The organism is Vreelandella alkaliphila, from assembly GCF_016107625.1.
In the GTDB taxonomy this organism is placed as follows: Bacteria; Pseudomonadota; Gammaproteobacteria; order Pseudomonadales; family Halomonadaceae; genus Vreelandella; species Vreelandella alkaliphila.
Genome location: NZ_JABASV010000002.1, coordinates 56,299 through 171,259 on the forward strand (window position 1 = coordinate 56,299; position 114,961 = coordinate 171,259).

Consider the following 114,961-nt stretch of genomic DNA (forward strand, 5'->3'; position numbering starts at 1 on the left):
GCACGTGCTGTGTCATCCAAAGGGTCGGTTATCTCAGGCGTCAGTGCAGCAAGCTCAAACCGATTGGGCGTTACGATATCCACAAGCGGTAGCAAACGATCTATATAAAGTTGCTGCAAAGCGGGTGTGGATAACTTAGCGCCGCCACCTGCTTTTAATACCGGATCTGCGACGACGGGAATTCCTGGAAAACGGCGGATAATTTGTTCCGCTGCGCGCAGCGTCGCCTCATCAGCCAACAGCCCCAACTTAATAGCCGCAATTTGCATATCACCTAACGCTTCAGCCATTTGCCGCATTGCAGCAGGATCTGCAGGCAGGGTGCGTATCACGTTATGGCAATTTTGAACGGTCAGTGCGGTTGGAATGGTGACTGCCCAACCACCACAGGCAGCTATCGCTTCGCTATCAGCCACTAACCCAGCCCCCCCGGTGGGGTCATGGCCAGCTAACACTAAAACAACGGGAGGAAGAGGATGGCGCATCAAAAGGGCTTCACCACCGCCAGGATAATAATCGCGATTAACGCAATCACGGGCGCTTCGTTAAACCAGCGGAAAAACACATGGCTTTTGGTGCAGCGGGCTTGATCAAATTGCTTCAAATAAATTAAGCAAACATGGTGGTAAGCGATTAATAGAGCGACAAGCGTCAGCTTAGCGTGCATCCAACCTTGGCTAAACCAAGCGGGCACGAGATAAAGCATCCAGCCACCAAAGATCAGCACAATGATCATCGATGGCGTCATAATTCCACGGTAAAGCTTACGCTCCATGGTTTTAAAGTAAGTGATCGCTTGCTCATCGCCTGTGTCCCGCGCCATGGCGTGGTACACATACAGTCGCGGTAAATAAAATAGCGCGGCAAACCAGGTAACAACCGCCATCAAATGAATGGCCTTTACCCATAAATACATGGTCTCTCCTTAGGCGTTGGGCTCATTGCTGGGAATCAGCACCGCGGGGGTCAGTGTAGTGATAATAACGTTCGATAGCGCCACGCGTAATGATACCTGAAATTCGCTGCTGCTTTGGCCGATAGCCATGCACGACATAGAGTGCACCTAGCGCATTGTCCTGAAGTTTTAGAAACGCTTCCGATAGCGTTGCTTGTAATCCGATAGGTGCCATTTCAAGCCGTTGCCCAGGGATCTCAAGCAAATCAATGAACTCGTCTTCTGGAGGGGCTTCGTCTTGCAGCGCTTCATCATGCTCCAGTAACCAACGCGCAAGCTCAGCGGCTTTAAGCGCCAGCACTGGTTTCTCTGCACTGGAGCGCTCAATCACTAGCCACACAGGATTCGTTTCCAACAGACGCCGTGCCTGATCAGGCGTAATCATTCGATCTGTGCGCACCAAGTGGCGCTCCATTACCGCTGGCACCGATACCCGCGAAAGCGCCTGCATTAAAGGCTGCTGTAACGGATGCAAGCCGTAGCGCACCGTGCTAATAAAAAAGCCCTCACAACCGGTAAGCTGACGGGATGTTAGGCAGGCAACCACCACAACGAGCATGCCAGGCAACATAATATGTGGCGAATGCGTTAGTTCAAGCAACGCCATCAAAGCGGCAAGCGGTGCTTGCAATACAGCGCCCATCATTGCCGCCATGCCCAACATGGCATAAATGCCGGGGTCTGCCGCTTTATCTGGCCATACCCAACCGCCCAGCATACCCCCTAGAGCACCGGTGGCAGCACCGACCACTAGCACGGGGCCAATAATGCCGATTGGTACACCACCTGCCACGGTAATGGCAGTAATCAATAGCTTAGCGATCATCAACGCCAACAACACAGTAATCGCCAGCTGATTATTCAACATAGCCGCAACGCTGTCGTAACCAATGCCTTGTACTTCAGGAAACCACCACGCAACAGCGCCCGTTATCACCCCGACGGCACCTAACCTAAGCCATAGCGGCCACTGCTGTAAGTACTGGCCACGCGAAAGATGAATAAATACGCCCGCTAATAGGCCAATCACCAAACCGATAATGACCACCCAAGGCACATTCATTAACGAACCTAGGGCAACTTCAGGAATGCGAAACGCCGGTTCGTTGCCATACACCAATTGAGCGACCAATGCCCCCATGGTAGAGGCGAGTATCACCGGCATAAAGCTCATCAGGGTGTATTCCATCATCACCACTTCCATGGCGAAAATCACCCCTGCGATTGGTGTATTAAATGATGCAGATATACCTGCCGCCGTACCGCAAGCAACCAACACTCGTAAACTGTTATTGGGCAAGCGAAGCTTGAGACCTAAGCCGCTGGATGCCGCTGCGCCCAGATGAATGGCAGGGCCTTCACGCCCTGCGGAGAGGCCACCCAGCACAGACACAACGCCTACCCACCACTGGTTAAGCCAGTTGCGCATAGGGAAACGTCCCTGATGATAGGTGAGACGCTCAATAACATGGCCAACACCTAACTTTCGGGCAGCGGCCTTTTGCCGATAGAGCAGCGTGCCAATCAGCGTCACGGCAATTATCGGCAGCAGCGCACGAAGCCATGGCGCGAGCCCTTCAAAGGCCTCAGGATTGCCCTCAGGCATATAAAGGGCAGCACCTACCTCTAGCAATAAGCGAAAAGCCACCATCACCGCGCCTGTGATCACCCCAGACACTAACCCCAGCACACACAGCTGAGGCAGGGCATCAACATTCGCCAGCTGGCGACGAAAACTTTCCAAGGTGAAATCTGACCGGGAAAAACGTGCCACAACGTCCGTCCTTGCGCCTATTATTCGCTTTTACGCATCATGTTCGCGTTAGTGAACATATGCCTGTTTCCCTATAGCGCTCTTACGCGCCTGCTCTCTTGTGTATCATAGCTAGCTACAGTTCAACAGCCTGAGGTATCTCATTAGGCTGTTAATTATTGTTGGGTCTGACTGTGCGTAATGCGCAAGGAGTGGTTTGTGATTAAGGTTGGCATTGTAGGCGGTACCGGCTATACCGGCGTTGAGCTGTTACGGTTACTTGCCCAGCATCCCCAGGTAAGCGTAGAAGCCATTACCTCGCGCTCGGAAGCAGGCGTGAAGGTATGCGATATGTATCCCAACCTGCGCGGCCACTATGATGCGCTCACGTTTAGCGAGCCAGACGCCAAGAAACTGGGTGCAATGGATGCGGTGTTCTTTGCGACACCCCACGGGGTCGCCCATGCACTAGCAGGCGAACTGCTCGACAATGGCACGCGAGTAATCGACTTATCTGCGGATTTCCGGCTGCGCGACGCCGCCGAATGGAGCCAGTGGTACGACCAGCCCCACGGCGCGCCGGAACTGCTAAAAGAGGCTGTGTATGGCCTGCCAGAAATGCATCGTGAGAAAATCAAAAAGGCCCGCTTAATTGCCGTACCAGGATGCTACCCAACGGCTGTTCAACTCGGCTATCTGCCGCTTTTGGAAGCTGGTTTGATTGACGCAAGCCAGTTAATCGCGGACTGCAAATCAGGCGTTACCGGCGCAGGCCGTGGTGCCAAAGTTGCCTCGCTGCTAGCCGAAGCCAGCGAATCGATGAAAGCCTACGGTGCGTCCGGACATCGCCATTTGCCTGAAATTCGTCAAGGCTTGAGCGATATGCAGTCAAACGCCGTGGGGCTTACCTTTGTGCCGCACTTAACGCCTATGATCCGCGGCATTCATGCCACGCTCTATAGTACGCTGACTGAAGAGCCAGGCGATTTACAGGCACTCTTTGAGCAGCGTTACGCCCACGAGCCGTTTGTTGACGTCATGCCTGCAGGCAGTCATCCGGAAACTCGCAGCGTCAAAGGCAACAATACCTGCCGAATCGCTGTTCACCGTCCTGGCAATGGCAATACCGTAGTAGTGCTCTCGGTAATTGATAACCTCGTTAAAGGCGCATCAGGCCAAGCGATTCAAAACCTCAACCTCATGTTTGGCTTTGAAGAAAATATGGGCCTCAACGCCCCAGCGTTGATGCCTTGAATCACACCAAATACCAGCATGCAGAGGGCAGCTCAAAGAGGAGGTCATTTGCCAGGGAAGGCAAATGTAGCGTCCAAGGAAGGATTCAAAGCGCCTCCTCGGCGAGCTGCCCTCTGCTTGATACCCCAACACAATAGTTGACCATTTTGCTGGGAATTACCCATAATCACACTCCGATGCCGATTATTCGTTCTTAAAGCTCGCGGGAGGTACCCATGAGCGGTGCAGAAGCTTTTGTTCCAACGCCTCTACTATTGTCTGATAGTGCTCGGAAACGCATCCAAGCACTTATAGCAGAAGAGGCTAACCCTGCGCTGAAACTCCGCGTTTATGTCACCGGTGGTGGCTGCTCGGGGTTCCAGTATGGGTTTGATTTTGCTGAAAACGTGGCCGAAGACGACACGTTAATTGAATTTGGCGATGCGATCCTCGTCGTCGATCCTCTCTCCTACCAATACTTGGTGGGTTCAACCATTGACTATGAAGAAGGGTTAGCAGGTGCCCGTTTTCGTGTTCAAAACCCCAACGCTACGACCACCTGTGGCTGTGGAGCTTCCTTCATGGTCTAACCAACGTTGGTAACAACCCCCTCCCCGTGACTTGACGCCTTGGTGGTTTCTCGCCAAGGTTAAAAGGTCAATAACGGTTGCAGACGGAATTTATAAGAGTAAATCTTCTTTAAATCGCGTCGCTAACCAAATAAAACACGGGGAAACGAATGAATTACCTACTAAAAAAATCTGTCATTGCTACCGCCCTTGCACTGGGCTTAGGCAGTACCACTGTCGCGTTTGCACAAACGCCTACTGTCAATGTGGCCACTGACCCAAGCTTTGTACCGTTTGAAATGATGGATCCAGAAACTGGCGAAATGATCGGTTTCGATATGGATATCATCAACGCAGTCGCCGAACGTGCAGGCTTTGAGGTTAACCTCACCACTATGGAATTCTCTGGCATCATTCCCGCCGTCCAAACCGGCAGCCAGGAAATCGCCCTTGCAGGCATCACCATTACAGATGAGCGTGCCGAAGTTGTCGACTTTTCCGCTCCCTACTATGACTCAGGTCTGCAAATTATCGTGCGCGCCGACAACGAAGAGGTCTCTTCGCTTGAGGACCTAGCGGGTCTCACCATTGCCACCAAAATCGGCTCTACCAGCTACGACTTCCTTCAACAGGAGCTCGGTGAAGATGCCGACATTACTCCCTATCCAGGCACCGCCGATATGTACATGGCGCTGTTAGGGCGCAACGTTGATGCCGTGCTGTACGACGCCCCTAACGTTGCCTACTTCTCACAAACCCGTGGCGAAGGCCGTACCAAAGTGGTTGGCCCGCTGTATGAAGGCCAGCAGTACGGTATCGTTTTCCATAAAGGCAGCGAGTGGGTAGAACCTACCAACGAAGCACTTGCTTCCATGCGCGAAGACGGCACCTATGATGAAATCTACACAAAGTGGTTTGGTGAAGCCCCCAGCGCTGAATAACATCGCTGTTCGCTATCACTAACGAGCGCTTTTCATCTCAGGGCCGGGCGGCTATACCCCCGGCCCTGTGTCGTTGTTTATTTTTCTGGAGATAACGCGTGGACGTTAACTTTCAGTTTGATTGGTCGGCCGCTTTTGGGTCGATCCCTTATCTGTTACCAGGTATTCCTTGGACGCTGCTTATATCATTCGGCGGCCTAGCGATCGGCTTCTTTATTGGCATATTCTTTGGTTTATTGCGTATTAGCCCAGTGCGCTGGCTGCGCTGGCCAGCAGTTTTATACGTCGAAGTGTTTCGCGGCACGCCCATTTTAGTGCAGGTTCTGTTTATCTTTTATGGCTTACCCCAATTGCTGGGAGGCCCGATCAACGCACTCGTTGCTGGCATTGCCGCGATCGCCATTAATTCAGGGGCTTATATCTCTGAAATTGTACGAGGCGGCGTGCAGTCTATCGAACGTGGCCAGCGAGAAGCATCACTTTCGCTAGGCTTGTCTCGAACTCAATCTTTTCGCTACGTAATTTGGCCCCAAGCTCTACGGCGCATGATTCCTCCACTGGGTAACCAGGGCATCATCAGTATCAAAGATACCTCGCTATTTTCTGTTATCGGGGTCGGTGAATTAGTCCGCCAAGGGCAAATTTATATTGCCACTACCTTTACCGCACTTGAGGTCTATTTCATGGTGGCGCTGATGTACCTTGCCATCACCTGGACTCTCTCTTTGATTCTGCGCCAAATTGAGCGCAGAGGCCTCGCAGGACAATAAGGAACGTGCAATGACCTCTACCCAATCGCCAATTGTGCGTATGCAGCAGCTCAATAAGCATTTTGGCAGCCTGCACGTACTCAATAATGTTGATCTTGAAATTGTGCCTGGTGAAGTCGTCGTTATCATCGGTGCCAGTGGCTCTGGTAAATCAACGCTCATCCGCTGTATCAACGGCTTAGAAGAGTTTCAAGCCGGCTCTCTTGATGTTGATGGCAACCAATTACTGCCCAACGGTAAAAGCAGTAAAGCGCTACAAACTATCCGTACTGAAGTCGGCATGGTGTTTCAGCAGTTCAACCTTTTTCCCCACTTGAGCGTGCGCGACAACGTTACCCTTGCGCCCATGAAAGTGCGGGGCTGGAGCCGCCAAGATGCCGAAGAGACCGCTGAACGACTGTTAGAGCGTGTTGGTATTGCCGACCAAGCAGATAAGTACCCAAGCCAGCTCTCGGGTGGGCAGCAGCAGCGTGTGGCGTTAGCCCGGGCGTTAGCCATGGAACCCCGCCTGATGCTGTTTGACGAGCCTACATCAGCGCTTGACCCTGAAATGATTGGTGAAGTGCTGGATGCCATGCGTGAACTTGCCAAAGAAGGCATGACCATGGTGATAGTGACCCATGAAATGGGCTTTGCCCGTGAAGTGGCAGATCGCGTTATTTTTATCCATAAAGGCGAAATTGCCGAGCAAGGCCCTCCCGAGCAACTGTTCGATACGCCACAACATGAGCGAACACAATCCTTCCTTGCACGTGTTTTGAAGCATTAATGTCGGAATTAATCTGACTTTTTTGCCCATTTTTGCCCCGTAAAATGGCCTGTCATCGCGACAGGCCATTTTTTTTGCCTGTGGATACTATTTTTTACACGCTGCATCATATCGCTCTACGATGCCTAGCATGAGCGCTAACCAGGTCTTTATAAGATACCAATCGCACTTGTTCACAGGTGCGGTAACAAACTCGGTATGGGTCGGTGGATAACCCGTTGTCTGTCATGCCTGTGTGTAAGTCGCACTTTCATCCACAGGAGTAGCACCGCTTCTACGCAGGTACTCCTCCGTTTAATCATGTAAAAACTAACAATTTAAGCAACTGAAATATATTAGCTTATTTGGGTTATCAACAGATTTTGTCCACACCAGTAGTTACAACATCAACAGAACTTCTCTTATATATTTTTATTTTGTTATTAATAATAGATTGATGCTTAGCTTGGGGTGTGGAAAAACCTGACGGTTACCCACAGGAGGTTTATACTGGCGGGCTTACTCAATCAGTGAACCAATACTGACTCACATCATCCGTGCCAAACGGCGCAAGACGAGGTGCCTCTTGAACTATCCCGACCGCTTTGACGTGATTGTCATCGGCGGTGGCCATGCGGGAACCGAAGCCGCATTGGCCTCTGCTCGTATGGGTTGTCAAACCCTATTGCTAACCCACAACATCGAAACGCTCGGCCAAATGTCGTGCAATCCAGCGATTGGTGGGATTGGCAAAAGCCACCTGGTAAAAGAAATTGATGCACTCGGTGGTGCAATGGGGCTAGCCACGGACTTAGGCGGCATCCAGTTTCGGGTATTGAACGCTCGTAAAGGTCCAGCCGTTCGAGCAACACGTGCTCAAGCAGACCGAATTCGCTACAAAGCTGCTATTCGGGGAATGCTGGAAAACCAGCCGAACTTAACGATTTTTCAGCAAGCCGCTGGCGATCTGGTTGTGGATAACAACACTGTTCGAGGCGTTGTGACCGAAACAGGCATCCGCTTCCATGCGGAGTCCGTTGTGCTGTCAACCGGTACGTTTTTGGGTGGCGTTATCCACATTGGGTTAGATCAAAGCCGCGGTGGCCGCGCCGGTGACCCGCCTTCCAACGCGCTAGCTGAACGCTTACGCGCACTACCGTTTCGCGTTGATCGGCTAAAAACCGGGACGCCTCCACGAATTGATGCCAAAACCGTTGACTTCACATCGTTGGAAGAACAGCCAGGTGACACCCCAACACCGGTCATGTCATACCTTGGTTCACGGGAGATGCATCCGCAGCAGGTGAGTTGCCACATAGCGCACACCAATGAGCGCACCCATGAAATCATCATGGCGAATCTTGATCGCTCGCCTATGTATTCCGGTGTGATCGAAGGTGTTGGTCCGCGATACTGCCCATCGATTGAAGACAAAGTTCACCGCTTTGCCGACAAATCAAGCCATCAGGTATTTATCGAGCCTGAAGGGTTGGATACCCATGAGCTCTATCCCAACGGAATCTCGACGTCGTTGCCTTTCGATGTTCAGCTACAAGTGGTTCGCTCAATTAAAGGGTTAGAAAACGCTCATATCACACGGCCTGGCTACGCTATCGAGTACGACTTTTTTGATCCCCGGGATTTAAAACACTCCCTGGAAACTAAATTTATCCACAACCTGTTTTTTGCCGGGCAAATTAATGGTACTACCGGCTACGAAGAGGCTGGAGCTCAAGGGTTGCTGGCAGGTTTGAATGCCGCTCGTCGCGCCAAACAGTTAGAGGCGTGGCATCCCCGCCGTGATGAAGCTTATCTCGGTGTGTTGGTGGATGACCTGATTACTATGGGCACCAAAGAGCCCTACCGCATGTTTACCTCGCGTGCGGAATACCGTCTTCTGCTACGCGAAGACAATGCTGATCTACGTTTAACGGAAAAAGGGCGTGAGCTTGGGTTAGTCGATGACAAACGTTGGGCGTTGTTTAGCCAGAAACGCGAAGCCATAGAGCGTGAAACAACACGGTTAGCTACTGTTTGGGTGCAGCCCAATACACCAGCCGCCGCGAAAATTGCTGAAAAAACCGGTAGGCCGCTTCCCCGAGAATACTGTTTAAGTGACTTGTTAAAGCGCCCAGAGCTTAGCTATTCAGATATTACATCGCTGCCTGGCATTGAAAGCGGTGGTGTTGACGATGAAGCGGTTGCCGAGCAAGTACAAATTCAAGCGAAATACCAGGGTTATATCGACCGTCAACAGGATGAGATTGATAAACTCAAGCGCCATGAAGCAACACCGCTGCCAGCCGAGCTGGATTATCAACGGGTAGAAGGACTATCCAATGAGATCCGCCAAAAGCTTAGTGAAACGCGTCCTGAAACCCTGGCGCAGGCGGCTAGAATTTCAGGCGTGACTCCTGCAGCTGTCTCTATTTTGCTCATACATTTGAAAAAACGTCGCTTAGTCAGTACTACCGAGGTCGTTAACGGATGAGTCAATTAACGCCGTTGATTAACAGCTTGCCTGAAACCGTTGCCCCTCGGTTAGAGGAAGGATTAGCAGCACTAGGAGCCACTGTAACCCCACAACAGCGCGAACAGCTGCTAGGCTTGCTCGCGCTGTTGCACAAGTGGAATCAGGCTTATAACCTCACCGCTGTACGCGATGTTGAAGAGATGGTCTCACGGCACGTGTTGGATAGTGCTGCTGTCGCACCTTATGTTCATGGGCCACAGATACTTGATGTAGGCGCTGGCCCCGGTTTGCCCGGCCTTGTGCTTGCTATCATGAAGCCTGAACTGCAGGTAACGCTACTCGATAGCAATGGCAAAAAAGTTCGCTTTCAACGTCAAGCAGTGATGGAGTTAGCGTTGACCAACGTCACGCCAACTCAAGCGCGTGTCGAGCAATTCAATGGCCAGACGTTTGATCAAGTAATTTCCCGAGCCTTTGCCAGCTTGGTAGACTTTATCTCGCTAACCCGAGCGCTACCGGCAGCTCATGGGCAGTGGCTTGCTATGAAAGGCCCTGGCGCTGATGATGAGCTGCGGGAGTTGCCTGACTATGTTGAGCTCCAGGCGCGTCACCTACTGCGTGTACCCTTCGAGACGGCCGAGCGGCAGCTGTTGATTCTGACCCCAAAAGGAGTTGAGTAGTGAGCCAGATCATTGCCCTGACCAACCAAAAAGGCGGTGTGGGCAAGTCCACTTCAGCCGTTAATCTCGCCGCCAGTTTGGCAGCACTTGATCGTCGTATCTTGCTGGTAGACTTAGACCCACAAGGGCATGCCAGCATGGGCAGTGGCATCGACAAGTACGCACTCGAAAAAAGTGTACTTGATGTGTTGCTGGGAGAAACAAGCGCAAACGATGCCATTGTTCGCGGGCTTCCAGTGAAATACGACGTCCTACCAGGTAATGGCGACTTAACAGCCGCTGAAGTAGAGCTGCTCGATAGTGACCAGCGGCAAAGTCGTTTGTCGTTAGCACTGCAGACGGTGGCAGATGACTATGATGTCGTCCTAATTGACTGCCCGCCGTCGCTGAATATGCTTACCGTGAATGCGTTGACAGCCGCCAATGGTGTGCTTATTCCCTTGCAGTGTGAATTCTACGCATTGGAAGGGCTATCAGCGCTGTTGGATACTGTTGAGCAGATTAAACAGAGTGTTAATCCTGATCTAGCCGTTTCTGGCATTCTGCGTACTATGTACGATAAGCGCACCAGTTTGACGCGTGAAGTTGACAAACAGCTGAGAGATTTTTTTGGCGATGCGCTGTTAAAAACAACCATTCCGCGCAATGTAAAGGTTGCTGAAGCACCAAGCCATGGCTTGCCTGTTACTCAATACGCACGTTTTTCGCGGGGTAGCCAGGCTTATCGTGTGCTTGCAAAAGAGATGATTCGGCGGCTATCGCTGTAACGTAAAAAGTACGAGGGGAAGCGAATGACGCGTAAACGCGCGCTAGGACGTGGCCTGGATGCCCTGATTGGTGCGGGCGCCCGTCGTCGTGACAGTTTAGATCTTACCGGTGGCGTGACGCTGGATAGTGCAGACACGGCACTGCTGCCTGCAGCACCAACGGAAGAAGCGGCGGCTGAACGGCTAGAACGGTTACCTCTTGGCCAACTTACCCGTGGTAAATATCAGCCGCGTCGGGATATTCAGCCAGAAGCATTGGAAGAGCTTGCCGATTCCATTCGTGCACAAGGGGTGATGCAGCCTATTGTGGTTCGCCCAGTGGGTGAAAACCGCTATGAAATTATCGCGGGTGAACGCCGCTGGCGTGCTGCGCAGTTGGCTGAATTAGATGTTATTCCCGCCGTTATTCGCGATGTCAGTGATGAAGTAGCACTTGCACTGGCGCTGATTGAAAATATCCAGCGCGAAAACCTTAATGCCATTGAAGAAGCACTTGCCTTAAAGCGCCTTGGCGATGAGTTTGAACTTACCCAGCAGCAAATTGCTGATGCAGTTGGTAAATCACGCACTCAAGTCGCCAATTTATTGCGCTTGTTAGCGTTAGACCCTGAGGTGCAAACGCTGCTGGAACGTGGCGATTTAGATATGGGGCATGCGCGAGCCCTGCTATCGCTTACCAGTACCCAGCAACGCCAAATTGCCCATGAAGTGGTCAATAATGATTTGACCGTTCGTGACACAGAAGCGTTGGTTAAAAAAGTCCAAGCTAACCAGACGCCTGCCCAGACACCGCCGCGTACTGCTAAAACACCGGATGTTGCACGACTTGAAACACATCTGGGGGAATTACTTGGCGCGCCCGTCTCTATTGATCACGGGCAAAAAGGTAAGGGGAAAGTTACAATTCGTTATACCAGTCTTGAAGAGCTCGATGGGATTCTAGCGCATATTAAATAGCAGGCTTACTAAATAGACGCTTATTTTAACCCTTTGGTCGCAAGTCGACACTGAATCGCGCGAAATCGGCGCAACTTCGGTTGAAGGTATGATAGCGCTTCCCTATAATCGCGCAAGATTTGTGCAGGTGACTGATGTTTTATTGAGCAACAAGTTGTAAGCGTGACTCATTTATTGTGCTGGGGAATCATGTGCTGAAGATCTATCTGAAGAACTATGCAGCGACTTGAGACCCAACGGCGAAAAGCTTACTTCTTCAGGCTGACAGCAATTCAGCTGCTAATGACGCTTGTCGGTATGCTATTGGCTTTCCCTGTTGCTCATATGGCAGGCGTATTGTCGGTAGTTACAGGAGCATTAGTGGCGCTGTTGCCGCACATTTTTTTTATACAGCGAATGGGAATTTTTCGAACAAGGCATCGCGCTCCGCGCGCAATGGACCTATTTCGCGCCGAAGCAGGCAAGTTTGGTTTGACGGTGGCACTTTTTTCATTGGTGTTCGTTGTAGTGCCCCCCTCAAACCCCGCTTTCTTTTTTTGCGCTTACGTTGCGATTGTTCTGACGCATTGGTTAGCACCATGGCTAATGCTAGGGAATCGCACAACTAATTGAGGTGACATGTCTATGGCCGCAGGAAACGAAGTCTCAACGACTTACTATATCCAGCACCACTTGCAGAACCTAACCTTTGGCAAGCATCCAGAAAATGGTTGGTCGCTGGCACATTCGGCAGAAGAAGCGAGTGAGATGGGCTTTTGGGCTATCCATCTGGATACCATGGGCTGGTCCATTGCGATGGGCTTGTTGTTTATCTGGCTTTTCCGTAAAGCTGGTAAAATGGCAACCACTGGCGTGCCAGGCGGACTGCAAAATGCCGTAGAGATGGTGTTTGAATTTGTTGAAGATATGATCAAAGGGGCTTTTAAAGGGCATAACCCGATTATTGCGCCGCTTGCATTAACGTTGTTCGTGTGGATTCTGTTCATGAACACGCTGAAAATTATCCCGGTCGACTATTTCCCAGTGTTGTTCAGTAAACTGGGCGTCGATTACATGAAGATTGTGCCGACTACTGATGTTAATGCCACATTGGGGTTAGCACTGGGTGTTTTCGGTCTGATTCTTTACTACAGCTTCAAGGTGAAAGGCGTTGGTGGCTTTGCCAAAGAGCTTTCATTGACACCTTTCAACCATTGGGCCTTGATTCCTTTCAATTTGCTGCTTGAAATCGTTGCCCTACTTGTTAAACCGTTCAGTTTGGCGATGCGTCTTTTCGGTAACATGTTTGCCGGTGAAGTTATTTTTATCTTGATTGCTATGCTGCCGTTCTGGGCGATCTGGGTACTCGACGTGCCGTGGGCGATTTTCCACATCTTGATTGTTGTTCTTCAGGCATTCATTTTTACCGTATTGTCAGTGGTGTATTTAAGCGCTGCGCACGAGCATCACTAAGACGTGCTGCTTGTTAGAAATTAACCCTTAACATCAACCCTCAACCTTGACCTTTAACTTGAAAAACTAGGAGCATTACCATGGAACTAATCTACATTGCTGCCTCCATCATGATCGGCTTAGGCGCTCTGGGCACCGGTATCGGTTTCGCTATCCTCGGTGGCAAATTGATCGAATCTACGGCTCGTCAGCCGGAGCTTGGTGACCAACTTCAAACCAAAACCTTCCTAATGGCTGGTCTGCTGGATGCTGTACCGATGATCGGTGTTGGTATCGCGATGTACCTGATCTTCGTTGTTGCCGGTTAATGACAGCTTAGCCGGGCGGCAGTCCCGCTCGGTTTTGTTTCACTCCGGTCGCCACGAACTTGTCAGAGGTACATCCCTGTGAATATCAACATGACGCTTATCGGGCAGACGATCGCCTTCGCGATCTTTGTCTGGTTTTGCATAAAGTATGTGTGGCCTCCGATCAGCAACGCGCTTCACGAGCGTCAAAAGAAAATTGCTGATGGCTTAGACGCAGCCAGCCGTGCTACTCGCGATCTTGAGCTTGCTCAAGAACGTGCAGAGCAAACACTGCGTGAAAGCAAGGAGCAGGCTTCTCAAATCCTCGAGCAAGCCAATAAGCGCTCTGCTCAAATGGTTGAAGAAGCACGTGAACAGGCCCGCGCCGAAGGCGAACGCCTCATGGTTAGTGCACGTTCTGAAATTGAGCAAGAAGTTAATCGTGCAAAAGACGAGCTTCGTGCCCAAGTTTCTCATCTTGCCATTATTGGTGCCGAGCGTGTGCTAGAAGCTTCGGTCGACGAGAAAGCACATCGCAAGTTACTTGATGAGCTTGCTGCTGAACTGTAAGGAGGTGACCCATGGCGGAATTACTTACCGTCGCTCGTCCTTACGCTAAGGCGGCGTTTGAATACGCGCGTGATCATAAGGCGCTTGATAGCTGGACCCAAGCGCTTGGTTTTTTAAGCGCTGCGGTAGCTAACAGCGATCTACGTCGTCTGTTGGGTAGTCCAAAACTTGAAAACGACAAAAAGGTAGCGCTGCTTTCGGATATGTTGCCCGAAAAGCAGGAAGACCTGTCGCGGTTTTTGGATACCCTGGCTGACCAAGGTCGTTTGTTAGCACTGCCCTTCATTGCTGAACAGTTCGAGTACTTACGTGCCGAATATGAACAGCGTGTTGATGTGACGGTTACGTCAGCTTATAAGCTGACTGCCGCACAGCAGACCAAGCTAGCGAACGCGCTTAAGAAACGTCTGAATCGCGAAATCTCCATTACTACTCAAGTGGACAAGACGCTTATTGGTGGTGTCATCCTACGTGCTGGCGATACCGTTATTGACGGTTCGGTACGTGGTCGATTGAACCGCCTTTCCGAAGCGCTGACCGCTTGAGTCTGAGGGACATGGCATGCAGCAACTGAATCCTTCCGAGATCAGCGACATCATCAAGCAGCGAATTGAGAAGCTTGACGTCGCATCCGAAGCCCGTAATCAGGGCACCATCGTCAGCGTTTCCGACGGTATCGTGAAAATTCACGGCCTCGAAGACGCGATGTTTGGTGAAATGATTGAATTCCCTAACAGCATTTTTGGCATGGTACTGAACCTGGAGCGTGACTCCGTTGGTGCCGTTGTCTTGGGTGACTACCTGCAACTTCAAGAAGGCATGACCGCTCAGTGTACGGGTCGTATCCTAGAAGTGCCGGTAGGCCCTGAGCTGGTAGGTCGTGTGGTCGATGCGTTGGGTAATGCCATCGACGGCAAAGGTGATATCAACGCCAAAATGACTGATGCGGTAGAAAAAGTAGCGCCTGGCGTTATTACCCGTCAGTCCGTTGACGAGCCGATCCAAACAGGTTTGAAGTCTATTGATGCTATGGTGCCAATCGGTCGTGGTCAGCGTGAGCTGATCATCGGTGACCGTCAGATTGGTAAATCTGCCATTGCTATCGATGCGATCATCAACCAGAAAGGCAAAGGCGTTACTTGTGTTTACGTGGCGATTGGTCAGAAGCAGTCGACCATTGCTAACGTGGTACGCAAGTTAGAAGAACACGGCGCTCTGGAACACACCATCGTTGTGGCTGCTGGCGCTGCTGATCCGGCACCGATGCAGTTCTTGGCCGCTTATTCTGGTTGCACCATGGGTGAGTACTTCCGTGACCGTGGTGAAGACGCACTGATCGTTTATGACGATCTTTCCAAGCAGGCTGTGGCTTACCGTCAGGTATCACTACTGCTGCGTCGTCCGCCTGGTCGTGAAGCCTATCCTGGTGACGTTTTCTATCTCCACTCACGTCTGCTAGAGCGCGCTGCGCGCGTTAATGCTGATTACGTTGAGAAGTTTACTAACGGTGAAGTAAAAGGCAAAACCGGTTCTTTGACCGCACTGCCGATTATCGAAACCCAAGGTGGAGACGTTTCTGCGTTCGTTCCGACCAACGTTATCTCGATCACCGATGGTCAGATTTTCTTGGAAACCAACCTGTTTAACTCCGGTATTCGTCCGGCGATTAACGCAGGTCTATCGGTTTCTCGTGTTGGTGGTGCTGCGCAGACCAAAATTATCAAGAAGCTGGGTGGCGGTGTTCGTCTGGCCTTGGCTCAGTACCGTGAGCTAGCGGCGTTCTCGCAGTTTGCTTCTGATCTTGATGAAGCGACCCGTAAGCAGCTTGAGCATGGTCAACGCGTTACCGAACTGATGAAGCAAAAGCAGTACTCGCCGATGTCAGTGGCGGAAATGGCGCTGTCTCTGTACGCCGCTAACGAAGGTCACCTGGATGATGTGAGCGTCGATAAAGTGCTGGACTTCGAACGTGCTCTGCACGATTACATGAAGTCTGAGCACAACGATCTGCTCGATAAGATCAACCAGACCGGCGACTACAACGGCGAGATTCAGGACGGCTTGAAGTCAGGTCTCGAGAAGTTCAAGGCGACTCAGAGCTGGTAATGTCCGGCCCGCCTGCGGGCGGGCTTGCATGCTTTCTGAGAGCCACGAACGAAGGGTAGATCGCTATGGCAGCTGCAAAAGAGATACGCACCCAGATCGGGAGCATTAAAAATACGCAGAAGATTACCAGCGCCATGGAAATGGTAGCTGCATCTAAAATGCGTAAAGCACAAGATCTGATGAAGGCTGGCCAGCCGTATGCCAAGCAGATTCGTAATGTGGTAGGCCACATTGCTGACGCAAACCCCGAATACAAGCACGACTACATGGTCGAGCGGAGTGAGGTGAAGCGCGTTGGTTATATTGTGGTATCTACTGACCGCGGTCTGTGTGGTGGCTTAAACGTCAACCTGTTTAAGGCAGTGGTGAAAGATGCCGTTGTCTGGAAACAGCAAGACGCTGAGCTAGACTTCTGCGCCCTCGGCTCTAAAGCCGGCGCCTTTTTCCGCAACTATGGAGGCAACCTGGTTGCTGCCAAGAGCGGATTGGGAGAATCGCCGTCTGTCGAAGGACTGATCGGTAGTATAAAGGTCATGTTAGAAGCGTACGACGCAGGACGTATTGACCGCTTGTTTGTGGTGTATAACGAATTTGTTAACACTATGACGCAGCGGCCCGTCGTACGTCAGCTTCTTCCGTTGTCGTCCGATATGGGCGAAGACGCGAAGCATGACGAAGAAAACGCCCGTCCCGGAAGCTGGGACTACCTGTATGAACCGGATGCCAAGGCGTTGCTAGACAGCCTGTTGGTTCGATTCATCGAATCACAGGTGTATCAGGCGGTAGTCGAAAACGGTGCGTGCGAACAGGCCGCCCGAATGATCGCTATGAAGAGTGCCACTGATAACGCGGGCAACCTGATCGACGATCTGGAGATGGTATACAACAAGGCCCGTCAGGCCGCCATCACCCAGGAAATTTCCGAGATCGTCGGCGGCGCTTCTGCCGTATAACGCCTAGGGGGCTAGCTATCGCAAAGGTAGCTCCCGGCAGACAGGTTTCATTTGCAGGTTTTTGAGAGGAACCAAGATGAGCGGACGTATCGTACAAATCATCGGCGCGGTGATTGACGTAGAGTTTCCGCGGGACTCTGTGCCCAAGGTCTACGACGCGCTGAAGGTCTCTAATGCTGAGACCATCCTCGAAGTCCAGCAACAGCTGGGCGACGGCGTGGTGCGCACCATTGCCATGGGCTCTACTGAGGGCTTGAAACGTGGCTTGGACGTGACCAACACAGGTACCGCGATTTCCGTACCCGTTGGTAAGGAAACGCTAGGTCGCATCATGAACGTGCTCGGTGAGCCGATTGATGAAGCTGGCCCGATTGGCGAGCAAGAACGCATGCCAATCCACCGTAAAGCACCAAGCTACGCTGACCAAGCAGCTTCCAATGAGCTGTTGGAAACCGGTATCAAGGTTATCGACCTCGTTTGCCCGTTCGCTAAGGGCGGTAAAGTTGGTCTATTCGGCGGTGCGGGTGTTGGTAAAACCGTTAACATGATGGAGCTTATCCGCAACATCGCCACCGAACACAGCGGCTACTCTGTATTCGCCGGTGTAGGTGAGCGTACGCGTGAGGGTAACGACTTCTATCACGAAATGACTGAATCCAACGTTATCGACAAGGTATCGCTGGTTTATGGTCAGATGAATGAGCCGCCCGGCAACCGTTTGCGTGTTGCGTTGACCGGTCTAACCATCGCTGAGAAATTCCGCGATGAAGGCCGCGACGTTCTGCTGTTCGTCGATAACATCTATCGCTACACCCTGGCTGGTACTGAAGTATCTGCACTGCTGGGTCGTATGCCATCTGCGGTAGGTTATCAGCCGACGCTGGCTGAAGAGATGGGCGTTCTGCAAGAGCGCATCACCTCTACTAAAACGGGCTCTATCACGTCTGTACAGGCCGTTTACGTACCTGCGGATGACTTGACTGACCCATCGCCGGCGACGACCTTCTCGCACTTGGACGCCACCGTTGTATTGGCACGTTCAATTGCAGAGCTTGGTATTTATCCTGCGATTGACCCGCTGGACTCTACGTCGCGTCAGCTAGATCCGCTGGTCGTTGGTGAAGAGCACTACAATGTAGCACGTGGTGTACAGAACGTTCTGCAGCGTTACAAAGAGCTGAAGGATATCATCGCGATTTTGGGTATGGACGAATTATCTGATGAAGATAAGTTGGCTGTATCTCGTGCGCGTAAAATCCAGCGCTTCCTGTCGCAGCCGTTCTTCGTCGCTGAGGTATTCACTGGTTCGCCCGGTAAGTATGTTTCTTTAAAAGATACAATTCGTGGCTTCCAGGGCATCCTCGCGGGCGAGTACGACAACCTGCCGGAACAGGCCTTCTACATGGTCGGCTCCATCGACGAAGCTGTCGAAAAAGCCAACCAGATGAAGAAGTAATCCCGTCCATTAGGGGGATTCGCTATGGCGAATAGCTTCACTTGCAATATCGTCAGCGCTGAAGATTCCATCTTCTCAGGTACTGTCGAGATGGTGGTAGCTGCAGGGATTATGGGTGACCTCGGCATTTTGCCGGGGCACACCCCGCTGCTGACCGAGCTTCAACCGGGCCCGGTTCGCGTGATCCACGATGGTGGCAAGGAAGAGAACTTCTTTGTCTCTGGTGGCTTCATGGAAGTACAGCCGACCATTGTTACGATCCTGGCAGATGCAGCGACGCGTGCTAGTGACCTCGACGAGGCCGCTGCTGAAGAAGCGCGTCAGCAGGCGTTGAAAGCCTTTAATGAAAAGTCATCGGAGCTGGATTATACCCGTGCTGCCGCTGAACTTGCCGAAGCCGTTGCACAGCTGCGAACGATTCAGCAGCTGCGCAAAAAGGCGGGTAAAGGCTAAGACACGCGCTAGCGTGCATAAAGCGCTCCTTGAACCCGAGAGGGTTTAAGGGGCGTTTTTTTTGTCTGGTACTATGAGAAAACGCATTCAGCGTAGGGATGCTCGTCTGTAACACTTCACCTGCACAATATGCGTCTGCACAAAGGGAGATAGCGATGTCATTGAACGATGAAGCCTTGCAGGAATTAAAAACCGAACTGCTCAACGAGTTGGCCAAGGAAGCGCCTAGTAAATCAGTACTATCTTTGCGTTTGGCCGAAACCCGCTCGGCGGATATCGGTGAAGTGCTTGAGGAGATGATTGAAGACGATGAGGAGTTGCCTGCGGCACTTTGTCTGTTGGATATTCTGTCTGCCGAGCGCGCTGCTAATGTCTTGGGTTATTTACCAGGAGAAAGCCAGCTTGAGGTAGTTGGTAAGCTGTCTGATACCCAAGTGCTTAAGCTTCTCGAAGAGATGGGGTCTGATGAGCGAGCGGATCTGTTTAATCTGCTTGGTGAGGACCGTCGCGAAGCGTTGTTGCGTCGTATGGCCCACCAAGAACGTGAAGATCTTAAACGCCTAGCAAGCTACGAAGAAGGCACGGCAGGCGCCATCATGACCTCTGACTATGTCGCCATAGCCAGTGGCATGACGGTGTCTCAAGCCATGATGCGGGTTCGCCAAACGGCCCCAGATGCGGAAACGGTGTATCAGCTTTATGTGCTCGACAGTAATGGCCAGTTAATAGGGACTATGTCACTGCGCCAGTTGATGGTGGCTCGTCCTGGTGCGTTAGTTGACGACATTATGATTAAAGACGTTATCAGTGCACCGGTCGATGAAGAGCAAGAAGAGGTGGCGCGCATTGTGGCTCGCTATGATCTGCTGGCATTGCCTGTGTTGGATGCTGATGGCCGTATGGTAGGCATCGTCACCCACGATGACGCCATGGACGTTGCCGAGTCGGAAGCTACCGAGGATATTCATAAAGGGATGTCTATCGGCCAGCTAGAGGATGGTGTTAGCCGTGTTCCGCTGTGGAGCCTTTACCGCAAGCGTGTTACCTGGCTGGTACTGCTGGTATTTGCCAATCTTTTTTCAGGAGCTGGCATTGCCTACTTTGAGGACACAATCGCAGCCCAAGTTGCGCTGGTGTTTTTCCTGCCGTTGCTGATTGGTAGTGGAGGTAACGCGGGGGCTCAGGCAGCCACGTTGATGGTACGCGGTATGGCGACTGGCGATATTGGTGTGAAAGACTGGAGTAAGATGTTAGGCCGTGAACTGCTGGTAGCTGGCTCGCTGGGCATCACCATGGCAATTGCAGTAGCACCTATAGGGATTTTTCGTGGCGGTGAAGCAGTCGCTATCATCGTGGCATTAAGCATGGTGACCATTGTTCTGTTTGGTAGCATGATCGGTATGTGCCTACCGTTTGTACTAGAGCGCTTTAAGGTCGATCCTGCTACTGCTTCAGCCCCATTGGTGACAACGTTAATTGACGCCTCTGGAGTATTGATTTACTTCACTATTGCCACCGCCATATTAACAAACGTATAGCTTGTTTTTGGGCAGCCAATTTTAACTTAGACAGTTTTAACGCATGGCACTGCTGGCAGCGCGGGTAATAAACATAACTTCCACGTGGCCTAGCCACTCAATATCGCTGGCGAGCGCCTTTAGTTGGCTGGCTAAGCACTGGGGGGGCTGGTGTACGGAATCGCCGATAATCAGCGATACCGACACTTTATCGTCTAAATAGTGGAGTTGCAGCTCGGTTAATGTGCGCCAGACAGGATGCATATACCAGCGCTCGTTCAGTGCGGCTTCCACTTCGGGCCGCAGCGGGAGGCCGGGGAGACGGCTGGGATCGCCTTCTCCAGCATCATCTTCGGGGTCAACGTGAAAAATAACATCGGTGAGCAATGGAAACTCATGCCGTAAACGTCGACTTACTTCGTTGCCGATTTCATGGGCTTCAGACACAGTGATTTTTGGCCCGACCACCACATGTAAGTCGACCATGACCCAGCCTGCAGACTGGCGGGTGCGTAAGTCATGAACACTGTCTACCCCTGGGACGCTTTGAGCAACATTATGCATTTGTCGTTGAACGCTTTCAGGTAGCGCGGTATCCACTAGTTCTCTTGCTGACTCCCAGAGTAAATCCCAACCTACTTTGCCAACTAGTAAGCCAACAATGATAGCGGCGACAGCGTCTAGCCAGCCCAAACCAAACTGTGCGCCAATTAATGCAACCAATACTACTGCGGTGGAGAGTGCATCGCTGCGGGAATGCCAAGCGTTTGCTTCCAATAGCTTAGATTTAACGCGTTTAGCAACGCGCATGGTATAGCGAAAAATCCACTCTTTACTGAACAAGGCAATGATTGTAATGACAATAGCCACCATGCCAGGGGCACTAACCTCAGTACCACTAAACAAACGATCAAGGCTAGACCAGGCGATACCACCTGCCACAAATATCAGTACGCTACCCAGCAGTAGCGTCGTTAGGGTTTCGATACGGCCATGACCGTAATGATGATCATCGTCTGGTTCCTGGCGGCCGTAGTGGATAGCAGCTAGTACAAAACCGTCGGTCACAAGATCTGAAAGTGAATGGATACCATCGGCAATCAGCGCCGCCGAGCCCACCCAAAAGCCTACCACGACTTTAACAATGCTCAACAAGCCATCCAGCCAAGCGCCAATATAAGTAACACGCTTGGCCTCTCGGCTATCTAGCTCATGCTTGGGAACCACTGGCGATTCTACGGTCTGAGTCATGAGGAACCTTGCTGGGGCACATACTTCCAATAGATGTCTATTGTAGCGCACAGTGTCTAAGCTCTATACCTTCTTGTGAATTTGCTCGTATGCTGGATGCGGACAATGAATTAAGGGATGTGTATCCTTAGCGCCATTGCGAGCGCATGAATGTCACAAAGCACATAAATATCATTAATAGTTAAGCACAGGATAACCCATGGATTGGTTACAGGTAGTTGTGTTAGCGGTAGTTCAGGGGCTCACCGAGTTTTTACCTATATCGAGTTCAGCCCACCTTATATTGGTACCTGTTTTGACTGCCTGGGAAGATCAGGGCCTTGCCTTCGATGTGGCGCTGCATCTTGGCAGTTTAAGCGCTGTTGTGATCTATTTTAGGCATGAAATTGGCAGAATGATCGCTAGCAGCTTGGCCGCACTTCGCGGCCAAGCGGTTAATGATGATGCCATGTTGGCGTTTTGGGTCGTTATTGCCACGTTGCCAGTGTGTATCGTCGGTTTTTTGCTTCACGATGTGATCTCAGGTTACATGCGCTCTACGCTAATCATTGGTGCCAGTTTGATTGTTTTTGGTCTGCTACTTGGTTACGCAGACTGGAAAAAACGCGGCACGCGTAGCGAATACCAGATGACGTTAAAAGATGTGCTCATCATTGGTGGCGCTCAAGTATTGGCACTTATTCCTGGTACCTCGCGCTCAGGCATCACCATTACGGCGGCATTAATGGTGGGGATGAGCCGAGAGGGCGCAGCACGGTTTTCATTTCTACTGTCAATTCCTGTCATTGTGCTGGCAGGTGGCCTTGAGGCAATAAACTTACTGAAAGACCCTCAGCTTATCGATATACCGGCCATGCTGGTAGGTACTTTACTCTCGGGCATTAGCGCCTATGTGTGTATCCACTACTTCCTGGTTGTGATTAAAAAGCTGGGCATGCAGCCATTTGTGGTGTATCGGGTGCTGTTTGGGGCTTGGTTGCTATGGTTTTTCCACTTCTAGTTCTTTCAGCGATAGAGGTTTTCCATTGTTAACCCAGTGCGTTTTATTCAAGGAAAAATAAAATGAAGATTAATTCTCGGTGGTTAAAATGTTCGGGACTATTGCTCATTGCTGCTGGGGCATTAATGGGGTGTTCAGAAAATGATCGGCCTTTAGATACTCCTGTTCGCTTTGAAGGCGGTATTTTTGGGACGTTTTATCAAGTCACCATTGCGGACCCGCTAACCCAAGGCGAAGCGAATGCATTGGAAGAAGGTTTCCTAGCGGAACTCAACGACGTTGATCAAGCGATGTCGACTTACCGCGATGACGCCGAGCTTGTGGTCTTTAATGATGCTCCCCTTAATGAATGGCAACCGCTTTCTAACGAGTTAATTGAAGTGCTTGCGATTAGCCATTCGGTATCAGAAGCAAGCAACGGCGCGTTTGATATTACCGTTGGCGATGTGGTCAATTTATGGAGTTTTGGCCCTGAAGCACGCCCTGAAGAGGTGCCTTCAGACGCGGAGCTTAGCGAACGCATGGCCACGATTGGCTATGATGCGGTTGAAATCGATACTCAGCTTATGCAGGCGCGGCGCTCGCGGGATGTATTTGCTGATTTGTCGGGTGTGGCTAAGGGACATGGCACTGACCGCGTTGGGGCATATCTGGATCAACAGGGGATTGAAAACTACCTCGTTAATATTGGTGGCGAATTAATTGCCCGTGGATACCGTGACTTAGAAGAGCAAAGCCCTTGGCGTGTTGGGATTGAGGTACCACATAACGGCGTACCAGAAGCACAGCATGTTATTCCTCTTGAAAGTATGTCGGTTGCAACATCTGGGGATTATCGCAACTATTTTGAAGTAGATGGTGAGCGTTTTTCCCACACTATCGATCCTCGCACCGGTCGGCCGGTTAAGCATCAGTTAGCGTCCGTGTCTGTTTTTCACCCCTCTAATGCATGGGCCGACGCGTGGTCCACGGCTATCTCAGTCGCAGGTAGCGAAGAGGGGATGCAGATGGCAATTGAGAATAACCTCAATGTATTGATGTTAGTGAAAGAGAACGATCATTGGCGAAGCGTGGCCAGTCCCGCCTTCGTGGAATACTTCGATGAAGCGCTTATAGATGAACTGGGTATTGAAGCCTGGGAAGCTCCCGCCGCCAACCGTTAAACCGTTACAGGTGACTAAAATGCAAGACCTTGATGTCGTTATCCTTGCCGCTGGAAAAGGCACACGTATGCGCTCACAAACACCAAAAGTGCTGCATACGCTGGCAGGCAAATCTATGGTGCAACATGTGTTAGATACTGCCAGTGGTCTTACACCTACTCGTACGCATGTCGTGATTGGCCATGGTGCAGACCAACTACGCGAAGCGCTAGCAGAGAGCAATGTAACGTTTGCGGTTCAGGAAGAGCAAAAAGGTACTGGCCATGCAGTTGCTCAAGCGCAGTCTCAATTAGGTAATGGGAACGTGTTGGTTCTGTATGGTGATGTTCCCATGATCCGCCGTGAATCACTGATGGCACTTCTCAGCCAGGTTGATGAGCAGCACATGGGGCTACTGACCGTTACGTTGGAAGATCCGTCTGGTTACGGACGCATTGTTCGTAATGATGACGGTGAGGCAGTGGCTATTATTGAGCAAAAAGATGCCAGTGCCGACCAGCTTGCCATTACCGAATGCAATACCGGCATCATGGCGATGACCAGTGCTCAGCTTAAACGGTGGCTACCACAGCTTTCTGCCGAAAATGCCCAGGGCGAGTACTATTTAACTGATGTGATTGCGATGGCGGCAAATGAAGGCATCAAAGTGTGTACTGCCCAGCCAGCCAGTGCAGTAGAAGTTGAAGGCGTGAATAACCGTTCACAAATGGCTCGTTTAGAGCGCGCTTATCAACTGCAGCAAGCTGAGGCGTTAATGGCCCAAGGCGTTGCATTGGCCGACCCGGCAAGAATTGATATACGCGGTAAGCTCACCTGTGGTCATGATGTGTTTATCGACGTGGGCTGCGTGTTTGAAGGTGACGTAGAGCTGGGTGAAGGGGTGCGGGTTGGGCCTTACTGCGTGATTAAAAACAGCACGATTGGCGCTGAAAGCGTTATCGACAGCCATAGTGTGATCGATACAACAGTCGCTGCTGGATTGAACCAAGTTGGCCCCTTTGCACGGCTGCGCCCCGGCACACGCCTAGCAGTCAAAGCTAAAGTAGGAAACTTTGTTGAAACCAAAAATGCAGATGTCGGTGAAGGAAGTAAAATCAATCACTTAAGCTACGTTGGTGATGCTCGCCTGGGGCGGGATGTGAACGTGGGCGCGGGCACTATTACCTGCAACTACGACGGCGTGAACAAACACCGCACCGAGATTGGTGATAACGCCTTTATTGGTTCTAACACCGCCTTAGTGGCCCCTGTCACGGTGGGCAAAGGAGCCACGATTGGCGCAGGTTCTACCATTGCGAAAGACGTGGCAGAGCACGCGTTGGCGGTAACCCGCAGCCGTCAGTTAGAAAAACCAGACTGGCCTCGCCCGGTTAAAAAAGCTAAATAAATTTATTATCTAGCTGACTTGTTAGGTTCTAACAGTGTTTTACCCTATCTAGAGATTAATGGTTATGCGTGGCGGTTCTAAAAAGCACGGATGTGGATCAGCCACGTCACCTAGCCAAGCGTGTTATGGTCGAGTAAAGCACTACTAGAGTAAATTTTTCGGGCAGTGTAAAACTGCTTTACAAGATGCGGCAAATGGCCGCATCTTTAGCACGCCCGCTGCGTTGCAGCACGTAATTAGTGTGCTTATCATCGTGGCGGTCTTTCTTAACCCTGCCAGGATCACTTCACTATGAAACCACCTAACGTCCTTGCAATGCGGCAGTCTACTTGCCGGTTTGCTTGGTTGTTGATTGCGCTATGTTTGTTTGCTTTTCCCACCCTCTCCTATGCCGCTTCTGGCCCTTTAGACCTTACCGTTTCGTTTGTTGGTATCGCCTCTGTTGTCATCTTCGTTCTTGCCTATGCCTTGGTGATGAGCGAAGAATTGATTCATATGCGCAAATCTAAACCAGTCCTGGTAGCCGCTGGGCTTATCTGGGCCCTGGTGGCGTGGGTCTATGTACAAGCGGGCATGCCTCATGAAGCGGAAGCTGCTTTTAAAGAAACGCTGCTTGAGTACACCGAGTTGTTACTGTTCTTGCTGGTAGCGATGACCTATATCAACGCCATGGAAGAGCGCCGTATCTTTGATGCCCTGCGGGCATGGCTTGTTCGCAAAGGCTTTAGTTACCGTAGCCTGTTTTGGATTACGGGCTGTCTTGCCTTTGGTATTTCTGCCATTGCCAACAACATGACCACGGCGATGTTGATGTGCGCGGTTGTGTTGAAGGTGGCCGAAGGCGATAAAAAGTTTATTAGTCTGTGCTGTGTCAACGTGGTGGTAGCATCAAACGCAGGCGGCGCGTTCAGCCCGTTTGGTGATATCACCACGTTGATGGTGTGGCAGGCGGGCCAGGTACCATTTGGTGGTTTCTTTGCGCTATTGATGCCAGCCATCGTCAACTTTATGGTGCCAGCGGTGATTATGAATTTCTTCATCGTTAATCGTCAGCCTGCATCGCTCAAAGAGAATGTTTGGCTTAAACGTGGGGCGCGGCGCATTATCGCGCTGTTTTTGATTACTGTGGCGATCTCAGTGCTGTGTCACTCGGTGCTTTATTTGCCCCCGGCAATGGGCATGATGTTTGGCCTTGGCCTGCTGCAGTTCTTTGGTTACTACCTACGCCGCAGCTTGCCGCGTTCTCTGGAGCGCAAACGTGAGCGTTACTCACGTCGCGGCGATTGGAAGAAGCTTGAGCAACTGGGCAGCGTGGTGCCTTTTGATATCTTCAGCCGTATTGCCCGCTCAGAGTGGGACACATTGTTATTCTTTTATGGGGTCGTGATGTGTGTTGGCGGCCTGGGTTTCATGGGCTATTTAAGTCTATTGTCAGAAACCCTTTACGGTAGCTGGAACCCGGTGTGGGCTAACGTCGTGCTGGGGATGATTTCAGCGGTCGTTGATAACATCCCAGTGATGTTTGCGGTACTTTCCATGGCACCGGATATGTCGGAAGGCAACTGGTTGCTGATTACCTTAACCGCCGGTGTGGGCGGTAGTCTGCTTTCGATGGGATCTGCAGCGGGAGTAGCGTTAATGGGCCAAGCTCGGGGCATTTATACCTTTATGGGGCACATCCGCTGGGCTCCCGCTATTTTGCTGGGCTATGCCGCCAGCATTGTGGTTCATCTATGGATTAATGCAGCGCTGTTTTAAATAAGCGGTTAATTCAGAGAGGTAAAACAAACGCCCCTTATCAATTGATAAGGGGCGTTTTGGTAAAGGCTATCGGTGGACTTGGCCAGTTAGGCTTCGAGACTATAAATCGTGCCCGGTAATGACTTTGCAAATATCGGCAAAGCTACTAGCAGTTGGCACTGTTGAAGAGGTGACCTGCACCGTGGCTTTATTGCCCATGGCGTGTTGTATATCGGTGGCAGAAATAATGCCGCGCACGCTTAATGGTTGATTTTGTTTATGCTCAGTAATCAACAGGTGCTGTTCTGTAAAACGCTCCATGGAGAGCACAAGGTCTTCAATCGTTAATGAGTTAAGTTGCTCAAAGGGCATTGCACTAAGCTTTTGCCAGGGCGTCATAATCATATCAGCTGTAATTTCTGTACGATCAAGGTTTCTCTGCTGCATCGCCAAGTTAATACGCCGTGTTCCGATGACTTCTTTGGCGGTGAGCACACCAATGCAGTGGTTCGCTTTATCGAGAACAAACAATAGGCGAACACCGCCATGGCGCATTTTTAAATGGGCATCGTCGATGGGCGTATCAGCGGATACTGACTGAGGCGTGACCTGAGTAAAATCTGTTAGCACCGATAACGCAGGGCTTTCAGGTGTTAACTGTTTTGCTGTTGGCGTAATAAGCAGTGGCGTTTCACCAAACTGGATCAGTGGTTTGGGGGAGTGGACGAGCATATTCATTCAGGGAATCTCCGTTATGTGAATAGATAGGTCGTTAATGGCATTGCCTATCTTGTACTTTCACACTTGCACGGAATTCTTATGGGAATCTTAACAGCTCTCTTATGGCCGATTATTTTTTGGCTGACGCTGTGTTAGGGCGTGCCTGCCCAACGTTACTCGCACGCGCAGCCCACCATCTGGCGCGTCATCAAGTTGCAGGCTGCCTTGATGGCGTTTGACCAAGCGCTCGACAATCGATAGCCCCAATCCCGCGCCAGCACTAGCCCCTGCACGTTGGAAACGCTCCATCACCCGGCTGCGTTGCGCTGCAGGAATACCGGGTCCTTGATCATCAACAGTGACGATAACGTCTCTTGTCGATGCCTCAAGCGTGACCGTGATAGCACCTTGCGCAGGCGAGTGTTGAATGGCGTTACCCACTAGATTTTGTACCAGTGTTTCGATAGCGCCGGGTTCTTCTTCTATTGCCCAGTTAGCTGAGTCATCCGCGTCCAGTAACAGCTGTTGATGTCGCTCTGCGGCTAGCGGAGAGAGCTTTGCCAAGGTTTCGCGCGTTTCATGTAATACATCGGAACAGCGATACTCTGGTAATGGTTCTTCTTCGGGGTCTAGGCGTGCCAGGGTTAATAGCTGAGAGACTAGCCGCGTTGAGCGGGCCACGCCGCTGCGTAAGTGGTGCAGGGCTTCCTCTCGGTCATCGGCGTTGTCAGCAGTGAGCGCATTTTGCGCATGCAAATCAAGTACTGCTAAGGGGGTGCGCAGCTCGTGGGCCGCATCGGCAATAAAGCGCTTTTCGCGAATACGCAGTTGGCGGAGCCGTTCCAACAGCCGGTTTATGGCGCCAGAAATGGTCTCCAGTTCTAGGGGAAGTGGATGAAGCGTCAGCGGTTTTAGGTGGTGGGGATCGCGGGTACGGATTTGCTCTGCCATACGCGATAAAGGAGCGAGCCCCCAGCCGATCGACCACCAGAGTAATAGTGTCAGTAACGGTAGACCAATGAGATCAGGTAATAAGGTGCGTAGTGCCACTGAACTGATCAGTTCACCACGCGCGTCCTCTCGCTCGCCCACCACCACGCGTTTGTCTGTGCCAGTAATTTCCAGGACGTAAATGCGCCAGTCATGCTGATTCACCGACAGCGTTGAATAACCCGGTGGTTGCTGGGTAAGCGGTGTATCGGGGGCGCTGGCGGAACGCAGCAGAAGACGGTCGCCTTCCCAAAGCTGAAACGCCAGCTTGGTTTCATAGCGATGGCCTGCAAAACGGTTATCGGATTGCTCTGCACGTAGCAGCGCATCCTCCACGCTATTTAATAAAAGCGTACGGTCGCTATCAGGCAGTGGTGCCTGTAGTAGCCCTTCTAGCAAACGGGCATTTTGTGCCAGGCTAGCATCATGAAGTTCTTCAATCTCATGGGCAGCATAGCGATAGCTAATAAAGCCAATCACTAGCATGCTCGCGCCAAACACAAGCAGCGCAAGCCCCAGGGTGCGCTGACGAATAGAGCTCATAGGCTTGCCTGGTGCCATTTAATCATCACGATTTATCCATGACATAGCCGATCCCTCTTACGGTGCGGATGACCTCAGGAAACAGCTTTCGCCGTAAATGGTGGATATGCACTTCGATAGCGTTGCTTTCGACATCTTCCTCCCAGCCGTAGACTAATCGCGTTAAGGTATCGCGGGTGAACACACGGCCTGGATGGCTCATAAACTCCTGCAGTAGCGTTAGCTCACGGCGCGAAAGTGTGATCACTTGATGTTGATAACTCACCTGTAAGGTCTGCGGGTCCAGGCTAATCTCACGACAGGTGAGCAAGCCGCTGGATTGTCCTTGGCTACGGCGTAACAAAGCACGCAGACGCGCTTTTAATTCTGCTACTTCGAAAGGTTTAGTGAGGTAGTCGTCGGCACCCGCATCCAATCCCTCGATGCGGTTATCCATCGCATCGCGGGCGGTCAGAACCAAAATCGGCAGTTGGCTGCCATGCTGGCGAATAGCGCGCAGCACTTCCATGCCATCAATCGTCGGCAAACCAAGGTCTAGGATGACCGCATCAAAGGGTTCATTTTTAAGCGCATGAAGCGCGTTATTGCCATCGGCTAAATGATCTACCGTATAGTGCTCAGGTTTCAGCGCCATACGAATCCCCAACGCCAAACTAGGGTCGTCCTCAACCAGTAAAATGCGCATATCGATGGATGACTCCTTTCATTCACGGCGGGCTACTCAGGAACGTAACATGACACGTCATTCTTCTTTCGGCCACCGCTCCTTAGCCTGCGCAGTAATGCAGTGCCCACCTGAACAACGGCGTGAAGCATTACTGCATTTAGCTGCGGTGCATGATCCTACGCAGCAGCCTGCATTACAGCATGCCTTATCAACGATAAAAGCTGGCTCTGACGCTGTTTGGCAGGGCCTTTGGATAGCTACCCAAGCGGGCCATATCGAAGCCGCCGCCTGGGTACAGCCATTGGCTAATCAAACGGCTCAGCTTTGGCTGCCCAGGCAACATAATTCGGCATCTGATGCGCTGTTGAAAGCCTTGCAAGGCTGGGTAAACGAGCAGCCGATAGCGCTATGTCATGTGGTGTTACCTGATAATGCAACCAACTGGGAAACGGCACTAGTCGCCCACAACATGCGGGTACTTGCCACCCTGGAGCACCTTATGTGGCAGTGCCAAACCGTTCAATCGCTCGCTAACATGCTAACGCTAAGCCCCTTTGCTGAATTGTCTCCCGCGCAACAGCGGGCGCTGGTAGCGAACGTCAGTGAAGGCTCGTTAGACTGCCCAGGGCTTCGCGAAGCGCTCACCATTGACACCTTGCTTGCTGGATTTTATGACCAAGCGCCGCAGGCACCAGAGCACTGGTATCAAGTGCGGCATCAGGGGGAAACCGTCGGCGTGCTATTACTTGCTCCTAACCATACGACCCAGCGCTGGTCATTGCAGTTGATGGGGCTGTTGCCTGAGTGGCGTGGCGGGGGAATGGGCAAGGCAATTATTCAGCAAGCGCAGGCGTTGGCTAGCCAGGCGGGAGCCAGTGACATCACGCTCACCGTTGATGCGCAGAATATCCCCGCAAAGCGTGTATATGCTCAGGCAGGGTTTACGCGTTATGCTCAGCAGCGTTTACTGGCTTGGTGTTGACTAGGGATCGTTGGCACCTTTTTTAAACTGCTGAATAAAGCACAGAGTACGGCATAGGTTGAATTGCCGCGCTTAGTAGCATTTTCTTACGCTTAGCGTTCTCGGTATACTAATGCGATATGCACGTCTTGGCGTCTCGGTTGCCGCAGGTTGATGATGTCGCTGCCGCGCGCAGGGGTTAAGCACAAAACGTTTTATGACAAAACTCAAGAGGTGGTGAGAGTGAAATCTAAGCTGATCATGAGCGGGCTGGCGGCCCTAGGCGTCATGGCAGGCACATCCGGTGCTTATGCCCAAGACGCAGCACGTGACGCAATCGCTGAGCGCCTAGCGCCGGTAGGTCAACTTTGCTTGCAAGGCCAAGACTGTGGTACTGCAGCAGCGCCGGCTGCCGCTAGTGGCGGCGGCGATGAGATCGATGGCGAAGGTATTTACAACAATATCTGTATGGCGTGCCACGAAACCGGCGCTGCTGGCGCTCCGGTGCGTGCTGATGAAGCCGCATGGGCTGAACGTACTGAGCAAGGCTTTGCCACGTTATTAGAGCATGCCATCAACGGTATTGGTGCAATGCCCGCTCGAGGCGGCAACCCCAACCTTTCTGACGAAGAGATGGAAGCGGCGGTGGCTTACATGGTTGAGCCTGTCATGGAGGTTCCCGAGCTAGGGGGCGGTGAAGAAGAAGCGGCTGCTGAAGCGACTGAAGAGGGCGCCAGCGACGATACGGCTGTGACAGAGGATGCCGGTGAAGAGACAACTGACGCTGCAGCTAGCGAAGAAGAAGCAGTCGCCAGTGAAGACGAAGCTTCTAGTGGTGGCAGCGGTTTAGATGGTGAAGCGCTTTATGCCAGTGCTGGTTGTGTGGCTTGCCATGCTGCCGGTGTCGCTGGTGCGCCCAAGCTAGGCGATGCCGAAGCGTGGGGCCCGCGTATCGAGCAGGGTACCGATGCGCTCTACCAAAGCGTATTTAACGGCAAAGGCGTGATGCCACCACGCGGTGGTAGCAGTGCCTCTGACGAAGAGATCATGGCCGTTGTCGATTACATGGTGTCTCAGGCACAGTAATTATTGCCGTTGCTGAATGATGTATCCACAGGCGGGTTGCTAAAACCCCCTGTGGATATTTTTTTGCTTATGATTTGTTTCTTCAGCCTAACAGTGAGCGAATGCCTGCCAAGGCATCTTTGCCACGCGCCTGCTTTTTCTCGGGATCTTCTTTATCGGCGCGTCCCTCCCACTCCAAATCATCAGCGGGCAGTTCGTCTAAAAAGCGGCTGGGCTGGCAGTCCATCAGCTCACCATACGCTTTACGCTGGCGGGCTAGCGTGAGTGTTAGCGTGCGTCTTGCCCGAGTGATGCCGACATAAGCCAAGCGGCGCTCTTCTTCTACTGTCTCCATTTCAATAGCGTTACGGTGGGGCAGCAAGTCTTCCTCTAAGCCCATCAAATAGACATGGGGAAACTCCAGCCCTTTCGAGGCATGCATAGTGAGTAGTTGCACACGGTCGGAGTCGTCTTCTTCGGCCTGTTGCTCAAGAATATCCCGAAGCACTAAACGCGAAATAGCAGCTTCGACGCCATCGGTTTCCGTCGCAGTGGAATCATCTGCATCTTCGGGGTCGCGGTTTAGCGACTTTTCTAGCTGATCAATCAAAATCCATACGTTGGCCATGCGCCGTTCAGCGACGGTCGGGGCACTGGCGTTTTGGTACAGCCAGGCTTCGTAATCCATATCGCGCAGCATATCGCGAATGGCCGCGATGGCATCGTCTTGATCCATGCGTTTGCGCACGCCATCAATAAAGTGTGTAAAGCGTGACAGGCGTTCCACGGCCCGAGTCGGCAGCGTTTGCTCTAACCCCAGCTCGTGGCAGGCAGCAAACAGCGAGATAGAGCGTTCTGTTGCATAGTTGGCCAGCTTTTCCAGCGTGCCGGGGCCGATTTCACGGCGGGGCACATTCACAATGCGTAAAAAGGCATTGTCATCAGCGGGATTAATTAACAGCCGCAGATAGGCCATGGTGTCCTTGATCTCATTGCGAGAGAAAAACGACGTACCACCGGAAAGCTTGTAGGGAATTTGGTAATGCTGCAGCTTGAGCTCTAATAAACGTGCCTGAAAATTACCCCGATAGAGCACCGCAAAATCTCGCCATTCTGCCTTCTCTTTGATGCGCCGAGTCAGCATTTCGCTGGCTACCCGCTCGGACTCCGCCTCTTCATGGCGGTTGACGATAACCCGGATAGGCGCGCCATCGCCCATATCCGACCACAGAGTTTTATCGTAAACGTGCGGGTTATTGGCAATTAACGTGTTGGCCGCGCGCAAGATAGTGCCGGTCGAGCGGTAGTTCTGCTCCAGCTTAACCACTTTCAGGCGTGGGAAGTCTTCGCCAAGGGTCACCAGGTTTTCAGGCCGTGCGCCGCGCCACGCGTAGATTGACTGGTCGTCGTCGCCGACCACGGTAAAGGTCGCCCGCTCGGCCATCAGCAGTTTCACCAACAGGTACTGGGAAACGTTAGTGTCCTGGTACTCATCCACTAGCATGTAGTGGATTTTGTTCCGCCAGCGGGCCAGTGCCTCTGGGTCGCGTTGCAGGAGCACCACCGGCAGCAGAATCAGGTCGTCGAAATCCACCGCGTTATAGGCTTTCAAGTGGCGTACGTAAGCTTCATAAACCCGTGCGGCAAAGTGCTCGTCATCATCCGCGGCAAACGAAAGCGCATCACTGGGCAGCACTAAATCGTTCTTCCACGTGGATATTTTGGCTTGCACAGCGTTGATCTGCTCAGCGTCTACCTGAGCGTCTTTGTTCATCAAATCGCGCAGCAGTGCTTTGGCATCTTCCGGGTCGAACAACGAAAAGCCCGGCTTGTAGCCCAGGGTTTTCAGCTCGCCACGAATAATATTCAGTCCCAGATTGTGAAATGTCGACACCGTTAGCCCGTGGCCCTCTTTACCCTTCAGCATTTGCCCAACGCGCTCTTTCATCTCCCTGGCGGCTTTATTGGTAAAGGTAACCGCCGCTATTTTGCGCGCGCTCATGCCGCACTCTTGCACTAGATAGGCAATTTTGGTGGTAATAACGCTGGTTTTACCAGACCCGGCGCCCGCCAAGACCAAACAGGGGCCATCGATATAGCGCACCGCTTCTTGCTGGCGCGGGTTTAGCCCTTTAATACGGCTAAGAATGCTCTTTGGCGGTTGGGGCGTCATGGCGAAGGGTGACCTCTACAAGTGTTTCTTGGCAAATTCCATTACAATCAGCGGCGCTGGGCGAACGCACAATGAGTTAATAATAGGCAGGTGGTAATGTTTGAAGTAGCGCTATTTGAACCGCGTATGGCACCCAACACGGGTAACATTATGCGCCTGGTGGCTAACAATGGCTGCCGACTACATTTAATTGAACCGCTGGGCTTTGATCTCGAAGAGAAAAAGCTGCGGCGCGCCGGGCTAGATTACCGCGATCTAAACAATGTTACCCGCCATGCCGATTTTACGGCGTTTCAAGCGGCGATGCAGGGGCGCACACTATGGGCGATTACTACCAAAGGCACCCGTGCTCACAGTGACGCGACCTTCGCCCCGGGCGACGTATTGCTGTTCGGTTCAGAAACCGCAGGGCTTTCACCCCAAGTGCATGCTGCGCTGCCTGAAGAACAGAAACTGCGCATCCCCATGCAGCCTAATAACCGTAGTTTGAACCTTTCCAATGCGGTGGCCATCGTTAGCTATGAGGCGTGGCGCCAGCAAGGCTATGCTGGCGCATTAGGCAGTGAGCGATAGATTCAGCGACTAGCCCGTGATGCCGTAGCGGTCGCGATAAGCGCGCACGGCCTCGGCGTAAGCCAGCATTTCGCCTCCAGCATGCTCTTCAAGGTAAGTAAGCACTTGCTCTAAGGTGACAATACTGACAACCGGCATGCCGTACTGAGCCTGAACTTCCTGGATAGCACTTTGCTCGCCCTGGCCGCGCTCTTGGCGGTCTAGCGCAATAATCACGCCGCCCGCGCGGGCACCGCTTTGCTCAATCAGGCTCATCACTTCACGGATAGCCGTACCGGCCGTAATCACGTCATCAATGATCAAAATATCGCCGGCCAGTGGCGCGCCGACAATATTGCCGCCTTCGCCGTGGGTTTTGGCTTCTTTACGATTAAACGCGTAGGGCATATCGCGGTCGTGATGGTCGGCTAAGGCCGCGGCGGTGACCGCTGCCAGCGGAATGCCTTTATAGGCTGGGCCGAACAGCACATCCGCCTGCAGGCCGCTATCGACAATCGCCTGGGCGTAAAATCGGCCTAACTTGGCCAAGGCACGGCCGGTTTGAAACAGGCCTGCATTGAAAAAGTAAGGGCTTACTCGCCCCGACTTAAGCGTGAACTCGCCAAACTTGAGCACGCCCTGCTCAATAGCGAAGGCAATGAAATCGCGCTGATAGGGTTGTAGAGTGGTGGCCACGGTGGTCTTCTCTTGTCGATAGGAATGTAAGTAATAGGAATCTAAGTAAACGCAACAATAAAACGGGGTTAAATAGCAAGATTTGGTTTGTCTATTTACCCAAACGTCTAAACGTCGGGTATCATACAGCAGCGACGCAAAAGGGACGATTTATGAAAATTGCCAGCATCAATGTCAATGGTATACGTGATGCCGTCGACCGTGGCTTCCTGGACTGGCTGGCTCAGCAGGATGCCGACGTGATCTGCGTGCAGAACATCAAGGCAAAAAGCTTTGAACTGGACGACCATATTCTCTATCCGGAAGGCTACGAAGGCTACTTTCTGGATGCAGAAGAAGATGGTTTCTCCGGTGTGGCACTTTATTGCCGCAAAATTCCCAAGGCGATTATGTACGGCCTTGGGTTCCCTCAGTGCGATCACGAAGGGCGCTTTCTGCAGGCGGATTATGACCGCTTCAGCATCGCCACCTTCTTGATGCCTGATGGAAGTGATCAAAAAGCCAAACAGGCGTTTATGGAGCAGTATCAAGAGTACCTGACGAAGATGTCGCGCAAACGCCGCGAATACATCATCTGCGGTACCTGGCACATTGCCCATAAAACCATTGATTTGGCCAACTGGTCGGACAATCAGCTTACCTCTGGTTTCCGCCCTGAAGAGCGTGCCTGGATGGATCAGGTACTTGGCCCAACCGGCTTTATCGACACCTTCCGCGAAATTAATCGCGACGCTGGTGAATATACCTGGTGGCCAAAGCTCGACCAAGACGTGCCCCGTGAGCGCCAAGAAGGCTGGCGGATCGACTACCAGCTGGTCGGCCCCAACTTCCGTCGCCATGTGGTCGACGCGTGGATTGATTACGATGCGACCTTCTCTGAGTTCGCACCGCTGATCGTTGAGTATGACTTAGCGCTGTAAGCGCTCACTTTCCCGCGTCGCGTTACCCGTCTCAGCAACAGGCCAGCTTAAAAGCTGGCCTGTTTGCGTAAGCGCGTAAGTTATTTGCCAGGTAACGCCTTAGCCGCGAATACCCAGTGCTTCGCGCTGTTTTTCGCGTAGCTCGGAGCCCGCTTTCTCCGCCAGATCAAGCATCGCATTCAGCTCAGTACGGTTAAACGCCCCCGCCTCTGCAGTACCCTGTACCTCGATCAGCTCGCCGCTTTCAGTCATTACCACGTTCAGGTCGGTGTCGGCTTTGCTATCTTCCGGATAATCTAAGTCTAGTACCGGCACGCCTTTATAAATACCCACCGAAATCGCGCTAACCAGCTGTTTAAAGGGGTCACCTTTAATCTTCTTCTCACGCTGTAGGTAGCGAATGGCATCCACCAGCGCCACGCAGCCACCGGTAATCGACGCGGTACGAGTGCCGCCGTCGGCCTGGATCACATCGCAATCCACGGTAATGGTGAATTCGCCCAACTTCTTCAAGTTCACAGACGCGCGCAGGCTACGGCCTATCAAACGCTGAATTTCCAACGTCCGGCCACCCTGTTTACCACGCGTCGCTTCACGGCCACTGCGGGTGTGAGTGGCACGGGGCAACATGCCGTACTCAGCGGTGATCCAACCCTGATTTTTGCCACGCAACCAGCGTGGTACGCCCGCTTCCACGCTTGCATTACACAGCACCTTGGTATCGCCAAACTCCACCAATACCGAACCTTCTGCATGGCGGGTGTAATCGCGGGTTATGCGAATTTCACGAAGCTGGTCGGCTTCACGACCGCTAGGGCGAACAACATCAGGACGCATAGCACCTCACATCAATTTAACAGTGGGAAAGCCCTCTATTGTACACGTCAACGCCGCCACTGATGGGCCTATTCAAGGCAGACGTATCTACCAGCACAAGATCGGTTAGACTGACCTAAATGCGCGATGAACAGGAAACTTTAATGGCCAACCCACGCCACGTACACAGCATGACCGCCTTTGCTCGCACCGAGCAGGCCGCCCCGTTTGGCACCCTGCAGGTAGAAATCCGCTCGGTGAATCAGCGCTATCTGGAACCACACTTTCGCCTGCCCGACGCTCTACGCGAGCTAGAACCAGTGCTGCGCGACGCCTTACGCACGCGCCTAGCGCGAGGCAAAGTAGAGTGCAGTCTGCGTTTTGAAGCCGCCGAAGCCAACCAAGCCCCTGCGGTTAACGCTCAGCGCTTAAAAGAAATAGCCGATGCCCTGGCCGCCATTCAGCAACAGGTACCCAGTGCCGTGCCGCCCACCACGCTGGCGCTGCTTAACCAACCCGGCGTTATGGAAACCCAGCACCTTGATCAAGACGCCATTAAAGCCGCCGCCAAAACCCTGTTTGACCAAGCGCTAGACGAGTTGATCGACGCCCGCGCCCGGGAAGGCGAAAAACTCGCTGAGATGATCACCACTCGCCTAACGGCTGTGAGTGAACAAGTCGCCACTGTGCGCAGCTTGCTGCCGCAAATTTTAGAGCGCCAGCGCGCCCAACTGCTGGAACGCTTAGAAGTCGCCAAAACCGAACTCGACCCGCAACGCCTGGAAGCCGAACTGGTGCTGGTAGCGCAAAAAGCCGATGTGGATGAAGAGCTGGATCGCCTCACCGCACATATAGAAGAAGTGAGCCACCAGCTCGCCCAAAAAGGCCCCAAAGGCCGCCGATTAGACTTCCTAATGCAGGAACTCAACCGCGAAGCTAACACGCTGTCGTCAAAATCCGTGGTGGCTGAGACAACCCGCTGTGCAGTGGAGTTAAAGGTGCTAATCGAGCAGATGCGGGAGCAGATTCAGAATATTGAGTGATGGTGTAGTGTTTATCTCATGTTTGATGGAAGTATCAGCTATGGGGGGAGAGTCTCTATCGGATGGTTAACAGGAAAATATAGGTCTATAATCCGTTTTGCCGGATCGTTGTCCTGCCCAGGAGTCGCTCGTGAATCAAGCAGAACTGAACAAAGAAGAGCTGTGCCGCTTTATTTGCCAGGAGTTACCTAGTCACCGCTTACAACAAATGCTCGAAAGCATAGAGGCGGCTTTTCAGAAGAGCGATAGCCATCTCAAAGAGACGTATAAGCATGTGCCTCTGGCTGGGCCAGGGCCGCAGTCCCATCATTTCACCGTGCAGGAAGCACTGCTGAGCCTGCCAAAAGATGAGAACTTTGAAGTAAGTAACCAAGTCACTAAGCCCGCTGGTGGCCACTATGCCTTGGTTCGTGCCAGTAGTATGCAGATCACCACGAGCGTTATTACCATGGGAAGGACGCCACCCATACGCGATGCGCGTTTTAGACGTCTGCTTGGGCTCATCAATAAAAGGTTGGAGAAACAACATCCTGATCTTTTTAAGGCATCCGCCTCACCTTTAGGGCCCAGCCAAGAAGCTCTTCATGCGTTGTTGCTCCCCCACACAATGAAGTGGACAGACAGCAGCGATCATAGCAGCCCAATCGGTGTGGCCATCGCGGTGCCTTACAGTGACCCTCGGGCGGGGTTTCATCTGTTTATGGATGTAGGCCAGTTGTGGCAGTACTACAATGAAGTAGGTGATGAGATAGTGGATATTGCCTATCCGACCCTGCGTGATAGGATGCGTCGCGCAGAGAACCGGGATCAAAACGAAGGTGGAAACGAGTGATATGAGAACAGGGGTTGATGGCTTTCAAGGCCAGCGGTTGAACCAACTGCGCATGGCCCAAAATCTGACCCTCGCGGAACTGGGAGAGCAGGTAGGTCGTTCTTCCAGTACGATTTCGGCCTGGGAAAAAGGCACCCAGCTACCTGAGGCCGAGTCATTTGCTCGTCTTTGCCATGTGTTTCAAGTCTCTCGCATGTGGTTTTTGAAGCCTGTTCCTCCTGTTATTCAGGAAAGCCAGCGACCTTACTTTTTCCGTTCACAAGCCTCTGTTCACAAGCAGGCACGTGAAAGGTCACAACTCTATTTAGCGTGGCTGCAAGAAATCTCTGACTTCTTCCAGGATGCAATGGAGTGGCCAGAAGTTAACGTGCCGATGTTGGAGGCAGACGACTGCCGATTGATTAGCGACGAAGAAATCGAAGACATCGCCAGAGAGTGCCGTGAGGCTTGGGAGTTGGGCTCTGCTCCTATCCCAAACGTGATCCAAGTAATGGAAAATGCAGGGATTATTTGTACTCGCGCCACCCTGGGGCACGTCAAAATGGACGGTGTTTCCCATGTCTCTATTTTGGATGGTCGCCCCTACGTGTTGATCGCTGAAGACAAAGCGAATGCGATCCGTAACCGCTTTGATGCAGCGCATGAGTTAGGGCACGTCGTACTGCACTCCAAAATACCGACTGCACAATACGCTAAAAAAGAGTTGTATGACCTGTTAGAAGGGCAGGCACATCGCTTTGCCAGCGCTTTCTTAATGCCGCCCGAGAGCTTTGCGCAAGAGGTCGTATGGCCAACGCTTGATAATCTGCTTTCGCTCAAGTCGCGCTGGAAAGTCTCGGTCGCGTCGATGATCGTTCGCTGCCGAGACTTATCGCTGTTGACAGATCAGTTAGAGCTAAGGCTGTGGAAAGGGCGCTCGGCGCGTAAATGGACGAAGGGCGAACCAGGTGATGATGCTCTGGCTTTCGAGCAACCCAAGCTAATGATGCGCGGCGCTCACCTTCTGGTAGATAACGGCATCTTTGAGCGCACTGAGCTGGTTCACCAGATTGGCCTGCCGCCAGAGACGATTGAGATGCTGTGTAACTTACGCCCAGGTTACCTAAGTGTTCAGCCTGACGCTGCAAACAACGTAGTGCCTCTCAAGCTTAAGCGTACTGCCAGGGCTAGCCGGTCAAAGCAGGCAGAGGTTCTGCCGTTTCAGAAGTAGATAGGGCTATTTGTGCCCTAAGGTGGCCGTCATCGCTGCTAATAAAGTTTGTACCTGATGATCACGCTCTCCCGTTAGCCCACGTCATTTTTTGCTAATAATGTTCTTCAATATATGCATACGCTTTCTGAAACAGCTCTTTGTCTTTACCCAACCCAAACTGGGCCAGCGTTACCATGAGAGCCTTTTGAATTTCACGTGGGCCGCTGTTTGAGTGCTGCCAACCATCAAAACGTTTGGCTCTGACGATTTTGTCGATTTGTGCGACCACATCGCCAATGATTTTGGGTGTGGTTTCTGGCCGGGTTTCGAGGAATAACGTGGTTAGGGCCTGCTTGTTATCCTCTTCTGTTACCACATGCTCACCGGTTTCTCGCTCGGCTTGCACGGTGTCTTTGGCGGTATCTAACAGGCCTTTCAGCCAGTCGATGGCTTTGATAACGCCGGCTTCGTAATCTTGGCGTAGCTTTTCCAGGCGCTCACCCAAGGCGACAAATTTCGGGTCGTTACTGCCGCGTAAGCGGCCCATTAAATCAATTTCCAGGCGCTTGGCGCGTTGCTCCTGTTCTTTATCGGTCAGGGTAAAAATGGCGTGTTCATCCATGATGAGTTCATCGATATCATCACGAATACGATTGATGTCGGTGTGCTCATGGATCATTTTGATGGTTTCAGGCCCGAGAGCGGCCCATACTAACGTGCCGGTTTGACCAACAGGGCGTACGGATTCGTAAATTTGGGCAAGCCATTTATAGTCTTGTTGGTAGGGGGTGAGGAACGTATCAGGGTTAATAGCCGACCATAACTTGGCTAACACGCCAAAGCAGGCGGCGAACTCATCACGCTTTTCATTGGTGGGTAGGCACTCTTGCGCTGCGATAATGCCCTCAAATCCTTCCAGCGTGCGGTCCACTTCAGGGAAAAAAGCCAAACACTTCTTTAGCTGAGCTGGCAATATCGCTTTAAAGGCCTCGATACCTTCAACAACACCATCTATCTCATCTGGGTTGTATGCCAGCGCGGTGCGTAAGTTCTCGAATACCCCAAGGTAATCAATGATCAAGCCCATGTCTTTGCGAACATCGCTGGTTTCATACAAGCGGTTAGTACGGCACATGGCTTGCAGCAGGGTATGGTCGCGTAGGGGCTTGTCTAAATACATGCAGTAGCAGATAGGCGCATCAAAGCCGGTTAACAGCTTGGCGGTGACTATTAACAGTTGAAGCGGGTGCTTGGGATCTTTATAGCTTTCAATCAGATCTTTTTGGGTCTGATCTTCAGCATCAATATGCTGCCAGCGCTCAAAATCAGCTTGCTGAATGGGAAGGGCCAGCTCGTTATGCCATTTACGCCAGTCGTGATTGGTTCTCTCTTGTTGGTCCTTTTTGGAGGAGTGAATAGGCGCCTGATCCACATTCATCACTACTTCTAGAGCGTCAAACCCTAGCTTTTCACCCAGCAGGTAATACATCTGTACACAGGCTTCGCGGTCGTACATCACCACCATGCCTTTCATTTTTTTCGGCTTAACATGGCTGGTAAAGTGCTGGGCGATGTCGCTGCTGACGGCGGCCATCCGTTTAGGCGCTTTGAGCATGATGGCCAATTTGCCTGCGCGTTTTGAAAGAGCGGCTTTTTCTTCGTCGTCTAGGTTGTTGTCTTTAGCAAGCTGCTCAAACTCTTCGTTGATCGCGTCTCGGTCTACCCGCAGTTCTGCCAAGCGTGGTTCAAACTTCACGGGGTTGGTAGCCCCGTCGCGGATCGATTGCTTGTAACTGTAGCGGCTCATGTAGCGGCCGGGGTCATCCTCAGCGCCAAACAGTTTGAAGGTGTTGCGGTCGATGCCGGAAATCGGCGTACCGGTTAGGCCGTAGAAGTGCGCATTTGGCAGTGCCCAGCGCATTTTATCACCAAGGCCGCCTTCCTGGGTTCGGTGGGCTTCATCCACCAGCACAATAATGTTGTCGCGGTTATTCAGGCCGTTTAGGTTGTTCTGCTCTATCTCAATTTCTTTAAACTTAAAAATAGTGGTGATCAAAATGCCACGGCTGTCCTGCTCAATATGCTCGCCGAGTTTTTTACAGCTTTGCACTTTGATCAGATTTTTCACATCTGCCCCACCGAAGGTTTCATTAATCTGGCTATCCAGATCGCGTCGGTCGACGACCACCAACACCGTGGGGTTCTTCAACTGGTTGTCGGTACGCAGCATTTTTGCAGCGTAGAGCATCAGTAATGATTTACCTGAGCCCTGGAAATGCCAGATTAAGCCCTTTTTCGGGTAGCCATTTCTGACCCGTTCAACAATCTGTTGGGCAGCTTCAAACTGAGGGTAGCGCGGTAAAATTTTGCTGCGCTTTGGCGGCGTGTTTTTGCCGGTTTTGACAGTGGAAAACAGGGCAAAAGATTCCAGCAGTAGCAATAACGTTTGCGGATTTAGCAAACCTTCACAGCTGATTAACACTGATGCTAAGCCGGGCAGAATATCGTCGCGTTGATCGGTATGGTGCCAAGGGCCCCAGTCTTTTACTCGGGCATTAATGGCGCCATAAGCAAAGGTTTTGCCTTCGCTGGCAAAGCACAGCAAGTTGGGGACAAAAAACCGCTCAACGTTTTTCCAGTAGTGTTTTTTGCCGCCCATAAAATCGGCGGCGCCATCTTGCCAAGTCACACTTGGGCGCGTGGCGGTTTTGACTTCGCCTACCACCAAGGGAATGCCGTTCACATAAAGCACGATATCAAAATACACCTCTGTGGCGGCTATATAGTGCACCTGCTTCGCCACCACAAAGTGGTTGTTTTTAATATCGTCAAAATCAATCAGGTTAATGGTGATATGGTCGCCGTTCTCGCCGAAAGGCAGCGTTTTGTCGGCCATTAACCACTCATGAAAATTCTCGTTGGCCTTCACCAGACCGGTATGCTGAGCTTCCAGCAGCACGCTGCGCAGCTTATATATGACTTCATCGGCATAGTCAGGCTGCTTGGCGATATCAGGGTTTAACGAACAAAGCGCGTCTTTGAGCCACTCATCGACAAAGATATCCTGCGCTTGCTTAGGCAGGCTCTCACCGTGGCAGTAAGTCCACTTTAAGCCGCTTAATCCTTTTAAGCGGTCAATGATGCCATTTTCTGTGACGGTTTGTTCATTAAACATCTTTATTTGTAACTCCCTATATAGCGACAGCATCTCTTAGTAATTCAATCTTTATAGATTTTTTACTAATATTTTCGTTGTATTTCTCGAGTTCTTGGAAGCTCTTGATCACATGATCTTGATAAGAAAGTTCAGGGAAGATATAACTCATTTTCTTCACAATGGAAGTCGTTAGGTTTACAAATGTACCTCCATGCGTAGCCAGATTGAATATTTGTCGCTGGTTTAGCAATAGCAGGTAATAAAGATATTCTTTTCTAACAATAGATTCATCAATGTTGTCTAAAGAAATGATTCCATCATGAATGCAGGCTGAAAAATCTAGGAATGATGGTTTGCCAACTGTTCCTGGAGTTCCACTGCATACTATGACCAGAGTTCCTTTTTCTTTAAGTCGGCTCTTTTTGGCTCCCTCTTCAGTTAAGTAGTCAATGCATGGTTTTACGTATTTACCATCACGTACGATGTCTTCAACCATCAATCTTGGGATGCTTCCACCATAATAACGAGAATCACCTTTGGGTCTAGGTGAACTTCCGCGTACAATTGTACATATTTGATCAATGCTTCTTTGTGCTCCTGTATCATTACCTAGTAATTTTTTTTCAAGTAATGCAGTGAACATTTTTTGGAAGCTGTTATAAGCTTCTCTCGAGTCATTGATAGCCTTGTTAAATTTTTCACTTATATTTAGTTGACGGTTTTGTTCTTCAGCTCCGCCTAAGCTAAAAGGATATTCGGATAAAGATTTAAATTTTGTGCGAGGAGATAAAGATCCTGAAGATGTACTAATAGCGTGTTTCCAAAATGAATTTGACTGAATGATGTAAGGAAGTAATTCAGGCACGTCTAGGTTATGGGTTGGTTCCATTACGATGATGTCACCAGAACAAATTCCATCAAATTCAGCAATCGCTGCTTTTTTCAAGTATGGGCGGCGTTTTCCAAATAGGATATGCCCTTTTTTAAATACACGTGTAAAACTTGGGTTATCTTCGGCAATCGTTCCCCAGCGCTTGATCTTTAGCGAGCCAGAATCTAGGTGCTCAAGACCAATATAGCGTTCATAGCCATCGGCAATTGGGTCTTTGGTGGTGAGCTTTACCTCACGGCAAATATCGCCAAATTTAACGGGCTGTTTTTCACTCATTATTTCACTTCCTTACCGTTAACTTCGGTCGCTCTCGGCGTCCTGCCTTCCGCGACACTCATACTTCCTTGTATGTCGTAGCCTAGCTCGCCTAAGTTTTTGAACAACTTATTAGTTTGCTTTTTCAACTGCACCCTGCTGACTTTCCAAGCCTCAATAGCATGCTCAATATCATGCACTTCACCATCACTTTTTGCCTGCACATACAGCGGGATTGATAGGTTGTAGAGGTTCTCTTTAATAGTGCCGATATCTACCAAGGCGGTAATATCGCTCTGGCTTTCTGGATCGAAGTAAGCCTTACACAATACCGCTAAATCATCATCCGATAAGCGGCTATGGGCGCGTTCGCGGGTGACATGCTCCACACCATTGATAAACAGTATTTTGTTGTTGCGCTCTGCGGGCTTGTTGCAATTAAGCACCACCACACAGGATTCCATCGGCGAGTTGTAGAACAGGTTTGGCCCTAGGCCAATCACCGCTTCGATAATGTCAGCTTCAATCACCTGTTTGCGAATGGCCTGTTCAGAATCACGGAACAGAACGCCATGTGGCCATAGCATCGCGGCGCGGCCGGTGTCTGGATTTAGGCTCTTGATGATATGGGTGTAAAACGCATAGTCAGCACAGCCTTGTGGCGGCACGCCGTAAAGGTTGCGGCCGTACGGGTCGGCGGCGAACTTATCGCGGCTCCACTTTTTGATGGAGTATGGCGGGTTGGCGAAGATGACATCGAACTGCTTGAGCTGGTCGTTTTCGATAAATTTGGGTTCGGCCAGAGTGTCACCGCGCAGCACGTCAAACTCTTCGATATCGTGCAGGAACATATTCATGCGGGCGATGGCCGAGGTGAGCAGGTTTACCTCTTGCCCATAGAGATGAACACTGCGCCACTCTTTGCCTTGTGAGCGTAAATCCATCACCGCATTTAGCAGCATACCGCCGGTGCCACAGGTGGGGTCGTAGGCGGTTTCGCCGGGCTTCAAGCCCATGATGCGCGTCATCAGATGCACCACGGTTCGGTTGGTGTAGAACTCTGCGGCGGTGTGGCCTGAGTCGTCGGCGAATTTTTTGATCAGGTATTCGTAGGCTTCGCCTAAGTCATCCTGGGCTACTGACTTAATACCTAGCGGTATTTTACTGAAGTGCTCAATCAAATCGGCCAGCAGGTGATCCGGCAGGCGCTGTTTATTGGTCCATTGGGCGTCACCAAATACGCCATGCAGCCGTGGGTTGTTGGCCTCAATTTGGCGCAGTGCGTTCTGAATGGCCTCACCGATGTTTTTGCTGGTATTGCGCACCGTTGCCCAGCGCGCTTCATAGGGAATATCAAAGCGGTGGAACATGGGCATAACGGCATATTCTGCATCGCCGCCATGGACTTCCAGTGCTTCGTTGTACTCTTCCAGGTACACATCAGACAGGCGTTTATAAAACAGCAGCGGAAAGATGTACTGCTTGTAGTCTGAGGCATCAATTTGTCCGCGCAGAAATTCGGCGGCTCCCCAGAGTAAATCCTCTAATTTCTTTCTATTTAACACACTCATGAATGTTTCTCATCGCTTAGTTGCTGCTTCACTTGCTGACCAAGCGAGGTTAACCGGTACTTTTGGTTGCGGCTGGTTGGCTTGTCTGGAATGGTCATTTCCACCATCTGTGGTTCGGCCGTTAATGCAGGTTTGAGGTAGTGCTTGCGAAAGTGCTCAGCGTTATTGAGCCCCATCAGGGCCATTAGGTCATCACGGCTATGCTCGGTGGTCATCACTTGGATCATCCGTGCCACATCCGTGGTGACTTCCGTGGTGACTTCCGTGGTGACTTCCGTGGTGACTTCCGTGGCAAATAGCGTCAAGGTAACCCCGGATGAGGGGGCAGATTCCCATTTTGGGGCAGGTAAGCCCGCTTGTTTGCAGGCTTCTTGGATCACCACGCTGCCACGGCCGAGTTTTTCCATATAGCCTTGCAGATATAAACCGTGGGCGATATCGGGATTTCGCAGTACTGAAATATGGCCTTGCTGAATTTTCTCTACATCAATGCCTTTTGGAAAGGCCCCAGAGTTCCAGACGTTGACCTGTTGCGGGCTCACTTCGACTTTGATACCGCCAGCAAAGCTACTGTAATCACGATGCGCAAAGGCGTTAACGATGGCCTCACGGACGGCCTGCTCGGGGTACATAGGAACATCTTGGCGCTGATGACTATTGCCAGTGAAACGCGCACGCGATGGGGTATTGCGTATCACAAAGCTAATTAGTTGTTCGATGACCTCTGCCATTGGGCCATCGAGGTGTTGAAGATCCTGATACTCATCATCGGCTTTTTGGCGGTAACTTACGGCCCGCACACGTGCTTGTGGGTGGCGTTTGCCGGGCATTTTTGCCAGTAGTACATCGGCTGCATTGGTAAGGCGGCCATATTTGGCCAGCGACAGCAGCTGTAATTGATGCAGTAAGCCTTGTTCGGCTTTTTTAACCTCATCAGGAATGCGTTTGGCGGATAACAGCTTTTTACAGGCGGACTCTGCCAGGGCTTGTTCGTCTAGCTCGGAGGAAAACAAGCGCTCCCAGCGTTCAGGCTCAATCTGTTTACGCAGCACCATGTCGCGAATGGTGTCCACATCGGCCTTTTGGGTACGCTCATTTACGCGCACATAAATGTCACTGTTAAAGGCGTAAGGAATGTCTTTACCCGCGGGCACTTCGACAACCAGTATGTTTTTACCTTCAACCTTTTGTACTTCTACAGAAAACAACACGGGTGGCTGGATAGCTGATTTGAGCTCGGCTTCTAAGCGTTCAGCAACCTGTTCAGCATTGTCGATGCCGCTGATTTGTCCTTGGTCGTTAATGCCACACAGTAAGTACCCACCCTGGGCATTTAAAAACGCACATACCTGCGGGCCACACATTTTCAGAGAGGCTTTGGCTTTAAATTCCAGCGTTTGGTTTTCGCCAAGAGACAGTCTTCGCTTGAGTTCTGAAGGGGTTTTACTCATTTCGACCTCCAACTGACTGGCCGACTCTGGCGGTATCTTCAAAATGCTCGGTTAGACGCTGTTCAACATCCTGATAACGGGAGAACTGTGCCACTACAAATAGATTGGCATCGTCGTCGCGGTCAAATTTTTGTACCCAATTCCCCTGGCGCTCATCCAAGGGCAAGTTTTCCATGGTTGCGTCTTCGTAAAGATCGATGACTTTTAAGTTAGAGACAGAGGATGCCCCTTTTCGCAAGGCAAGCTTAGAGCGCTCTTCAGGCGTTTTGTAGCCAAGATCCATCAACATACGACGTGCAAACACCACTTGGTCATGGGCTAGAAACCAGCGTGGCTTGTGTAGCTCGATGGCTTTTTTGATCTCTTTATGGGTAATAGATAAGCCCGTACTATCTACACCACTGCCGTATTGCGGTGTGATGATGCCTAAGAAAAGATCACACTTTTCCACTGCTTTTAGGCAGCTTTCGAAGGCGGTTTCACCGGAGGAAACCGGTACCGTCCCCTTATGAGACATCCAAACTTCATAACCGAAAGCCGTGAGCAGTGAATAGACGCGATCGAGCAGCTCTTCTACGCCGTAGACGGTTGATGACACCATAACGGTGAGCTTTTTACTCATAGCTCGAACCCTTCCTTGATGAGCAACGCTTCCAATTCATCTTCTGCTTGCTCAAGAGCGGCAAGCTTTTGTTGGAAGTCTTTTAATGCCTCTTCCACCGTTATGGTTTCTTCGACCAGCGGCTTTTGTACGTAGCGTGCAATATTGAGATTGAAATCGTTTTCTTCTATTTCACTTAATGGCACCCAGCGTGCCACGCCTTCGATTTCTTGCGCTGTTGGGCCTTGCTGCTCCTGGCGTCGGTAAATGTCATAAACGGAATCGGCCTGATCATTCGATAAGGTATTTTGTGCGCGGCCTTTGGTAAAGATTTCTTCCGCATTGATGATCAGCAGGTGGTCTTTGTGTGCTATCGGTCGATATTTACGCAGTACCAGGATACAGGCCGGGATGCCTGTACCGTAAAAAAGGTTGGGGGCGACGCCTATGATGGCTTCAATGCGGTTTTCTGTGAGTAGCTGTGTGCGGATTCTTCCTTCCGCCCCGCCACGGAATAACACGCCGTGCGGTAACACAACGGCCATACGCCCGGCATTGTTGAGAGAGGCAAACATGTGTTGCACCCAAGCGAAGTCGCCGTTGGTTTTAGGTGCTAGGCCATATTGCTGACGGCCATAAGGGTCGTTTGTCCAAAGATCATAGCCCCACTCTTTTAGGCTGAATGGTGGGTTGGCAATGACACAATCGAAGCTTTCCAGGCGGTCGTTCAGCAGAAATTTAGGGTCGCGTAGCGTATCTCCACGCGCGATGTAAAAATCTTCCTGCCCATGAAGAAACAGGTTCATGCGGGCAATGGCTTCTGTGGTCAGGTTTTTCTCCTGACCTTTGATTTTTAATAAGCGCGGATCGCCGCCGTTTTCTTTTACGTGATGAATGGTCTCTAGCAGCATACCCCCCGTACCGCAGGCCGGGTCGTAAACGCTTTCGCCAGCCTTAGGATCAAGAATATTGACCATTAGCCGCACGATGGTGCGTGGCGTATAGAACTCACCGGCTTTTTTGTTGGCTTTATCGGCAAAGCGTTTGATGAGGTACTCGTAAGCGCGCCCCATATCATCATCGCGCACACTGGTGACACCCAAATTCACCTTGTTGAAGTGATTTAGCAGCGTGTTTAAGAGGTCGTCTGGTAGGCGCTCCTTATTTGTCCAACTCGCATCACCAAAAATACCGTGTAGCTTAGGGTTGGCCAATTCAATGCCGCGAAACGCATCTTTCAGCCCTTGGCCGATGTCCTTTGTTTTGGCGAATACATCTTTCCAATGGCAACTTGCTGGAATTTGGATACGGTGGAACATCTCGCCTTTCGCGAGTTCAGCATCACCGACTTGCTCCATTGCTTCGGCAAACTCTTCATCGTATACGTCGCATATACGTTTGAAAAACAGAATCGGGAAAATGTAAGTTTTGTAATCGGAGGCGTCGATTGGTCCTGTGATGATATGAGCCGCATGCCACAGATGTGCTTCTAAATCTTTTAGATTAATCAACGTCATTGTCTGTCCTAAGGTAATTCTCAACGCCATTTTCCCCGCACGTTAGCGTACGCGTGGCAGGCTTAAAAGCCATCTTTGATCACTTCTGCTATAGAGATAGGCGTTTTGGTGCTTTCTGCGATTGGTTGCGTTAGCGCATGTAGCCGCTTGAGGTCGTCTAGGCTTTGCCATAGCAACAGCAGTTGGCGAAACGATATTTGCCCGGTGCGCTCAAATTTTTTGATGGTGGGTGCGGGCACGTTGCTGCGCTCTGCCAGTGCTGCGCGAGATAACTTGGCTTGTTCGCGTAGGTGGCGTAGATGGGCGGCAAAGGCCTGCTGAATATCGTTATCGTCCAGCAGCAAAGCATGATGCATAGGTAGGACTTCCTGAGCTGGATACAGGGGTATCCATTTTAGCTGTTTTAGGCTTGTTTTGGATACTATTGTGTCTCTTTTACGTTATCGCTCACTCCTTGCCCAGTTCCCACTGCTGAAGCTGTTCAGCTGCCTTTGCGCGCTCGCGCTCTAACTCGCGTTTGAGTTCATTCTCTGAGGGCAAATACGGTAAATATTTCGCCGTAAACAGCTGTTTTTGCTCGGCCAGCACTGAGTACTTCACTACCGCCTCGCTTTTTTCGCTGCATAGCACTAAGCCGATGGTGGGGTTATCGTCGCTGCCTTTGCGTTGCTCATCGTATAGGCGCACGTAGGTATCCATCTGGCCGATATCCTGATGCCTTAGCTTGCCGAGTTTTAGATCCACCAGCAAAAAGCACTTCAGCTTGAAGTTGTAAAACACCAAATCGATATAGAAGTCTTCATCATCAAAGCGGATGCGCTGCTGGCGCTCCACAAAGGCAAAACCTTTACCCAGTTCCAGTAAAAACTGCTGCAGGTTGCTGATAATGGCCTGTTCTAACTGGCTTTCCTGATAGGTTTTATCCTGTAGGTTAAGGAAATCCAGAATGTAGGGATCACGCAGGTAATCTTTGGCGGTTTCCGCCAACGGCTGGGTGTTTTGTTGAGCTTCAGCTTCTACCAGTGATTTGTCTTGGCTGGCCAGGAGGCGCTCGTAGTAGAGGGTATTAATCTGGCGTTCTAGAGCTCTCGCACTCCAGCTTTGGTTGATCGCTTCGTGCAAATACCAGTCGCGGGCTTGGGCATTTTCTATTCGCAGAAGGGTGCGATAGTGGGTCCAGCTCAATTCGGTACGCACTGCGTTCCGTTTTGGAAAGCTTTGATAAAACTGGCGCATATTGCGTAGGTTGCGGACATCAAAACCTTTACCCAGCCGCTCGGTAAGCTGTTGTGAGAGCTGCTGTAGCTGCTGCTTACCATACTCAGCCCGGCTATTGCCTTGCTGTTCGTGCTCGACAATTAAACGGCCTATTTCCCAGTAGCTTTGTACCATGGCCGTATTCACGGCTTGGCGAACCTGTCCGCGTGCTTGCTCTATCTGTTGGGTAATCGCGCTAACAAGGCTGCTAAAAGCGATTGGGCTCTGCTCGGTCATAGGCTTACCCTTGGCGTCATAGAGTAATGTCAGCTGGCTTTGGTCTAACAATATCAAATTTTGCCGATTTAAATGGCGGAGTGAATATCACCGCATTGATTGGCGGCGGCGTTAGCTCGGGTGAGATGATTGTGGTGCGGCCAACAATTTGCTTCTTATCCGCATGAGACTTTATAAAGTAAAAAACGATATAGGTTAGGAATTCTTTATGAAAGCCGTTGTTTTTGAGAAATTTTCCGCCCCACCACAGATCCAGCAACTGCCTGATCCCACCCCCGAGCCGCATGGCGTGGTTGTGAAGGTAATGGCGACAGGCGTTTGCCGCAGTGACTGGCATGGCTGGGTAGGGCATGACACCGATATTCAACTTCCTCATGTGCCGGGGCATGAGCTTTCCGGTGTTGTCGAGGCCGTGGGTAAAGACGTAAACACATGGCGCATTGGCGACCGCGTCACGGTTCCCTTCGTTGGCGGATGCGGCACTTGCCCTGAGTGCTACTCTGGAAACCATCAGGTGTGCGATAGCCAGTTTCAACCGGGTTTCACGCACTGGGGCTCGTTTGCTGAGTATGTGAGTATTCACTACGCCGATGTCAATTTGGTCGCACTGCCAGAGACATTGGATTTTGCAACGGCGGCGAGTTTGGGATGTCGTTTCGTAACCTCTTTTCGGGCAGTGGTTGATCAGGGCCAAACCTCCGCAGGGCAGTGGGTGGCCGTCCACGGTTGCGGTGGGGTTGGTCTATCCGCTGTGATGATTGCCAACGCCGTCGGCGCCAATGTGGTGGCCATCGATATTTCGGAAGAGGCGCTTCACTTGGCCCGTCAATTGGGCGCCGTTGCCACTGTGAATGCTGCCGAGGTTGCCGATGTGGTTGAGGCAGTGGCGGAAATAACCCAGGGGGGCGCTCATGTCTCCCTGGATGCGTTGGGCCACCCGACGACCTGTTTTAACTCCATCAGTAATCTGCGTAAACGCGGTAAGCATATTCAGGTCGGGCTGATGTTGGCTGAGAACAGTACGCCCGCTATTCCCATGAGTAAGGTTATTGCCCACGAACTTGAAATACTGGGCAGTCATGGCATGCAGGCGCACCGTTACGACGCCATGCTGGCGATGATCCAGTCTGGAAAGTTGGCGCCTGAAAAGCTTATCGGCAAGCGAATCAATCTTGAGCAATCGATTGATGCGCTGATGAACATGGATAAGTTCGAAGGAGCGGGCGTGACGGTGGTGACGGAATTTTGATAAAGCGGGCTGCAGCGTTGCTGCCGATTAAAAAATTGAAGGGTTAGGTAACACTGATGCTTCTAGTATCGAAAGCGTTGCATTAGCAGTTACTCACGATGTGGGGTGGGCGATAGGTTCACTATTGCTTCCGGTTTGGTTGGGCACCCCCCATGCGCATCTTGCGAACTCTCGGTTGCACGCCTCTCGCCGGAATTCTCGGCATATCGCCCATCACTGCTTACCCAAACGCATCAATTCCAGCGCAACCTTAACACTCTTTTTTGTATTCTTACTTCCGCTAATCACTCGCGCGCGTGGCGCTCTGTGAATGGTGAATACTGGCCAATTAAAAATAAAGTATTAAAGAAACACTTTTTATCGATTTACTTGATTCATGATTTTTTAGTGCATTATGACTGATGTGCTGATTGTTTCTTATTGTTTATTTTAATATCGCTGGTGATATTTGTTTGCCCATTTTTAGAGGCTGTTATATAAAAGCTTGTCTTTTCTTTAGGTTCTTGTTTGAATAATTTTTTACACTAATTTGCTGTAAGAAAAATTAACAATGTGCCTAGTGTTTAAGAACTAGTTTCTCTCTTTAAGTTAATTAAAAAAGTGTCGTGCACTGAGTGCGCGCATTACTGCGTACACATTAATGAGCGGCCTTATGGGTGCTTAATTAGCTGGCGCGGTATTCCCAATGATGCTTGGTCATTAGAGGAGTAGGGATATGAAAAAGTACGCAGCGGAGTTAATCGGTACGTTTTGGTTAGTCTTGGGCGGTTGTGGCAGCGCGGTGTTAGCGGCGGCTTTTCCAGACGTAGGCATTGGTCTACTAGGGGTGTCGCTGGCCTTTGGTTTAACGGTTGTTACGATGGCGTATGCGATTGGGCATATTTCGGGGTGCCATTTAAATCCTGCGGTATCGATAGGGCTTTGGGTGGGAGGGCGCTTTCCTGCTAAAGAGCTGCCTTACTATATTGGTGCGCAAGTACTGGGTGCCGTTGTTGCCGGTGGCGTGCTGTATCTGATTGCGAGTGGCCAAGCAGGGTTTGATGTGTCGGCCGGGTTTGCATCTAATGGCTATGGAGAGCATTCACCCGGCGATTATAGCATGACGGCGGCGTTACTAACGGAAGTCGTAATGACCATGATGTTTATCTTCATCATTATGGGGGCAACCGATGGCCGCGCACCGGCAGGGTTTGCGCCGTTGGCGATTGGCTTGGGCTTAACGCTGATTCACCTGATCAGCATTCCGGTGACCAATACCTCGGTGAATCCAGCGCGTAGTACGGGCGTTGCTCTGTATGTAGGGGATTGGGCGACGGCTCAGCTGTGGCTGTTCTGGATAGCACCAATGATCGGCGCGGCGTTAGGGGCACTAGCGTATCGCTTTATTGCTCAGCCTGAGACACTTATAGCGCCGCCATCGCCTTCTGATCATGACGATGATCTAACGGGTAAGATCGTTCCCTAAAGCGGCTCTCCACGATAGTAGTGCCATAAAAATAGCGAACCCACGCTTCGCCATGGGGCCCAGTGTTCAACTAACTGGCGAGCCTGTTTAGGCGTGGGTTTGTCTTCCAGTTTTTTTAGACGGCCAAGCGCTACACGTAAGGCAAGGTCGTCGGCGGGAAATATATCCGCGCGTTGGAGCGAAAACATCAGGTAAATTTCGGCGCTCCAGCGTCCAAAACCACGCAGTTGAGTGATGGCGGCAATCGCCTCGTCATCGCTCAACATGGCCAGTCCGTCGGCACTGAACGTGCCTGCAAGTTCTGCCTCCGCCAGCCCTTTGGCATACTCAACTTTGCGCCAGGAAAGCCCTGCATCACGCAGCGCTTGGTCTTCAACGTCGATAACTGCTTGCGCGTGCAATTCAGGTAGCAATGAAGTGACACGGCCCATAATAGCGCGAGCCGCTTCCGTCGAAATCTGCTGACTCACAATCGTACTAAAAAACGTTGCGAAGCCTTGGTCGCGTTGGCGTGGTGGGGGGGCTCCCACGAGTGGATAAGCACGGGCAATATCGGGGTCTGCTTTAGCCAGTGCCTCCATGGCGCACTCGATAGTCTCTAGTGTCATGAACATTTCACCTGCTTATAAGTTTAAAAACACACTAACAAAACTAGGATATTACCGTTGTAATCCGTCGGAGTTGCCTCGTTCGCCCGCTAACTTTTTTGGTGTCGCATATTTCTACTTTTGTCTAATCCTGCGATCATTTGCAGCTATACAAGACCGTTTTGTTTAAGCAGGTGTTGAATGCGCCTGGGGGAGAAAAGTATGCAGGCGTCGTCATCGGGATTGGCACGTAACCCGCGATTGGCAGAAGTCGTGTTGGCGTTAGGCGGGTTTGGTATTGGCACCAGCGAATTCGTCATTATGGGGTTAATGAACCGTGTCGCGGAAGATCTCGCCGTTACGGTGCCACAGGTGGGCTATGCCATCAGTAGCTATGCCCTGGGTGTGGTAGTCGGTGCACCACTGATATCTGCCTTTGCAGCGCGGGTACCTAAGCGTGCGTTGCTCATTGTGCTGATGCTGGTATTTGCTATCGGTAATATCGCCAGTGCCATGGCGCCCGGATTCTGGTCATTTGTAGGGCTACGCTTTATCGCCGGGTTACCGCATGGTGCTTATTTTGGCGTAGCCGCATTGGTGGCCGCGGGTGCAGTGCCAGTTGATCAGCGGGCACGCGCTATTTCACGGGTAATGATGGGCTTGACGTTGGCGATTCTGATTGGCGCGCCGTTAGGCACGTGGACAGGTAATCTGTTTGGTTGGCAAATTGCTTTTGCAGCCGTAGGTGTTATTGCACTGTTGACTGCGCTATTGATTCGTTTGTGGGTACCTGTACAGCCGTTCGATGCCTTAGCAAGCCCGCTACGTGAACTGTCGGCATTGATAAAGCAGCGTGTATTGGTGACGGTGGCCATTGCCTGTATTGGCTGTGGCGGTATGTTTGCTATTTTTAGTTATGTGATGCCTACGCTTACTCAGCAAGCGGGTATGAGTGAAGCGCTGGGGCCGCTAGTGCTGGTCATCTTTGGTCTTGGCTCTATCGCTGGGAATTTAATTGGCGGTCGTGCAGCGGACAAGAACCTGATGCGTGCAATTCCCGCTACCTTGGTGTGGTGCGCAGTAATTCAGGGATTGTTCTATTTTGCTGCTAATAATGTTTGGACGGGGCTGTTATTTGTAGGATTAGTCGGCTCTAGTATGGCGCTAGCGCCTGCGCTGCAGACCCGTTTAATGGATGTAGCAGAAGATGCCCAGACGATGGCGGCTTCGCTAAACCATGCGGCTTTTAATGGGGCCAATGCATTAGGAGCGTGGTTAGCGGGATTGGTCATTAGCGCGGGTTTTAGTTGGTCGAGCACAGGGTTAGTCGGTACCGGTTTAGCACTTTGCGGGCTGGTGATTTTTGCTTGGGGGCGCTGGCTTGAGAAACGCACTTTCACTACGGCTGAACGTTATCAATGAGTGTTTACTAACGACATAGCCTAAAGCCGCGCATGCCTAGGTGAAAGTGGTCAGCATGTGCGGCGTTGTAGTCTGGCCCCAACACGTTACCAAAGGTGTTGCAGGCGCCATCTCTCGCTGCTCTTAGAAATTCCCCGGTTTCGCCTTCGTCATCCCAGTGATTGATCAGCGTAATGTGCTGGCCATTTTCAAACTGAAACCCCACCACATCCAGTGCTTCAGCGGTGGCGTGTTCACTGCGCCTGCCTGTTTCGCGGCCATAGACGTTACGGCAGGCAAAGCTACCAACGTGATTGACTTGGGCCACACGGCTACCCATGATTTCCAGGGCGGCAGGTTGAAGGACATGGCGCTCGTACATTACCCAGGCCATCGCCATTGGGCAGGTGGCGACAAAGCGTTGGTTAAAACGAACGCTGCTAGACTGCATGCGCACGATATTCGTCAGTGGGCAGCTAGCGGTTGGGGAATAATCGGCTAAAGGTGTGTAACTAAGCTCGCTCTCTGGCACGGTGTCCAGTGCGGCTAAACAGGCCCCCCTGTCATCGTTTAGACGTTTGAGCTTTAGCTGGGTGATGGGCGTTATTGGGTCATCAATATAGAGTGGCGCCCAGGGTGCCCAATGGCGGGGAATCTCAATCAGCCCTTTTTGGAACGCTACGCCCAGGGCAATTAAGCATAAAATAACGATCGTACTGCGCATAACGACCTCCTTGTGACTGCGCCGAAACGCTACAGTCCATAGCATAGGTGTGCGATACTGCGCGCTGCTTTATACACAGTACAACGCATTGCCGTTGTCTTGCTTATCTTCATCAACGATCTTTCGCTGACTATCATTTCGCTATCTATCTTTTGCTAACTATCTTTCGCTAATTAGGGAAGCGCTTCATGTCCCAGGGTACGCTTTTTATTATTTCTGCCCCGTCGGGTGCTGGTAAAACCAGCTTGGTCCGCGAGCTGATCGAGAGCCTGGATGGTATTCAGGTCTCGGTATCACATACCACGCGAGCTAAGCGCGAGGGGGAAGTGGATGGTGTGAATTACCACTTTACTCACGTAGCCGACTTTGAAGCGATGATTGAGCGCGGTGAGTTCTTTGAGTATGCCAAGGTCTTTGATAATTACTACGGTACGTCTCGCTGTGCGGCGCAAACTGTTCTGGACGCAGGGCAAGACGTTATTTTAGAGATCGACTGGCAGGGCGCTCAGCAGGTACGTGAGCAAATACCTTCGGCAGTGTCGATTTTTATCTTGCCACCCTCGCGTAGTGAACTAGAGCGGCGTCTTTCTAGCCGCGGAACTGATGAGCACGCAGTGATTGCTCGGCGTATGCGTGATGCCGTTAGCGAAATGTCCCATTTTGATGAATATGACTACTTAGTCATCAACGATGATTTCACCACAGCACTGCAAGAGTTGCAGTCGCTGGTGATCAGTCGCCGCTTAACACGTGAGGCGATGCAGGTGCGTCATGCGCCACTACTCGATGCGCTCTTGTCACAAGCGCCTAGCGTCGAGTAATCTAGCAGGTTCCATTACCACTTTTTTTGCTGGGCCCGCGGCGTTTCACCACAACGCTGGCCCAGCGTTGTCATTACAGGAAGGCCCCCATGGCTCGCGTAACCGTTGAAGATTGTCTGGAAAATGTTGAGAACCGCTTCAAACTGGTGATGATTTCTACCCAGCGCGCGCGCCAGCTTGCCCGTGGCTCCCGTGAAGCGCAACTGCCCTGGGAGAACGATAAACCTACCGTTATGGCACTGCGTGAAATTGCCGCCGGCCTGGTAAATCACACCGTGCTAGATGAGCCGGTTGAAGCTGCGGTTCGTACGCGCCCAGCAATGACGCCTACGACACATATCGACGACTAAGGTTGACTAGAGACTGGACTTAGAAGCGACTAGGGGCGCGGTAAATGTTCACCATTGATGACCTGGCCGATCGACTTGGCGGCTATTTACCTCCAGACGAAATACAGCAGGTCAAACGCGCTTTCTATTATGCCGAGCAAGCCCACGACGGCCAGCGCCGTCGCTCTGGTGAGCCTTATGTGACCCACCCGTTAGCGGTCGCTAATATATTGGCTAATATGCACATGGACCATCAAAGTTTGATGGCTGCCATGCTGCACGATGTCATTGAAGATACGGGTGTCTCGAAAAAGGCGCTGTCTGCGCAGTTTGGTAAGCCTGTCGCCGAACTGGTGGATGGTGTTTCCAAGCTGACCCAGATCACCTTTGAAGACAAAGCCGTCGCCCAGGCGGAAAATTTCCAGAAGATGGTGTTAGCGATGTCGCGGGATATCCGCGTCATCATCGTAAAATTGGCTGACCGTCTGCATAACATGCGCACGCTGGGAGCATTGCGCCCAGATAAAAAGCGCCGTATTGCCCGAGAAACGCTGGAAATTTATGCCCGTATCGCGGGACGTTTAGGTATCAATACGATTCGTGTTGAACTTGAAGATCTCTCTTTCCAGGCTATTCACCCAATGCGTTCAGAACGCATCAAGCGCGCGGTCGCCAGCGCGCGGGGGAACCGCCGTAGTGCGATGCGAGAAATTCAGTCATCGCTACAGCAGAGTCTGGACGATGAAGGGCTTAAAGGTACCGTGATCGGCAGGCAGAAACATCTGCTGTCGATTTATAAAAAGATGCGCGACCAGCGTAAGCCGTTCGCAGAAATTATGGATGTCTTCGGCTTCCGCATCATTACCGAAGATGTCGCTAGCTGCTATCGCATCTTAGGCGTGGTGCATAATCTCTATAAGCCCGTACCAGGGCGATTTAAAGATTATATCGCTATCCCAAAAGCCAACGGCTACCAAAGCCTTCATACTACGCTGTTTGGTCAGGGCGGGATGCCAATTGAAGTGCAGATCCGCACCCGTGAAATGGAGGCGATGGCTAATAATGGCATCGCTGCCCACTGGCTCTATAAAGCAGGGCAAACAACCCACCCCATTGCCGAAGGCAGCCATGCCCGCGCCCGCGCTTGGGTAAAAGGGCTGCTCGAAATGCAGCGCCATGCGGGTGACTCGCTAGAGTTTATTGAGCACGTCAAAAACGACCTTTTCCCAGACGATATCTACGTATTTACCCCCAAAGGCGACATCATGGAGCTGCCTCAGGGCGCAACGGTGATCGACTTTGCTTATAGCGTACACACCGATATTGGCAATAACTGCATTGCTTGTCGTATTGATCGCCATTTAGCCCCGCTCTCGACGCGTCTTGAAAGTGGCCAAACGCTGGAAATTATTACTGCTCCTGGGGCACGGCCTAACTTGGCATGGCTCAACTTCGTCACGACAGCAAAAGCGCGTTCCGCGATACGCCATGCATTGAAGCACCAGCAGCAGGCAGAAGCGGTTATCTTAGGGCGACGGCTGTTGAATAAGGCGCTTGCGCCGTTTGAAACCAGCCTGGAAGAGATGGATGAAAGTGTTTTTACTAAAGCATTTAAAGAGCTGGATGTCGTTTCGTTAGATGCTTTGTTAGAGTCGCTTGGCTTGGGCAATCGAATGGCCCATGTGGTGGCGCGGCGCTTGGTTGATATCTCCAATGGCGGAAACTCTGACTACGTTCTCAGTGGGGATAGTGAAAAAGCCGTCGTTATCAGCGGTAGCGAAGGTATGGTGATTAATTTTGCCCGCTGCTGTCATCCATTGCCGGGCGACCCTGTTGTCGGCCACTTATCGGTTGGCAAGGGGCTGGTGGTGCATCGCAGTGAGTGCAAAAACCTAGGTGATCGTAAAAACGACCCAGAGAAGCTGTTTGCTCTTGAGTGGTCGGACAGTATAGATGAAGACTTCCCGGTCGCGCTGCGCATTGAAATTGAGAGCCGTCGTGGGCTGGTGGCCGAGCTGGCGGGCGTGGTGACCGATGCCGACGCCAATATCGAGCGTATCGGCATTGAAGAGCGTGATGCGCGGCTTTCAATTGTTAATTTAACCTTATCGGTAAAAGGCCGAGTGCATCTTGCGCGCATTATTAAGCGTATACGCAACCTTCCTAATGTCGGCAAAATAACCAGAATGACCAATTAATCACCCGTTAGTAGGCTGCTGGCGATGGGCTGGCAGCAACTGCTATGGCGGACCATTAGAATTAATGTTTAACGCTATCACCCTATCTATAACATACGTCTAAAAATATATTAAACACGACAGGAGAGTGCTATCTCATGAGCAACAAAGCGGTTATTAATACTGATAAAGCCCCCGCTGCAATCGGCCCTTATTCTCAAGCAATTAAGGCTGGCAACACAGTGTATCTTTCGGGTCAGATCCCACTGAACCCGGCGACGATGGAAATTGTTTCTGACGACTTTGAGGCGCAAGCACGTCAGGTATTTACCAATCTACAGGCGGTATGTGAAGAGGCTGCCGGTACGCTTGGCGATATCGTCAAACTCAACTTATATCTTGTTGATTTGGATAACTTTGCGATCGTAAACAAGGTGATGGAAGAGTTCTTCTCGTCGCCTTTCCCTGCCCGTGCAGCGGTCGGCGTCAAAGCGTTACCCAAAGGCAGCCAAGTAGAAGCAGAAGCTGTGATGGTCATTGGCGACTAAGCCTCTGAGCCGAATGTCTTCAGCAACTGTCTTCACCAAAAACGGGCGAGCACTCTATCATCAAGTGCTCGCTCTTTTTTTTGAGGGTAGTGCAAAGAGGTTAGTGCAAAGGAATTAGCACCACAACGATTAGGCTTTTTGTGGTGTTAAGAAGCCGCCCTCTTTTAGCACCTGTGCGTAGCCTTCTTTATAGGTCGGATAGCGAAATTCATAACCCGTTTCACGGATGCGGCTATTATCGCAGCGTTTGCTGGTGCGACGGCGCAGTGGTGACTGCATGGTCTCGGTAGATTCAACCTTGAGCTGTTTGGCTAACCACGCCATCACGTTATGCAGGGTGACGGGCTCGCAGTCGCTACCTAGATAAAGGTCGGCGAGTGGAGCGCCTTTTTCCTGACAACGAATTAAGTGCGCCAGAATACCGGTGCAGTCATCACGGTGAATACGGTTGGAGTAGCTGACCGGCGTGACAGCGGCAATGCGGCCTTCCGCGACCTGATGAATCAAACGATCACGCCCAGGGCCGTAAATACCCGAAAAGCGCACTACCGTGCCGGGAATCTGATGGTTAATCAGCGCTTGTTCAGCATCGCACATCAGCTTGCCAGAAAAGCTGGTTGATCCGGTTGGGCTGTCTTCGCTAACGACCTCGCCTTCCTGCTGGCCATAAACACTGGTCGACGACACAAAAAAGATGCGCTTTGGTGGCGTTTTATGCTGCTCAAGCACGCCAAGCACACGGTTGAGGCCATCCGGATAGGCGCTTTGGTAGGCACTTTCTTCGAAACGGTCAGCGCTGACAGTATAAATAACGTAGTCAGCACGAGGCAGGGCGTCAGCACCAGCGCCTTCAAGATCGTTAAGATCAAGCGCCAACGGCTCAATGCCCGTGTCTTTTAATGCCTCGACATGACGGCGCACGCCGATAACATGATGGCCTTCGCTGAGTAGCTCGCGCCCGAGCGTTATGCCGATATCTCCGCAGCCAATAATCAGTACCGTTAGCTTCACCTTGGTCACTCCTCTTGATTAATATTCCCTATCAGATACAAAGTCCCTATGAGATGTGCCATCTTCAATAGGGTTTGTTTGTCCTTTTCCATCTCGCTATCACGATGACCTGTAACGAGCTGCAACGAGAGGATGCCACTGGCACCACTATGACTTTAACAGAACTACGCTACATCGTAACCCTTGCCCAAGAACGTCACTTTGGTCGTGCCGCCGAACGCTGCCATGTTTCGCAGCCAACGCTCTCGGTGGCGGTGAAAAAGCTCGAAGACGAGCTTGATACACCGTTGTTTGAACGTTCCAAATCAACCGTGCAGGTCACCCCGTTGGGTGAGAAGATCGTTGCTCAAGCCCAGCGCGTACTGGAGCAGAGCCGACTTATCTACGAAATGGCGAATGCTGGCAAAGACCAGTTGGCTAACCCGCTGCGCATAGGCGCAATTTATACGATTGGCCCCTACTTATTTCCCCATCTAGTGCCAGCACTGGCTAGCGCCGCACCGCAAATGCCGTTGTATATTGAAGAAGGCATGACCGGCTCTCTGCGGGCAAAGTTACGCAGTGGCGAGCTGGATGTCATTATTGTGGCGCTGCCTTTCACAGAGACCGACGTAGTTACCAAGCCGATTTACGATGAGCATTTTGAGGTGTTGATGCCAGCCAGCCATCGCTGGGTAAGTCGTGACGCGATTCACAAAGAAGATTTGTTAGAAGAGCGCTTGCTGCTGCTGGGGGAAGGTCACTGCTTCCGTGATCAAATTTTAGAAGCCTGTCCGGCGATTACCCAAAAGCTTAACAGCCCCAATAATACGTTGATTGCTGAGGGTGGTTCATTGGAAACCATTCGCCATATGGTGGCATCTAAATTAGGCATTACGGTACTGCCACAGTCGGCGCTGGGCACAGATCAGTATGAAAATGCCATGCTAGTGAGCCGGCCCTTTGTTGAGCCCGCGCCTTCGCGCACCGTTGCCATTGCGTGGCGGGCAAGCTTTCCTCGCCCAAAAGCAATAGATGCGTTAGCTAAGGCGATTAGCCAATGTCAGCAACCTGTACACACTGCTAGTGCTAGTCCGTCCTCATGAGTGACCTTTCTGCACCGGTTTCGTCGCTGAAAGGGGTTGGTGAGGCGCTCGCGCTAAAGTTGGCGCGATTGGGAATAGACTGCGTAAGCGACCTGCTATTTCACCTGCCGTTGCGCTACCAGGACCGTACACGGCTAACGCCCATTGGCCTGCTGCGCGCAGGGAGTGAGGCGGTGATAGAAGGGGAAGTCACCGCGTGCGATGTTGTTAAGGGACGTCGGCGTAGTTTGTTAGTCAGAGTGCGCGATGGAAGCGGTATTTTAAGCCTGCGTTTTTTTCATTTTTCGCCTGCCCAGCAGCAACAGATGCGCCCCGGTGTTACGGTGCGTGCATTTGGGGAGGCGCGCGCGGGGGCAACAGGGCTGGAAATTTACCATCCTGAGTACCGGCTAAGCGGCGGTAACGATACACCGGTTGAGGAGTATTTCACGCCGATTTACCCGACCACTGAAGGGTTGCATCAGGCGCGTTTGCGCGCACTTACCCAGCAAGCGCTTGCGCTACTGCAGCGCTCCCCTGAGTTACTTCCGGACGTTATTCCAGATGCCCTGCGCCAGCGGTTCAACCTGCCTGGGTTACACGCTAGCCTGCAACTGCTACATCAACCGCCACCGGATGTGGACATTGAGCAGCTTGCCCACGGCCATCATCCCGCCACACGTAGGCTGGCACTGGAAGAGCTACTGGCTCACCAACTCAGCCTGCGTGAAGTGCGGTTACGTATTCAGGCGGATGGTGCGCCATCGCTGCCCTCGGGCCGCAGCCTGCAAACCCGCTTTTTAGCCCAGCTACCGTTTGCCCTTACCGGTGCGCAGCGCCGCGTGCTGGAAGAGATTACCCTAGACCTTGCGCGGCCCGCCCCGATGCTGCGGCTCGTGCAGGGCGACGTCGGCTCGGGGAAGACGGTCGTTGCAGCGATGGCGGCGCTTTCAGCGCTGGCAGGCAATTGCCAGGCGGCGATGATGGCCCCCACGGAAATTCTTGCTGAACAGCACTATCGAGCGTTTAAAGCCTGGTTTGAACCGCTGGGCATCGAAGTGGCTTGGTTGGCAGGTAAGCTCAAAGGTAAAGCGCGGTTAGATGCCAAAGCCGCTATTGCCGATGGTCGTGCCCGTATGGTGGTGGGCACCCACGCGCTGTTTCAGAGCGACGTACACTTTCAGTGTTTAGGGTTGGCAATTATTGATGAACAGCATCGCTTTGGCGTGCATCAACGCTTGGCACTGCGCGAGAAAGGCGAAGCGGGCGGGCTAACACCCCACCAACTAATCATGACCGCGACACCAATTCCCCGCACGCTGGCCATGAGTGCTTACGCGGATTTGGATGTATCGGTAATTGATGAGTTGCCGCCGGGGCGTACGCCGGTTAAAACCGTAGTGGTGTCTGATGAGCGGCGGCCTGAAGTGGTCGAACGCATTCGCAACGCCTGCAGTGATGGGCGTCAGGCCTATTGGGTGTGTACGCTGATTGAAGAGTCTGAGGTGCTGCAGTGTCAGGCCGCCGAAGTCACTCGCGATGAACTAACCCAGGCGCTGCCTGAACTCGCTATTGGTCTGATTCATGGGCGCATGAAGGCCAGTGAAAAAGTTGAGGTGATGGAGGCCTTCAAAACGGGCGAGCTCGACCTGCTGGTGGCCACCACCGTTATTGAAGTGGGCGTAGATGTCCCCAATGCCAGCCTGATGATTATCGAAAACCCGGAACGCCTGGGGCTTTCTCAACTGCACCAGCTGCGCGGTCGAGTAGGGCGCGGCAGCACGGAAAGCTTCTGTGTGCTGCTTTACCACCCGCCGCTTTCGAAAAGCTCTCGGGAGCGCCTGGGGGTAATGCGTGAAACGACCGACGGTTTCCGTATTGCCGAAAAGGACTTGGAAATTCGTGGTCCCGGGGAAGTGCTCGGCACTCGCCAAACCGGTCTTGCTCAGATGAAAATTGCTGATCTTGAGCGTGACGCCGACCAGCTAGAGCGCGTCACTGCCCTGGCCCAGGCGCTTCAAGGCAACACTGAGGTCACCGCCGTATTAGTGCGGCGCTGGCTAGGCGAAGCCGCCGGGCGCTACGGGCAGGTGTAGGGAGTGATACAACGCTTAAGCTGCGGTGCTCGCTTCTTGATGATTCCCTACTGGTGTCTCCGTTAAGCGGTTGGCGGCTTCACCAAGGGGCCCTAGCTGTGCGGCAATCAGGCGTAACTGGCTTTGGATGGGACGGTAAAGGGCAATGGCGTTTTCGTCTCCCTCTGAGCCCTTCTTATCGAAGGAATCTGAGGCATTCTGCTCTAGCTGCGAGAGTAGGTCGTTGACTTGGTCAGCCAAGGGCGTGACAGGTTGGCGCTTGTTGAGTTGTTCTGCCAGTTGCTCCAGCAGCTCGCTGATGCGCTTGGCAAGGGGCACTAAGGCGGCGTCGTCCTCGTCTTCAGCCAACTGATGGCGGTGAGCGCCAAGGGCAGATAAGTGGCTTAGCAGCGTGTTAGACAGCACTAGAAAGCGTAGGCCGCTGTCGGCGTCCTGTTTGCGATAGTGCCCCGGCTCGTGGAGCATATTGGTGAGTAGCGTTGAGAGCGCTGCATCGGCATTGTGGGCATTGCGGCGGGCTAACCGGTAAGCCAAATCGTCCTGCTTTCCCTCTTCATACTGGTGAACTATCTCATCTAAATAACGGCGGTGGTTGGTGAGGACTTTTGCGGCCTCCCGGTACAGCCGACGCCCTTGCCAGTCAGGCAGAATAAAAAATACCGCTAGCCCGGCAATCAACGAACCCACCAAGGTATCCAATAGCCTAGGTAAGATCAGATTAAAACCGTCGCCGACCTGGTTAAAGCTGCACAGTACCAGCAGTGTGATTGAGGCGGTGGCGATAACGTAGTGACGCTCGCGGTTGGCAAAAAAACAAACGCCCGCAGCCACCGCAATCATGCTTTGTATGCTGGCTTGGGGGAACAAACTAATAGATGCCCAACCTGCAATGAGGCCAAGCACCGTGCCGAAGATGCGCTGTGAAAGAAAACGACGCGTGGTGGCAAAGTTCGGACGGCAGACGAACAGCGTGGTGAGTAAAATCCAAAACCCCTGTTCAGGGTCAAGCCACTGGAGCAGCCCATAGCCTACTAACAGCGCGGTGGATAAGCGCACCGCATGGCGAAACGTGGGTGAACCCAGCGTCAAATTTAGCTGAACGCGTTTCCACGCTTCTAGCACGCTGGAGGGGGAGCGGTCGTAAAGCGAACTATCACGACGATCATCGTCGGTATCTGGGTTGTGAGCACTGGCAATCTGAGCTTCCAGGATAGACAGGTTATCGGCAAGTGCATTGAGCGGGTGCATAAGCGGACGCCATTCCGGCTTACCGTGCTCGCTTAAGTTGTCGATAGAAGCGCGTAGATCGGCCAGCGCCTGCTCACTCTGTTCATGACCAAAGGGGCGGTTAAGCAACAGCGATTTGGCTAGCTGGCGGCAGGCGCGGCCTTGCTGGTCTAAGAGTCGCTGGCAACGAAACAGAACGTCATGGTGAAAAAACGCTTCGGTGAGCGCGCTATAGGGGTAGTGGGTAGAGCTTGCCCGCTCGTGTATATCCTGGGCGATAAAGTAAATCTGTAGATAGCGATTTAGCTTACGGCTGCCACGTTGCCCCTCTAGGCGGCGGAAAATCATCTCTTTCGCTTGGTTGAGTGCATCGACTACCTTGCCGTTTTGCCTGGCTAGCGCCACGCGGCGCGCCTCTAGATCGACCCCACGAACAGGCTCAAACAGCGCAGACTTTAAGATTAAAAACTCACCTAGCGCTTTATATACCCGCGCCATACTTTGTTTAACTGGCTGGCGCGAAAAAAGGGCGCACCATAGGATTGAGATAACCCCATACCACGCGGCTCCTGCAAGCAGCAGCAACTGCCTGGAAGCCACGTCTTCATCCACGCCACCGTGCTGTTCAATGTTGATCATTGAGTAGATCGACAGGATTAACGTGCCTGACGCAATGGTCGCGTACCGCTGACCAATGGCACCCAGCATAATTAACGTGAAGGTAGAAACCGCCAGCCCAACCGCAAACAGCCACGGCCAAGGGAAAAGCCACTGAACAACAAACGACGCCGATGCAAAGCAAGCAAGTGTCACCACCAGCGCCTGGAAGCGCCCCTGCCAGCTGTCATCGGTTTCAGAAAGCGCACTCGCAATAATGCCCAGAAACAGCGGAATCACCAGCGCGATGTCTCCTGCCAAACCGCTAAACAGCAGCGCCCCGCTGAACGCGATAAACACGCGCAGGCTGTAGGCAAACTTGTCCAGGGTCCATAGACGCCGCAAAGGCAATGAAATAGGCATAGAGTCTCTAATGGGTCGCTTCTTTTAGACTTTAGTTTAATGCTTAGTATAGAGTGAAGCGTGTGTGCTTGTCTTTACCCGCTGTTTTCAACGGCTGTGCTCAATGGCTATACAAAACGTAACCGAGCAAGCGTGATGCTTGGCAGCGAGGGGCTGGTCAGTGAGAGCCTAGTCTGAAAGATAGCAGGGGCAATAAGAGAAATCTTAGGAAGGAACCCGCCACCTTGAGGTGGCGGGTTAGTTATTACATATTTTTCAGTAGCTTTTGAAGCTTGTTCATATCGGCGGAGTCGCCCACTAGGCGGACTTCACCGGCTACCATGCCATCTAGAAATGCCTGTTGCGTTGGCTTTTTAAGTATTTTCAACGCGGCATCCTGATCGCGAAAACGAAGCTCAAGGTCTAGGTCAACGGGTAGTCCTTTGCCGGTATCAATGCCTTTCGAGGTCATTCGATAATACCGGGCAATACTAAGGTCTTCCGTGGCAACGCCCCAGTCCAGACCGCGCATTCGCTCAAGTTGCTCGCGAAAGCGCGGCTTGCGTCGCAGGGCTCTTTTAAGCAGTAAGCTCAGTAGCCACAGCGTCAGCTTGAGTTTCATTAGGAAACGGCGTCCTTAAGCGCTTTGCCCGGCTTGAACGCAACGTTTTTACTGGCGGGAATCTGTAAAGGCGCGCCAGTTTGCGGGTTTTTACCAGTACGTGCGGCACGCTGGCGCACGGTAAACGTTCCAAAGCCAATCAGAGCGACATCTTCGCCTTTGGCAACGCTGTTAGTGATTTCGTCCAAGATAACGTTCAGGACTTGGCCAGCTTTGTCTTTGGATAGATCAGCGCTTTCAGCAATTGCGGCGGCGAGTTCAGGTTTGCGCATAAAGGTATCTCCCTATGTGAAAATCAAGCGTAAGTTCATCTGTGTTGTTAGAAGCACTGCCCAGCTGGTTAACTTTTTTAGCCTAGTCGCTAAGGCGGCGAAAATCAGCCTAGCAGCGCAGGTGCTACTCTGGAAAGCTCCACTTTCCTTCTCACGCAGCTGCCTGTCAACGCAAATCCAATCAAACGACCGTCTTTATTTTCAGCAATCGCTGTCATTTCACCGCCTTCTCCCTCAATTCTCCACCGTGCTGGTGTGGTTACCGGTGGGTAGGCAACCACGGGTAGTAATGGCGTTTTCACAATGACGGGCCACGCCCCAAAGCTGACGCTGGTTGGTTTTCCGGCGAGGGTTGACGCCAGCGCTTTTACGCTCGCCTGCAGGGGCTGCACGTACATAGCGTTAACTCCCTCAACGCAAGCCACATCGCCCAACGCAAATATGTTCGGTCGAGAGGTGCGTAACTGGCGGTCAACCACAATACCGCGAGGGCTAACCGCCAGCCCGGCTGCTTCGGCAAGTTGAGTGCGCGGAGCTAAGCCAGTGGCGATTAACGCGATGTCGGCAGCATAAAGGTCGTCATTATCAAGACGAAGTGATAGGGCGTTATCTACGTTAAGTGCCAGTGTTGTCAGGTTATGTCCTAAGGCAAGTTGGATGCCTGCCTCTTGGAAAGCATCAGCCAGTGCCTGGCCGAGCGGTTCGGGGAGCAGACGTTGCAGCGGTGTACTTTCTGGCGCAATGAGAGTGACTTGGTGGCCGCCAGCATGGAGATCATTGGCGAACTCGCAGCCCACCAGCCCAGCACCGACAACCGCGACACGTTTAGTAGGCGTTGCTCCTAATGCGGCATAAAAGCGGCGATACTCGTCTAAGTCGTTAATGGTGAAGCATCGTTTGGCGACACTTTCGGGCACGCTGAACGGCCTATGGGGAGCCGCCCCAGTGGCTAACACCAGATCGTCATAGTGGAGCTGTTGGCCATTACTGAGTTCTACGCGTTGGTTATCCACATGCAGGTGTGCGACCTGGGTGTGGGTAATTAACTCAGCGTCCAGTTCTTCTGCGACGCTGCTGGCGTCACGTTGGGCGAGTTGGTCTGGCGTTAAGCGTTTCGCAAAGCCTGTAGAAAGCAGCGGTTTACTGTAATCATCGCCACTATCGGCACTAATAAGGGTAATGGCACGTGTATCACCCTGTCGGCGTAGGGCGCGCGCAAGGCCAATCCCCGCCATACCGGTGCCAATAATAATCAGTGTCGAATGGGAATATAGCGATATCTCGTGTGAGGGCATGCAGTCACCAAAAGTCGGCAGAACAAAAGCCTGTGAGGTCACCATGTTACACTAGCTTTCTGTGTATTGACCGCCTTGGAGACTTTGGTGATCGCCCCTACTGTTCGGCAAGCTTCCCTATTTCCTCATCGACTATTTCCTCACTGGCTCCCTGTTGCTGCGGCTCGCCCTGCAATGAGCGCTTCGTGGTGGCAGTGGGTGGCATCGACGGACTCCTTAACGACGCGGTTAACCGTCGCAGGCGGCACAAACGCGTTTCGGGTGCAATTGTTACGTCAAACGATTGGCTTACCTTTGCGGGACGAAGCGCTAGCGCTGGGAATTGAACCGCGCCGCTATGCATGGCTGAGGGAAGTAGCGTTGTGTGTAGGTGATAAGCCCTGGGTAGTAGCACGCTCGGTAGCGCCACTTAGTCAATTACAAGGTAAGGGGTTAGAAGGGCTTGGCGAGCGTTCACTAGGCAGCTGGCTGTTTCAACAACCTGACTTGGTGCGTGGGCCACTCTACGCCACTCGCCATCAGCCACGCTTTGTCGCGGAATACTCTGCGTCGCTTTTAGATAGCGTATGGGGTCGGCGCTCAGTGTTTCAGCACAGTGGGCTGTCGCTGTTAGTGCAGGAATACTTTTTATCAACCATGGCAGATGATCTTGCCCTGTCTTCGCGCTAGGCTATCGCCAGCGTTTTCTTTTTGAGAGGTAAGCATGGACCGTTCTCTGTTGAGGCCAACGGGATGGGCACGAGTGGCTGATTTTTTACATTTAATGCGGTTGGATCGCCCGATTGGTACTTGGCTATTGATGTGGCCCACCTTGTGGGCTTTGTGGATAGCGGCAGAGGGCGTGCCTGGACGGAATGTTCTGCTGATCTTTATTGCTGGCGTTTATGTGATGCGCGCTGCGGGCTGCGTGGTTAATGATTATGCTGATCGTCATTTCGATGGCCATGTAAAGCGCACTAAACATCGTCCTCTAGCCACTGGTCGTATCAGTGAAGCCGAGGCGCAGCTGCTGTTTATAGCGCTGGTAGCCACTGCTTTCATTTTAGTGCTATTGACCAATTGGTTTACGGTGCTGTTGTCGATAGGTGGTGTTGTATTAGCGTTCATTTATCCGTTTATGAAGCGCTACACCCATTTACCTCAGGTGGTGCTGGGGGCTGCATTCTCTTGGGCGATCCCCATGGCATTCGGTGCGGTATTGGGTCATGTACCGTTTGAAGCATGGCTATTGTTTAGCGCTAATGTGCTGTGGACCGTTGCCTACGATACTCAATACGCCATGGTTGACCGCGACGATGACCTAAAAATTGGTATCAAATCTACCGCGGTGCTGTTTGGTAGCGCTGATCGTCTGATAATTGGTGTGCTGCAAGTGGCGGCACTTGGACTACTTGCCTGGGTAGGATGGCGTGTTGGTTTAGGTGGCTTTTTCTGGCTTGGGCTAGCCGCTATGGCTGCCACGTTTGTCCACCAACAACGATTAATTGCTGGCCGTGAGCGCGACCGCTGCTTCCAGGCATTTCTTAATAATCATTGGTCAGGCTTGTTAATTTTTGCAGGTATTGCACTAAGTTGGTGGCCAATAACTGGCTAAATATCCTCTATGTCATAGAATTGTCATCAAGTCATGGTGTTATCGTCACTGACATGTCTTTGAACTGTTTTTTTGAACTATTTTTTTAAATTAGTTTTCATTGAACACCGTGAGGCCCTGGAATGACCGCCAAGACCGTTTTGATTGTCGATGATGAGGCGCCTATTCGCGAGATGATCGCAGTGGCGCTGGAAATGGCTGACTATCGCGTGCTTGAAGCGGATAACGCCCAGGATGCCCACGCGATGATGGTTGACCACCAGCCAGATCTGCTTTTGCTGGATTGGATGATGCCGGGCACCAGTGGTATTGAGCTTGCAAGGCGCTTAAAGCGTGAAGAAGCCACTGCCGAAGTGCCTATCATTATGCTGACCGCTAAAGGCGAAGAAGATAACAAGATTCAAGGACTTGAGGCCGGGGCGGATGACTATATCACCAAGCCTTTCTCTCCCCGCGAACTGGTGGCTCGCTTAAAAGCAGTATTGCGACGTACTACCCCCCGTGGTGTCGAAGATCCTATTGAAATTAATGGCTTGCTATTAGACCCAGTAAGCCATCGTGTGAGTGCTTACGGTAAGGCGTTAGAAATGGGGCCGACGGAGTACCGCCTGCTGCAGTTTTTCATGACGCATCAAGAGCGCGCTTATACACGTAGCCAACTGCTCGATCAAGTGTGGGGTGGTAACGTATACGTTGAAGAGCGGACGGTAGATGTTCACATCCGACGTCTACGTAAGGCCTTAGGGGAAGCTCACCAGAGTCTCATTCAAACGGTGAGAGGCACTGGGTACCGTTTTTCCGCGCGGGTGTAACGGTGCGCCTGTGGAGCCGAGAACTATGGCGGATTGCATGGTTAGCTGCCCTGGGGGCTTGTCTCGGATGGTTGCTAGGTATGCCAGGGCTTGGGGTTGCTGCAGGCCTTGCCGTTTGCTTGGTTTATCAACTGCGCCAACTGCGTGCACTCTTTAAGTGGTTAACGCTCCACCCTCATGATGAACCCCCTGCTGCAAGCGGTATGTGGGGCGAACTTTTTGATCGCTTGTATCGCTACCAAAAGAGCCAACGGATTACCCAGAATCGCTTACGTGCCACTCTTGCACGTATTCAGGAATCATCCGAAGCGATGCGTGACAGTGTCGTTATGCTAGATCGACATGGTGACTTAGAATGGTGGAACAGTGCCGCGACCGAAATGCTGGGCTTACAAACGGCCCACGACCGTGGCCAGCATATTACCAACCTGCTTCGTGATCCTCGATTTATCAGCTACTTTAATGCGCGTAAATACGGTGAGCCGCTGACCTTAACGTCGCCCATCGATGAACGGCGTATCCTGCAATATCAAATTACACTCTATGGTGATGATGAACGCTTGGTAATGGCGCGAGACATTACCCGTTTGCATCGCCTAGAGCAGATGCGTCGTGATTTTGTCGCCAATGTTTCCCATGAGCTGCGCACGCCGCTAACAGTACTGACGGGTTATTTAGAAACTTACGGCGACTTGAAAGAGCAACTTCCACCACGTTTGGGCCGAGGTATTGCTCAAATGGAAGAGCAGACGAAGCGTATGCAAAACTTAGTCAATGATCTGCTACTGCTCTCTCGGTTAGAAATTGACCAAGGTGGCGAGGATCATCATGCGCTGGTGTTAGGGCCGATGCTCGACAGTATTCGCCGCGATGCGCTAGCGCTCTCTAATCAACAGCACAATGTCCAAGTCGTGCTTGAAAGTGATGCGCGGCTCATTGGCAGCGAGCAAGAACTGCATAGTGCGATTTCAAACCTAGTATTTAACGCTGTGCGGTATACGCCAGAGGGTAGTCAGATAACACTTCGCTGGAAAACCATGCCGAATGGCAGTGCTTGTATTGAAGTCGACGACGACGGCGAAGGAATAGACCCTGTCCACATTCCGCGTTTAACCGAGCGTTTTTATCGTGTCGATAAAGGTCGCAGTACGGCTACCGGTGGAACGGGCCTTGGTCTAGCGATTGTGAAACATGTGCTGCTGAGACATGATGCACTGCTACAAATTGAATCCCACCCTGGCGAAGGGGCTCTCTTTCGCTGTGTTTTTCCGCCATCACGCGTTGTCGAAGACGAGTCCATACCGCGCAATGCTGTCTAGATGTTGTATAAGTGTGTCACGGTGTCATGTAAGTATGGTCAAATAATGCTCATGTGCCATTTGTAGCCACTTTTCCTGCCTAAGTTGAAAGATTCTAAACGTCTTATTTATTTCTTAAAATATATAAATTAATGTTTATTAACGTTTTTTTATTATTTTTTGCTTTTTGGCATGGCATCTGCAATGTCTTAGATAAGAGAGAAAACCACAGGAACTGGTAAGCCGAAAGGCAGTCTTTCTTACCATTTAGCAGTATTGAACAGCGATCGAGGAGATGGAATATGATGTCCAAGGAATTACTCAAGAAAGCTGGTATTTTAAGTGTAGCGTTTGGTCTGGTTGCTAGCCCTGCGGTATTTGCTCAAGAGCCAGCGGATCCAGCAAACAATATTTCCCCAGATGAACAGCCTGTCGATTCTCAGCCTGGAAGCACAACAGATTCAAGTGATTATGACAGCCAAGATTTGACCCATGACGAAGGTGATAACGCCAGTGACATGCAGCCAAGCTCAACGAATCATGGTGATTCAGATGCTGGCTATGACAGCACAGATGAGTTGCCTGAAGAAAATAGCGGCATGTAACATTAACTTTGGTTACATATCTTTTCAAAAGGTATTATAACTCTTACGCTTATGGATGAGCTATTCAGAGGCAAGGATGTCAAATCGCATGGATGCTCCTAGATTCAAGGATTGAATCTTTCGACGGTCAACACGCTAGTTAGGGTTAATTCCAAGGTTGGAGCCCCTCAAACGGATAGGAAGCTAGCGTTACGTATCGCGATACTAAGAGTGCTCAAGACCCCACTTCGGTGGGGTCTAATTTTTTGTGTATAGTATAATCATTGTTACATTGCCCACTGTTTCTTGGTATTAGAAATGCAATTATTCAGATGACACGTTCAGCGACCGACAAAAAAAGGGTACCTTGTATCATTACATTGTCGGTTGCTCCATGTAGTAAGGAGTTTTTATTTATGTTGTTGAAATCATTTGTTAAAAATACTTCAGTTTTGGGCCTCTCGCTGGGCCTTATCGCAAGCCCAATGGTATTTGCGCAATCTTCCATTGAGTTGAACCAAGAGCGTGCTGATAACCAAGAAATTATTCAGCCTCAATCTCGTAACACATCGGGCCCTGCGACCTATTCAGCTAAGGATCTGATTAACGACAATGACAATACTCTGATATACACTCCCTCAAGCCGTTCCAGCACAACCGATGATGACTCTAAAGCTAAAGATAGAGCAGGGTATCACGCTGAAGAACTCAACCGTGAAGAGGGTAGCAGTACACGCTGGTAAAGAAGGCTGTGGTTAAAAGTGTGTGACAAATAAGTTTTTTAGTAAAAACCCCGCTTTGACGGGGTTTTTATGGTTAAGACGATTATCGATTGATCCCGTTAATGCTGATGATGGCGATCAGCCGCGTTGCTTCCTTCTTGAGCACTTTGAACCCAAACTTCTATTTCAATATCGTCTTGCTGGGCAAATTCGAGTGTGATTGGAAACCGGTCACCTTCTTCCAGTGGCTGGTGTAATCCCATTAGCATTAAGTGATAACCGCCACCCGGGCGCATTGTCAGCGTTTCGTCTTTAGCGATTTCGATAGCACTGACGTGGCGCATTTTCATCATATCGCCTTCCATCTGCATATCATGTAGCTCAACACTTTCGCTCACAGGTGTCTGCGCGCTGACCAGTGTGACGGACTCTGTATGAGCCGTAATATCCAGATAAGCGGCACCATTTGCCACACCTGGGGGGGTTGGCGTGGCAAAAGGATGAGCGATCCTTAACTGGTCAGTTTGAACGTCGTGAGCCGACGCGAGAGAGATTGAGCCAGTGAGGAGAGCCGTCAACCAGAGTGCGCGGGTCAGCATGGTCGTATTCCTTTTAGGGGCCTTATCTTCTTAACAAGGCTTATGCTTAATCTTGAGAATAATAGTGCAGCCAAACAACCTTAAGGTAACAAATAGGTTGTGTCAGCGTTATAGCGATTAAGCCATCAGCGATGAGGCGTAATGTCGCGCGTGCCGCGGTAGTGGTCGTCCCACATTAATACGGCGCCTGCCACTGCACCGGGAATTAAGAACAGGTTGGCGAGAGGGATCCAGGTCACTAGCATAATCAACCCGCCGTAGGTGAGACTTGGCCACCACCGTTGCGATAGTCGTGTCCGCATATCGCGAAACGTTATCTTATTGTTATCCATAGGATAATCTAAATAAGTGATTGCCATGATCCACGCGGAAAAAAGGATCCACAAAACAGGGGCTATCAGGTTTAGGCCGGGTATCCAGCTAATAATAAACAGTATGACCATGCGTGGCAGGATATAGCCGAGTTTGACTAGCTCGCGACCCAAGGCATCGACAGCGGTTTTAGCGAGCCCACGGTCATCCAGGGGTTCACGCCCTGTCGCTTGACGTTCTACCTTCGCTGCTAAAAAACCATAGAAAGGTGCGGCGATTAAGTGGGTGACCAGGGTGAAGGTAAAAAAGATCACCAGCAGCAGGCTGATAAAAAACAGTGGCCAGATTAGCCATGAGAGCCACTCAAGCCAGCTTGGTACCATTGTCATAGCACTGTCTAGCCAACCAGAAAAGCGGTTGACCACGAAACTGAGCATGCTGGCATAAACGATTATATTGACCACGATGGGTAGGAAAATATAGCGCCGCAGACCTTTCTGGTATACCAAGCGAGTGCCTCGGCTCAGCGCTGTCATCGCATCCAACATGTTTGCTCCTTAGAAAAAACGCCCAGAGGGGATATCTGGGCGTATTGCAGGAGGAATCGCGTGCTAGGTCAAGATTTTTTAAGTACCTGCGGGTCGATCGCGTCGGGATCGCTATGGCGAATATCTAACCCTTTGACCAAGTAGACAACGTACTCCGCCAGGTTGTTGGCATGATCACCCACGCGTTCTAAGGCACGTAGCACCCACATAATGCTAAGTACGGAGCTAATCGAACGTGAATCTTCCATCATAAAGGTCATCAGCGAGCGCATGGCGCTACCATACTCGTCGTCAACGAACTCATCTTCGCGCACAACTTGCATTGCAAGATCGGTATCAAAACGAGCAAAAGCGGTAAGTGCATCGCGAAGCATTTTACGTACATGTTCGCTGATATGGCGTACTTCCACTAAACCGCGAATGTTGCCACTATTTTCGCTTAACAGCAGCGCATTTCGAGCAATTTTGCTGGCTTCATCGCCAATACGCTCAAGGTCAGACGTTGCGCGAATAACCGCCAGCACTAAGCGCAAATCGGAAGCCGCTGGCTGACGACGCGCTAATACCCGCGTACATTCATCGTCAATTTGCAGTTGCAGGTCGTTAACTTGGCGGTCATTGTCGCGCACTTTCTCAGCAAGACGGCTGTCACCTTCCAGTAGCGCAAAAACAGCATCTTGCACTTGTTTTTCCACCAGACCGCCCATGGCCATCAGGTGGGTTTTTAGCTCCTCCAGCTCTTGGTTGAACTGGCGAGAGATATGTTGGCTGTGGCTATCGCTCGTAATATCCATTGAGCACTCCTGACGTGATGTCTTTGGGGCCTAGGTGATGCGGCCGGTGATGTAGTTTTCGGTGCGTTGTAAACGCGGGTTGGTGAACAATTGATCCGTTGGCCCGTACTCAACGAGTTCACCGTGCTGCAAAAAAGCCGTGTAGTCAGAAACCCGCGCGGCTTGCTGCATATTGTGGGTAACCAGCACAAGCGTTAGCTGTGATTTAAGGTTACGAATCAGCTCTTCAATTTTCAGCGTCGAGATCGGGTCTAAGGCTGACGCTGGTTCATCGAGTAGCAGTACATCCGGCTGTACGGCAAGCGTACGAGCAATGACCAAGCGCTGCTGCTGGCCGCCAGATAGCTGCCAAGCCGAGCGGTGCAGACGATCTTTAACCTCATCCCACAGTGCTGCCGATGTAAGTGCCCATTCGATAATGTCGTCCCGCTTCCGCTTGGGTAAGCGTTGCTGTAAACGCAGGCCAAAGGCCACGTTTTCATAAATCGACATAGGGAAAGGGTTGGGTGTTTGAAACACCATCCCAACGCGCCGTCGCAACTCGGTAACATTCATGTCCGGGGCATGAATATCCTGACCTTCAAGCTGAATATGGCCACTGTGTGTTACCGATTCATTAAGGTCGTGCAGTCGATTAATCGCGCGTAGCAGCGTTGACTTTCCACAGCCTGAAGGGCCAATAAAGGCCGTTACACGGTGGCGTGGTAGGTCTAATGTTAGATCGCGCAACGCCATTTTCCCCGCATAAGCGAGGTGAAATTTTGCAATGCTCAAGCAGCGCTGTTCGGCAGGAAAATGCGTCACGGGCGCGAGAGCCGCTTTGTTGGACGATAAAGACGCTAACATTCGTTTCCTCGCTGACGCCTCAGATAATGACGCAGAAATATGGCAGTTAGATTAAGCACGAGTACGATTAACACCAGCAGCAGTGCGGTGGCGAAAACCAGCGGAATTGCGGCCTGCACATCTTCACCATGAAAGGCGGTATCAAATAAATGATAGCCGAGGTGCATAAACTTGCGCTCTAGATGAAGGTAGGGAAACTCACCATCTACAGGCATTTGCGGCGCTAGCTTGGCGACGCCCACTAGCATTAGCGGCGCCACTTCGCCCGCGGCTCTGGCGACGGCTAAAATCATCCCCGTTAGCATGGCGGGCGTTGCCATGGGCAACACCACCCGCGTCAACATTTCCAAGCGTGTCGCACCCAGCGCAACGGCACCTTCCCGCTGGGCATCGGGTATGCGTGCTAGCCCTTCTTCGGTAGCGACAATCACTACAGGTAACGTGAGCAAGGCAAGTGTTAGCGAGGCCCAAAGAAGGCCGCCGGTTCCAAATGTGGGTGAGGGCAGTTCATCGCTAAAAAACCAGCTGTCGATAGAACCGCCTACTCCGTATACAAATACGCCAAGGCCAAACACGCCATAAACGATTGAGGGCACGCCTGCCAGGTTGCGTACGCCAATGCGAACTAAGCGTGTTAGGCGGTTTTGGTGAGCGATTTCGTTTAAGTAAATGGCAGCGAGAACCCCAAACGGAGTAACGATCACTGACATCAGAATGACCATTAAGACGGTGCCAAAAATGGCTGGCCAGACGCCTCCGCCAGTATTTGCGGCGCGTGGCCCTTCACTTAGAAATTGCCAGATGCGCTGCCCCCAGGCGATGGTTTTTTGTCCCCAGGACATGGCATTTGGTGATTGAAAGTAGGTAACACTTGCCAGCGGCTGTCGAAGTATTTGACCATCGGCAGTGGCTAGCACTAACGTTCCAGGGGGCCGCTGCTTGACGGGTAAGGCAAGCGCATCATGGATGAAAGTCCAGGCAGCTTGTTCTGTTAACCGTTGATCGCCACTCTCCACCGTCATTAAACGGCCTATAAAATCACCCCATGGGGTGCGCGTTAAGCGGATAAGGTCGGCTGGCTCGGCCTGTTGGCTAATATCATCAATGGTAATCCACTGCCAGTTGCTTCCTGTAATATCCTGATTACCAGTGAAATAGAGCCGTTCTGACCCTGCTCCCTTGGGCAGCGTCGTTTCACGAACTGGCTGCCCAATGACGATATCGCCTGACTTGAGGGTAACTTCCTCTAATGGCGCTGGCCAAAAATGGCCTAACCCCCGAATCGTCAGCAGCGTTAATAATGCTGCCAACATTAATAACGAAAGCGCCACGCAGGCAGCACAAAGCCAAGGCCAGAGCCCGCTGCCGCTCATTTTTAAAAAACCAACGTTTGAAAAAACAGCCCGCTGCCAACGCATCAGAGTGAGCTCCCTAAGCGTTGATAGCGTCGGCGCAATCTCTGTCTGACAATTTCAGCTAACGTGTTCACCACAAAGGTAAAAATGAACAAGGCCAGTGCCGCCAGTATCAGTAAGTGATAGGTCAGCCCGCCTGGTGAAGCCTCGGGAAGCTCAATGGCGATAGAGGCTGATAGCGAACGTAACCCTTCAAACGGACTGGCACTAAAGAGCGCGGTGTTACCGCTGGCCATTAACACAATCATGGTTTCGCCCACGGCGCGGCCAGCGCCAATCATCACCGCTGAAAAGACTCCAGGAGCTGCCGTGGGTAGGGCAACTTTCCACAGTGCTTGCCAGCGGCTAGCGCCTAGCGCTTGAGCACCTTCCATTAAGGTAGGGGGAACATCGGCAAGTGCATCTTCCGCGAGCGAATAAATACTGGGAATCACCGCAAATCCCATCGCAATACCCACAATCAGTGCATTTCGGGTGGCGTAATCAAGGCCGTAACGTTGATCAAGCAAGCGTCGCAGGTCGCCGCCAAGCCAGTGTTGTTCAATGATGGGAGCAATCCATATTGCCAGTACAGCCATGCCAGCCAACCAGGGAATAAGCCATAAGCCTGCCCACGAAAGCGGTAGTCGTTGGCGAACGTGGACGGCCGTCCGATACCATAGATATCCCGCTAAGGCTGCACTAAGAGGTAGCCAAATAATGATCATCAAGGCACTGGCCAGGTTTCGTTCCACCCAGGGGGCGAGTAATAAACCGGCAATAAATCCGATGACAACGCCAGGCACTGCTTCCATCAACTCAAGCGTTGGCTTCAAACGGCTACGGAGCCGTGCTGACATAAATAGCGCAGAGTACATTGCCGCGCCTAGGGCAATGGGCGTTGCGAATAGCATGGCCGCCAGCGCTGCTTTTAACGTGCCCCAGGCAAGAGGAGAGAGTTTAGCGAGGCTGAACGTGTCGCCCAAGGCGAGCAGCGGTAGCGTTTCCCATACAAGGAAGACGCCAATGGCTAAAATTGCCAACAAAACACCAATACCACCGGCGGTGATAAGCCCGGTAGCAAGTCGGTCTTGTATATGGCGCAGCGGCTGACGCGAAAAGGGTAGCCGGGGAAGAGTCATGTCGACATCATAGAAAAGCGAAAGCCATCACGAAAATAAGCATGCATGGTCGAGTCTCCTTACCCTATCGTTTATTTATGACAATTAAATGACAGTTCACGGGTGTTGGCGCTGAGCATCACGCAGCTGATTGGGTAGCGGCACAAAGCCAGCTGCTTTGACAATCTGCTGACCCTCTTCCGAAAAGATAAGTGTCAGAAAGGCTTGCTCCACGGGCGGCAATGACTCGCTGGGTGGCAGGTTCACGTAAAGATAGAGATCGCGTGATAATGGGTACTTTCCTTGCTGAATAGAGCGTTCGTTGGGCGCAACGGCAGCTCCGGATTCATCTACTAGGCGTAGTGCGCGCACCATTGGATTTAAATGGTTGTAGCCTGCATAGCCCATAGCATTGAAGGACTCTCCTACCGCAGCAATGACCGCCGATGAACCTGGGTGTTCACTGATATCTAGGCGAAACTCGCCATCGCACAGGGCTCTTTCCTGAAAGAGGCCATGGGTACCCGACGCTAGGTTACGACCATGCAGGGCTATTTGGCCATAAGGCCAATCCGTCGCCGGTACCAGCGTACTCCAGCGCCGGATGGGGTGGGGAGCACCGCAAGCGAGGCTAGTTGAAAAAATCGCATCGACTTGTTGGAGTGTCAGGGTATCCAATGGGTTATGGCGATGTACCACCACCACTAATGCGTCCCGAGCAACACGAAGCTCAAGCGGTGGATAACCGTAGCGGTCAATAAACTGCTGGCGTTCTGCATGGGTCATGGGGCGTGACATCGGCCCTAGGCGGGTGGTGCCAGCCACTAAGGCAGTCGGCGCGCTGGCTGAGCCGCCGGCCTGAAATTGCAGGTTGATATCCGGGTGGCGGGCGCTTAAGGCTTCGCCCCAGCGCAGCACTAAGCCTGCCATAGTGTCAGAACCGACGGCACCTAACGTGCCGCTCACCGAGGTTGGCTGCCCCCAGGCAAGATTGCCCGCCATTAGAAGCCAGCCAGTCAGAAGCAGTAGCAGTTGATGTTTTCTCACACGTCGTAAATTGTAACGCTTCAAACGACACCCCTCTTGTGATTAACTATTACCAGCCTATTGCGATGCAGCAACATCACAACAATAACCTTTTGAAGCGACCACCTTATGACACCGCTGGACACCGATTTGGACGATGTACCTGCTCCGCAGGGGCAGCTCACCTTAAAGTTACTGGCTTCTCGGCAAGATACCAATCTCTATGGTGATATTCCGGGCGGTTGGTTAGTTAACCAGATGGATCAAGCCGCCGAGCTAGCTGCGGGCCGAGAGGCAGGCGGTCGCACAGCGACCGTGGCTATCGAAGCGATGGATTTTTTAAGCCCGGTGCGCGTGGGGTCTATGGTGAGTGTCTATACCTGCGTGCAGGAAATAGGCCATAGCTCGATTAAGATTGATGTTGAGGTATGGGTGCGCCCACCTCAAGGCCGTCACTTGGAAGAGCGACAAAAAGTGACCGAAGCGCGCTTTGTTATGGTGGCGTTGGATGATAATGGGCGTATCCGTGCGGTGCATAGCTGAGAGATTGGTTGACCATTAACATCGCAAAAGGGCGCCTCGGCGCCCTTCTTTGTGTCGCTACTAAAAGATGGCGGAATTTCTAGGCGCCGACATTATCGCGGTTTTTCAGGTAAGCGTATTCGCCTACATCACTGAACGGACGCACCAATTTCTGGAAGGCTGAGTAAGAGTCATAAACGCGGCGAGACTCTTCGTCATTGTCTACTTGGCGTTGGATCGCCTCTTTTGAAGATTCATACAGCGCTGCCATCACGTCTTCTGGGAAGGTGCGCAGTTGAACACCGTGTTCATCGACTAGTGTTTCAAGCGCCTGAGCATTACGGTAGGCAAATTCACTGATCATGGCGAGATTAGAGGCCCGTGCGGCTTCACGGATAACGTCTTGCAGATCTTCTGGCAGGGAATTCCAAGCGTCTAAATTGACAGTGCCTTCCAGCACGGCTGTCGGCTCGTTCCATGCGGAGGTGTAGTAGTAATCCGCCACTTGGTGAAGGCCAAACGCCATATCATTGTAAGGCCCGACCCAGTCCGCTGCATCAAGTGCGCCGGTTTGCAGCGAGGTGAAAATTTCTGAGCCTGCCATAGTGACGGTACTGACGCCAATGCCGTTCATCGCTTCGCCAGCAAGGCCTGGCAAGCGAAGTTTTAGGCCCTGCATATCGTCTAGGGAGTTAATCTCTTTTTTGAACCAGCCGCCCATTTGCGTGCCGGTATTACCGACAGCGAAAGGCTTAAGGTTGTGGTTGGCGTAGATTTCATCCCACAGTTCCTGACCGCCTCCGTGATACAGCCACGCATTCATTTCGGTGGTGTTCATACCAAACGGCACAGCGGTGAAAAACTGTGAGGCCGCGACCTTGCCGCGCCAGTAGTAGGATGCGGAATGCCCCATCTCTGCAGTACCCGCAGCGACCGCATCAAACACTTCAAGTGCAGGCACAAGTTCACCAGCACCGTGTACACGTATGCGCATGCGGCCATTGGAGAGCTGCTCGACCCGGCGCGCGAAGTCATTGGCACCTGTGCCAAGCGCTGGGAAGTTTTTCGGCCAGGAGGTCACCATATCCCAGGTATAGGTTTCGTTGGCGCTAGCAGTGGAAACAAAAGGTGCAGCAGCGACACCGGCGGCACCGAAGCCGGCGGTTTTTAGAAATTGGCGGCGTTGCATGGCGGGCATAACTCCGAAATTATCTGATGTTTTTTTATTAACGCGCAGTGAGCGCAGTGTCCATCAGCCAGTATGCGCTAAGCAGGTTTTAATGGGCAAGTGCTCGCCTACAGCTTTACGCTTACGTTAACGCCACTCAAAGAGGGGCGAGTTTGGCAAACCCTAGCACGAGCCATTTCACCCCTTCACCTTCAAAGCTGACCTGTACGCGGGCGCGGGCCCCTTCGCCCTCCGCATTAAGAATGATGCCTTCGCCAAACACCGGATGCATTACCCGCTGGCCAACATGCAGGGCAGGCAGGTCGCCGTCGCTTTCAACACGCTGCTGCGCAAAACTTGAGCGTGAAGCGGTAACGGGACGGGAAATATGACCACGTAGGCGGACTTCTTCCAACAGATGAGGCGGCAGTTCGCGTAGAAAGCGCGATGGCCTGGGGAACACTTCTTTGCCGTGCAGGCGGCGAGTTTCAGCATGGGTCAGGTAGAGTTTCTGCATCGCACGGGTAACGCCGACATAGCAAAGTCGTCTTTCCTCTTCGAGCCGCCCTGGCTCTTCGATCGACATTTTATGAGGAAATAGGCCCTCTTCAACACCGGCAATAAAGACTATGGGAAACTCCAAGCCCTTAGCAGAGTGCAGGGTCATCAGCTGCACGCTATCTTCAAACTCATCGGCTTCATGGTCGCCTGCATTAAGCGCCGCTTCGGATAGAAACGCTTCCAGCGCTGCCATGCCTTCGCCTGCCTCCGGGGTTTCGAAAGCATCGCCATGGGTAAAGGCGCGCGCAGCAGTCACCAGTTCTTCCAGGTTTTCCACGCGCGCCTGGCCTTTTTCGCCGCGCTCGCTTTTGTGATGCTCGATCAGGCCAGTATGAGTGGTGATGTGGTCGATAATTTCATGCAGCGGCAGGCCAGATGCATCGTTGTCTAATTGCTCAATGAGGTTGGCAAATGTCTGCACCGCGTTGGCTGCACGGCCTTTTAGCGTGCCGTCTTGAATGGCATCGTGCAGCGCCTGCCACAGTGAAATGCTTTGCTCTCGGGCGCGATGGCGCACAATCTCTACCGTGCGGGTGCCAATCCCGCGGGTGGGCACGTTAATCACACGTTCCAGAGAGGCATCGTCATCACGATTAAGCAGTAGTCGCAGGTACGCTAGGGCATTTTTGATCTCTAAGCGCTCATAGAAGCGATGCCCTCCGTAAATACGGTAGGGCATACCTTGGCGGATCAGCGTCTCTTCCAGTAAGCGCGATTGAGCATTGGAGCGGTAAAGAATGGCAACGTCGCGGCGATTAAACCCTTCATCGACCTTTTCTTTGATGGTATCGACGATATAGCGGGCTTCTTCTAAGTCGTTAAACCCGGCGTAAACAGAAATAGGGTCGCCTTCGACACCATCAGTCCATAGGTTTTTACCCAGCCGCTCGCTGTTATGACTGATCAGCGTGTTAGCGGCCTCCAGAATCGCGCTTGTGGAGCGGTAGTTCTGCTCTAGGCGTACGGTGTGAGTGTTAGGAAACTCCTCCTCAAAGCGGCGAATATTTTCCACTTTGGCGCCACGCCAACCGTAAATTGACTGATCATCGTCACCGACGGCGGTCATGGGTGTTTGCAGCCCAGTGAGTAGTTTTAACCACGCGTATTGCAGCGTATTGGTGTCCTGAAACTCATCGACTAATACATGACCAAAGCGCTCGCGGTAATGATTTAGCAACGGCGGGTTGTCACGCAACAGTTCTAGGCTGCGCAGTAGCAGTTCACCGAAGTCCACTAGGCCGCCGCGTTCGCAGATAAATTGGTAGCGCTCATAAAGCTCTACCATCTGGCCAAGATAACCATCGCCGTCCACGTTTACTTGGTGGGGGCGAAGTCCTTCCTCTTTGCAGCCAGAGATAAAGCCTTGCACTTGGCGGGGCGGGAAGCGCTCATCATCGATGGAATAATCTTTGAGCATCCGTTTTACCAGCCGTAACTGGTCATCGGAGTCGATGATTTGGAAGTGCTGTGGTAGCCGAGCATCCTGCCAGTGAGTGCGCAGTAGGCGGTGAGCGATAGAGTGAAACGTGCCGACCCAGACATGGCGCATGGAGATGCTCAGCAGCGCTTCCAGACGAGTGCGCATTTCCCGCGCGGCCTTGTTGGTAAACGTGACCGCCAGCAGGGCATAGGGCGAAAGCCCTTCGGCCTGCATTAGCCAAGCAATGCGATGAACCAGCACGCGGGTTTTACCGGACCCGGCACCCGCCAGTACCAGTAAGTTACCCTGAGGCGCGCTTACCGCTTCGCGCTGGGCAGGGTTAAGCTGATCAAGTATCGCCGTGACGTCGTCCATATAAGCCGCTGCCGGTTCGAAAAATGGGCGGCCAGTTTAGCACAGCCAGCGAACTGGCTGTGCATACAGTCGAATGGGCAACTACGGCTCTTCAGGAAAACGCAGCGTATTCAGGCTCTTCTTGACGGCTTTCAACTGCTCAGCCAACTTCGGACCGCGCGTTTTGGCAACGCCGACGGCGAGGACGTCGATAAGCACCAAATGGGCGATTCGTGAGCTAAGCGGCGTGTAGATTTCGGTATCTTCATGCACATCGATATACAGCGGCAGACTCACTTCGCCGGCCAGCGGTGAGTCACTCGGGCACAGGCCAATAACGGTAGCGCCTGCTTCGCGCGCCAAGCGAACGCTAGCGACCAGTGCTTTGGTACGGCCTGTTTGTGAGATGGCGACCACGACATCACCCTCTTTTAGCGTGACCGCCGACATATTTTGCATATGCGGGTCAGCATAAGCGGAGGTCGATATCTGCAGGCGGAAGAACTTGTGCTGGGCATCGAAAGCCACGGCACCGGAGGCCCCAAAGCCATAGAACTCAACGCGGTTTGCCATGGCGAGAGCGTTGACCGCACGCCCGAGGGCATCATTATCAAGCCGGTCGCGCACCGATAAAAGTGTGCCCACGGTGGAGTCGAAAATGCTGTGGGAAAACTCGGCAACCGAGTCGCTATCGTTCATAGAGAACTGGGCAAACTGACTACCACTGGCCAGCATCTGGGCAAGTTGGAGTTTAAAGTCCTGGAACCCGTTACAGCCGAGTGCGCGACAAAAGCGTACAACGGTGGGCTCGCTAACTTTAGCCTCTGTTGCGAGGTCGACAATCCGCATATGGATGACCTCGTCTGGGTTGCGCAGTACGAACCGCGCAACCTTTTGCTCGGAGCGACGAAAGTGCTCCATGCGGCGTCTCATTTCATCGAACAGGGCGCGGCTCACATTAAGCTCCTTAAATTCTCTTTAGTACTTATGCAGATATGCTCACGACAGTATGCCTGAGTGCTTGTTGCAGCGTATGTTGCAGCAAGCACGATGCAGAAACAGTATAAATGCGATTTACTCATGCGTTTAAATGCCGTTAGGGCATTTCAACTGGATTCGTCATCATTTTGTCAAGTAGGTTATAGTAAGAAGTGAAGTGCCGCACTGCATCATTTAAATAAACAGTCGTCACGGATGCAGGTGGACGTAGGCATATTCACCTGGAGGAACGTCGATTATGAGAAACGTCGAACGAATCACCTCGGTAAAAAGCGAACTACTCGACATCTTTATGAGTATGGAAGTGGATGAGCATGTTGAGCGTCGGCGTAGTGCCGCCCAGCGCAGCCTGAGGGCGCGTAGGGGCATAGAGCTGCATCGGGAATTTCAGAAGTTATCGCGGGATATCGCCCCCTTGGCAGATGATGAGCAAGAGAGCGAATTGCACTAAGGTAAGGGCGGGTAAGTAAAGCGCTAACTAGCTGACGATAACCCTGGGCAAGCCAGGGCTATCTCTTGCTGGTTAAACATTACTGCCTAGAACTTGATGCTTAGAAGAAGCCTGCCAGGAAAACCACGGCTACCCCGATGGGGGCGACGTATTTAGCCAGCAGATTCCAGAGGCTATAGTCATAAACATCCATGCGTAGCTCTTTGCGTGACTCTTCTTTATCCAAGCAGGTCGCGAAGAACACAATCGCGCCAAGCCCTGTCAGCGGCAGCAAAATCTTACTGGTGAAGGTATCCAGTAGATCAAAGATGTTAAGCCCGAAGAACAGCACCTCAGACCACACGTTGAACGACAGCAGTGCGGCAACCCCTAACGCCCACACGGCAATGCCGCTAACGAATGTTGCCGCTAGGCGCGACAACGACGTGCGCTCTTCTAACGTTTCTACGACGGGCTCTAGCAACGAAATCGCCGATGTTAACGCCGCGAAGGTAAGCAGCAGGAAGAACATCAGACCCAGCACCGTGCCGCCTGCCATATTGCCGAAGGCCAACGGCAGCGTAACGAAAATCAAGCCTGGGCCTTCTCCCGCGCTGAGCCCATTAGCAAATACGATCGGAAAGATTGCTAAGCCCGCCAGCAGCGCGATCGCTGTATCCAGAATAATAACGGTGCGTGCGGTACTGATCAGGTTAACATCTTCGCCTAGGTAGGAACCGTAGGCCATCATAATGCCCATGCCCAGCGATAGGGTGAAGAACGCTTGTCCCATCGCGGCAAGTACAACACCGCCGTCAAGTGCATCCCAGTCCGGGCTGAACATAAAGGCTAGCGCTTCGCCAAAATGGCCGCTGGTCATACCATAGCCCACTAACACTAGCATCAGTACCACTAGTGCGGGCATCATGATGCGTGCTGCGCTTTCCAGGCCTTTGGTCACGCCGCGAGCGACGATACCAATGACGAGGATTATAAAGGCCGTATGCCAAAGCAGCAGCGTCGTTGGGCTAGCCAGCATGCCGCCAAAAAGGCCACTAATTGTGTCAGCATCTTGGCCGTTAAACGTTCCAATGACGGAACTAAGGGTGTAGTTCAGCGACCAGCCCCCAATAACACTGTAAAAAGACAGAATCAGGAACGCCGCTAATACGCCACTCACACCGATCAACGCCCACGCCTTGGATTTACCATGATTGGCTGCAAGGTCAGCCATGGTGTTAATTGGATTTTTCTGGCCACGGCGGCCAATCATCCATTCAGCCACCAATATGGGCAGGCCCACCAACGCCACGCAAGCAAGGTAGACAAGCACGAAAGCTGCCCCACCACTGTCGCCCACCATGTAAGAAAAGCGCCAAATGTTACCAAGGCCAACGGCTGAACCAGCGGCCGCCAGCACAAATCCCATGCGCGATGACCACTGTGCATGTGCAAGTTTTGCCATGAAATCACCTGTTTAGTTAATTGTAATAAGGCGTTATAAGCCTAATGTGCTGATTTTCGGAAAAGAGAAATGTTCTAACGTTATTTTCCGAAAGTACGCGCAATTTATCCGATCGTGGTGGGGGTTGCCAGTCAGTTAGCCTAAAAAGATCGGTCAAAACAGTTGGCTCTGCTTCTCGTCAGCGAATGACGCAAGAGCTGGCAAAGTGATGCGTTGTTGAACTTCATGGTACAAACAGCGCGCCAGTTCTGGTGACGCTCGGTTATCAGCAGTATGCACAAATAAGAAAGGGGTTTTCCCCTGACTTATCCACAGGATGAGCCTGTCTATCCACGGCGTGAAATAGTCCCTATTAATTGTTTTGTCAATATGGCCAATAAAGCGAATGACTGGATAATTTGCTGTGGAAAGCACGTGTAGCGGGAGTTTCGGCTTTTCTTGCTGTGCATGCGCTAAACCAGGATGGTCATTGGCGGGTGTTGAAAACAGCGGACGAACATCAAGCATTACGCGATTGGCTGAATAAGTTATTAACAAGCGGTTAAGGGCTTTTTCTGCCTCTCCTTTGAGGAAAAAAGCGGGGTGGCGTACCTCCACTGCGCACGGTAAGTAGGCCGGCCATTGAGCAAGAAGCGCTTCTAGCTGGGGGAGCTCCGAAGGGCCAAAATCACGTGGTAGCTGAACCATGGTAGGACCAAGGCGATCATGGAGGGGCGTGAGTGCCTTGAGAAACGCCCAGGCATTTTCTGGCTGGGTTAAACGCTGGTCATGGGTGACTGTGGCAGGAAGTTTAAAGCAGAAACGAAAATGAGGTGGTGTTTGCCGCGCCCACGCGGCCACCGTTTCTGCCTTTGGTGCGCCGCTATAAAACGTTGTGTTGCCCTCAACGCTTGAAAAGACCGCCGCATAATCGCTTAACAGGTCAGTTTTGGCATGCCTTGGATAGAGAGTGCCAAGCCAATCCTGATTGGCCCACATGGGTAGGCCAAGGTAAAGCGGTAGCGTCATGTTAAGGCCTTTCGTGGTTATCTTTATACTAGTGTAACTGTTTCATAGAAGCGTTTATGCGCTTTTCTAGGGCATTGTTTCTAGGGCATTGTTTCTAGGGCATTGTTTCTAGAACATTGTTTCTAGAACATTATTTCTAGGGCACAGTTTCTAGGACATTGTTGCGACGATTAAATAGACTAGAACTACTTGGGTGAGCATTGGCGCCGATCCGGACTGCTCTCGGAGGATGAGCAAAAAAGTGCATAGTGTTCCTCCAAGAACTGCATAGTGAAGGCTGGGGGAAGCCTCTAGGGTTAGACGTACCTCATAAGTAATAAAAAGGTAACGACCCATGACTGCATATCGCTCCCCCTCCGACTGGCAGGCTTTCGTCGAGAGTTGTATCGACTTCCGTCCTGATGAAGGCGTTTTTAGGGTTTCTCGTGACATGTTCACCGATCGGGCGCTGTTCGATCTCGAAATGGAACTCATCTTCGAAAAGCAGTGGATCTTCGCCTGCCACGAAAGCCAAATTCCCAATAAGAACGACTTTATTACCATGCAGGCTGGCCGTCAGCCGATGATCATCACTCGTGATGGCAAGGGAGAACTGCGGGCGCTGGCCAACACCTGCCAGCACCGTGGGGCCACCCTGACCCGGGTTGGCAAGGGCAACCAGTCCACCTTCACCTGCCCGTTCCACGCCTGGTGCTACAAGTCCGATGGCCGCCTGGTCAAGGTCAAAGCGCCGAGCGAATATCCCGAAGACTTCGATAAGGCCAGCCGTGGCCTGAGCCAGGCGCGCATCGAAAGCTACCGTGGCTTTGTCTTTATTAGTCTGGACACAGAATCCACCGTCAGTCTCAAGGAGTTCCTCGGTGACACCACGCTGTTCTTCGACATGATGGTCGAGCAAGCGAAGGATGGTGAGCTGGAGGTGCTACCCGGTGAGTCCCGTTACACCTTCAACGCCAATTGGAAGCTGCAGAACGAGAACGGTCTGGATGGCTATCACGTCAGCACTGTGCACTATAACTACGTTTCTACCGTACAGCACCGCCGTGAGCTGGAAGCCCAGAAGCACGGCAGCAGCGGCGATACCCTCGACTACAGCAAGCTAGGTGCCGGCGACAAAGATACCGACGATGGTTGGTTCTCCTTCAATAACGGCCACAGCCTGTTGTTCAGCGACATGCCTAACCCCCAGGTACGCCCTGGTTACGCTGCGGTGATGCCTCGCCTACTAGAGCAGCTCCCCCAGGAGCGTGCTGAGTGGACCATGCATCGCCTGCGTAACCTGAATATCTACCCCAGCCTGTTCTTCATGGATCAGATCAGTTCCCAGCTGCGCATCGTGCGCCCGGTGGCTTGGAACAAGACGGAAGTGATCAGCCTCTGTTTGGGCGTGAAAGGCGAGTCCGATGCTGATCGCGAGAATCGTATCCGCCAGTTTGAGGACTTCTTCAATGTCTCTGGCATGGGGACCCCCGATGATCTGGTGGAGTTCCGTGAGCAACAGCGTGGCTTCGAAGCGCGGGCCACTGAGTGGAATGACATTTCCCGGGGCTACCAGTGCTGGGAGTACGGCGAGACCCACAACAGCCAGGTGCTCGGGATTAAACCGGTGATCACCGGAACCGAGTTCACCCATGAGGGGCTCTACGTCAACCAGCACGGCAGCTGGCAGCAAATGCTGCTCGCGGGTCTCGAGAAGAAAGCACTCAAGCTCCAGGAGGTATAAGTCATGAGCCAGCAGCAATCCATCGAACAGTTTCTCTATCAGGTCGCCGAACTTTGTGACAGCCAGGATTGGGATGCTTATTTAGACCAGTTCGCCCCAGAGTGTGAGTTTCATATCCCTCAGTGGAAGGGCGACCATGAGATCACCCAGGACCCGAAGCGTGAGATGTCGCTGATGTACTACGCGGACCGCACGGGCATTGAGGATCGCATCTTCCGCCTGCGTACTGGCAAGTCCGCTGCTTCCACGCCGATGCCCCGCACGCTGCATCTGATTAATAACGTGTGCTGGGCGCCACGTGATGATGGTCAGGTGCAGGCTAAGGTGAACTGGGTCACTCACTTCCACCGCTTCGGTGAGAGCGGCTACTTCTTCGGCACGGCCAGCTATACGCTGCGTGGTGACGGCGACGACTGGAAGATTACCCGCAAGCACACGGTACTGCTCAACGACAAGATCGATTCCGTCTTGGATTTCTACCACGTCTGATGTTGCTGGAGGGCGAGTCATGCATAACACAGCCGCCATTGTCTTTCGGGACGGCACCACCCGCTTCGTCAAGGTCGATAAGAATGAGCTGCTGATGGATGCCGCTCAGCGTCACGGAGTCAATCTGCCGGTGGATTGCCGGGAAGGGGTTTGTGGTACTTGCCGCTGCCTGCGCGAGTCCGGTGATGTCGATGTCGAGTATATCGATGAGGAGGCCTTGACCGAGGAGGAGATCGCCGAAGGGCATGTATTGGCTTGCCAGACTCGCCTGCGCTCCAGTCAGGCTTCCTTCTATTTCGATATCGATTCCAACGTCTGCAGTGTGGCTACCGAGGTGCATAACGGCACTGTCAGCGCCGTGGAGCAGGTCTCCGATGGTGCTGCCATCCTCGAGATCACCCTCGACGATCCCACTCAGGCATTGCCGTACCTGCCTGGTCAGTATGCTCGCATTGAGGTGCCGGGTAGCGATCAGTGGCGGGCTTACTCCTTTGCCACCTCGGCGGTACAGGAGGGAAAGCTGCGCTTTTTGATTCGCCTGTTGCCGAGCGGTGTGATGAGCGACTACCTGCGCGACTGTGCCCAGGTGGGCGATGCCATCTCCCTGGAGGCGCCCTTGGGAGCCTTCTATCTCCGTGAGGTACAGCGCCCGTTACTGATGGTGGCCGGTGGAACGGGCCTTTCTGCCTTCCTCGGTATGCTTGAGGAACTGGCCGAAAAGGGCGAGTGCCAGCAGCCGATCCGTCTCGTCTATGGAGTGACCCAGGAGCAGGATCTCAGTGAGCTCGCGCGTCTAGAAGCTTTCACCGAGACGCTGCCCGACTTCGCCTTTGGCACCGTTGTAATGACGCCTTCCGAAGCGTGGCAAGGCAACAAGGGCGTGGTCTGTGACCTTTTCGATCTCGACTTCCTCGCCCAGCCCTTCGATGCCTACCTGTGTGGGCCGCCGCCGATGATTGAGGCTAGCAAGACTTGGTTTGAGGAAAATCCGGTGGGCGAATGCCGAGTGTTTTTTGAGAAATTTATCTCTAGTTGAGGTTTCTATGCGCGGCGTCTCTATTGAAGATATTCAAACAGTGCTGGTCGATTTACCGACCATCCGTCCACACAAGCTTTCCATGACCACTATGGCCTGCCAAACCATGGTCATTGTGCGCATGCGCCACTCGGATGGGGTTGAAGGGCTAGGCGAAGGCACCACCATTGGTGGCCTTGCCTACGGCCCAGAAAGCCCAGAGAGCATCAAGCGCAATATTGATACCTACCTAGCGCCGCTGCTGATTGGTCAACCATCAGGCAATATTCATCAGCTACGCGCCCGTCTTAACCGCCACATCCGCGGCAATATGATCGCCAAATCGGCGCTGGAAACCGCGCTGCTGGATGCTCAGGGAAAACGTTTGGGGCTAAGCGTGGCCGAGCTGCTCGGCGGCGCCCGCCAAGCACATTTGCCGGTGCTCTGGACGCTGGCCAGTGGCGATACCGCCAAGGATATCGACGAAGCGCAGTTGCGCTTAGAGCAGCGCCGGCATTGTGACTTTAAGTTGAAGATCGGCGCACATCCGGTGGATCACGATGTACGTCACGTGGCGGCCATCAAAGAGGCCTTGGGGGATCGCGCCAGCGTGCGTGTTGACGTTAACCAGGCATGGGATGAATCCACCGCAGTTCGCGGTATTCAGGCGCTGCAGGAGGCCGGTATTGAGCTGATTGAGCAGCCCATTCCTGCCCGTGAGCACGCCGGACTGATCCGACTGGCTAACCGCTTCAATGTGCCAATGCTCGCTGACGAGGCAGTACAAGACGCTCGCGACGGACTTGACCTTGTCTGCGGCGGTTTCAGTGGTGCCTTTGCGCTGAAGATTGCCAAAGCCGGTGGCACGTACGGCGTGCTGGAACTGGCCCATGTTGCCCAAGCTGCGGGGGTTGGCTTGTACGGTGGCACCTTGCTGGAGGGCACCATCGGCACTGCCGCGTCACTTCACGCCTGGGCAACGCTACCAGAAATGGCCTGGAGTACGGAGATGTTCGGCCCGCTGCTGCTCAAAGACGATATCGTCGTTAAACCGCTTAATTACCATGACTTTGGCGTCGACTTACCGACAGAGCCAGGGCTGGGTATCACGCTAGATGAAGACAAGGTTACGCACTACTCACGTAAAGACTGCTCACGTAAAGACTAGTCGCGTACGAGCCGAGGAGGAGAGCGCCATGCTGTATCAGGTAGAAATGACCGTTAAATTGCCGACGGATATGCCCGCCGAGCAAGCGGCAGACATCAAGGCTGCTGAAAAGAGCTATTCCCAAGACCTGCAGCGCCAGGGCAAATGGCGCCACTTATGGCGGGTGGCAGGCAGCTACTCGAACGTCAGCATCTTTGACGTTGAAGATAACGCTGAGCTGCAGGCATTGGTTAGCAACTTGCCACTGTTTCCCTATATGGAAATCAGCGTCAAACCGCTGTGTCGTCACCCCTCTTCAGTGCGTGACGACGATAGCTAATATACCCAGGTGCAACGTTAGTTCTTATTAATAACAACAGCTTATAACAAACAGAGGGTTTCACCATGACCGTGAAGATTTTTGACACTCCCGACGTGCAAGACTTCATCAAAACCGTTGCTGGCTTTGGCCAAACCGGTGGCAATGATCGCGCCAAACAAATTGTGCATCGCTTGGTATCTGATCTGTTCAAGCTAATCGATGACTTCGATGTGACCGAGGAAGAGTACTGGGCGGCTGTCAATCTGCTCAATTCGCTGGGTAGCCAAACTCAGTTTGGTTTGCTGTCTCCTGGACTTGGTTTTGATCACTACCTTGATATGCGCCAAGACGCTATCGACGCCGAAGCCAAACGCACCGGCGGCACACCGCGTACTATTGAAGGCCCGCTGTATGTCGCTGGTGCCCCGGAAGCCGAAGGTTTTGCCCGCATGGACGATAGTCAGGATAACGACGGTGAGACCATGTGGCTGACCGGTCAGGTGCGTGACGTGAACGGCACGCCGATTGCTGGCGCGAAGGTCGAGATTTGGCACGCCAACTCCCATGGAGGTTACTCCTTCTTTGATCCTTCGCAATCTGAGTACAACCTGCGTCGTACGATTTATACCGACAGCGAAGGTCACTACACCGCGCGTAGCATTATCCCCTCTGGTTACGGCGTACCCGAAGGTGCGCCCACGGATGTAGTGCTGAAATCCCTGGGACGTCACGGGCAGCGTCCAGCGCATATTCATTACTTCGTCTCCGCTCCGGGCCACCAGCACTTGACCACTCAGATTAATCTGGCGGGTGATCCCTACACCTATGACGACTTTGCCTTTGCCACCCGTGAAGAGCTGGTCGTCACTGCCGAACGTATTGAAGACCCCGCCGAGATTGCCAAGCGTGAACTAGACGGCCCGTTTTCTCATGTGGTGTTCAATGTGGCACTGGCCAACGTTGAGGCGCCCGAGCTACAGGTGCGCCATGCCCGGCCGCGGGCTAAAGAAGATGAGCAGGATCTCGCCAGTCAACTGGCCGGTACAGCGAAGGTTTGAGTCTGTTTTAAAACCACATAAAAACTATATAAGAGACCCATTATGACTCCTACAAAAGCCTTTCTGAGCACTGCCGTGGCGGCCTCTCTACTCTTTGGTGCCGTTTCTGCCCAGGCTCGCGATTTCCGCCTGGGGGTAATTACACCTCCCCAGCACCTCTGGTCCACCGAAGCTGTGGCCTTTGCCGATACCCTTCATGAGCGTTCTGATGGCGAGCATAGCGTCAGCGTTTTCCCGGCCCAGCAGCTTGGTAACGAAGCACAGATGGTTCAGCAATTGCAGACTGGCGCGCTGGACATGGCCTTTCTGACCATCGCTGAAATTTCCAACCGGATTCCTGACTTCGGTGCCCTTTATGCACCCTATCTGGTTGATGATGTAGATCATGCTGCGCGCTTACTGCGTTCCGACACTGCCGGTGAACTGCTCGACCTGATGCCCCAGGGCGTGGGTATGGTCGGCGTTGGCTATGGCATGGTAGGCATGCGGCAGGTGCTCTCTCGGGCACCTATCGAGAACCAGGCCGATATGAGCGGGAAGCGCTTGCGTATCACCCCCTTTGAGCCAATCCGTGACTTCTATACTGCCACTGGCGCGGCTCCAGCCCCGCTGCCACTGCTCGAAGTCTATGACGCTCTGGCTAATGGCCAGGTAGATGCCATCGACATGGACTTTGATTCTATCTTGATCCTCAAGTTTTACGAGCAGGCGCCTAACTTACTGATCTCCAACCATATGATGTTCCCTATGGTGGGTGTGGTCTCTGGTCGGGTTTGGCGCGAACTCTCAGTGGAGGATCGTGAGTTGATCGAGACCGCCATGGCTGAGCACCTGGAGAATGTCCTGTCCGGCTTTCAGGCTAAGGATGCGGCCCAAGAAGCTGAGATCCGTGAGCTTGGTCTGAATATTGTCGAGGCCGATGCTGAGTTCTTCGGCGACGCCATTGCCGAGTGGGAAGCAATCTGGGGTGAGAAGGCTCCGAGACTGGAGATGCTTCGCCAGGAAGCCGACCGTCTACGTGAATGAGGGTGACGTGATGTTGTCACGACTTTCTGACCGACTTGCCAAAGGAGAGGAGATCACTGCCGCTGTCCTAGCGGCGGCAGTGACCCTGCTGATCCTTATCAATGTGGCCTTTCGTGCCGCCGGCAATCCGATCTACTGGATCAGCGAGCTGGCTATCTACGCCATGATCTGGATGACTCTGCTGATCTCCAGTGCGGTTTTCAAACGGCGCCAAGGGATTGCTGTGACGCTGTTCACTGATCTCTTGCCGCCCTCTTGTCAGCGCCTGGTAGGTTTGTTCGTGGACCTAATGGTGGCGCTCTTCGCGCTGATTCTGCTGTGGCTTTGTTGGCGCTGGTATCAGCCACTACTGCTGTGGCAGACCGGCTTCGATATTCAGGCTTTTCAAGGCGAGACCTTCAATTTCATCTATGCCGAGAATACCTCAACGCTGGGTATCAAGAAGTTCTGGGTATGGCTGATTCTTCCTTGGTTCGCCGCTTCCTTGTTGTTCCACAGTCTGATCAATTTATGCCAATCGCTGTGCAATCTTGGTCGTCCGGCATCCCACACCACTCAAGAGGAGGTGGCCCGATGACTGTCGCTGTCTTTGCTTTGCTACTGCTGGGGGCGGTGCCCATTGCCCTGGTGCTGGCACTTACTGCCCTGTTCTATATCTTGGTATCGGGTAATACCGTGCTCTTTGAGTCCTATCCTCAGCAGTTGTTCGGGGCTATCGAGAGCTATGGGCTGCTAGCCATTCCACTCTTTATGCTAGCCGGAGAGCTGATGAACGAAGGTGGGGTAACTCGCCGGTTGATCGACCTGGCACGACTGCTGGTGGGTGGTTTTCGCGGTGGCTTGGCCTACATCAATCTGGTTGCCAACATGATGATGGCGGCGATTATCGGTTCTGCCGCCTCGCAGATCGCTATCATGTCCCGGGCGATGGTGCCAGCCATGGAGCGGGAGGGCTATGACAAACCCTATAGTGCGGCCATTACTGCTGCTGGCGGCTTGCTGTCACCCATTATCCCGCCCTCAATGCTGTTCGTGCTGTTCGGCGTGATGGCCCAGGTGCCCATCGCGGATATGTTTATCGCCGGTATCTTGCCGGGCCTACTACTAGGGGGAACCTTCTTTCTGACTATCGCCATCATGGGGTTGGTACAGCAATACCCCAAGGGAGAGTGGCTGAGTCGACAAGAAGCAGTGCAAGCGCTGAAGATGGGCCTGCCGGCCATGTCGATACCGCTGATTATCATCGGCGGTATTCTGCTGGGCTTGGCGACTCCCACCGAATCGGCGGCGCTCGCCTCGCTGGCGGCGTTGCTATTAGGGCGTTATCTCTATCGTGATTTGAAAGTCGCCATGCTGCCCGAGATACTCAAACGCACCGCTATCAATGCCGGCCTGGTGATCATGTTGATTGCTGCTGCTGGAGTCTTCGGCTGGGTGGTCGTCTACGAGCAACTGCCGCAAATGGCTGCCGCCTGGATCGCTGCTTTGACCACCGACCCCTTTATTTTTCTGCTGCTGCTGGTGGGGGTGTTGCTACTGGTGGGGATGATCATTGATGGTATCGCTGCGCTCATCCTGGTAGTTCCCATCCTGCTGCCGATTGCCACCCAGCAGTTTGATATTACTCCCTACCAGTTTGGTGTGGTGGTCTGTCTGACGTTGGTACTGGGGCTTCTGACGCCGCCAGTGGGTGCAGGACTGTTTATTGCCTCTTCCATGACCGGGGTGCCGCCTATGCGTATCTTCCTGGCATTGTTGCCATTCCTGCTAGCTAGCCTTATTACGTTGGTGTTGTTAGCTTGGCAACCCTGGCTGACGTTGGCACTCCTCTAGAAAACGGATGTGCAGCATGTAATTAGCAGAGCTCCCTCAAGGTGTGACCTTAAGGGGGCCGCCCATCTTCAAACTATTCATGGCTACTTGGCTGGCAATATCACGGATGCCTTCCATTGGGCTGACCGTGGTCGAGAGGGAGAGGGAGAGGGGGCGATTACTTCGAAATTATCGAGTATTTAAATGCCAGTTTCTTCTTAAACAATTAATAGTATGAGATTGTTTAAAACAACCCTGTGGAGGGTAAATAAAAGCTATAAATATCTTAAATGGAGTGACTATGAGCGATCATGATAAAAAAAACGCTAGCCAAAGCGCATTAAGCTTGAAAGGCGAAAGAAATGTTCACTGGAATCAGGATATCAGTTATGGGCAATATCTGGACTTAGAGCCCCTGCTGTCTTGCCAGCGCCCACGCTCTGACGTACACGATGAGATGCTGTTTGTTATTATTCACCAAGTCTCTGAATTATGGCTCAAACAGTGTCTTCATGAAGCCCATGCGGCCGCTAATAATATTATGGTCGACGAGCTGCGGCCAGCTCTAAAGATGTTGACTCGGGTAGCACGCATCCAAGAGCAAATGATTCAGGCTTGGGAGGTATTAGTTACCATGACGCCAGCAGATTATATCTCCTTCCGTGATAGTCTTGGACAGAGTTCAGGCTTCCAATCCTATCAATACCGTGAGCTGGAATTTCTTTTGGGTAATAAGCATCCAGGGTTAGTTGAAGTGCATCGCTCGCACCCTAAAAACTATCAGCATCTGACAAATGTTTTAAACGCCCCCAGCCTTTATGATTGTTGTCTTAAGTTATTGAGTCGACGCGGCTTCTCTCTTCCCGAAAAAGTGATTAACCGAGATTGGTCTGAGCCGTATGTGGCTTCACCCGAAGTAGAGGCCGTTTGGGCCGATATTTATCGCGATACTAACCAGTATTGGGATCTTTATGAGCTAGCCGAGAAGTTGATTGATACTGAATACAATTTCCACAAGTGGCGCTTTAGTCATATGAAAACGGTAGAAAGAATTATTGGCTATAAAGCGGGGACGGGCGGAACAACAGGTGTGTCTTATCTTAAAAAGGCATTGGATTTGAAATTTTTTCCTGAGCTTTGGTCAGTTAGAACCACTATGTAGCCAACGATTGGTGGGTTCTGTTTTGATAATAAAAATGATGTCTCATGGTTATTGAAACCGCTGTGACTCTTTACCATGCTATGTGCTAAAAGATGATTTATATGCAAAATAAACCATCTTTTTTGGCGGTTTCATTATCGTAGATAAGTATCTGTGCTTGGCAATGGTAAGGCAGGAGCTTTTATTGCAACAGTACAGTGGCCGAGCGCTTTAGGGTTTCCGAGGGCAATTCGCTGAAACGCACCTTGTACTCCTGTGAGAAGCGCCCCAACTGCTGGAAGCCGCAATCCATGGCGATGCTTGAGACACTTTCGTTGGGGGTGGCTCGTTCCAGGCGCTGGCGCACATAGTCGAAACGCAGCTGGCGGAAGTAGGCTATGGGAGAGACCCCGTAGTGGGTATGGAAGTCTCGATAGAGCCGTTCTCGGGAGACGCCAGCCGCTTGTTCCAGTTCGGCTAGGCCGAGGGAGCGATCCAAGGACTCATGGAGTAGCGCTTCTAAGTCACTCAGGTAGGCAGGGCGCCCCTGTTGGCGACCGAGTAGCTCGCTTGTGTAGTTGTGAGGTTGGGTATAAAGCAGGCTGGTAATTAGCGAGTTCTCGAAGTTGCCCCACACCTCGGGAATATCGCAGAGCGAGCCTTCGGCATGCAGCATTTCCTGCAGGTTAGCTACCATCTGCCACCACTCCTTCACCGTTCCGCTCAGAAGCATGCGTGGTTCAAAGATGACTGGCTGTGATAAATGGCGGTGCAACAGCTGCGATAGTTTGTGTTCAAGGGCTTGGCGGGAGAGGCGCACAAGGCGCTTTTGGCATTGCGCGTCCATGCTCAGGCGCAACGTTTGGCTAGGCGAGATGATCGCTCCCACGGCGGCATCAGAGTCGAAGACTTTATCTTGATACTCCATGCTCTGGGTGCCCTGAAGGGGCAAACTAATACTGTAGCTGTGGGTCAGATCGGCAATGTCGACAGTTACCCGAGTGGCGTATTCGATGGTACCAATCGAAACACTGCCTAGGCAGGTGCCTTGATGACGAAAGCTGAGCTGACGCGGTTGAGGTACTTCCAGGCGATGGGGGCCGTTGACTTGGCTCATCCAGCGGCAGGCCGAGTCAGGATGACGAAACTCGGCGGTGATCTGTTGTCGGGTCATAGGTACGGTCATGTTTCCTCCTAGCCTCGCCGCAGTAATCATTATTATGTGGCCTTGAAGCCATAGAGCGGTCGAGGGTTTGTTCGCATGTCGTCTTTAAGTGCGCATTGCGAACTTGTATTGTTATTTTGCCACTTTGGTGAAGCAATGGCCATTCGTCTAAAAGTATTGCTTTTAGCCGCCTGAATAAAGACAAAACCGCAGACTTTCTGCTCGCTACCGGCCGACGAGACACCGGCTTCGTAGTGTCTCGCTGGGCGATTCGCCAAATACCTGACGATAACTGAGGCTGAAGCGCCCCATATGAGTAAAGCCCCAGCCCATGGCAATTTCGGTGATTGTCGCCGTGTCGGTGTCGGTTAGCAGCGCCTGGCGGACTCTTTCTAAACGTACCTGACGTAAGGTTTCCATGGGGCTCTGATGGCGAAAATCTCGGAAGCCAGCATAGAGGGTTCTCAGGCTAACACCAGCCACCGACGCCAACTGAGCCGGCGTCAGCGGCTCTTGGGCATGGGCCTCGATATACTCCTCCACCCGTTTGACGTGGCGTGGGGCGAGGCGTTTATCCCCTTGGCGCAGCGCATCGCTGTAGTTATGGGGCTGGGTCGTTAACAGGGTATGGATGATCAATTGCTCAAGCTGGGGGGCAATCAGCGGATCTTGGTGTGCCTCCGGTGACTCCTTGAGCAGCCGAGTGATATAGCCGATTAGGTTGAACCAGCTGGGCGTGTCGCGCCAGTACATTACGGGGTGAAAACTTAAAGGGGCGCGTAGAGGGCGTCCTAAAAAGCGGCTACAGGCATGCTCTAGTGCTTCACGCTCGATACGTAACATCAGCTGATCACAATCTTCACTATAGTGCATCCTGAGTCGTGCCGTGGGGTTGAGCACTGAGGCCAGCAGCTGTCCCGAGTCGATCTGCTTGCCGTCGTTGTCAATCCGGGCTTGTCCCTGTAGGGGCATCTGAATCAGGTAGAAGTGCTCGAGCCGCTCAGGGTCGATGCGCACAGCTCCGCCATAGGCGAGGCGGTTATAGGAGACGCAGCCCAGCGCTACTGAGTGCAGGCGGGCAGACAGTTTGCCACCGTGACTCAACGGTTCCAGATGATGTGACTTAAAGATATTGGCGACGTTTGTGCGTGTTTCCTCTGCGGCAGTCGAGCTGAATACCAAGTTCCGATGATCCTCCATCAGGGCTCGCTTCATCCAACGGGGTAGTGATTGTTGCGTTGTCATAAGGATCTCAATTGTTGTTATGTGCCCGCATCAATGGGGAGTGTCGAAAGTCCTTTCAGTATAAATAGCGATTTTCTTGATTCATTTCTTGGCAAATTACTTTCTGCACTCAGCGGATAGAGATGGCAGTTAGCGGATCGTGAAGTGCTTACTTTCTTGTCTAAGGTGATGGCGTGGACTTTAGCAATGACCCGCCAACAACAACGAAAGGTATCTACATGGGCACTTCTATCGAGATCAAGACGGCAGATGGCCGCGGAAATTTCACTGGTTATCTGGCCGTTCCGGCCTCTGGCAGTGGCCCCGGGATTGTGCTGCTGCAGGAAATATTCGGTGTTAATGCCACCATCCGTGAAATCGCCGACTACTACGCTGAAGAGGGTTATGTAGTGCTGGCACCGGATCTGTTCTGGCGTCAGGCGCCTAGCATTGAATTAGACTATACCCCGGAGGATTGGCAACGTGCCTTTGGTTTATTTCAAGGCTTCGATCAGGAGCTCGGTATTGAAGATATCGCCGCTGCTATCGAGACTTTACGGTCGCGTCCAGAGTGCAGTGGTGCCGTAGGTGCCCTGGGCTTCTGTCTCGGTGCCCGTCTGGCCTATTTGACGGCTTGTCGTTGTGATGTAGATGCCGCGGTGGGTTACTACGGCATGGGAATTGAGAACCATCTGGACGAGGCAAAAAACATCCGTGGGGCTCTAGTGCTGCACTTCGCCGAGCAGGATGAATATTGCCCCACCACCGCCCGCGAGGCGATAGAAGCTTCCCTGGGCGAGCAGGATAATATCGAGCTGTATCTATACCAGGGTGTAGATCATGCTTTTGCACGCCCTCATTCAGAGCATTACCACAAGCCCTCAGCGCTCATGGCTCACCAGCGCTCGGTGACGGCTTTTCGCAATGCGATGGGACCTCATTACGACCTCTCGGCGCTGTGGGATAAACATTGCGAGTATGAGTTTTCTACCCGCAACGTGGACGACACCATGGCCACCATGGTGGAACAGCCCTATGTTAACCATATCCCGACGCTCACGGGCGGAGTGGGGTATCGGCAGCTCTATCGCTTCTACAAGCACCACTTCGTCGATAGCAACCCCGACGACACCACCCTGATTCCCCTATCACGCACTATCGGGGCGACTCAGATCGTTGATGAAACATTGTTCTGTTTTACCCACGATCGCGAGATCGACTGGTTGCTACCAGGGGTTGCGCCCACCGGTAAGTATGTGGAGATCCCTCTCGTCGCCATCGTCAAGTTCCGTGGTGATAAGCTCTATCATGAACATATTTACTGGGATCAGGCTTCGCTACTGGTGCAAGTAGGGGTGCTCGACCCGACAGGGTTGCCAGTAGCAGGTCATGAGACAGCCGTTAAATTGCTAGACGAAAACTGGCCTTCCAACGAACTGATGCATACCTGGGGCAACAGCGCCAATCGCTGATCTATTTGTGCGTGCCTACTCGTAGCAATCATCTCAAAACCACTTGATGTTAAGAGAGCGTTTCCTGCTTAATCAGCGCAAGCTGCTCGGTTCTTTACCATTGTACGTCTGAATTAGCTGCTGATGACGCGGTTGAAACACCGTCAGATTTGGCAAAACAATGCGTTAACACGCAAAGAAAAAGGGTGCCCATGATGGGCACCCTTTTTCATTAGCGGCTTGCTAACGACGTTAAGCGCTTTGTTTAACGTCTTTTTTGAGCTCACTTTGTTTGCTGTCATTGGCATCGCTTGGTTGTGGAAGCGAGGGCAGTGATTTAGCGAGCATATCGACACTATGTCGGTAGTAGAGCTGGCTCTTGTTGTGTTCGCCAAGGCTTGCATAGAGGCGAGCAAGCTCGGCGCATACTTCACCGCTGGGGCGTTGACGTTGACTGGCTTCAAAGTACTCCAGTGCTTTTTCCCACTTACCAGTACGCAGCGATAGTCGGCCACAGGTCAGCAGTAGTTCGGGGTCGTTGGGGCGTTCTTGCAGCCATTTTTCCGCTTTTGCTAGCTGGCGCGCAGCGTCTACGTTTAGTAGGCCGTAGCGTTTTACTAAGCGCGCATCCCAGTGGTTGTCCAGTGAGTGATTAAGCAAACGCTCAGCAATAGGCTCTTCGTTGGCCTGTAAAAGCGCCTCGGTATAGAGCACGATTAGCTCGGTATTGCCGCGGAGATAGTCCGGCATATCGGCCCATAGCCCGCGTACACGCTCGATATTCGTGGGGTTTTTGGCCTCAAAAATAATCAATTCACGGTATGCTTTGAATTCCAGTTGCTCACGCTCTTGCTGAGTGATCAGCTTTTGCGCTGCCAAACGGGGTATTAATTGGCGTAAGCCTTCCCAGTCGTTAACGCTTAGGTGCACTTGCTTAAGAAGCTTGAGTACTTGCGGGTGGTTGGGCAGCTTCTTATCCAGGCGATTCAGAATGGCCAGGGCCTCTTCAGGCTGCTGACGATCAATCATCAGTTGAGCTTGCATCAGGCCAATCGCCGTATCGGCCCCCTCGGTAGTGAGCTGAGCCTGATTTAAATGCTCCTGAGACATTTCGTGGTGACCTTGGTAATGCGCCGCCAGTGCCGCAGAAAGGTAGTTCACAAGAGGTGTGCTGGAATCGTCAGCCGCTCGCACCAGCGTTTTCTCGGCTTTTTTCCAACGGCCTTCGGTTAAGGCAACCAAGCCGCGCACGGTGCGTTTCATGGCACGACGATTGCGGGCACGGCTATTCCAGGTGCGAAAACGTCCGACCGGGCGAATAATGCCGCTGAGCAGGCGTAATGCAAAGTGCAAAACGATGAAGGCACCCAGTAGCAGCACCAAGCCGAACCAGAACGACGTTTGTACCGAGGTATCACCAACGCGTATTAACCAGTAGCCTGGCACCGACATCATCAGGTGCCCGAACAGTGCGCCGACCGCTAAGCCGGCAACAATTAAGAGGATTAGCTTTCTCATGCATCACCTCCACCTTGGCGACGCGACTCAAAGCGGTTTTCAATGAAGCCCGCTAGTGCCTGTTGCGAAGCACTGATGTCTGGTAACTCAGGCTGCACCTGGGTTTGCTTCAGTTCTTGCAGGCGAGCAATAACGCTTTGCGTCTCTTCTCGTTCGGTATCGTAGTAGCCGTTGAGCAGCGCCAGTGCCTTATCGATGCTTGCCTCAAAAAGCGCTTGCTCTTCTTTAAGCAGTGCCAACTGAGACTGTTCAAGAATCAGGCGTAGGCTTTGACGCAGATAGGACTCTTGTTCGGGTGTAATCAGTGTTTCTAACGCTTCGTCGTGCTGACGAATCACCACAAGATCTTTTAGCTCTTCCCCAAAGCGAGCCAATTGACGTTGGAAGGTGCCCGTGGGCGGCTGTTCAATGCTAGAGGTAACGGCGCGCTCTTCGATCTCTTGTGATAGACGTAGGCCAGCAATACGCTCTTGCTGAGCGTTCAATGCAAGATAAATACCTGTGCGATCAACCTGTGGTACGGCGTCCAGGGCGGCAAGTTCGTTAGCAATTTCACGACGTACTGGCGTTAATGCAGGGTTGTCGGCATCGACCAAGCGAGCATCGGCGGTGCGCAGCAGGGCGGCAGCACCTTCAACGTCACCTTCCAGTTGCAGGCGCTGGTTGGCTAACCGTAGCAGGTAGGCGGCTTCGGCATGTAGCCAGTCTCGCTCGTCGGTCTCCTGCTCTTGAGAAAGCTGTGCTAGCACGTTGTCTAATGTGTTGTTGACCTCGCCACGATAGCTGTCCAGCTCGCTACGCAGTTCGCTCATCGTGCTGTCTAGCGCTTGGGTGCGCTCGGCTTCGCTGCTTTCAATACGTGATGCTAGGTCGCTAACCTCTTGCTGCGAGGCACTGCTTTGCGTTTGCTGGGCCAGCTCGTCTATACGCTGCTGCTGATTATCCAAGCGCTGCCAGCCTTGCCAAGCAGCAAACGCGACGGCAAGTGCCAGGATAATCACCAGCGCAATGGCGATACCACTGCCTTTGCCACCACCATTGCCACTGTTCGTGGTGCTGTTCTTAGAAGAGGGCGGGACATGTGCAGCATTGCCAGACGCGCTATTGCTAGACGTGCTATTGCCACCGCTCGTTGGCTTGGTGTTTGCCGTCTGCTTGGTACCTGCTGAAGGCTTAGTATCTGCAGAAGATTTAGTATCTACAGAAGATTTAGTTTCAGCTGTCTGTTTGGGCGCGTCGCTTGGTTGGGGCGAGGCTTGGTCATTATTGACGTTCGCTGATACGGTGCTGGCACTGGGCGCGCTAGAGCCCGCTTTATTACGGCGACGCGAGCGGCTGTTTTTAGCGGCATAAGAAGATGCTGCCGTATTGCCTGCTGTTGACGTTTCGCCGCCCGACGCGGCTGACGCGGAGGTGTCGCTCGGTTTAGCGTCGTGTTGAGATGCATCGGCAGACGCGTTGTGTACGCCTTCCTGATCGTTTGGTTGTTTGCTCATCTGTCGCTAGCCCTTATTAAGTTCCTTGATCGACATCGGCACCCTTCGGGTTGCAGGACCGACCCAACGCCGCTGCCAGTGCAGCTGGTGTTGCTCCCGACGCCACCTTGAGGTCACGAAAACCCAGTTTACCGGCCAGTTTAGCTAAACGGTGACTGGAAACGATTAGCGGTTGGTTCAACGCTGCTTGTTCACACCATCTTGCCAGATGTTGAAGCAGTTCGCCGCTGGTAGCGATTAACGCTCGATAATCGCCGGTTAATAGACGTTGTTGCAGGGCAGGCGTAGGCGCTTGGTATACACGTCGATACACTGCGATGCGGGTCACGTTGGCCCCGCGTGCGCTCAATGTATCGGCTAGTAATGAGCGACCACCTTCACCAGCCACTAGCAATATACGCTGATGCGTAAGTGTTTTGAGTGAGGCCAGTGACAGCAGCGCCTCGCTCGTGTCTTCTCCGTAGTCAGGCGAAGGAATATGGACACGCACACCCAGTTGTTCAAAGAGCATGTTTGCCGTCGCACGGCCTACACTATAGTAATCAATGCCCACAGGCAGCTGTGGCCAATAGCGATCGAGCGCCTCGCTTAAACAGTAAGCGGCGAAGGGGCTGACCACCACTATTTTATGGTACTGATCAATATCTAACCACACGCTTCGTTGAACGTGGTCCTCGGGCAGCGGCTCTAAGCGCATAACATTGAGGTGCTCTACAGAAGCTCCCTGAGCACGCAGCGAGTCTGCTAGGGCTTCGCCCCGGTTACCAGGGCGGCAGATCAGTACCGGTTGACTCATACGTTGCGGCCATACACCTCGGCTAATATATCGCCTGCCCCTTGGTCCAATAGGTCCTCGGCGATTCGGATACCCAAGGCTTCGGGCTCATGAATGGAACCGCTGCCTTCTGCACGCAGTACCTCTGTACCTTCTGGGTTGCCAACCAAACCGCGCAGCCAAATAGTGTCGCCTGCCTTATCAAGCACGGCATGGCCTGCGATAGGCACTTGGCAACCGCCTTCCAGACGGGTGTTCATGGCGCGTTCAGCACGCACTCGAGTGGCGGTATCGGGGTCATCCAACGGGGCTAATAATCCAATCAGCTCGGGGTCATGGAGGCGACACTCGATGCCTAGTGCCCCTTGGCCACAGGCGGGAAGGCATATTTCAGGCGGTAAGGCTTGGGCAATGCGCTCATCGAGACCTAAGCGTTTCAAGCCAGAAGTGGCGAGAATAATGGCATCAAATTCGCCAGCATCTAATTTTGCTAGGCGAGTCTGCACGTTTCCGCGTAGATTAAGAATCTGCAGGTCAGGTCGCGCTTCGCGCATTTGCAGGCCACGACGTAGACTGGCAGTACCAATACGAGCACCCTCTGGTAGCTCGTCGATGCTGGTATAGTGGTTAGAAACAAACGCATCGGTCGGATCGGCGCCTTCCAAAATGACAGAAAGACCGAGCCCTTCAGGAAAGTGCATAGGAACATCTTTCATTGAATGAACGGCGATATCTGCACGTCCATCCAGCATGGCATCTTCTAGCTCTTTCACAAAGAGCCCTTTACCGCCAATCTTGGAAAGCGGTGTGTCGAGAATTTTATCGCCCTTAGTGGAGAGCGCAATAAGTTCGACTTCCAGGCCGCTGTGTGCCGCCATCAAGCGGTCGCGGACGTGCTCGGCTTGCCACATAGCAAGCTGGCTTTTACGCGTGGCAATGCGCAGTTTAGTGATGGATGACACGTGATTCTCCCTTTGTCGCTGACAGATCGCGACGAACTATGATAAGTCTCATCATAAAGCACCCAGCCACACAGTAAAAATAACCGGCTGAATTTAAGGCCAGTGCTGTCAGGCAATCCACATGTTTAGGTAATGCCATGCCCCTTGTTAAATCTGAAGAAAAATTAGACCAGTTTTTTTTATTATCGCAAGATTTGTTCTTCAGTATTGATTTCGCAGGCATTTTACTTAACGTCAATCCTGTGTTTGAAACCTTGCTGGGCTATTCCGCTAGCGAATGGATAGGCAAGTCATGCGGCAAGGTAGTGGACCGTCGCGATATTCCGGTTATTGAGGAAGCGTTGGCGCGTCTTCAGTCCCAAAAGAGAGTGCCTTCGTTTGACGTTCGAGCGCTGACGGCCGAGGGACAAATGGTGTGGTTGGAAGTTACCGCCGCGATGGGGGAAGGGGTCATTTACGTGGTTGCCCGTGATATTTCGCGACGAAAAGCCATCGAGAAACAGCTCATCCGTAATCAGAGGCTCTTCCAAATAGTTGGCGAGACAGCGCTGATTGGTGGTTGGTACGTTGATATGTCCGAAAGGCTGCCCATTTGGTCGAACGAGGTATGTCGTCTGCATGGCGTTTCGCCCGGGTTTCGACCCACAGTTGAGGAGGCAATTGACTTTTATGCGCCGAGTTCAAGGCCACGTATCCGTGAGGTTTTTGAAGCCTGTTGCGAGCACGGTATCAGCTTTGATGAAGAGCTAGAGATCATCACTCGACAAGAAGTAAGGCTATGGGTAAGAGTGATTGGAAAAGCCGTACGAGACGAGCAGGGGCAAGTTGTTCAAGTTCAGGGCTCAACCCAAGATATCACTGAGCGAAAAGCGACGGAACGGCAGCTCACACTGCTGGAGAGGAGCGTTGAATCAAGTATCAATGGTGTCATCATCGTTGATGCCCAGGGGCATGATTTGCCAATAGTTTATGTGAACGCGGCATTTGAGCGAATTACCGGCTACTCCCGGGATACGGTGTTAGGGCAAAACTGCCGCTTTTTGCAGGGCGAAGAGACGGATCCCACCACGCTGGATCAACTGCGCAGAGGGATTCGTGCTCAGCAAGAAGTTCATGTCGTGATGCGCAATTACCGTCGTAACGGCGTGCCATTTTGGAATGATCTATATGTTTCCCCTGTGCGCGATACTGCTGGCGCTGTAACGCACTTCATTGGTGTGCAGAATGACATTACTGCCCAGCGCGAATACCAAGCGCAGCTTCGACATAACGCTTGCCACGATGCATTAACAGGCTTGCCTAATCGATTGTTACTCGACCAGCGACTGGCTCAGGGCTGCCTGCTGGCTAAGCGGTATCACCGCTATATAGCCGCGCTATTTGTCGATTTGGATGATTTTAAACCGATTAATGACACGCTTGGCCACGAGGTAGGCGACTATATGTTAATTGAGGTCGCCAAGCGCCTTGAAGAAGAGCTGCGCCCTTGGGATACCGTGGCGCGTTTTGGGGGAGACGAGTTTATCGTTCTATTGCCTGATTTAGCCCATGAAAAAGATGTCATGCAGGTCGTTGAGCGGCTGCTCGCTCGTCTCTCTGCGCCCTACTGGTATCGAGGCAGCGAGCTGCGTATGACTGCCAGCATAGGAATTGCCACTGATGATGGAACGATTAGCGAACCGCGCCAGCTTATACAGCAGGCGGATCTGGCGATGTATAAAGCCAAGCGGCAAGGGCGTAATACCTATCAGTGGTATACCGATGAGCTAAATCGTAAAGTTTCCGAACGGGTTAATTTACGCCATGCGTTGCAACAAGCCATAGAACAGTCGCAATTTGAGCTGCATTACCAACCGCAAATACATGGCTCCACTGGTCGAGTTTCTGGCGTAGAGGCGCTGATTCGCTGGTATCACCCTGAGCGTGGCAACATTGCTCCTGGGCAGTTTATTAGTTTGGCAGAAGATACCGGACAGATTATGCCGATCAGTGAGTGGGTGTTGGAGAGGGCGTGTCGTGATGCTGTCAGATTGAATGCGAACGCAAGTATGCCTATTACCATGGCGGTTAATATTTCGCCCATGCAATTTCAGCGCGCGGGATTTTTGTTATCTATTGAACGGGTGCTTGAGCAGACAGGCTTGGCACCCGAATTATTAGAGCTAGAGCTTACTGAAGGCGTGCTGATGGACAGTACGGAGCACGTCATACAAACATTGCAGGATCTGCGCTCGCTGGGTGTGCATATTGCGCTGGATGACTTCGGAACCGGCTTTTCCAGCCTTAGCTATCTCAAACACTTGCCGATTAACAAGCTTAAAATTGATCGATCATTTGTTCGAGACGTGGTCAACGATACTCGGGATGCTGCGATTGTAGACGGCGTGGTAACCATGGCGGCCAAGCTGGGTCTTGAGGTATTAATCGAAGGCGTAGAGACGGCAGAGCAGTATGCATATCTCAGCGCACGCCATAGCACGCATTTTCAGGGCTTCTACTTTGCTCGTCCGATGCCATTTTCAGCCATACGTAGCTTATTACACGAATCTCCTTATCCGTTTAGTGACGCTGAGCCCTCGCCGACATGAAAAACGACTATAAAACGGCATGCCGCTGAGTGCGGCGACTCTGGTACACTTTCTGATAACGATTACTTTAGTTTTTAACGACTCCTTCAGTTTTGTAAGCAGGATATGCCTCCGATGAGCCAAGCTACGAACCAGTCTTGGGGCGGTCGCTTTAGCGAGCCCACCGATGCTTTTGTCGCACGCTTCACCGCGTCTGTGACTTTCGACCAACGCCTGGCACGCCAGGATATTCAGGGCTCGATTGCCCACGCCACCATGCTGGCGCGAGTCGGTGTACTGACCGATGAAGAGCGTGACACCATTATCAATGGTCTCACCGAGATTCAGGGTGAAATCGAGCGAGGCGAGTTTAACTGGTCGATTCCGCTTGAAGATGTACACATGAATATCGAAGCGCGGTTGACCGACAAAATTGGTATTACCGGCAAAAAATTGCACACCGGCCGCTCACGTAACGACCAAGTAGCGACCGATATTCGCTTGTTCATGCGTGATGAGATCGATGTGATCGAAGCGGAGCTGGTGCGTCTGCGTGAAGGCATGATTGAGCTTGCTGATCGTGAAGCCGATACCATTATGCCCGGCTTCACTCATTTGCAAACGGCGCAGCCGGTGACCTTTGGCCACCATCTATTGGCATGGCAAGAGATGCTAACCCGTGACCACGAGCGCTTACTGGACTGCCGCAAGCGGGTGAACGTGATGCCTCTTGGCGCCGCGGCGCTAGCGGGTACCACGTACCCCATCGATCGCCATGTCACTGCTGAATTACTCGGCTTTGATCGCCCGGCAGAAAACTCGCTGGACGCTGTCTCTGATCGTGACTTCGCTATCGAATTCACCAGCTTTGCCAGCATTCTGCTAATGCATCTATCACGGATGAGTGAAGAGCTGGTGCTATGGACCAGCGCCCAGTTTAACTTTATCGACCTGCCTGACCGCTTCTGCACCGGCTCTTCGATTATGCCGCAGAAGAAAAACCCTGATGTTCCCGAACTGGTTCGCGGTAAAACGGGCCGTGTGTATGGTCATTTAATGGCGCTGTTAACGCTGATGAAGTCTCAGCCCCTGGCCTACAACAAAGACAACCAGGAAGACAAAGAACCGCTGTTTGATGCCGTTGATACCGTGCGCGACTGCTTAAAAGCCTTTGCTGACATGGTGCCTGCTATCGAGCCGAAAAAAGACAGCATGTATGAAGCCGCACGACGTGGATTCTCAACCGCCACGGACCTTGCTGACTACTTGGTTCGCAAGGGCGTCGCCTTCCGCGATGCCCATGAAATTGTCGGTCAATCGGTGGCTTACGGTTTGAAGACTAAGAAAGACCTGTCTGAAATGACCCTTGAAGAGCTGCAGCAGTTCTCTGCCACGATTGAGCAGGATGTGTTTGAGGTGCTTACATTAGAAGGCTCTGTGGCCGCCCGTAACCATATCGGTGGCACCGCGCCTGACCAGGTGCGCGCCGCTGCCAGCCGTGCCCGCGAGGCGTTAGCCGCGCTTAAAGGTGATGCATGAAACGCTGTGTTACCACCTTGAGCGCGGTACTGCTGATCGCGCTGCTATTAGTGGGTTGCGGTCAGAAAGGGCCGCTCTATTTACCTGATGAAGACACCCATGGTTCGGCTGCCGAGCAGGAGGGGTAATGGATCACTTTAACTACCGCGATGGCGTGCTTTATGCCGAAGACGTCCCGCTTACCCAGGTCGCCGCTGAACTGGGCACGCCCTGTTATGTTTATTCGAAAGCGACGTTAGAACGCCATTTTCGTGCTTATACCGAAGCCCTGGGGGGGCATCCCCATTTAATTTGTTATGCGGTGAAGGCTAACTCTAATTTGGCAGTATTGGGTTTGCTTGCTCGATTGGGCGCTGGATTTGATATTGTTTCGATTGGTGAGCTTGAGCGCGTGCTGAAAGCGGGTGGTGATCCGAAAAAAGTCGTGTTTTCAGGCGTTGCCAAGCAGCCTCATGAAATGGCCCGTGCGCTAGACGTTGGCATTAAGTGCTTCAATGTTGAATCCCGTCCCGAGCTTGAGCGATTAAACGCTGTTGCGGCGGAACTGGGTAAGGTGGCACCGGTATCGCTGCGGGTAAACCCGGATGTGGATGCTGGCACTCATCCCTATATTTCCACTGGGCTGAAAGACAACAAGTTCGGTATTCCAGTCGACGAAGCGCTGGATGTTTACACGCTGGCTGACAGCTTACCCAACTTGCGCGTCACCGGACTAGACTGCCATATTGGCTCTCAGCTCACTGAAACGGCACCATTTTTAGATGCTCTTGAGCGGCTGTTAATGTTGATGGAGCGGTTGCGTGAGCGCGGCATCGAGATTGACCATTTAGATTTAGGTGGCGGGTTAGGTGTCCCTTATCGTGACGAAAAGCCGCCTCAGCCGTTTGATTATGCGAGCCAATTGCTGGCACGCCTTTCTCGTTGGGAGGGCGGTGAAGCGCTTACTTTGCTATTTGAGCCGGGCCGCTCTATTGCCGCTAACGCAGGTTTAATGCTGACCCGCGTAGAGTTCTTAAAGCCCGGCGAAACCAAAAATTTCGCGATTGTTGATGCCGCCATGAATGACCTGATCCGCCCTGCGTTGTACCAGGCATGGCAGGCGATTGTGCCGGTGGATACCCGCCAGCAGCGTGAGCGTGCGGTCTATGATGTGGTCGGTCCGGTCTGTGAAACCGGCGATTTCCTCGGTAAAGAGCGCGATCTGGCAATTGCTGAGGGCGATTTACTGGCCGTTCGATCAGCCGGTGCTTACGGCTTTGTGATGGCGTCAAATTACAATAGCCGTCCACGCCCTCCGGAAGTGATGGTCGATGGTAGCCGCTATCATGTGGTCCGCGCTCGGGAAAGCCTGGAAAGCCTGTGGGCCGGTGAAGCTCTGCTGCCGGAAGGGGAGCGCTGATGCTGTTGCACTTCACCAAAATGCATGGTCTGGGTAATGATTTTATGGTGGTAGATCTGGTGACTCAGCGAGCGCGTCTGCGTGATGAGCAGATTCGCCAGCTGGCAGACCGGCGCTTTGGCATTGGCTTCGACCAATTATTGGTGGTTGAGCCGCCCCGTGACCCAGAGATGGACTTTCGCTACCGTATTTTTAATGCGGATGGCAGCGAAGTTGAAAATTGCGGCAATGGCGCGCGCTGCTTTGCACGTTTTGTTCGCGACCAGCGCCTGACACATAAGCATGAAATTCATGTTGAAACTGCCGGTGGGCCACTGGTACTTAATGTTCAGCACGATGGTATGGTGCGTGTTGACATGGGGAGACCGCGCTTTAATCCCGCCACGTTGCCGTTTGAGGCACCGGGGGATCAACCCTTACACGCCGTTGAGGTCGACGGTGATACGCTGGAGCTGGGAGTTGTCTCGATGGGCAATCCCCATGCCGTGCTGCAGGTGGAAAGTGTTGATAGTGCACCGGTTGAGCATCTTGGTCCATTGCTTGAGTCTCACCCTCGCTTTCCGAAGAGGGTGAATGTGGGGTTTATGCAGGTTGTGTCGCCCAGCGAAATTCGCCTGCGGGTGTATGAGCGTGGCAGCGGCGAGACGCTTGCTTGTGGCACCGGCGCCTGCGCTGCTGTGGCTAGTGGTATTCGTCAGGGGTTATTGAAAAGCCCGGTCACCGTTCACTTGCCGGGTGGTCAGTTAAGCATTGAGTGGCCCGATCCCGAAGCGCCGTTGGTGATGGTGGGCCCTGCTACACGCGTCTTTGACGGTCGTGTCACACTCAACTAATTCGAGGAGAACGGCGATGTCTCAAGCCCCCGAGCCGCGCAAAACGCTCGACCCTGATCAAGTGGCGTTTTGGCTGGCCCGTCATCCCGATTTTTTTGTTGGTCGTGAAGGCTTGCTGCAGCAACTTAAGGTACCGCACCCCCACATTGATGGGGCGGTATCGCTGCTAGAGCGCTTGGTAATCGATTTACGTCAGCGTGCTGAAACAGCAGAGGAGCGGCTTGAGCATCTTCTAGAAACAGCGCGGCATAATGAAGCCCAATACCGTCGACTGCGTGAGACGCTACTCAGTCTGGTGGGAGCAGAAGATCGTGATGCCTTGGCCCAAGCGCTCGCTGTTCAGTTAAGCGAGCACTTTCAAACGCCGGCAATGGCGCTATGGTGCCCATCCTCATTGAGTGACAATGAGCCGACGCCGCCTCAACCGCCACGCCACGTGTTGGACCAGCATGCCAGCGCTCGTTTGGCTGCGCTGCTAGATGGGCGCACCAGCCGTTGTGCCAAGCTCAGCGTTAGCGACTGGAAATGTCTGTTGCCGCATACTAAAGCACCCCGGCGCGCGGGTTCCTGCGCCATTTCGCGTCTTTCGGCGGGCGAGCAACTGGGGTATTTGCTGCTCGCAAGTCCTGACCCCGACTGTTACCGCGCCAGTATGGATACGCTGTTTACAGAGTATCTGAGCGATATCGTGGCACGGCTACTGCTTCGCCTAGAACACCATGGATAGCCCAAGCTCATTAACAACGCAGGTCGAGGCGTATTTACGTAAGCTTGCGACCCACGCAAGCCCTGCCACCGTGGCTGCGTATCGTCAGGATTTAACCGCCCTGCAGCATTTTTCTGAGCAACGTGGCGTCACCGAGGCAGCGACGTTAGACACTACATTTCTACGCGCCTTTTTAGGGGCGGAGCGCAGTCGCGGCCTCGCGCCGAGAAGTTTAGCCCGCCGTCGCGCTGCACTATCACGTTTTGCTGACTATCTTGTGCAGCAGCACGTGCTTGCCGACAACCCTGTGGGGTTACTACGCACGCCAAAGCAGCCAAGCCACTTGCCCAGACCGCTTGATGTGGATGCACTCGCACGCTTTTTAGACACGCCTCACGACGGCACACCGCTGGCAATACGTGACCAAGCCATGCTCGAGTTGTTTTACTCCAGCGGCCTACGCTTAGCGGAACTTGCTGCGCTGGATTTGGGGCACTTAAATGCTCATCATGTGCGGGTGATGGGGAAGGGCAGTAAGCCCCGGCAAGTGCCCGTTGGTCAGCGAGCGGATCAAGCGATTAAGGCGTGGTTGTCGTGTCGGCCTGAACTGGCAGCAACGGGCGAAATGGCGTTATTTGTTGGTCAACGTGGGCAACGTCTGGGACACCGTGGTATTCAAAAGCGCTTGGCGCAACTTTCTATTGTGCGTGGTTTGCCTGAACACCTTCATCCCCATCGCCTGCGTCACTCGTTTGCAAGTCATTTATTGGAGTCCAGCCAAGATCTGCGGGCGGTGCAGGAACTGCTAGGCCACGCTAATTTATCGACTACCCAAGTCTA

The 114,961-nt window shown here is 52.4% G+C and carries 108 protein-coding genes (2 of these 108 running past the window's edge); 65 read left to right on the forward strand and 43 right to left on the reverse strand.

Going from position 1 to position 114,961, the window contains the following annotated elements; translation table 11 throughout:
* The 3 genes in view from thiD to JFC11_RS03440 are tightly spaced (at most 22 nt apart) and all read right to left on the reverse strand, a layout consistent with a single transcriptional unit that may run on beyond the window.
* Positions 1–485, reverse strand: the 5' portion of a protein-coding gene (gene thiD / locus JFC11_RS03430; RefSeq protein WP_038479901.1) for a bifunctional hydroxymethylpyrimidine kinase/phosphomethylpyrimidine kinase. The gene continues 325 nt to the left of window position 1, outside the view; 485 of the gene's 810 nt are visible here — the first part of the coding sequence; its start codon is at positions 483–485; its stop codon lies off the left edge, out of view.
* Positions 485–916, reverse strand: a complete 432-nt coding sequence (gene hemJ / locus JFC11_RS03435) for a protoporphyrinogen oxidase HemJ (protein WP_038479899.1) — start codon at positions 914–916, stop codon at positions 485–487. Before hemJ ends, thiD begins: the two co-directional genes overlap by 1 nt.
* A gap of 22 nt (positions 917–938) precedes the next feature.
* Positions 939–2,729, reverse strand: a complete 1,791-nt coding sequence (locus JFC11_RS03440; protein ID WP_198348734.1) for a chloride channel protein — start codon at positions 2,727–2,729, stop codon at positions 939–941.
* Between the two features lie 198 nt (positions 2,730–2,927).
* On the opposite strand from JFC11_RS03440, the gene argC reads away from it, so the two are divergent.
* The 19 genes from argC to mgtE all read left to right on the forward strand — a co-directional run bounded on the left by argC (position 2,928) and on the right by mgtE (position 20,661).
* Positions 2,928–3,962: an N-acetyl-gamma-glutamyl-phosphate reductase gene (gene argC / locus JFC11_RS03445; protein ID WP_120386005.1), complete on the forward strand. Its 1,035-nt coding sequence runs from the start codon at positions 2,928–2,930 to the stop codon at positions 3,960–3,962.
* 215 nt (positions 3,963–4,177) lie between these two features.
* The gene (gene erpA / locus JFC11_RS03450; protein ID WP_038479889.1) at positions 4,178–4,531 is read left to right on the forward strand and encodes an iron-sulfur cluster insertion protein ErpA; all 354 of its coding nucleotides are present in this window, start codon (positions 4,178–4,180) and stop codon (positions 4,529–4,531) included.
* A gap of 149 nt (positions 4,532–4,680) precedes the next feature.
* Positions 4,681–5,451, forward strand: coding sequence for a transporter substrate-binding domain-containing protein (locus JFC11_RS03455; RefSeq protein WP_038479887.1), 771 nt, complete (start codon positions 4,681–4,683; stop codon positions 5,449–5,451).
* Positions 5,452–5,549: 98 nt separating this feature from the next.
* Positions 5,550–6,221: an amino acid ABC transporter permease gene (locus JFC11_RS03460; protein WP_038479884.1), complete on the forward strand. Its 672-nt coding sequence runs from the start codon at positions 5,550–5,552 to the stop codon at positions 6,219–6,221.
* Positions 6,222–6,231: 10 nt separating this feature from the next.
* Positions 6,232–6,990 (forward strand): amino acid ABC transporter ATP-binding protein, encoded by a 759-nt coding sequence (locus JFC11_RS03465; RefSeq protein WP_038479881.1) that lies wholly within the window; start codon positions 6,232–6,234, stop codon positions 6,988–6,990.
* A 565-nt stretch (positions 6,991–7,555) separates the two neighbouring features.
* Positions 7,556–9,460 (forward strand): tRNA uridine-5-carboxymethylaminomethyl(34) synthesis enzyme MnmG, encoded by a 1,905-nt coding sequence (gene mnmG, locus JFC11_RS03470; protein ID WP_198348735.1) that lies wholly within the window; start codon positions 7,556–7,558, stop codon positions 9,458–9,460.
* On the forward strand, positions 9,457–10,122 hold the full coding sequence (gene rsmG / locus JFC11_RS03475; protein WP_038479877.1) for a 16S rRNA (guanine(527)-N(7))-methyltransferase RsmG: 666 nt from the start codon (positions 9,457–9,459) through the stop codon (positions 10,120–10,122). Before mnmG ends, rsmG begins: the two co-directional genes overlap by 4 nt.
* The gene (locus tag JFC11_RS03480; protein WP_038479874.1) at positions 10,122–10,889 is read left to right on the forward strand and encodes a ParA family protein; all 768 of its coding nucleotides are present in this window, start codon (positions 10,122–10,124) and stop codon (positions 10,887–10,889) included. The genes rsmG and JFC11_RS03480 overlap by 1 nt, the downstream gene beginning before the upstream one ends.
* 24 nt (positions 10,890–10,913) lie before the next feature.
* Entirely contained in the window at positions 10,914–11,846 is a 933-nt protein-coding gene (locus JFC11_RS03485) for a ParB/RepB/Spo0J family partition protein (protein WP_198348736.1), read from the forward strand.
* A 297-nt stretch (positions 11,847–12,143) separates the two neighbouring features.
* Entirely contained in the window at positions 12,144–12,458 is a 315-nt protein-coding gene (locus JFC11_RS03490; RefSeq protein ID WP_231657884.1) for an ATP synthase subunit I, read from the forward strand.
* A 12-nt stretch (positions 12,459–12,470) separates the two neighbouring features.
* Entirely contained in the window at positions 12,471–13,298 is an 828-nt protein-coding gene (gene atpB / locus JFC11_RS03495; protein WP_038479865.1) for a F0F1 ATP synthase subunit A, read from the forward strand.
* Between the two features lie 80 nt (positions 13,299–13,378).
* The gene (atpE, locus tag JFC11_RS03500; protein ID WP_038479860.1) at positions 13,379–13,606 is read left to right on the forward strand and encodes a F0F1 ATP synthase subunit C; all 228 of its coding nucleotides are present in this window, start codon (positions 13,379–13,381) and stop codon (positions 13,604–13,606) included.
* A 78-nt stretch (positions 13,607–13,684) separates the two neighbouring features.
* Positions 13,685–14,155 (forward strand): F0F1 ATP synthase subunit B, encoded by a 471-nt coding sequence (locus JFC11_RS03505; protein ID WP_038479857.1) that lies wholly within the window; start codon positions 13,685–13,687, stop codon positions 14,153–14,155.
* 11 nt (positions 14,156–14,166) lie between these two features.
* The gene (locus JFC11_RS03510; RefSeq protein WP_038479854.1) at positions 14,167–14,700 is read left to right on the forward strand and encodes a F0F1 ATP synthase subunit delta; all 534 of its coding nucleotides are present in this window, start codon (positions 14,167–14,169) and stop codon (positions 14,698–14,700) included.
* Positions 14,701–14,716: 16 nt separating this feature from the next.
* Positions 14,717–16,261, forward strand: coding sequence for a F0F1 ATP synthase subunit alpha (gene atpA / locus JFC11_RS03515; RefSeq protein WP_038479851.1), 1,545 nt, complete (start codon positions 14,717–14,719; stop codon positions 16,259–16,261).
* Positions 16,262–16,326: 65 nt separating this feature from the next.
* Entirely contained in the window at positions 16,327–17,214 is an 888-nt protein-coding gene (gene atpG, locus JFC11_RS03520; protein WP_038479848.1) for a F0F1 ATP synthase subunit gamma, read from the forward strand.
* Positions 17,215–17,290: 76 nt separating this feature from the next.
* Positions 17,291–18,670 carry a F0F1 ATP synthase subunit beta gene (gene atpD / locus JFC11_RS03525; protein ID WP_038479845.1) on the forward strand — a complete coding sequence of 460 codons (1,380 nt, stop codon included), beginning with the start codon at positions 17,291–17,293 and terminating at the stop codon, positions 18,668–18,670.
* A 24-nt stretch (positions 18,671–18,694) separates the two neighbouring features.
* Complete coding sequence (locus JFC11_RS03530; protein WP_038479842.1) at positions 18,695–19,123, forward strand: F0F1 ATP synthase subunit epsilon; 429 nt, start codon at positions 18,695–18,697, stop codon at positions 19,121–19,123.
* 155 nt (positions 19,124–19,278) lie between these two features.
* Positions 19,279–20,661, forward strand: coding sequence for a magnesium transporter (gene mgtE, locus JFC11_RS03535; RefSeq protein WP_038479839.1), 1,383 nt, complete (start codon positions 19,279–19,281; stop codon positions 20,659–20,661).
* A 36-nt stretch (positions 20,662–20,697) separates the two neighbouring features.
* Here the strand turns inward: mgtE and JFC11_RS03540 are convergent, their stop codons facing one another.
* The gene (locus JFC11_RS03540) at positions 20,698–21,891 is read right to left on the reverse strand and encodes a cation diffusion facilitator family transporter (protein WP_038479836.1); all 1,194 of its coding nucleotides are present in this window, start codon (positions 21,889–21,891) and stop codon (positions 20,698–20,700) included.
* A 199-nt stretch (positions 21,892–22,090) separates the two neighbouring features.
* Here JFC11_RS03540 and JFC11_RS03545 point away from each other — a divergent pair, with 199 nt between their 5' ends.
* The 4 genes from JFC11_RS03545 (at position 22,091) to nhaD (ending at position 27,199) form a co-directional block, all read left to right on the forward strand.
* On the forward strand, positions 22,091–22,891 hold the full coding sequence (locus JFC11_RS03545) for an undecaprenyl-diphosphate phosphatase (protein WP_038479832.1): 801 nt from the start codon (positions 22,091–22,093) through the stop codon (positions 22,889–22,891).
* A 62-nt stretch (positions 22,892–22,953) separates the two neighbouring features.
* Entirely contained in the window at positions 22,954–24,054 is a 1,101-nt protein-coding gene (locus JFC11_RS03550; RefSeq protein WP_038479829.1) for an FAD:protein FMN transferase, read from the forward strand.
* 19 nt (positions 24,055–24,073) lie between these two features.
* Positions 24,074–25,441 (forward strand): bifunctional UDP-N-acetylglucosamine diphosphorylase/glucosamine-1-phosphate N-acetyltransferase GlmU, encoded by a 1,368-nt coding sequence (gene glmU / locus JFC11_RS03555; protein WP_198348737.1) that lies wholly within the window; start codon positions 24,074–24,076, stop codon positions 25,439–25,441.
* Positions 25,442–25,732: 291 nt separating this feature from the next.
* Positions 25,733–27,199, forward strand: a complete 1,467-nt coding sequence (nhaD, locus tag JFC11_RS03560) for a sodium:proton antiporter NhaD (protein ID WP_198348738.1) — start codon at positions 25,733–25,735, stop codon at positions 27,197–27,199.
* Between the two features lie 102 nt (positions 27,200–27,301).
* Here nhaD and JFC11_RS03565 read toward each other — a convergent pair whose 3' ends face one another.
* From JFC11_RS03565 to JFC11_RS03575, 3 genes are all read right to left on the reverse strand, one after another.
* Positions 27,302–27,919, reverse strand: coding sequence for a CBS domain-containing protein (locus JFC11_RS03565; RefSeq protein WP_198348739.1), 618 nt, complete (start codon positions 27,917–27,919; stop codon positions 27,302–27,304).
* Positions 27,920–28,021: 102 nt separating this feature from the next.
* The gene (locus JFC11_RS03570) at positions 28,022–29,434 is read right to left on the reverse strand and encodes an ATP-binding protein (protein WP_198348740.1); all 1,413 of its coding nucleotides are present in this window, start codon (positions 29,432–29,434) and stop codon (positions 28,022–28,024) included.
* A gap of 25 nt (positions 29,435–29,459) precedes the next feature.
* A complete protein-coding gene (locus JFC11_RS03575; RefSeq protein WP_038479814.1) occupies positions 29,460–30,119 on the reverse strand; it encodes a response regulator transcription factor in 660 nt (219 codons plus the stop codon).
* 49 nt (positions 30,120–30,168) lie between these two features.
* On the opposite strand from JFC11_RS03575, the gene JFC11_RS03580 reads away from it, so the two are divergent.
* A complete protein-coding gene (locus JFC11_RS03580) occupies positions 30,169–31,083 on the forward strand; it encodes a GNAT family N-acetyltransferase (RefSeq protein WP_038479812.1) in 915 nt (304 codons plus the stop codon).
* A 222-nt stretch (positions 31,084–31,305) separates the two neighbouring features.
* Positions 31,306–32,148: a c-type cytochrome gene (locus JFC11_RS03585; protein WP_038486438.1), complete on the forward strand. Its 843-nt coding sequence runs from the start codon at positions 31,306–31,308 to the stop codon at positions 32,146–32,148.
* An 82-nt stretch (positions 32,149–32,230) separates the two neighbouring features.
* Here JFC11_RS03585 and rep read toward each other — a convergent pair whose 3' ends face one another.
* Positions 32,231–34,300 (reverse strand): DNA helicase Rep, encoded by a 2,070-nt coding sequence (rep, locus tag JFC11_RS03590; RefSeq protein WP_038479809.1) that lies wholly within the window; start codon positions 34,298–34,300, stop codon positions 32,231–32,233.
* A 96-nt stretch (positions 34,301–34,396) separates the two neighbouring features.
* On the opposite strand from rep, the gene JFC11_RS03595 reads away from it, so the two are divergent.
* On the forward strand, positions 34,397–34,873 hold the full coding sequence (locus tag JFC11_RS03595) for a tRNA (cytidine(34)-2'-O)-methyltransferase (protein ID WP_120386011.1): 477 nt from the start codon (positions 34,397–34,399) through the stop codon (positions 34,871–34,873).
* Between the two features lie 9 nt (positions 34,874–34,882).
* Here JFC11_RS03595 and pyrE read toward each other — a convergent pair whose 3' ends face one another.
* Complete coding sequence (gene pyrE, locus JFC11_RS03600; protein WP_083007769.1) at positions 34,883–35,548, reverse strand: orotate phosphoribosyltransferase; 666 nt, start codon at positions 35,546–35,548, stop codon at positions 34,883–34,885.
* A gap of 152 nt (positions 35,549–35,700) precedes the next feature.
* On the opposite strand from pyrE, the gene JFC11_RS03605 reads away from it, so the two are divergent.
* On the forward strand, positions 35,701–36,468 hold the full coding sequence (locus tag JFC11_RS03605; RefSeq protein WP_198348741.1) for an exodeoxyribonuclease III: 768 nt from the start codon (positions 35,701–35,703) through the stop codon (positions 36,466–36,468).
* 99 nt (positions 36,469–36,567) lie between these two features.
* Here the strand turns inward: JFC11_RS03605 and rph are convergent, their stop codons facing one another.
* Positions 36,568–37,305, reverse strand: a complete 738-nt coding sequence (gene rph / locus JFC11_RS03610; protein ID WP_083007767.1) for a ribonuclease PH — start codon at positions 37,303–37,305, stop codon at positions 36,568–36,570.
* A 143-nt stretch (positions 37,306–37,448) separates the two neighbouring features.
* Between rph and JFC11_RS03615 the strand changes: the two genes are divergently transcribed.
* The 3 genes from JFC11_RS03615 (at position 37,449) to JFC11_RS03625 (ending at position 40,369) form a co-directional block, all read left to right on the forward strand.
* Positions 37,449–38,327: a YicC/YloC family endoribonuclease gene (locus JFC11_RS03615; RefSeq protein ID WP_198348742.1), complete on the forward strand. Its 879-nt coding sequence runs from the start codon at positions 37,449–37,451 to the stop codon at positions 38,325–38,327.
* A gap of 130 nt (positions 38,328–38,457) precedes the next feature.
* A complete protein-coding gene (locus tag JFC11_RS03620; protein WP_198348743.1) occupies positions 38,458–39,159 on the forward strand; it encodes a hypothetical protein in 702 nt (233 codons plus the stop codon).
* A gap of 1 nt (position 39,160) precedes the next feature.
* Positions 39,161–40,369 (forward strand): helix-turn-helix domain-containing protein, encoded by a 1,209-nt coding sequence (locus JFC11_RS03625; protein ID WP_198348744.1) that lies wholly within the window; start codon positions 39,161–39,163, stop codon positions 40,367–40,369.
* Between the two features lie 94 nt (positions 40,370–40,463).
* On the opposite strand, the gene JFC11_RS03630 is transcribed toward JFC11_RS03625, so the two are convergent.
* The 8 genes from JFC11_RS03630 to JFC11_RS03665 all read right to left on the reverse strand — a co-directional run bounded on the left by JFC11_RS03630 (position 40,464) and on the right by JFC11_RS03665 (position 51,289).
* Complete coding sequence (locus JFC11_RS03630; RefSeq protein ID WP_198348745.1) at positions 40,464–43,526, reverse strand: type I restriction endonuclease subunit R; 3,063 nt, start codon at positions 43,524–43,526, stop codon at positions 40,464–40,466.
* A 16-nt stretch (positions 43,527–43,542) separates the two neighbouring features.
* Positions 43,543–44,676, reverse strand: a complete 1,134-nt coding sequence (locus tag JFC11_RS03635; protein ID WP_198348746.1) for a restriction endonuclease subunit S — start codon at positions 44,674–44,676, stop codon at positions 43,543–43,545.
* Complete coding sequence (locus tag JFC11_RS03640) at positions 44,676–46,226, reverse strand: type I restriction-modification system subunit M (protein ID WP_198348747.1); 1,551 nt, start codon at positions 46,224–46,226, stop codon at positions 44,676–44,678. Before JFC11_RS03640 ends, JFC11_RS03635 begins: the two co-directional genes overlap by 1 nt.
* Positions 46,223–47,677 carry an RNA-binding domain-containing protein gene (locus tag JFC11_RS03645; protein ID WP_198348748.1) on the reverse strand — a complete coding sequence of 485 codons (1,455 nt, stop codon included), beginning with the start codon at positions 47,675–47,677 and terminating at the stop codon, positions 46,223–46,225. The genes JFC11_RS03640 and JFC11_RS03645 overlap by 4 nt, the downstream gene beginning before the upstream one ends.
* Positions 47,670–48,299 carry a DUF4062 domain-containing protein gene (locus JFC11_RS03650; protein ID WP_198348749.1) on the reverse strand — a complete coding sequence of 210 codons (630 nt, stop codon included), beginning with the start codon at positions 48,297–48,299 and terminating at the stop codon, positions 47,670–47,672. The genes JFC11_RS03645 and JFC11_RS03650 overlap by 8 nt, the downstream gene beginning before the upstream one ends.
* Positions 48,296–49,795: a type I restriction-modification system subunit M gene (locus JFC11_RS03655; protein WP_198348750.1), complete on the reverse strand. Its 1,500-nt coding sequence runs from the start codon at positions 49,793–49,795 to the stop codon at positions 48,296–48,298. Before JFC11_RS03655 ends, JFC11_RS03650 begins: the two co-directional genes overlap by 4 nt.
* A gap of 62 nt (positions 49,796–49,857) precedes the next feature.
* The gene (locus tag JFC11_RS03660) at positions 49,858–50,151 is read right to left on the reverse strand and encodes a helix-turn-helix domain-containing protein (protein ID WP_198348751.1); all 294 of its coding nucleotides are present in this window, start codon (positions 50,149–50,151) and stop codon (positions 49,858–49,860) included.
* 91 nt (positions 50,152–50,242) lie between these two features.
* Positions 50,243–51,289 (reverse strand): PDDEXK nuclease domain-containing protein, encoded by a 1,047-nt coding sequence (locus JFC11_RS03665; RefSeq protein ID WP_198348752.1) that lies wholly within the window; start codon positions 51,287–51,289, stop codon positions 50,243–50,245.
* A gap of 208 nt (positions 51,290–51,497) precedes the next feature.
* On the opposite strand from JFC11_RS03665, the gene JFC11_RS03670 reads away from it, so the two are divergent.
* Positions 51,498–52,538, forward strand: coding sequence for a zinc-dependent alcohol dehydrogenase family protein (locus JFC11_RS03670; protein ID WP_198348753.1), 1,041 nt, complete (start codon positions 51,498–51,500; stop codon positions 52,536–52,538).
* Positions 52,539–53,253: 715 nt separating this feature from the next.
* Entirely contained in the window at positions 53,254–54,003 is a 750-nt protein-coding gene (aqpZ, locus tag JFC11_RS03675) for an aquaporin Z (protein ID WP_198348754.1), read from the forward strand.
* Here aqpZ and JFC11_RS03680 read toward each other — a convergent pair.
* The gene (locus tag JFC11_RS03680; protein WP_038479754.1) at positions 54,000–54,611 is read right to left on the reverse strand and encodes a DNA-3-methyladenine glycosylase family protein; all 612 of its coding nucleotides are present in this window, start codon (positions 54,609–54,611) and stop codon (positions 54,000–54,002) included. The two genes, aqpZ and JFC11_RS03680, sit on opposite strands and share 4 nt — an antisense overlap.
* A 201-nt stretch (positions 54,612–54,812) precedes the next feature.
* On the opposite strand from JFC11_RS03680, the gene JFC11_RS03685 reads away from it, so the two are divergent.
* Positions 54,813–56,012 (forward strand): MFS transporter, encoded by a 1,200-nt coding sequence (locus JFC11_RS03685; RefSeq protein ID WP_038479751.1) that lies wholly within the window; start codon positions 54,813–54,815, stop codon positions 56,010–56,012.
* 7 nt (positions 56,013–56,019) lie between these two features.
* Here the strand turns inward: JFC11_RS03685 and JFC11_RS03690 are convergent, their stop codons facing one another.
* Positions 56,020–56,715, reverse strand: coding sequence for an extensin-like domain-containing protein (locus JFC11_RS03690; RefSeq protein ID WP_198348755.1), 696 nt, complete (start codon positions 56,713–56,715; stop codon positions 56,020–56,022).
* Positions 56,716–56,903: 188 nt separating this feature from the next.
* Between JFC11_RS03690 and gmk the strand changes: the two genes are divergently transcribed.
* The 4 genes from gmk (at position 56,904) to JFC11_RS03710 (ending at position 60,590) form a co-directional block, all read left to right on the forward strand.
* A complete protein-coding gene (gene gmk, locus JFC11_RS03695; RefSeq protein ID WP_095603387.1) occupies positions 56,904–57,536 on the forward strand; it encodes a guanylate kinase in 633 nt (210 codons plus the stop codon).
* An 89-nt stretch (positions 57,537–57,625) separates the two neighbouring features.
* Positions 57,626–57,886 carry a DNA-directed RNA polymerase subunit omega gene (gene rpoZ, locus JFC11_RS03700; protein WP_038479742.1) on the forward strand — a complete coding sequence of 87 codons (261 nt, stop codon included), beginning with the start codon at positions 57,626–57,628 and terminating at the stop codon, positions 57,884–57,886.
* A 44-nt stretch (positions 57,887–57,930) separates the two neighbouring features.
* Entirely contained in the window at positions 57,931–60,063 is a 2,133-nt protein-coding gene (locus tag JFC11_RS03705) for a RelA/SpoT family protein (RefSeq protein ID WP_095603388.1), read from the forward strand.
* A 137-nt stretch (positions 60,064–60,200) separates the two neighbouring features.
* A complete protein-coding gene (locus tag JFC11_RS03710; protein WP_009723285.1) occupies positions 60,201–60,590 on the forward strand; it encodes a RidA family protein in 390 nt (129 codons plus the stop codon).
* Between the two features lie 129 nt (positions 60,591–60,719).
* Here the strand turns inward: JFC11_RS03710 and JFC11_RS03715 are convergent, their stop codons facing one another.
* Positions 60,720–61,601 carry an SDR family oxidoreductase gene (locus JFC11_RS03715; protein WP_038479736.1) on the reverse strand — a complete coding sequence of 294 codons (882 nt, stop codon included), beginning with the start codon at positions 61,599–61,601 and terminating at the stop codon, positions 60,720–60,722.
* A gap of 149 nt (positions 61,602–61,750) precedes the next feature.
* Here JFC11_RS03715 and JFC11_RS03720 point away from each other — a divergent pair, with 149 nt between their 5' ends.
* Both JFC11_RS03720 and recG read left to right on the forward strand, forming a co-directional pair.
* Entirely contained in the window at positions 61,751–62,686 is a 936-nt protein-coding gene (locus JFC11_RS03720; RefSeq protein WP_095603769.1) for a hydrogen peroxide-inducible genes activator, read from the forward strand.
* The gene (gene recG / locus JFC11_RS03725) at positions 62,683–64,761 is read left to right on the forward strand and encodes an ATP-dependent DNA helicase RecG (RefSeq protein ID WP_038479733.1); all 2,079 of its coding nucleotides are present in this window, start codon (positions 62,683–62,685) and stop codon (positions 64,759–64,761) included. The genes JFC11_RS03720 and recG overlap by 4 nt, the downstream gene beginning before the upstream one ends.
* Before the next feature lie 15 nt (positions 64,762–64,776).
* Here the strand turns inward: recG and yccS are convergent, their stop codons facing one another.
* From yccS to JFC11_RS03745, 4 genes are all read right to left on the reverse strand, one after another.
* Positions 64,777–67,008 carry a YccS family putative transporter gene (gene yccS / locus JFC11_RS03730; protein WP_198348756.1) on the reverse strand — a complete coding sequence of 744 codons (2,232 nt, stop codon included), beginning with the start codon at positions 67,006–67,008 and terminating at the stop codon, positions 64,777–64,779.
* Positions 67,009–67,252: 244 nt separating this feature from the next.
* Positions 67,253–67,609, reverse strand: coding sequence for a hypothetical protein (locus JFC11_RS03735; protein ID WP_009723280.1), 357 nt, complete (start codon positions 67,607–67,609; stop codon positions 67,253–67,255).
* Entirely contained in the window at positions 67,609–67,881 is a 273-nt protein-coding gene (locus JFC11_RS03740) for an HU family DNA-binding protein (protein WP_009723279.1), read from the reverse strand. Before JFC11_RS03740 ends, JFC11_RS03735 begins: the two co-directional genes overlap by 1 nt.
* 104 nt (positions 67,882–67,985) lie before the next feature.
* Positions 67,986–69,176, reverse strand: coding sequence for an NAD(P)/FAD-dependent oxidoreductase (locus JFC11_RS03745; protein WP_198348757.1), 1,191 nt, complete (start codon positions 69,174–69,176; stop codon positions 67,986–67,988).
* Between the two features lie 87 nt (positions 69,177–69,263).
* On the opposite strand from JFC11_RS03745, the gene JFC11_RS03750 reads away from it, so the two are divergent.
* The 6 genes from JFC11_RS03750 to JFC11_RS03775 all read left to right on the forward strand — a co-directional run bounded on the left by JFC11_RS03750 (position 69,264) and on the right by JFC11_RS03775 (position 74,207).
* Positions 69,264–69,845, forward strand: a complete 582-nt coding sequence (locus tag JFC11_RS03750) for a chorismate--pyruvate lyase family protein (protein ID WP_319618685.1) — start codon at positions 69,264–69,266, stop codon at positions 69,843–69,845.
* Between the two features lie 34 nt (positions 69,846–69,879).
* A complete protein-coding gene (gene ubiA, locus JFC11_RS03755; RefSeq protein ID WP_038479706.1) occupies positions 69,880–70,770 on the forward strand; it encodes a 4-hydroxybenzoate octaprenyltransferase in 891 nt (296 codons plus the stop codon).
* A 122-nt stretch (positions 70,771–70,892) separates the two neighbouring features.
* Positions 70,893–71,582: a phosphate regulon transcriptional regulator PhoB gene (gene phoB / locus JFC11_RS03760; RefSeq protein WP_009723274.1), complete on the forward strand. Its 690-nt coding sequence runs from the start codon at positions 70,893–70,895 to the stop codon at positions 71,580–71,582.
* A 2-nt stretch (positions 71,583–71,584) separates the two neighbouring features.
* On the forward strand, positions 71,585–72,901 hold the full coding sequence (phoR, locus tag JFC11_RS03765) for a phosphate regulon sensor histidine kinase PhoR (protein ID WP_038479701.1): 1,317 nt from the start codon (positions 71,585–71,587) through the stop codon (positions 72,899–72,901).
* 281 nt (positions 72,902–73,182) lie between these two features.
* Positions 73,183–73,485 carry a hypothetical protein gene (locus JFC11_RS03770; protein ID WP_095603393.1) on the forward strand — a complete coding sequence of 101 codons (303 nt, stop codon included), beginning with the start codon at positions 73,183–73,185 and terminating at the stop codon, positions 73,483–73,485.
* A gap of 395 nt (positions 73,486–73,880) precedes the next feature.
* Positions 73,881–74,207, forward strand: a complete 327-nt coding sequence (locus JFC11_RS03775; RefSeq protein ID WP_095603394.1) for a hypothetical protein — start codon at positions 73,881–73,883, stop codon at positions 74,205–74,207.
* Positions 74,208–74,305: 98 nt separating this feature from the next.
* Here the strand turns inward: JFC11_RS03775 and JFC11_RS03780 are convergent, their stop codons facing one another.
* The 7 genes from JFC11_RS03780 to JFC11_RS03810 all read right to left on the reverse strand — a co-directional run bounded on the left by JFC11_RS03780 (position 74,306) and on the right by JFC11_RS03810 (position 80,871).
* Positions 74,306–74,785, reverse strand: a complete 480-nt coding sequence (locus JFC11_RS03780; protein WP_095603395.1) for a copper chaperone PCu(A)C — start codon at positions 74,783–74,785, stop codon at positions 74,306–74,308.
* Between the two features lie 125 nt (positions 74,786–74,910).
* Positions 74,911–75,645, reverse strand: coding sequence for a sulfate transporter CysZ (gene cysZ, locus JFC11_RS03785; protein WP_038479688.1), 735 nt, complete (start codon positions 75,643–75,645; stop codon positions 74,911–74,913).
* A 68-nt stretch (positions 75,646–75,713) separates the two neighbouring features.
* Positions 75,714–76,439, reverse strand: coding sequence for a phosphate signaling complex protein PhoU (gene phoU, locus JFC11_RS03790; RefSeq protein WP_038479685.1), 726 nt, complete (start codon positions 76,437–76,439; stop codon positions 75,714–75,716).
* A gap of 30 nt (positions 76,440–76,469) precedes the next feature.
* The gene (gene pstB, locus JFC11_RS03795) at positions 76,470–77,285 is read right to left on the reverse strand and encodes a phosphate ABC transporter ATP-binding protein PstB (protein ID WP_198348758.1); all 816 of its coding nucleotides are present in this window, start codon (positions 77,283–77,285) and stop codon (positions 76,470–76,472) included.
* Positions 77,279–78,703, reverse strand: a complete 1,425-nt coding sequence (gene pstA, locus JFC11_RS03800; protein ID WP_038479680.1) for a phosphate ABC transporter permease PstA — start codon at positions 78,701–78,703, stop codon at positions 77,279–77,281. Before pstA ends, pstB begins: the two co-directional genes overlap by 7 nt.
* Positions 78,703–79,821: an ABC transporter permease subunit gene (locus JFC11_RS03805; RefSeq protein WP_198348759.1), complete on the reverse strand. Its 1,119-nt coding sequence runs from the start codon at positions 79,819–79,821 to the stop codon at positions 78,703–78,705. Before JFC11_RS03805 ends, pstA begins: the two co-directional genes overlap by 1 nt.
* A gap of 96 nt (positions 79,822–79,917) precedes the next feature.
* The gene (locus JFC11_RS03810; RefSeq protein WP_038479676.1) at positions 79,918–80,871 is read right to left on the reverse strand and encodes a PstS family phosphate ABC transporter substrate-binding protein; all 954 of its coding nucleotides are present in this window, start codon (positions 80,869–80,871) and stop codon (positions 79,918–79,920) included.
* 84 nt (positions 80,872–80,955) lie between these two features.
* Between JFC11_RS03810 and JFC11_RS03815 the strand changes: the two genes are divergently transcribed.
* Positions 80,956–81,369: an acyl-CoA thioesterase gene (locus tag JFC11_RS03815; protein WP_038479674.1), complete on the forward strand. Its 414-nt coding sequence runs from the start codon at positions 80,956–80,958 to the stop codon at positions 81,367–81,369.
* Between the two features lie 79 nt (positions 81,370–81,448).
* Here JFC11_RS03815 and JFC11_RS03820 read toward each other — a convergent pair whose 3' ends face one another.
* The 3 genes from JFC11_RS03820 to hexR form a co-directional block, all read right to left on the reverse strand.
* Positions 81,449–82,537, reverse strand: a complete 1,089-nt coding sequence (locus tag JFC11_RS03820) for a TRAP transporter substrate-binding protein (protein ID WP_038479672.1) — start codon at positions 82,535–82,537, stop codon at positions 81,449–81,451.
* Positions 82,538–82,673: 136 nt separating this feature from the next.
* A complete protein-coding gene (gene uvrD / locus JFC11_RS03825) occupies positions 82,674–84,872 on the reverse strand; it encodes a DNA helicase II (RefSeq protein WP_095603398.1) in 2,199 nt (732 codons plus the stop codon).
* An 81-nt stretch (positions 84,873–84,953) separates the two neighbouring features.
* Positions 84,954–85,808 (reverse strand): transcriptional regulator HexR, encoded by an 855-nt coding sequence (gene hexR / locus JFC11_RS03830; RefSeq protein ID WP_038479662.1) that lies wholly within the window; start codon positions 85,806–85,808, stop codon positions 84,954–84,956.
* A 280-nt stretch (positions 85,809–86,088) separates the two neighbouring features.
* Here hexR and JFC11_RS03835 point away from each other — a divergent pair, with 280 nt between their 5' ends.
* Positions 86,089–86,301, forward strand: coding sequence for a PA3496 family putative envelope integrity protein (locus tag JFC11_RS03835; protein ID WP_038479659.1), 213 nt, complete (start codon positions 86,089–86,091; stop codon positions 86,299–86,301).
* A 100-nt stretch (positions 86,302–86,401) separates the two neighbouring features.
* Here the strand turns inward: JFC11_RS03835 and JFC11_RS03840 are convergent, their stop codons facing one another.
* Positions 86,402–87,745: a sodium-dependent transporter gene (locus JFC11_RS03840; RefSeq protein WP_095603399.1), complete on the reverse strand. Its 1,344-nt coding sequence runs from the start codon at positions 87,743–87,745 to the stop codon at positions 86,402–86,404.
* A gap of 153 nt (positions 87,746–87,898) precedes the next feature.
* Positions 87,899–88,753, reverse strand: a complete 855-nt coding sequence (locus JFC11_RS03845; protein ID WP_198348760.1) for a DUF72 domain-containing protein — start codon at positions 88,751–88,753, stop codon at positions 87,899–87,901.
* Between the two features lie 334 nt (positions 88,754–89,087).
* Here JFC11_RS03845 and antA point away from each other — a divergent pair, with 334 nt between their 5' ends.
* The 10 genes from antA (at position 89,088) to kynA (ending at position 98,507) form a co-directional block, all read left to right on the forward strand.
* Entirely contained in the window at positions 89,088–90,476 is a 1,389-nt protein-coding gene (gene antA / locus JFC11_RS03850; protein WP_038479651.1) for an anthranilate 1,2-dioxygenase large subunit, read from the forward strand.
* A 3-nt stretch (positions 90,477–90,479) separates the two neighbouring features.
* The gene (gene antB / locus JFC11_RS03855; protein ID WP_198348761.1) at positions 90,480–90,965 is read left to right on the forward strand and encodes an anthranilate 1,2-dioxygenase small subunit; all 486 of its coding nucleotides are present in this window, start codon (positions 90,480–90,482) and stop codon (positions 90,963–90,965) included.
* A gap of 19 nt (positions 90,966–90,984) precedes the next feature.
* Positions 90,985–92,001: an anthranilate 1,2-dioxygenase electron transfer component AntC gene (gene antC, locus JFC11_RS03860; RefSeq protein WP_193059609.1), complete on the forward strand. Its 1,017-nt coding sequence runs from the start codon at positions 90,985–90,987 to the stop codon at positions 91,999–92,001.
* 7 nt (positions 92,002–92,008) lie between these two features.
* The gene (locus JFC11_RS03865; protein ID WP_198348762.1) at positions 92,009–93,148 is read left to right on the forward strand and encodes a muconate/chloromuconate family cycloisomerase; all 1,140 of its coding nucleotides are present in this window, start codon (positions 92,009–92,011) and stop codon (positions 93,146–93,148) included.
* Positions 93,149–93,176: 28 nt separating this feature from the next.
* Positions 93,177–93,467 (forward strand): muconolactone Delta-isomerase, encoded by a 291-nt coding sequence (gene catC, locus JFC11_RS03870; RefSeq protein ID WP_089040225.1) that lies wholly within the window; start codon positions 93,177–93,179, stop codon positions 93,465–93,467.
* Positions 93,468–93,532: 65 nt separating this feature from the next.
* A complete protein-coding gene (catA, locus tag JFC11_RS03875; RefSeq protein ID WP_038479640.1) occupies positions 93,533–94,507 on the forward strand; it encodes a catechol 1,2-dioxygenase in 975 nt (324 codons plus the stop codon).
* A 42-nt stretch (positions 94,508–94,549) separates the two neighbouring features.
* Positions 94,550–95,533, forward strand: a complete 984-nt coding sequence (locus JFC11_RS03880; RefSeq protein ID WP_051626399.1) for a TRAP transporter substrate-binding protein — start codon at positions 94,550–94,552, stop codon at positions 95,531–95,533.
* Between the two features lie 10 nt (positions 95,534–95,543).
* Positions 95,544–96,110: a TRAP transporter small permease gene (locus tag JFC11_RS03885; RefSeq protein WP_038479637.1), complete on the forward strand. Its 567-nt coding sequence runs from the start codon at positions 95,544–95,546 to the stop codon at positions 96,108–96,110.
* Positions 96,107–97,366 carry a TRAP transporter large permease gene (locus tag JFC11_RS03890; protein WP_038479634.1) on the forward strand — a complete coding sequence of 420 codons (1,260 nt, stop codon included), beginning with the start codon at positions 96,107–96,109 and terminating at the stop codon, positions 97,364–97,366. The genes JFC11_RS03885 and JFC11_RS03890 overlap by 4 nt, the downstream gene beginning before the upstream one ends.
* A gap of 280 nt (positions 97,367–97,646) precedes the next feature.
* Positions 97,647–98,507, forward strand: coding sequence for a tryptophan 2,3-dioxygenase (kynA, locus tag JFC11_RS03895; RefSeq protein WP_038479631.1), 861 nt, complete (start codon positions 97,647–97,649; stop codon positions 98,505–98,507).
* A 181-nt stretch (positions 98,508–98,688) separates the two neighbouring features.
* Here the strand turns inward: kynA and JFC11_RS03900 are convergent, their stop codons facing one another.
* A complete protein-coding gene (locus JFC11_RS03900; protein ID WP_167457097.1) occupies positions 98,689–99,672 on the reverse strand; it encodes an AraC family transcriptional regulator in 984 nt (327 codons plus the stop codon).
* 204 nt (positions 99,673–99,876) lie between these two features.
* Entirely contained in the window at positions 99,877–100,896 is a 1,020-nt protein-coding gene (locus tag JFC11_RS03905; RefSeq protein WP_038479624.1) for an AraC family transcriptional regulator, read from the reverse strand.
* A 173-nt stretch (positions 100,897–101,069) separates the two neighbouring features.
* On the opposite strand from JFC11_RS03905, the gene JFC11_RS03910 reads away from it, so the two are divergent.
* Positions 101,070–102,347: a dienelactone hydrolase family protein gene (locus JFC11_RS03910; RefSeq protein WP_319618683.1), complete on the forward strand. Its 1,278-nt coding sequence runs from the start codon at positions 101,070–101,072 to the stop codon at positions 102,345–102,347.
* Between the two features lie 231 nt (positions 102,348–102,578).
* Here JFC11_RS03910 and JFC11_RS03915 read toward each other — a convergent pair whose 3' ends face one another.
* Genes JFC11_RS03915 through hemC form a run of 4 tightly spaced genes read right to left on the reverse strand, consistent with a single transcriptional unit; the run spans position 102,579 to position 107,077 of the window.
* Positions 102,579–103,844 carry a heme biosynthesis HemY N-terminal domain-containing protein gene (locus JFC11_RS03915; RefSeq protein ID WP_038479618.1) on the reverse strand — a complete coding sequence of 422 codons (1,266 nt, stop codon included), beginning with the start codon at positions 103,842–103,844 and terminating at the stop codon, positions 102,579–102,581.
* Complete coding sequence (locus tag JFC11_RS03920) at positions 103,841–105,340, reverse strand: uroporphyrinogen-III C-methyltransferase (protein WP_198348763.1); 1,500 nt, start codon at positions 105,338–105,340, stop codon at positions 103,841–103,843. The genes JFC11_RS03915 and JFC11_RS03920 overlap by 4 nt, the downstream gene beginning before the upstream one ends.
* Before the next feature lie 16 nt (positions 105,341–105,356).
* A complete protein-coding gene (locus tag JFC11_RS03925) occupies positions 105,357–106,136 on the reverse strand; it encodes a uroporphyrinogen-III synthase (protein WP_038479613.1) in 780 nt (259 codons plus the stop codon).
* Positions 106,133–107,077 (reverse strand): hydroxymethylbilane synthase, encoded by a 945-nt coding sequence (gene hemC, locus JFC11_RS03930; protein WP_038479611.1) that lies wholly within the window; start codon positions 107,075–107,077, stop codon positions 106,133–106,135. Before hemC ends, JFC11_RS03925 begins: the two co-directional genes overlap by 4 nt.
* 137 nt (positions 107,078–107,214) lie before the next feature.
* On the opposite strand from hemC, the gene JFC11_RS03935 reads away from it, so the two are divergent.
* The 7 genes from JFC11_RS03935 to JFC11_RS03965 form a co-directional block, all read left to right on the forward strand.
* Positions 107,215–109,665: a sensor domain-containing protein gene (locus tag JFC11_RS03935; RefSeq protein WP_198348764.1), complete on the forward strand. Its 2,451-nt coding sequence runs from the start codon at positions 107,215–107,217 to the stop codon at positions 109,663–109,665.
* Between the two features lie 114 nt (positions 109,666–109,779).
* Positions 109,780–111,183 (forward strand): argininosuccinate lyase, encoded by a 1,404-nt coding sequence (gene argH, locus JFC11_RS03940; protein WP_198348765.1) that lies wholly within the window; start codon positions 109,780–109,782, stop codon positions 111,181–111,183.
* Positions 111,180–111,311 carry an LPS translocon maturation chaperone LptM gene (gene lptM / locus JFC11_RS03945; RefSeq protein ID WP_084183632.1) on the forward strand — a complete coding sequence of 44 codons (132 nt, stop codon included), beginning with the start codon at positions 111,180–111,182 and terminating at the stop codon, positions 111,309–111,311. The genes argH and lptM overlap by 4 nt, the downstream gene beginning before the upstream one ends.
* Positions 111,311–112,582 (forward strand): diaminopimelate decarboxylase, encoded by a 1,272-nt coding sequence (lysA, locus tag JFC11_RS03950; protein ID WP_038479602.1) that lies wholly within the window; start codon positions 111,311–111,313, stop codon positions 112,580–112,582. The genes lptM and lysA overlap by 1 nt, the downstream gene beginning before the upstream one ends.
* A complete protein-coding gene (gene dapF / locus JFC11_RS03955; RefSeq protein WP_038479600.1) occupies positions 112,582–113,415 on the forward strand; it encodes a diaminopimelate epimerase in 834 nt (277 codons plus the stop codon). The genes lysA and dapF overlap by 1 nt, the downstream gene beginning before the upstream one ends.
* 16 nt (positions 113,416–113,431) lie before the next feature.
* Positions 113,432–114,142, forward strand: a complete 711-nt coding sequence (locus JFC11_RS03960) for a DUF484 family protein (protein WP_198348766.1) — start codon at positions 113,432–113,434, stop codon at positions 114,140–114,142.
* Positions 114,135–114,961, forward strand: the 5' portion of a protein-coding gene (locus JFC11_RS03965) for a tyrosine recombinase XerC (RefSeq protein WP_198348767.1). The gene runs 82 nt beyond the window's last position; the window shows 827 of its 909 coding nt (coding positions 1–827); its start codon is at positions 114,135–114,137; its stop codon lies beyond the right edge, outside the window. Before JFC11_RS03960 ends, JFC11_RS03965 begins: the two co-directional genes overlap by 8 nt.

What these genes read in the sequence shown, in the direction of transcription:
- JFC11_RS03670 (WP_198348753.1), top strand. Translation starts at nt 51,498, where the DNA reads ATGAAAGCCGTTGTTTTTGAGAAATTTTCCGCCCCACCACAGATCCAG.
- JFC11_RS03640 (WP_198348747.1), bottom strand. Translation starts at nt 46,226, where the DNA reads ATGAGTGTGTTAAATAGAAAGAAATTAGAGGATTTACTCTGGGGAGCC.
- JFC11_RS03605 (WP_198348741.1), top strand. Translation starts at nt 35,701, where the DNA reads ATGAAAATTGCCAGCATCAATGTCAATGGTATACGTGATGCCGTCGAC.
- JFC11_RS03925 (WP_038479613.1), bottom strand. Translation starts at nt 106,136, where the DNA reads ATGAGTCAACCGGTACTGATCTGCCGCCCTGGTAACCGGGGCGAAGCC.
- JFC11_RS03690 (WP_198348755.1), bottom strand. Translation starts at nt 56,715, where the DNA reads ATGCGCAGTACGATCGTTATTTTATGCTTAATTGCCCTGGGCGTAGCG.
- erpA (WP_038479889.1), top strand. Translation starts at nt 4,178, where the DNA reads ATGAGCGGTGCAGAAGCTTTTGTTCCAACGCCTCTACTATTGTCTGAT.
- JFC11_RS03615 (WP_198348742.1), top strand. Translation starts at nt 37,449, where the DNA reads ATGGCCAACCCACGCCACGTACACAGCATGACCGCCTTTGCTCGCACC.
- JFC11_RS03745 (WP_198348757.1), bottom strand. Translation starts at nt 69,176, where the DNA reads ATGCCCTCACACGAGATATCGCTATATTCCCATTCGACACTGATTATT.
- JFC11_RS03545 (WP_038479832.1), top strand. Translation starts at nt 22,091, where the DNA reads ATGGATTGGTTACAGGTAGTTGTGTTAGCGGTAGTTCAGGGGCTCACC.
- JFC11_RS03710 (WP_009723285.1), top strand. Translation starts at nt 60,201, where the DNA reads ATGAGCAACAAAGCGGTTATTAATACTGATAAAGCCCCCGCTGCAATC.
- JFC11_RS03595 (WP_120386011.1), top strand. Translation starts at nt 34,397, where the DNA reads ATGTTTGAAGTAGCGCTATTTGAACCGCGTATGGCACCCAACACGGGT.
- JFC11_RS03565 (WP_198348739.1), bottom strand. Translation starts at nt 27,919, where the DNA reads ATGAATATGCTCGTCCACTCCCCCAAACCACTGATCCAGTTTGGTGAA.
- JFC11_RS03865 (WP_198348762.1), top strand. Translation starts at nt 92,009, where the DNA reads ATGCGCGGCGTCTCTATTGAAGATATTCAAACAGTGCTGGTCGATTTA.
- JFC11_RS03900 (WP_167457097.1), bottom strand. Translation starts at nt 99,672, where the DNA reads ATGACCGTACCTATGACCCGACAACAGATCACCGCCGAGTTTCGTCAT.
- phoU (WP_038479685.1), bottom strand. Translation starts at nt 76,439, where the DNA reads ATGGATATTACGAGCGATAGCCACAGCCAACATATCTCTCGCCAGTTC.
- hemJ (WP_038479899.1), bottom strand. Translation starts at nt 916, where the DNA reads ATGTATTTATGGGTAAAGGCCATTCATTTGATGGCGGTTGTTACCTGG.
- JFC11_RS03720 (WP_095603769.1), top strand. Translation starts at nt 61,751, where the DNA reads ATGACTTTAACAGAACTACGCTACATCGTAACCCTTGCCCAAGAACGT.
- JFC11_RS03920 (WP_198348763.1), bottom strand. Translation starts at nt 105,340, where the DNA reads ATGAGCAAACAACCAAACGATCAGGAAGGCGTACACAACGCGTCTGCC.
- cysZ (WP_038479688.1), bottom strand. Translation starts at nt 75,645, where the DNA reads ATGTTGGATGCGATGACAGCGCTGAGCCGAGGCACTCGCTTGGTATAC.
- lysA (WP_038479602.1), top strand. Translation starts at nt 111,311, where the DNA reads ATGGATCACTTTAACTACCGCGATGGCGTGCTTTATGCCGAAGACGTC.
- JFC11_RS03885 (WP_038479637.1), top strand. Translation starts at nt 95,544, where the DNA reads ATGTTGTCACGACTTTCTGACCGACTTGCCAAAGGAGAGGAGATCACT.
- rsmG (WP_038479877.1), top strand. Translation starts at nt 9,457, where the DNA reads ATGAGTCAATTAACGCCGTTGATTAACAGCTTGCCTGAAACCGTTGCC.
- JFC11_RS03575 (WP_038479814.1), bottom strand. Translation starts at nt 30,119, where the DNA reads ATGCGCATTTTACTGGTTGAGGACGACCCTAGTTTGGCGTTGGGGATT.
- JFC11_RS03490 (WP_231657884.1), top strand. Translation starts at nt 12,144, where the DNA reads ATGCTATTGGCTTTCCCTGTTGCTCATATGGCAGGCGTATTGTCGGTA.
- rep (WP_038479809.1), bottom strand. Translation starts at nt 34,300, where the DNA reads ATGACGCCCCAACCGCCAAAGAGCATTCTTAGCCGTATTAAAGGGCTA.
- JFC11_RS03455 (WP_038479887.1), top strand. Translation starts at nt 4,681, where the DNA reads ATGAATTACCTACTAAAAAAATCTGTCATTGCTACCGCCCTTGCACTG.
- JFC11_RS03805 (WP_198348759.1), bottom strand. Translation starts at nt 79,821, where the DNA reads ATGACTCTTCCCCGGCTACCCTTTTCGCGTCAGCCGCTGCGCCATATA.
- antC (WP_193059609.1), top strand. Translation starts at nt 90,985, where the DNA reads ATGCATAACACAGCCGCCATTGTCTTTCGGGACGGCACCACCCGCTTC.
- mgtE (WP_038479839.1), top strand. Translation starts at nt 19,279, where the DNA reads ATGTCATTGAACGATGAAGCCTTGCAGGAATTAAAAACCGAACTGCTC.
- atpA (WP_038479851.1), top strand. Translation starts at nt 14,717, where the DNA reads ATGCAGCAACTGAATCCTTCCGAGATCAGCGACATCATCAAGCAGCGA.
- JFC11_RS03665 (WP_198348752.1), bottom strand. Translation starts at nt 51,289, where the DNA reads ATGACCGAGCAGAGCCCAATCGCTTTTAGCAGCCTTGTTAGCGCGATT.
- JFC11_RS03645 (WP_198348748.1), bottom strand. Translation starts at nt 47,677, where the DNA reads ATGAGTAAAACCCCTTCAGAACTCAAGCGAAGACTGTCTCTTGGCGAA.
- recG (WP_038479733.1), top strand. Translation starts at nt 62,683, where the DNA reads ATGAGTGACCTTTCTGCACCGGTTTCGTCGCTGAAAGGGGTTGGTGAG.
- catA (WP_038479640.1), top strand. Translation starts at nt 93,533, where the DNA reads ATGACCGTGAAGATTTTTGACACTCCCGACGTGCAAGACTTCATCAAA.
- glmU (WP_198348737.1), top strand. Translation starts at nt 24,074, where the DNA reads ATGCAAGACCTTGATGTCGTTATCCTTGCCGCTGGAAAAGGCACACGT.
- JFC11_RS03630 (WP_198348745.1), bottom strand. Translation starts at nt 43,526, where the DNA reads ATGTTTAATGAACAAACCGTCACAGAAAATGGCATCATTGACCGCTTA.
- JFC11_RS03770 (WP_095603393.1), top strand. Translation starts at nt 73,183, where the DNA reads ATGATGTCCAAGGAATTACTCAAGAAAGCTGGTATTTTAAGTGTAGCG.
- ubiA (WP_038479706.1), top strand. Translation starts at nt 69,880, where the DNA reads ATGGACCGTTCTCTGTTGAGGCCAACGGGATGGGCACGAGTGGCTGAT.
- rpoZ (WP_038479742.1), top strand. Translation starts at nt 57,626, where the DNA reads ATGGCTCGCGTAACCGTTGAAGATTGTCTGGAAAATGTTGAGAACCGC.
- pstA (WP_038479680.1), bottom strand. Translation starts at nt 78,703, where the DNA reads ATGCGTTGGCAGCGGGCTGTTTTTTCAAACGTTGGTTTTTTAAAAATG.
- rph (WP_083007767.1), bottom strand. Translation starts at nt 37,305, where the DNA reads ATGCGTCCTGATGTTGTTCGCCCTAGCGGTCGTGAAGCCGACCAGCTT.
- JFC11_RS03835 (WP_038479659.1), top strand. Translation starts at nt 86,089, where the DNA reads ATGAGAAACGTCGAACGAATCACCTCGGTAAAAAGCGAACTACTCGAC.
- antA (WP_038479651.1), top strand. Translation starts at nt 89,088, where the DNA reads ATGACTGCATATCGCTCCCCCTCCGACTGGCAGGCTTTCGTCGAGAGT.
- phoB (WP_009723274.1), top strand. Translation starts at nt 70,893, where the DNA reads ATGACCGCCAAGACCGTTTTGATTGTCGATGATGAGGCGCCTATTCGC.
- JFC11_RS03935 (WP_198348764.1), top strand. Translation starts at nt 107,215, where the DNA reads ATGCCCCTTGTTAAATCTGAAGAAAAATTAGACCAGTTTTTTTTATTA.
- JFC11_RS03775 (WP_095603394.1), top strand. Translation starts at nt 73,881, where the DNA reads ATGTTGTTGAAATCATTTGTTAAAAATACTTCAGTTTTGGGCCTCTCG.
- JFC11_RS03625 (WP_198348744.1), top strand. Translation starts at nt 39,161, where the DNA reads ATGAGAACAGGGGTTGATGGCTTTCAAGGCCAGCGGTTGAACCAACTG.
- JFC11_RS03740 (WP_009723279.1), bottom strand. Translation starts at nt 67,881, where the DNA reads ATGCGCAAACCTGAACTCGCCGCCGCAATTGCTGAAAGCGCTGATCTA.
- JFC11_RS03780 (WP_095603395.1), bottom strand. Translation starts at nt 74,785, where the DNA reads ATGCTGACCCGCGCACTCTGGTTGACGGCTCTCCTCACTGGCTCAATC.
- aqpZ (WP_198348754.1), top strand. Translation starts at nt 53,254, where the DNA reads ATGAAAAAGTACGCAGCGGAGTTAATCGGTACGTTTTGGTTAGTCTTG.
- JFC11_RS03685 (WP_038479751.1), top strand. Translation starts at nt 54,813, where the DNA reads ATGCAGGCGTCGTCATCGGGATTGGCACGTAACCCGCGATTGGCAGAA.
- kynA (WP_038479631.1), top strand. Translation starts at nt 97,647, where the DNA reads ATGAGCGATCATGATAAAAAAAACGCTAGCCAAAGCGCATTAAGCTTG.
- gmk (WP_095603387.1), top strand. Translation starts at nt 56,904, where the DNA reads ATGTCCCAGGGTACGCTTTTTATTATTTCTGCCCCGTCGGGTGCTGGT.
- JFC11_RS03905 (WP_038479624.1), bottom strand. Translation starts at nt 100,896, where the DNA reads ATGACAACGCAACAATCACTACCCCGTTGGATGAAGCGAGCCCTGATG.
- atpB (WP_038479865.1), top strand. Translation starts at nt 12,471, where the DNA reads ATGGCCGCAGGAAACGAAGTCTCAACGACTTACTATATCCAGCACCAC.
- JFC11_RS03705 (WP_095603388.1), top strand. Translation starts at nt 57,931, where the DNA reads ATGTTCACCATTGATGACCTGGCCGATCGACTTGGCGGCTATTTACCT.
- dapF (WP_038479600.1), top strand. Translation starts at nt 112,582, where the DNA reads ATGCTGTTGCACTTCACCAAAATGCATGGTCTGGGTAATGATTTTATG.
- antB (WP_198348761.1), top strand. Translation starts at nt 90,480, where the DNA reads ATGAGCCAGCAGCAATCCATCGAACAGTTTCTCTATCAGGTCGCCGAA.
- catC (WP_089040225.1), top strand. Translation starts at nt 93,177, where the DNA reads ATGCTGTATCAGGTAGAAATGACCGTTAAATTGCCGACGGATATGCCC.
- yccS (WP_198348756.1), bottom strand. Translation starts at nt 67,008, where the DNA reads ATGCCTATTTCATTGCCTTTGCGGCGTCTATGGACCCTGGACAAGTTT.
- lptM (WP_084183632.1), top strand. Translation starts at nt 111,180, where the DNA reads ATGAAACGCTGTGTTACCACCTTGAGCGCGGTACTGCTGATCGCGCTG.
- JFC11_RS03655 (WP_198348750.1), bottom strand. Translation starts at nt 49,795, where the DNA reads ATGACGTTGATTAATCTAAAAGATTTAGAAGCACATCTGTGGCATGCG.
- JFC11_RS03890 (WP_038479634.1), top strand. Translation starts at nt 96,107, where the DNA reads ATGACTGTCGCTGTCTTTGCTTTGCTACTGCTGGGGGCGGTGCCCATT.
- JFC11_RS03735 (WP_009723280.1), bottom strand. Translation starts at nt 67,609, where the DNA reads ATGAAACTCAAGCTGACGCTGTGGCTACTGAGCTTACTGCTTAAAAGA.
- JFC11_RS03510 (WP_038479854.1), top strand. Translation starts at nt 14,167, where the DNA reads ATGGCGGAATTACTTACCGTCGCTCGTCCTTACGCTAAGGCGGCGTTT.
- JFC11_RS03550 (WP_038479829.1), top strand. Translation starts at nt 22,954, where the DNA reads ATGAAGATTAATTCTCGGTGGTTAAAATGTTCGGGACTATTGCTCATT.
- JFC11_RS03845 (WP_198348760.1), bottom strand. Translation starts at nt 88,753, where the DNA reads ATGACGCTACCGCTTTACCTTGGCCTACCCATGTGGGCCAATCAGGAT.
- JFC11_RS03660 (WP_198348751.1), bottom strand. Translation starts at nt 50,151, where the DNA reads ATGCATCATGCTTTGCTGCTGGACGATAACGATATTCAGCAGGCCTTT.
- JFC11_RS03815 (WP_038479674.1), top strand. Translation starts at nt 80,956, where the DNA reads ATGACACCGCTGGACACCGATTTGGACGATGTACCTGCTCCGCAGGGG.
- pstB (WP_198348758.1), bottom strand. Translation starts at nt 77,285, where the DNA reads ATGTTAGCGTCTTTATCGTCCAACAAAGCGGCTCTCGCGCCCGTGACG.
- JFC11_RS03960 (WP_198348766.1), top strand. Translation starts at nt 113,432, where the DNA reads ATGTCTCAAGCCCCCGAGCCGCGCAAAACGCTCGACCCTGATCAAGTG.
- JFC11_RS03840 (WP_095603399.1), bottom strand. Translation starts at nt 87,745, where the DNA reads ATGGCAAAACTTGCACATGCACAGTGGTCATCGCGCATGGGATTTGTG.
- JFC11_RS03915 (WP_038479618.1), bottom strand. Translation starts at nt 103,844, where the DNA reads ATGAGAAAGCTAATCCTCTTAATTGTTGCCGGCTTAGCGGTCGGCGCA.
- atpE (WP_038479860.1), top strand. Translation starts at nt 13,379, where the DNA reads ATGGAACTAATCTACATTGCTGCCTCCATCATGATCGGCTTAGGCGCT.
- JFC11_RS03680 (WP_038479754.1), bottom strand. Translation starts at nt 54,611, where the DNA reads ATGACACTAGAGACTATCGAGTGCGCCATGGAGGCACTGGCTAAAGCA.
- JFC11_RS03820 (WP_038479672.1), bottom strand. Translation starts at nt 82,537, where the DNA reads ATGCAACGCCGCCAATTTCTAAAAACCGCCGGCTTCGGTGCCGCCGGT.
- JFC11_RS03540 (WP_038479836.1), bottom strand. Translation starts at nt 21,891, where the DNA reads ATGACTCAGACCGTAGAATCGCCAGTGGTTCCCAAGCATGAGCTAGAT.
- JFC11_RS03580 (WP_038479812.1), top strand. Translation starts at nt 30,169, where the DNA reads ATGACACGTCATTCTTCTTTCGGCCACCGCTCCTTAGCCTGCGCAGTA.
- argH (WP_198348765.1), top strand. Translation starts at nt 109,780, where the DNA reads ATGAGCCAAGCTACGAACCAGTCTTGGGGCGGTCGCTTTAGCGAGCCC.
- atpD (WP_038479845.1), top strand. Translation starts at nt 17,291, where the DNA reads ATGAGCGGACGTATCGTACAAATCATCGGCGCGGTGATTGACGTAGAG.
- atpG (WP_038479848.1), top strand. Translation starts at nt 16,327, where the DNA reads ATGGCAGCTGCAAAAGAGATACGCACCCAGATCGGGAGCATTAAAAAT.
- JFC11_RS03635 (WP_198348746.1), bottom strand. Translation starts at nt 44,676, where the DNA reads ATGAGTGAAAAACAGCCCGTTAAATTTGGCGATATTTGCCGTGAGGTA.
- nhaD (WP_198348738.1), top strand. Translation starts at nt 25,733, where the DNA reads ATGAAACCACCTAACGTCCTTGCAATGCGGCAGTCTACTTGCCGGTTT.
- JFC11_RS03880 (WP_051626399.1), top strand. Translation starts at nt 94,550, where the DNA reads ATGACTCCTACAAAAGCCTTTCTGAGCACTGCCGTGGCGGCCTCTCTA.
- JFC11_RS03570 (WP_198348740.1), bottom strand. Translation starts at nt 29,434, where the DNA reads ATGAGCTCTATTCGTCAGCGCACCCTGGGGCTTGCGCTGCTTGTGTTT.
- JFC11_RS03485 (WP_198348736.1), top strand. Translation starts at nt 10,914, where the DNA reads ATGACGCGTAAACGCGCGCTAGGACGTGGCCTGGATGCCCTGATTGGT.
- JFC11_RS03650 (WP_198348749.1), bottom strand. Translation starts at nt 48,299, where the DNA reads ATGAGTAAAAAGCTCACCGTTATGGTGTCATCAACCGTCTACGGCGTA.
- JFC11_RS03465 (WP_038479881.1), top strand. Translation starts at nt 6,232, where the DNA reads ATGACCTCTACCCAATCGCCAATTGTGCGTATGCAGCAGCTCAATAAG.
- uvrD (WP_095603398.1), bottom strand. Translation starts at nt 84,872, where the DNA reads ATGGACGACGTCACGGCGATACTTGATCAGCTTAACCCTGCCCAGCGC.
- JFC11_RS03530 (WP_038479842.1), top strand. Translation starts at nt 18,695, where the DNA reads ATGGCGAATAGCTTCACTTGCAATATCGTCAGCGCTGAAGATTCCATC.